The organism is Pantoea sp. XAF26B01_ASV70 (assembly GCF_054512635.1).
Genome location: NZ_CM137251.1, coordinates 1,657,591 through 1,772,933, shown reverse-complemented (window position 1 = coordinate 1,772,933; position 115,343 = coordinate 1,657,591). Strand labels below are relative to the sequence as shown.

Genomic DNA, 115,343 nt, shown 5'->3' with positions numbered 1-115,343 from the left:
TGCTGCCGACCCGTCCCGCCCATTATGATAATCCTGAATTTCGTTTTATCGATCTCTTTGCCGGTATTGGCGGCATTCGTAAGGGGTTCGAGGCAATCGGTGGCAAATGCGTATTCACCAGTGAATGGAATAAAGAGGCGGTCCGCACTTACAAAGCCAACCACTATAGCGATCCGCTTGAGCATCACTTCAATACCGATATCCGCCAGGTCACCCAGCCGGAAGGTCTGACCGACGATGAAGCGATATACCGCGCGATTGATGCGGCGATCCCCGATCATCAGGTGCTGCTGGCCGGTTTTCCCTGTCAGCCCTTTTCGCTGGCGGGCGTCAGCAAGAAAAATGCGATGGGTCGTGCACATGGCTTTGAGTGTCAGGTACAGGGCACGCTGTTTTTCGATGTGGCCCGTATCCTGGCAGCCAAGAAGCCGCCGTTCTTTGTGCTGGAGAATGTGAAAAACCTCAAGAGTCATGACAAGGGCCGCACCTTCGCCATTATCATGGAGACGCTGGATGAGCTGGGCTATGACGTTGCGGATGCGGGTGCCAGCAGCCCGGATGCCAAAGTGATCGATGCGCGTCACTTCCTGCCGCAGCATCGCGAACGCATTGTGCTGGTGGGTATTCGCCGTGACCTGAAAAAGCAGGATTTTACGCTGCGCGATATCCGCCGTTTCTACCCGGCGCAGGTACCCAGCCTGCAGAGCCTGCTGGAGAGTGCGCCGGACGACAAATATATCCTGTCACCGGTGCTCTGGCGCTACCTCTACCAGTATGCGAAAAAACATAAAGCCAAAGGTAATGGCTTTGGCTTTGGCCTCAACGATCCGCGTAATCCTGACTGCTGCGTGCGTACGCTGTCAGCACGTTACTACAAAGATGGCTCAGAGATTCTGATCGATCGCGGCTGGGACAGTGCGCTGGGCGAAGCGGAGTTTCAGGATGCCGATAACATGGCGCGTCGGCCACGCCGCCTTTCCCCGCGCGAGTGCGCCCGCCTAATGGGCTTTGATGTGCCAGGCCGCGAGCCGTTCCGCATTCCGGTTTCGGACACTCAGGCTTATAAGCAGTTTGGTAACTCGGTGGTGGTGCCTGTGTTTGCAGCGGTGGCTCAGCTGTTACTGCCACATATTCGTCAGCTGAAGTCGTAAGCACCGTGAAATGAAAAAACCCGTCTGGCGACGGGTTTCAGGTTCCTGTAAAACCTGGCCAGATTAGCGGTGAGATCGAGCCTGCTCAGGGAACAGGGTCAGATCGGAAAGACGCAAAAACTGTCATCCATGACCGCTCGGCCCGCGCCGTCCCTGGCGCGGGACGCTTTCCTTCTCTGACCCTGTTCCCTGCGCGCTGAGGTATTGAGTTGCGGCCAGATTTAGCCGGTTTCAGCAAACCCTGAAATGAAAAAACCCGTCTGGCGACGGGTTTCTGTTTTATTTCTTCTTCTTGCTCTGCTTCTTCAGCAGCAGCCGAATCTGCTTCAGCTCTGTTGCACTTAATGCGTCGGTCTTCACGTCAGCGGCACTGGATCCCTCAGTCCCCTCTTCTGTGATGTCCTGATTATCAATCGCCGGATGTGGATGCGTTTCCAGACTGGCCTGCAAACGTTGCACAATCTCCTGGCTCATCGAAATCTGATTTTCCAGCGCCAGCTGTTTAATCGTTTCTTTCAGCTCAGGATCAATTTTAATTGTTAAATTAACAGTTTCAGTCATCGGGCAGCTCCTTTTTGTTATTGCTACACGCTACCGGATGACCGTTTCGATTAACATACTGTCACAAAAATTTAATATTCGGTTTGTAAAGGTGTGAAGTCCCGCAGCACACCCTCATCCATTCCCACCAGATTGCCCTGCAGCTCGGCATAAAGCTTCGCCATATAGCGCACCAGGAAATCGGCGTTATGTTCAGCCAGCATGCGGCCGGTTTCGGTGTGCATGGTTTCCGGCAGACGCAACAACTTCTTCTGGAAATGATCCAGCGTCCACTTAACATCATTCAGTTCGCGATCTTTACCCAGCGGGTCCTGGCTGTCGAATAATGGCCGATTCAGCGCACCGGCGGTGTAGAAGACCCGCGCCAGCCCGATCGCGCCCAGCGACTCCAGCCGGTCAGCATCCTGTACAATTTTAGCTTCCAGCGTCTGAGGCGGTATGCCGGCGCTGAAACTGTGGGTTTTAACGGCATGCATCACGGCATCAATCTTTTCAGCCGGGAAATCGAGAAAATCCTGCTGCAGAATGCGCTGGGTTTCCGTCGCGGCATAGGTAGAGGCGAGATGGCGTTCCGGATGATTCTTCGGCAGGTTCACCACATCGTGAAAATAGCAGGCGGTCAGCACCACCAGCGGATCTGCGGGCGTGCCGTTCATGATTCGCTGTGCGCTTATCCAGACACGCCGCAGATGGGCGATATCGTGCGCGCCGTCGTCGTGGATCCAGTTCGCCTGAAACCAGCTTTCATAGCGAGATTGCCAGAGTGTGAGTGACATAATCTATCTCCCTGTAGTGATCGACAGCAGTTTTTCTGTCGCGATCAGTGCGCAAACGGCAAGCCATCATAGCGACTGGCTAATGACACTTTTTTTACAGTGCAGTTGAAAAGAGCGGCGCTGCCAGCGATTCCGGGCAGAAAAATGAGATCTGGATCATCTGTATAGCATCTCTGTTACACAATAACCGCAATTTCGGCTGTTTTCAGTCTTTCCTCAGTGAATTGCTGCTAAGAAAATTAGTTTAACAGGCGTAATGTTTGGTTCGATCTTAACCAACTTCCTGCCTCAAGCTCAGCGTTTTTTTGTCACGCGATTAAGTGTAAAACTGCACGTTATGACAGGTGAAAAAGTCTGAAAAGGTTCCTATTTTTACGGTTATAACGTACTGTATCCGGGCTATTCGTCGCTTTTTGCCAGTTGCGTGATAAGCTTTGGTGCGCTTTTTGCATTTTGCTGGTTTTTAACTACTAAAGTGACAATTATACAGTGACAGTCAGCCTACAAATTATTAAGCAAAATGATTTAAAGCTTTTATGATAACTCTCAGATGTGAAGCAAATGGACTTTTACAGCAGCAACCGGGTTCTACTAATAAAAAGAGGTAATCCATGAAAGAACGGCCGATTCTTTTTTCCGAACAGCGTGTTCGTGCCCTGTTGGTTGGCCAGCAAACGCAAACCCGGCGCATTATGAAAACTCAGGCTTTCGGTCCGGGACAGGATCATCACGAGGGCGTACACGCTTTCGATGTGAGTGCTAATCATCTGCATGGTTATAAAATGATGTCGATGACGGACATCAGCTATCAGTGTCCTTACGGTAAACCGGGTGACGTGCTCTGGGTGCGTGAAACCTGGCGTGGCCCGATGGTACCCGAGCAGTATCTGGCCGATTATGAACGCGACCCGACGCCCTTCCGCCAGCCAGAATATTGCCAGTATCGTGCAGACAGCAACGAGCTGGGCCAGCATGCACTGAGCACGCCGGAAGCAGAACAGTTTGGCTGGCAAACCGCCATTCATATGCCGCGCTGGGCCAGCCGCATCAATCTGGAGATTACCGGCGTGCGCGCCGAGAAAATTCAGGACATCAGTGAAGATGACATTATGGCGGAAGGTGTGCAGACCGATTCGCACTTCCTCAACAACTTTTTCACCATGAACGTCAATTCTGAATCGCCCAAAGAGGCGTACCGTAAAGCCTGGGAAAAACAGTATGGTGCGACCAGCTGGGAAGTGAATCCCTGGGTGTGGGTGATTGAATTTCATCGTATTGAGCGCAACTGAAGCCCCGGCCCCACGCTTTGCGGGCTGAATCACAGACAACGACCGTGCTAACGGGTTGAATAGACGGCCCTTAGCCCTGTCGCCAGATGAACAGTGCCAGCATGGTGTTTTCGATGCTGGCATTTTTATGTCTGGCGCGTCAGGATAGCGAAATAGTCCGGTTCTGTGCGGGAGTTGCGATGTTTAAATGGCCCTGGAAAACGCATAACGACGCCACACTGGCCGCGCTGCCATGGCAGCATGGGCTGGCGCAGCCGATATTCAGCCAACTGGATGAGGCTGAACAGCAGGCGCTGGTTGAGCTGGCGCAGCGCTTTCTGCAACAGAAAAAGCTGGTGCCGCTCGACGGTGTTCAGCTGGATGAACTGCGCAGTGTGCGGATCGCCCTGCTGTTCTGCCTGCCGGTGCTGAAACTGGGCCTGGAGTGGCTGGACGGTTTCCACGATGTGCTGATCTATCCCGAGCCGTTCGAGGTCGACGATCAGTGGCAGGATGACGATGGGCTGGTTCACAGCGCGCCTGCGGTTCACGCCGGGCAGAGCTGGACGCAGGGGCCGGTCGTACTCAACTGGCTCGATATTCAGGACTCGTTCGATCTCTCCGGCTTTAATCTGGTGATCCACGAAGTTGCGCACAAGCTGGATGCCCGCGGCAGCGGTTACACCAGCGGTATTCCGGTCATGTCGCTGCGTGACGTCGCACTCTGGGAGAAGGATTTGCGTGCCGCGATGGCGGAGATTGAGAGTGAAGTTGAACTGGTGGGTGAGCAGGCCGCCACGATCGATCCCTACGCCGCCAGCGATCCCGCTGAGTGCTTCGCCGTGCTCTCTGAATATTTCTTTACGGCTCCGGTTCTGCTGGCCGAACGCTTTCCCGCCATGTATCAGCATCTGCGCCAGTTTTACCAGCAGGATCCCCTGGCCAGAATCGCCGCTGACACTGCGCAAACTGCTTAAATCACGATCGCTTTGCGTTAAAGCTAGCCAGTTGAATGATAATGTATTTTTTGCTGTTGACACCTTAGAGCGACGCCGTTAATATTCGCCTCGTTCACACGATTCCTCTGTAGTTCAGTCGGTAGAACGGCGGACTGTTAATCCGTATGTCACTGGTTCGAGTCCAGTCAGAGGAGCCAGATTAGAAAAACCCGCTCAGGGAAACCTGAGCGGGTTTTTTGCTTTTCAGCGATCCCCGTTTTCTCTTCCTGTCTGACTGCTCATCTCAATTCGTCTGCGGCTGCTATTACCGAGACCACCGTTAAGTCTGAATCAACGCAGGCTGTCTGGCGCAACCCTGTCATGGTGTTATAAAGAGCTGGCTTTAAATAAAAAACCAGCCGGGCAATATTTGCGCCAGCTGGCTGATACTATAGACGAATTATTACGCAGGAATGGTCAGTACCTGACCCGGTGCAATTTTATCCGGGCTGCTGAGAATGTTTTTATTCGCCTCAAAGATTTTCATATACTGGGACGCATCATTGTAAAACTGCTTTGCGATGGCGCTGAGCGTGTCGCCTGATTTAACCGTATATGTACGATTACTCCCTGCGGCGGTTACAGACTTATCTTCAACATTTTTATCTACAGCATGTAACAACTCATCGCCTATATTTTTAATATTATCCAGAATGCTCATATTTACTCCCCTATCGTTTCTGATACGTTTAGTTTAATAAAGAAAACAGGATTGCCAGGCAAACACTACGCGGCGTACGATACACCTGCTTTTAATTCATGGGTTAAACCACTGCTAAACGTTGCTGTAATTAATATAAAAACAGAGGATATTAATGATGGGTATATTGTCATGGGTTGTATTCGGATTACTTGCCGGCATTATCGCCAGATGTATTATGCCAGGCAAAGAACATATGGGCATTTTCATGACCATTATTCTGGGTATTATCGGTGCGCTGATTGGCGGTGTAGTCAGTACCGCTCTGGGTTTTGGCAAGGTCGATGGCTTCAATATTTACAGCATTGGCATTGCCACCGTGGGTTCAATTATTGTGCTGTTTGTCATTCATAAAATCAGAGCGTGTAAACAGTCTTAACAGATTACGTTAAAGGGGATAACAGAATGAGTTTACTGGAAACAGTACTGGCCATGTGCGGCCTGAATAATCAGACCAGCCAGGAAGTGAAAGGTGTGCTGGAGTGGGTTGAGCAGCAAGGTGGTTTACATACTATTGTGGGTCACCTGCAGAGCGGCGAGTATAGTGAGGTCGTTAACTCCTGGCTGGGTGATGAGCAGAACGTTGCGCTGAGCAGCGACCTGGTGCAGAAGATGATTAACTCTGAGGCGATTGAGCAGTTGGCTGCGCGGATGGGCATCAACACCAGCGATGCACTGAATCTGCTGGCGAAATATCTGCCGCAGCTGGTGGATAAAGCGTCAACGGCGGGCGTCGTGGATAAAAAGGCTGATCTTACCGGACTGGTGAGTCAGTTAATGCACTAAGCATGATGCTAGTGAAAGATAAAAGCCTGCTACTTAAGTATTGGGCTTTTATCTTTTGTGTTTGGGAGAATTGAATAAAGTTGTTAAACACATAGACTAAAAAAATTCCTGCCGTAATATGAAGCAAAATCCTAAGAATTAATTTTGTTTATAAACCTACGCTGTAAATGAATATCGCACGCGGCAAGCATTTGCAGGAAATGGGGGTGAATTGTATACTGAATAAAGACGAACTCATTATCAAAAGCAACTGGGTGTAAGGAGCAGTTATCATCCGCGCAGCATAATTAAAAGTTATGACTGTCTAGAAAACTGTAATTATAATAACAAGAGGAGAGCATTAGTGACTACAATTAAAAAATCCCGACGCAAGGGCCGGGATCTCTTGTGATGCGAAAAATTACCATTTACAACCTGTTTTTTAATCAATTTCACTAATTAACCTATTGAAAAATCTTACCCAGAGCGAGAAAGCATTATTGTAACACCTTATATTTTAGGCCTATATTTATACTCTTAAGCATATCAGAAACCTGCTTCAGGAAATAAAAAGCCTGTTCTGGAAGATTATATTTAAAATACACCTCAATTATTTTTACCGACTTTCCTTTTGATTCAGGAAAAGCATCATATAATTCACCACTCTCGATAAAGGCCACATAGGAATTTATTTTTTCCTGTAGTGTGTATAAATGCTCTTCAATTGGCTCACCCCATACAAGATGGTCTGAAATTGCCAAGCTTACGGTATCCTGGCTATCGTTCGGTATACCAATAGAGTCAATCGTTTTTACATCTTGTATAGACATATTTAATCCTGATTTTTTTATCCGGTCTAATAATTTCAACTTTTGTAGGTGGTATTTGAGATCCACCTTCAAAACTGGACTTACCTGCTCATACCACGGTAATATTACTTAATGGCATAGCGACATTTTTTTTAGATTAGTCGTTGATGAGAAGTGGCGTTGATCAAGGTAAGTGCTTACAGGGAACATCCATTATGCTTTTAAATCTCCACCTGAGGTTTCTTTTTCCATACAGATACAATAACCACCATTTCATACCCTGACTTTTCTTAACCTCTGGAGCACATAGCGCATTACTCTCAATATCAATAGGAAGAAGGTGGCGAAAATTTCCAATCGCGAGGCACATCACCAGTATTGCACCGAACTTCAAGCGTGATAACGGGCATTTAGCGAGATGACTGATACAAATTTCAAGCCCTTCAGATCGGAGCTCATTCCACATTAAGATAAATTAATCTCCTCACCTCATCTCTTAATTTATCTTCGCTAAACTCATAATCTTCACGATCATCATGTGGATTATACAAATCAGCCAAGCAAAATATACTCGATAAATTTTCACTTGTTTTAAATTCATAGTTAAGCATGTTTTTATTATCACGCTCTAAGCGCCAAAGCTCAATATAAGCTTCTGAAAACACATCCGCCGACAATCTTCCATCGACAAACGCCTTAGAAAAATCCATTAGCAAACAACTCATCGTAACACTCCGTTTTTCATGAAATCATCGTATTACGGCGTTCCCGACTACACTTTAAATCCTGTGATAAACTCACCGGATTTATCAATAATAACAGCATTGTTCGTTGTCGGATTAAATTACAATTTCGAATATTTCACAAAGCCATAAGTACCTTTTTCAAAAGTAGCTATATCATCCATATGATTTTTAATGGCTATTTCGAAATATTTAATTGTTTCTGGATTTTTCTTCGCCGTAACAATGTCAAAATAAATGGCATGCTTGAAATTTTTATCTCACTGCTTTGCACTAAAAGTTACACTTTCAGAAATAATACCAGTGCTTACATGCGGTATTTTCTTACCCGGCAACATAGTTCCGGCAAGCATTCCACCAGTGGCTTCCAGCGCCAGCTGGTTCCCCAGTGACACCTGCCTAAAAGTAGCAGCAACCGCAGACCCGGTATCTGCAAGTGCATTGATAATGCCGTTGGCGATAGAAGAGGTTATCCCTTCCCCCAGCTTTTCCCAAACTTTTCTCTTCAGACATTCAGCTGCCTGTTTCACTGTTGCGCGCGCCTGGTCACCCCTTCGCGCACTATTCTCAACTTACCTTCTTTTTAGACTAGATAAAAACAAAATACCAATACCTAAAACCAAACCAATAACGGCACCTCTTTGTATGGAATCGAATAAATTTTCTCGCCATTCAAAGGAAAAGCTTCCATTCCTTATCATAAAAACAGATGCCACACCTAACCTAACTAAAAATAAAGTTAATGTGGTTATAAGAAAGAAATAAAATATTAACTTTATGGCTAATGCTATATTTTTCATTATTTATTCTCCAACTGTTTTTGAAGTTCAGAGCCAGCGACCTCTGAAGCTCCGGAACCAATCACAGCTCCAGCCAAACCAGCTGCTTTTTCTGAAATTAAAGGTAGGTATTTATTTCCAACCTCTACTGCTTTGCCTCCTGCAGCCCCAACCCCCGTACCAAAAGCAGCGCCAGCTACAATTGGAAGTGCCTCTTTTCCTTGCAACTTAGCCCCTGCATAAGCACCTGTAATACCTGCTACTTCAGTGAACCAGAACCCCTTACCCTGAGTGAGTCCGCTGATACCTGTAGCGATAAGTGCATCAGTGGCACTGAAGGGGTCGCCGCTCTGTAGCTGATTCAAAATATTTGCAGAACCACCTATAGCACCTGCACCGATAATACTTCCGGCCGTTGCACCAGATGGTAACAGAACAGGTGCAACAACAGCAGTAGCTCCAGCTCCCCACGCTGTTAATAAGCCTGTTGCCGGGTTCTGTCCGGCAGGTAAATCTCCCGAAACCAGTTTATCAGAGGCATACTTAATTTCTTCTGGTGTTGCCGGATTCAGGACCTTACCAGTCTCATCTGTAAGATTAGTGTTATTTTTCAGGGATCCTTGTGCTTGATTATTACTCCAGAAACCACTACCAAATCCACTTAAACCTGACAGCTCATTATTCTCAACCGCATTTTTCCCGGCAACCGCGCCGCTCGTCGCCGCAGCACTGCTGTTGCCCAACATGCCGCCCGCAAGTCCTGCCGCCAGCGTGCCGAGCAGGCTCAGTTGCTCGCGGTCTTCCTGTCCCAGCGCCGCTATCTTCTCCGGGGTATCTGCGCCCCAGTATTTCTCTGCGATGTAGCGTGTGGCCAGCTCGCCGCTAAAGGCACCTGCCGCACCCGCTGCCGCACTGCCGCCCGACATCTGCGATGATACTGCACCCCACACGGCATGGGCCATCGCATTGGTTGCCACATCAACGTTGCCGGAAGCGTCGGTCGTTTCCTTCTTAATCAGCTGAGCTGCCCACGGATTAAGTCCGCCTGCGACCGCCTGACCTGCATTGCCGGTCACCAGCCCCGTCAGAATACTGCCAACCGTCTGTGCGACCTTCTGCGACGTGCTGCCGATGCCCCACTGCTTCATCTCCGCCTGATACTCTGGCGAATCACGCATTTTCTCCAGCCACTCTCCCCGCTGTTTTTCCGTTGCTCCGGCGGGCAGCGTCTCGGCGTTCTTCGCACTCTGCGCCTTCTCAAGCCCTTTGATATCGCCCATGGTCGTGACGATATTTGTCATCTGGCCGCTGATTTCACCGGCTAACTGAGCCGTCTGAAGCCGCTTCTGCTCTTTCTCTTTGTCAAAGATCGCACTGATGCTGTCGTTGGCATGTTCTGTGTCACGGCTGAGGTCTGCCACATCCTGCTTCTGGTTGACCCGGTCGCGAATGATCACGGTGCCGTTTGCCACCGCCGACTGCGTGGTGCCTTCGGCATGGCCGTTGTTGTTCAGGCCCGACAGCAGCGTGCTGGCGGCATTGGACGCCACGCTGGACAGCATCTGCGCACCCATGCCGCCACCGCTGGACAGCGCGATGCTGCCGCCGCTGTGGCTGACCCTGTAGTCCGCCGCATTGCCGATATCGGTGAAGCCGAGCGTACCGGTATCCAGACGGTTGTCTGCCGCATCGCCCTGGCTGGCAATCACTGCACCGTTCAGCTGGGTATGATTGCCAACGGTGATGTCAAAGCCGCCGTTACCGGCATAGATACCGCTCTGCTCCTGCACGCTGTCAAAGTTGCTGTGCATTTTGTCCTGGTTGACGCTGGCATAGCCGGACACCGACATTGAGCCAAAGGTAAAGCTGCCGCCCGCGCCGTAGCTGGTCTGTTTTGAATCGTAACGGTCGCTGTCCTGCTGGCTGGTGATGGTCAGATCCCGGCCCACATCGGCCGTTACCTGATTACCGCTGACCTGCGCGCCGTTGAGCGTGGTATCTCTTCCACTGTTCAGGCTTACCCTGCCGCCGCTGTCCAGGGTGGTCTCAGACCAGCGCGTACCGTTGCCGCTCTCCTTACCTTTGGCGCCGTTAACGCTGGCAAAAATGCTGATACCCGCGCTGCCCTGTCCGGCACCAAAACTGATGCCCACGCCACCGCCGCCGCTGCTGTTTTTACCGCTGCTTTCCTGAGTGTTGGCCGCCCCGCTCAGCACAATGTCCCTGGCAGCATTGAGGCTGCTGTCACCTGCGGCTTTCAGCTGGCTGCCGGCGATAAGAATGTCGCCGCTGTGCTCGCCACTGCCCTTACCGGCAGAGGTAATGGAGAGGTTCTTACCGGCATTGAGCGTGGATCCGGCGACGCTGTCGGACGCCTGATGCTGCTGCGATTTTGATTTCTGTGTGGTCAGGGAAAGGCTGACGCCCAGGCCGTTGTTGGGATCGGCGCTCGCTTCCGCCAGTTGCCCGCCCAGCACGGCCTGAACGCCTGAAAGCGCGGCTTTTGTAGCCTGCAGGGCAGCAAGGCGACCGTCACTCTCTTTTTTCGATGTCTGCGCCGCCGCGACCGCGTTATTAATGGCTTCACCCACCACCCCGGAGAGCGCCAGTGTCAGCCCGCTCTTCTTCTGCTCAAACAGTTCATCATGAGTCCGTTTATCATGACCCGGATCGATGATCACGCTGTCGCCGGTAATGGCGAGGTCACGTCCCGCCACCAGATCTGAGCCGCTGACATGAGCCTGTCCGCCCGCAATAATGCTGACATTACCGCCCGTACTGCCCACCGTGCTGGCACTCTGGCTCTGGGTGGTGCCCTTGTCACGTAAGTCATGGACCGATTTACTGCTGCCTACCGTGATGCCGATGCCACCGGTTCCCATCAGGCCGCTTTTCTTAGTTTCCGAGAAACGCCAGGTTGAGTCCGTGTTGGTCGCAGCAACGATATCCACGTTGTTACCGGCCCTGAGCGCTACGGTACCATCGCCCACGACCTGTGAACCCTGGACAAGTAAATTGTTGCCCGCATTAAGCGTGACATTGTCGCCGCTCAGTAAGGTGCCATTTTCACGGGTGTCACTGTCTTCGCTGATGGTATGCGTGGTCTTTTTACTCAAAAATCCTTTTTTGGTTTTGGTCTCTTCTTTGTAGGCATAATCGCTTTCAGTGGCGGTGGTCAGGTTGATGTCGCGTCCGGCACCCACTGCGATATTACCGCTGGCCGTAACCTGAGCCGCTTCACTGTTAACATCCTGACCCGCTTTAACCGTCGTACTCCCACCACTGGCAATTTCAGTACCCTGCTGGCGTACCGACTCATTAATCTCAACCTTCTTACCGGATTTGTAGCTATTGCCAGAACCGGTTTCAGCCGCCAGCAGATTGACGTCGCGTCCCGCCTGTAAGGTCACGTCTTTGTCTGCGGCGATGCCTGCCGCCTGGCTATTGAGATCGCGTCCGGCCTGAAGTGCAAAATCGCCTCCGCTGGTCAGCGTCGTGCGATCCAGCCCGGTTGAATGGGTTTCACGTTTACCCTTCACATCATTCTGGCTGGTGGTCGCACTGTTGAGATTAAGATCATTACCGGCTGCCAGCGCCGCGTTTTTACCGGCGCTGATGTTGCTGGCGGTAACAGTCAGATCGTGGCCCGCCTGCATCGCCATATTGCCGCCTGCGGCGATCTGGCTGCCGACCGTGGTGACGGTGGTTGTGCTGGTTGGGTCAACTTTTTGCCAGCGGTTTCCGAAGCCGGATTGCGCGCTGCCAGTGACGTTCTGGTTCCCGGTGATAGCAATATCATTCCAGGCGTTCAGCAGCAGATCGCCACCCGCTTTGAGGTTAGCGCCGGTGACGGCAATATCGTTGCCCGCCTTAAGGCTCAGAGAATCCAGTGACGTGATGCTCGCCGTTGGCCCGCTCAGGGTTTCGGTATAGGATTTCTTCGCACCCTTACCGTTATCTGCATCCAGATGCCAGAGCTGTGAAGTAGTCAGGTTGTTGATGTCACCGTTAATACTCTCCAGTGCCACCTTTTTACCGCTGATAGTCGCGCTGACGTTGTTGATATCATTCAGTGCGCTAAGTTGCAGATCGCCACCTGCATGGAGCAGACCGGCGTTGAGGTTACTGAGCGTGTTCTGACTGTCGATAGTCAGATCGTTTTTGGCCATCACGCTACTACCGGTATTGGTGATGTTCCCGCCTTTCAGCGTCACGTTGTTACCGGCAATTACGCTGCCATCGCGCATCTCCACATCTTTTGTCGACAGATAAAGCTTCGGCACCATCACCGTTTCACCGTTGATGGTGGTGGCTTCCCACCAGACCATACTCTTGTCTAAAGAGGCGAGTTGCCCGGCAGAGAGTGAGACACCAAACTCCAGTCCCAGCGACTTTTGCGCCGCCGCAGCGTTGTCCATCAGATAGCGCATCTGGGCGAGATCGGATCCCAGGCCATTGATGTAGCGGTTGCCGGTCTGATTCAGTACCGCATTGCTGACGTAGCGGGTATCAAACGCCGCATCGCCGAGAAAACGATAATCATAATCTGGCTTCAGGTTAAGGCGATCAAGCATGTATGAGGAGCCGAGGAAGGCGTTCTCGTCTGTGTATTGGGGGCGCGTTTCCTGTAATGGCGTGGTCGCAGGCTGTTTGCCCAGTTTTGCATTCAGCTCACCAAACAGGCTCTGATCCAGCTGGCCCAGGCCATTAAGTTTGGGGTTAACGGTAATCAGATAGCGGCTATTGGTGTTCGACGCAACAAAGTAGCCGTTTTCGCCAGAAGGTAATGGATAGGCGCTGATATCAACCTCAGCGGCCTTATAGTTATGCAGCGACGCAGGACCCTGAGAAGCGTTCGTCAGGTTAACGGCTTTACCCAGCGCTGCGTTGTTTTTACCCGCAGTTGCATATTGCGTCAGCGATGCGCTGCCCTGTGATGCGGTCTCCAGCGCACCTGCGCCATTGACCTGCTGCAACGCATTCTGGAGCTGATCGCGCCATTGCGGGGTATTGATTGCGGCTTTGTCGGCAGTTGCCAGTTGCTGATGAGACTGCGCGCCTGCGGTGCCTGCCGCGGTTAAGACGCGTAAAGCGGGGGCCGAAAGGGTATTACCGCTCCAGCCGGCATTCGCTGTGGTGTTAGTGTTGCTGATATCGCCGCTGAAATTTGCAGAGACATTGCCTCCGGCCTGAATAACGGCGCGGTAGAGCTGGCCAGGCGTAAAGGTGGTTTCATTACCGGTAAGATTATAGAAAATAAAATTACTTTCGGTATCTATATGACCCGTACCTTTAAAGGGGCCAGTATTGGAACCGGGCTGACCACTTGTAGGTTTATTGCCTTTATATTCATATACCGCATAGTTATTCTGTACCCCGGCCTGCCACGACTGGTTATTTAAATTACCTCCGCCAAGGCTGATGTTTCGGTTCGCGAGCAGATTACTCGCCTGGTTGTCCAGATTATTGGCCCTTATCAGCAAGTCGCGCCCGGATGAAACCGTCCCTGCCGCGCCGTTACTGCTGACGTCTATCGTTGAACTGGAAAGCGCAAACTTTTGAATTACTGCTGACTGGAATGGCGCGTAGTAATTTTTTGTTGTGGTATGTACAGAGCACCCACCATCAGCCCCAGCACAACCTCCCCCGCTCTCTTTTGTTTGAGTTATGGTGTAGTAACCGTAAGAACCCGCTGGTAACTCATTAACATTAATTTTAATAGTGGCATCACCTACACCAGCCCGTGAAGGTGAGGTCACGTTCATCTGCGATGTCCTTAACCCATCCCTTGTATTCAGCAAATGTCCCGTATTAATCGTAATATCGCCGTTCTGCGTTTCGATGGTGCCGGAGTTATTAACTACCTCGCCGTTGGCGTTCCCTGCCGCGTCTCCCTGAAGCCACATACTGCCGCCTGCCAGCATATCGGCACGCTGGTTGCGGATGCTGTTGGCAAAAAGAGAGAGATTGCCGGCCGCATAGAGCAGCGCGTTATTGACGATGCTGCCCGGTGCGCTGAGGGTCAGATTGCCCAACGTACCCGTAAAACCATCAACAGTGATATCGCTGCGGCTGGCTAAGTTGATGTTACCGCCGCCCTGCAGACTGCCATTCCCGTTCATGGCGATGCGGTTGCCGCTAAACGTACTGTCACCCGAACCGGTAGTGAGCTGACCATTATTAGTGAGATCGCCGCCTGCGCTCAGCGTCAGCGCGCCGCCCTGCATCGTGCCCTGGTTGTCTATCGCGCCATTACTGCTGACGGAGAGTCGCCCGCCCGCAGCCAGCACATCGCGACCGGTAAAACCATTCGCGATCTCCAGCGTGGCATCACCCAGCGCCACAACCTGACCAGTCTGATCAAAGCCATTGCTGTGAACCAGTAAAGTGCCGCCACTGAACAGGCGACCACTGCTTTGCTGATTGACCTGAGCGGCCATCACGCTCAGCCGGTTGTTACCCAGCAGCGTGCCGCTGTTGTTTACCTGCTGATAATTAACCTCAAGGTTGCCGCCCTGGGCTGTGCCCTGGTTGCTGAAGCCATTGCCGGTCAGCGTGCCCTGACCGTCGGCCAGCAGCGTACCGTTATTGCTGGCATTAGTCGCATTGAGGATGAGTTGAGACGCCTGTAACCAGCCGTTGTTATTCAGCTGCGGCGTATTCAATGTCTGCGCGCCACCCGAGAGCCACCGGCCATCGTTTTGCGTTAAACCGGTTAATGTCGCGACACCGTTGCCATTGCCCTGAATCAGGCCATAGTTGAACAGTTCTGGCCCGGTCAGCGTCAGGGCGTTTTGCGTGATCATGGCGCCATTGCCACCGTTGGTGATGCGTCCACCAGCATTGACCAGCAGGCTGTTGTCACCCTGTAAGCGCCCGTTGTTATCAACCGCACCACTGGTGATCTGCAGATCGCCGCCCTGCACGCGTCCGGCATTATTAAGCGAGGAGGACTGAAGCGTCAGCCTGCCTGCGCTGAGCAGCGTTTTATCCTGCTGCTGAGTCAGTGCACCGTTAAGGCCAACAGTCAGCGCGTCGACACCGGTGACGGTGCCGTTATTGTTTAACGTGTCGCCCCGGAGCGTCAGGTTTCTGGCAATCCATTCACCCTGATTGGTCAGCGTCAGTGCCTGCAGTGCCGCGGTGCCATTCGCTGAAATCTTACTGCCCGCGCCCGCATCAAGGCGATCGGCCAGAATCAGTTGCAGCGCATCCGCACTCTGGATCGCGCCATTATTGGTCAGTTGCCGGGCATTCAGCAGGATCTGCTGTCCCTGCCAGCTGCCGTTGTTAACAACGTCTCCGCCGTTGATGTTCAGCGTACCCTGCGTCAGCAGCGATCCGCCCTGATTATTGATCAGCTGACGTGATGGCGCGGCCAGCGCTCTGAGCAGCATTCGCCCGGCCACCTGTGGCGCAGCGGCAAACGTCAATGCCTGCAGACCAATCAGGCTGCCCTGATTAATGACGCTGGCGGGTGAAATGGTCAGGGTTTTGCCCTGCACCGATCCGCTGTTATTCAGCGCGGCACCGTTCAGCACCATCGCCCCTTCGCTAAGCAGTGAGCCGCTGTTGTTCAGCGTGTTCGCCGTAACCTGTGCGGTGTTCTGACTCATCAACGAGCCGGTGTTATGCAGTTCATTGCTGATGCTGGCGTTCAGATCTTTGCTGCCCAGCAGCGATCCCTGATGCAGCCAGTTGTCAGCGTTAACCGTTGCCTGCTCGCCCTGCAGCGTTCCCTGGGTGTTGAGCTGACCCGCGGTCAGCGTCAGTGTTCCGCCGCTCAGCGTTTTGCCACCGGCAGATTGCGTGACGTTATCGGCCTGAGCAGTCAGCGCCGTGTTGCCCTGTAACAGACCGTTGTTGTTCAGGCTGGAGCCCTGCAACCCCAGGCGGTCCGCCATTATTTTGCCGCTGTTGCGCAGCGTGGTGGCATTCAGGTCGCTATTGCCCTGGCTGACCAGCATGCCGCTGTTGATCAGATCGGTGGCGATATTACCGCGCAAGGCGCTGATGCCATTGAGGCTGCCGCGATTGTCGAGAGAATCCAGCGTGACGTCGAGTTGCTGGCCCTGCCAGCTGCCATCATTGATCGCGCTACCGCCCTTGACGATCAGTCGATCGCCGCTCAGCAGTTGCCCATTGTTGTGGTTGAGGGTCTGAGCAAATCCGAGATCCAGTTGCGTGTCGCCCTGGAGCAGCCCGCTGTTTTCCAGCGTATTACCGCTGGCGCTGAGTTGCTGTGCCGCAATCTGGCCGCTGTTACTGAGCGTTTGGGCATGCAGGTCGGCCTGCTGGCCGGTCACGATCTGTCCCGTACTGCTGTTATTCAGCGTATCGGCAATCTGAAGATCGAGGTCATCGCTCAGCAGGCGTCCGCTGTTGTTGAGACGGTTTCCGTTGACTGAAAGCTTACCGTTAACCTGCAGCAGCCCGTCGTTATCCAGTTGATCTAACGTCAGCGTCAGCGGTCCTCCGGCGATTAACTGGCCGCCCTGGAGGTTGTGGAGTTGCTGATGATCCAGCGTTAAGGTGCTGTTGCCCTGCAGCAGACCGGCGTTACTGAGCACTGGCGCATGCAGGCTGAGGTTATCTGCCGCCAGTGTGCCTTTGTTATCGATCTCCCCAGCCTGTAAATTCATCTGCTGCTGGCTGATCAGGCTTCCGCTGTTATCCAGCACACCCCCGACATGGGCTGTCAGTGTTTTTCCGGCGCGAACAGTGCCACTGTTCTGCAACGCCTTCGCGTTTAACGCCATCTGATCGGCCTGCATTGCGCCGTGGTTATTCAGTGAAGTGATGTTGCCGTTCAGGGTGCCGTCACTCAGCAACTGTCCGCCCTGCTGATTATCCAGCTGGTCGCCTTCCAGGGTAATCTGCTGATTACCCTGAATCAGGCCACTGTTAATCATGTCACCACGCAGCATCAGCGCCTGGGCAATCAGCCAGCCGCTGTTGTCAGTGTGATTCGCTTTTAGCGCGATGCCCTGTTGTCCCAGAATCTTGCCGCTATTGACCAGCGTGTCGCTTTGCAGGTCGGCGTCGGCTTCACTGAGGGCATTGCCGCTGTTCTGCCAGCGGTCAGCATTCAGTGTCAGCTGTTTGCCCTGCATCAGTCCGCTGTTGTCCAGCATCTGCTGTTGCACATTCAGCTGGCCTGCGCTGAGCAGCGTGCCGCTGTTGATTAACCCGCTGCCCTGCAACGATACTGCCTTGTCGCCCTGGATTGTTCCGCTGTTATTGATCTGGCTGACATCGCTATTCAGCGCTGCGGCGGCGATGATGCCCTGATTAGTCAGTACATCGCCGTGCAGCTGGAGTGGGTCACTGGCCAGCAGTTTGCCACCCAGCTGATTATCCAGATGCCCGTACCGGGCGCTGAGGCTGGCAGCGTTGATTTCCCCGCTATTGTTCAGCTGGTCGCCGCTGACTACCAGTGTTTTGCCGCTGGTGATCAATCCGCTGTTATTAAGCTGTGGCAAATCGAGCGCAAAGTCGTTGTCGGAGCTGATCGTCCCCGCAGCAAGGTTATCCAGCTGTCCGGAATTTAAAGAGAGCTGATTAGAGCCCTGAAGCAGGCCGCCATTACTGATTTGCCCGGCGGTCAGCGTCAGATTGGGTGCGGTTAACGAGCCCATGTTACGCAGTTGTGCACTGTTCAGGATGAGTGCGTTCTGACTGCTGATGGCCCCCTGATTTTCCAGCCTGCCACGAGCGGTCAGTTGCGCGTCACCGCGTGCAGTGATGGAGCCGTTTTGTTGCAGCGTATCGCTGTTAATCACGGCATCACCATGGCTCACCATCTCGCCACTATTATTCAGGGTCGGGACATCGATTTGCAGACGCTGACTGACCAGATTGCCGCTGTTGCTGAAGGTGTCCGCAACACTGAACAGTGCGTTGCCCTGTGCGGAAAAGATCCCGTCCTGATTCAGACGATTAGCCGTGATCGTGGCATCACCCATACTGATCAGTTTGCCGCTGTTATCAAGAGTGCCGCTTTGAATGTTCAGGCTGCTGCCGCTGATTTCATCGCGGTTAGTCAGCTGTCCGCTAACAGCCAAAGTGTTTTTACCCTGAGCCAGCAGCTTACCGTTCTGTTGCAGAGTGTTAGTGCGAACCTGCACGTCACCATTACTGGCCAGGCTGCCACTGTTAGCGATCTGTGCAGCCTGAATATCGAGTGTTTTTGCGGCGGCGAGCTGACCGGCATTGTCCAGCTGAGAGGTGGCAGAGAGTTGCAGCGCGTCTACCGCACTACCGCTGCTGCTGTTATCAACACTCAGGTTAGCACCGCTGAGACGCACATTCTGGCCTGCCTTCACGCTGCTGCCTTTAAGCGTGATATTGCCCTGACTGTTGAGGTCCAGCGAGGCGTCGCTGCCCAGCGAGGCCCCATTTAAGGCGATATCCTGCTGCGCTGTCAGCGCAACGTTGCCCCCGGCTTTATGTTCACCCTGCAGGGCAATGCTGCTGCCTTTTGCAGTCAGGGTGCCGCTGGTCAGGCTATTGTTGATGCTTAACCGACCCTGCGCATCCAGCACCATATCGCCCTGACGGGCATTAAGATTGCCGAGATTGACGCCAACGCCGTTTTCGCTGGAGACCAGATGGATGCGGTTTGCGTACATGCCGCCCAGCGCGCCGGTATCTACAGCAACCGATGGCGCAGCACCTTCGCCCGCGATGGGTGTCACGCTGCCATCAGCACCGACCCGGTTTGCGCCCAGCGTCACATTAAGATCTTTGGCATGGATGCCCGCGTTGATTTCGGTTGCGCGCGCGATGATCGAGACAGCATCAGCCTGGCTGCCATCCAGTCCTTTACCCTCAATGCTGATTGCGCCTTTCGTCACCTCCAGCGATTGCAGATTGCCCTGCGCATCAAGCTGCGGTTTACCGGTAGTCAGCGTAACGTTGGGCGTATTGATAAAACCGCAGCCGTTGCAGGTAATGCCATAAGGGTTAGCGACCATCACATTGGCCGCTTTGCCCGCTACCTCGGTATAGCCCTGTAGCTGTGAACGGTTAGCACCCACCACCTCATTGATAATGGCCCGGGCTTCCTGCCCGGCTTTGAGATTCGGGTTGTTCTGGACAAGTCCACCCAGTTGGGTCTGCGTCAACCGGCCGGTTGCGTTGTTCAGGATCAGCCCTTCCTGACCCACGTTGTAATTCTGGTACTGGTTATGCGACAGGCCCGCCGCATTCGGCGTCGCGATATTAATGACCGGCACGCCATTCCCGGCAGCATCGACGTTGGTACCTGGTGTGACGGGCGCTATCGCCGCAGAAAAGGCGGGCAGCAGTGGCTGAAACGCGATCAGCGAGCAGATGAGATAGCTCAGCAGACGACGCGGCAGTGAAAGCTTTAATTGATCATCCATAATCGGGGCCTTTTTTTAAAAAACGAGTCCAACACGCGCGTAAACGCTGAGGCGATCGGGCGCAAGATAATTGGGGTAGCTGACAGGGATACCCAGCGACAGCTGAGTGGAAACATGCGCGTTACGGGTGCCAAGTCCCAGCGAACTGCCCCACAGCGTGCCTGCTGCGTAGCGATCCTGTTTGTCGCTCTGGAGCCACCCGCCGTCCAGCGCCAGGGTGGTGCTGACCTCGCCGATTGCAGGCAGGGTAAACAGCGAGTAATTCAGTTCGTTACGCAGATAGCCGCCAACATCGCCGGACAGGTATTGCTCCTTGTAGCCGCGAACCGAGTTCTCGCCACCAATTGTCAGGCGTTCGCTGCCATAAAGGCGATCCGGCGACCACTGAGCGTAAAAACTGCTGAGCCACCACATTTTCTGAGTGACAGGCCGCTGATAGCTGCTGCTGACGCTCCATTTGCGGAATTCAGCTTTCGGAAAATCGTCGCTTTTACCCTTGTCGCTTTCCGCATCAAACCACGGCATCCCGCGGCTCAGCATCGGGTTCAGAGTGGCCACCCCACCTGCAATTTTTTGCGTATGGTTAAAACCGATCTGCAGACTGGTCAGTTTGCGGCTACTGCTTTGAAGCAGCGTCTCATTCAGCCAGTTATGGCTGACGTAATGGTTCAGCCCAACCTGAAGGCCAGTTTTGATTTGCCCGTTGCGGAACAGCACCCACGAGCCGCTGAGGCGGTTAGAGATGTTGTCGCCGTTGCTATACCAGTCGAAACTATTGGCGTTAAAGCGGCTGTGATAGTTGCTCCAGCTATAGCTGTAATCCAGCAGCCCATAGCCATAAGGCACGCTGACGCCCGCCTGGAAATTTTGCGCATCGCGCCAGTCGCTGAAAGCGCTACTGCGACCACCGCTGACAAACCAGCGATCGGCAACACCCAGCAGGTCATTACCCACCAGCGAGCCGGAAAGCTGACCGATGCCGGTGCTTCGCTGGCCGCTATTGTCCATATTCAGCCCCAGCGTCAGAGGAAACTCAGGTGTGCTGGTCAGGTTAACAATGGAATAGCCCGGCTGAGACGACGGGATGATTTCAATCTGAACCGGCGTAGTACGAAGCCGGTTTATCTGCTCCATACCCTGTTCAATGTCACGTAAATTTAAAATACGGCCTGCACGGGTCGGGAACGCCATGTTCAGCTGACGTGCACTGGCACCCTGCAAATGAATCGCCTCAAGCTTTCCTTCCAGTACGGTGATATTTAACGTCCCGTGGGAAAGATTCTGTTCTGTCAGGAAGGCCCGGCTGGTGATATATCCACGCTGGACATACCACTCTGAAATAGCGCGTACCAGCTGATTAATACGGTCCAGACTCAGGCACTGATTGATATAGGGAGCGACAAGTCTCTTCTGTGTATCAGGCGTGATTAAGCTCGCCTGTTGCAGTGAAATCTGGTTGATTTCAAAACAGGGGCCGCTGGCTGGCGCCGATTCAGTTTTTTGCAGCTCAACCTGATGCGCCTGTGTTAATGCATCACGCTGCTGCTGATCCTGCTGCAACCGCTGCTGCTGCTGGTTTTGAATAACGTCAAGATCACCCGGCGTGACCGGTGCAGCCATGACATTGCTGATAAACAAACTGGCTCCGAAAACCAGCCACTTCCCTGTTTCAGGCATTTTCATCGAAGGATTAACAACGCTTATTGTAAGTTTTGTGTAAGCACAGGCGTGCAGATTACCACCTTAACAATCGGAAGTTCCTTATTGACTTAAAATAATGATGTGGTTTTACAAAAAGTAAAATTAGCGGTGATAAAACGTTTTCTAAGCCAAATTTGTAATGACTTAGCCACTTTCTTTGTGCAGAGCTCATTTATGAGTGTTAAGGGAATGGATGTAACGGCGTGCACTGATGAATATAGATCCGCGCCGGATTACTCATTCATATAACGGCGCTGGGGTATTAAGTGGGATAAAAAATAATGATATTACTGCTTTTCGTGGTGAAGCCTGCTGGCTGAAATGACTCGGGCACTACAGATGCAAAAAGGCCCGCAACGTAGCGGGCCTTAACCAGACAATATACAACAACCATTATTTTTCATGGTAGCGATGCACTGCCGGATAATATTCCAGTCCATACAGCTGGCTCAGCGGCAGCAGCAGTTCCACGTTAATATCATGCACACGTTCACTCGCCACAGGGCCGCTCAGCAGCTGTTCAAACCAGGCTATCAGTTTCTGTTTCATTTCAGGCTCTCCGCATCAGTTGATGCTCTGAGTTAACCCGCTTACACGCCCAATCTGAAGCAAAAATTTCTGCGCTGCTTATGCCGGAAATGGCATAAGCAGCCACCATCTGTTTAGCCAGTGCCAGACACCGGCTGCTCAAAACGGTTACTGCGTTATCAACGTCACCCAGTTCGCGCCTTTACCAGCCGGGGCTTCAGCAACCCGTTTGAGTTCGCCGCTGGCGGGATCGATGGCGTAACTGCCAATCACCGCGCTCTTCTCCCCGCTGACGATCAGCCATTTACCCTGCGCATCAATCGCAATACTGCGCGGCTGTTTTTCAACCGGCCAGCTGCCGATAAGTGTTAACTCACCCGACTGTTTATCAACCCGGTAGCCGCTGACGGTGCCGGAGGTGCGCTCGGTCACATAGATAAATTGTCCGTCCGGGATGATTTTAATGTCTGCTGCCCAGATGCGCGGCGTGGGATCGCTGTAGCCCGCCGGGCGCTGCTCGCCATGCTGCAGGTTATATTTCTTCGCCACCGCATTCGGCCAGGTTTTCAGCTCCGTCAGCGACCCATCCGTCGCGCGACGGAACTGCGTAATGGTGCCGCTCATCTCCGCGAGGTTATAGAGAAAACGATTGTCGGGCGATATTACCGAATGTCGTGCGCCGCTGTTCTTCTCGCCCTGAACAAATCCGGTTCCCAGCGGCGTTATCGCGCCGTTATCCGCAAAGGCATATTGCAGCACGCGATCCGCGCCAAGGTTGCCGACGTAGAGTGAATGATTGCTGACGTCGGTGATCACCGAGTGGGCATGCGGCCCGGTTTTCACCTCGCCCGTGACCTGGGGTGTCACAACTCCTTTGTCATCAATCCGGTTGCTGGTGACGATATCGCTGTCATAGGAGGCAGCCAGCAGATAGCGCCCACTTTTGTCGGTGGTGATCCACGGAAAGCTGGCTGCAACCGGCGTCACCGCCAGTTTCTGCAAGTCACCGTGCGGACCCGAGACGCGCCAGCTGATGATCGAATAAGGCGGACTCCGCAGCGCACCATAGAGCCGTTTACCATCCGGGCTGGCCGCCAGCGGCATAATCTTTTTACCGGCAGGCGTATCGCCACGCCATTGCAGGCTGCCATTCGCCTCGCTGAGCTGATAGCGGGAAACGGTGCCGGATTCAGCATTGGAGACATAGACAAAGGTTGTCGCCCATAACGGGGCGCTACACAGCAGCGGCAGGAGTGCCAGCGCCGTTTTCAGACGGATCATAGGGTCACCTTGATAAGTAGTGTCTGCATCATTGCGCAGCAGGCATTACGCTAACCCTGTCCGGGGAGGCTGGCTTTGTGCAACTGTCTGAAATTCGGTTCGAAAGTCTGGAGATGTGACGGAGATGTTATTTTTAATGGTGCTGAAAGAGGTAAGACGCCTTTCCCCACGGCGGGTGAAAGGCGTTAACAACGCGCTAACCGGTTTTCGCGATCATTTTTCGATAGCGGTTGAGCCACTTGCCGCTGTTAAGTCGCCACCAGAAGAAGATGCCACGCACCGTCCAGTCGAGGAACATCCCCAGCCAGACACCGGTCACGCCCATCCCCAGTTCAATACCGAGCAGGTAGCCGACCACCACGCGGGCGCCCCACATGCTGAACATCGACACATACATGGTGTAACGCGCATCGCGTGCGCCCTTGAGTCCGGCAGGTAGCACCCAGGAAGCGGCCCATAACGGCATAAACAGCGCGTTAAGCCAGATCAGCTGCTTCGTCACGTTAATTACTTCCGGGTCGCTGGTATAAAACCGTGCCAGCAACCCGGCCAGCGGCACCGTCAGCAGGGCCATCACGGTCAGGCAGACCGTCGCCAGCCAGAAGACGTGCCGCACCTGGCGTTCCGCCTGGAACACCTGATTCCTGCCCAGACGGGTACCGGTGATAATCGTTGAAGCCGAACCCAGCGCATTGCCTGGCAGGTTGATCAGTGAGGCGATAGAAAAAGCGATAAAATTCCCGGCAATCTCGCTGGTGCCCATTCCGGCAACAAACACCTGTGTCAGCAGTTTACCGCCGTTGAACAACACCGACTCGATACTGGCAGGCACGCCTATACCTAAAACTTCCATCAGAATGCTGCTGTTCCAGCGCCGGAAATAGCTCGACAGCGTGATTTTCAGTGAGGCGTTAAAGCCGATCATCAGCACGTAAATCACCGCGATCGCCCCGATATAGCGGGTGATGGTCAGTCCGAGCCCGGCACCGATAAACCCTAAACCGTCCCACGAGAAGCAGCCATAAATCAGCACGCTACTGATGATGATGTTGAGGATGTTCATGCCGCCGTTAATCAGCATCGGAATTTTGGTATTACCTGCACCGCGCAGCGCCCCGCTGCCAATCAGGGTGATAGCGGCGGCCGGATAGCTCCAGGCGGAAGTCTGCAGATAGCTCAGCGCCAGCGCTTTGACTTTCGGATCGGCGGCACCGGCAATCGCATCGACAATCAGATGGCCCCAGAACTCAATGGCGATCACCAGCACAAAGGCGAGTATCGTCATCATGGCCAGCGACTGACGCGTGGCGGCGCGGGCGCGCTTGCCGTTGCGTTTTGCCAGGCTGAACGCCACCACCACCGTGGTACCAAGATCGATGGCAGCAAAGAACGAGATGATCACCATGTTGAAGCTGTCGGCCAGGCCGACGCCCGCCATCGCCTCTTTACCCAGCCAGCTGACCAAGAAGGTGCTCAGTACGCCCATCAATAGCACACAGGCGTTCTCGAAAAAGATAGGCACTGCTAATGGCGATATCTCACGCCAGTAGAGCGTGCGATACGAACGGCGTTTCGGGTACCACGCCGTGCGCTTGATCGCCTGCATCACTGCTACGCCGGGATTTTGCAAAGGATTACCAAATCAGAAGAGACTGGACAGGAGTTCTAATGATGATAGTGGGCAGAGAAATATGCAAAGTCTTTCCGGTGCAAATTAATCATGGTTACAAACTTTTTAATGCCGCCACGGCACAATCTGCCTCACTGCCCCGCCCGCTGTAGCAAACCTGATTATTTCCCTGACGTTATGATCGGTTGGCCATGCTTTGCTGCTGGCGGTTTTTCCGCCATCTCCTCATCGGTAACGCATTCAAACGTGGCGAACCACCCCTTCTGATAGTAAAGATTTTCTTACTGTTTTTCAGTGCAGCAGATCTTCACTTAAAACAGCGCTGCTCAGAATTCCCGCTTCGCTGGCGCAAAAAAACGGCGATCACAGATTCTTCAACAATCTCCGCAACAAACCCGCTAAGCTTGGGGCAAATTGCGGAAAAAAATGGAAGGAGAAACCATGCCGACACTACGGAAAAACCTGACCAGCCAGCAGGCGCTGGATGAACTTGAACGCCTGTACGATGGCGCCGTCGATGCGCTGCGCGAGGCGATTAAAGCCTTTACCGAAAACGGCACGCTGCCCGATGCCGCCGCTCGGGCGCAGGGACTATTTGTTTACCCAGAGCTGCGCATCACCTGGCGCGGCGACGGTCCGCAGCAGAACCGCACGCGTGCCTGGGGACGCTTCACCCACACCGGCAGTTACAGCACCACCATCACCCGCCCGGCATTGCTGCGCCACTATATTTCGGAACAGCTTCAGATGCTGGAGAAGGAGTATCAGCTGGAGATCGACGTGGGGCCCTCCAGCCAGGAGATCCCCTACCCTTACGTGATCGACGGTTCCGACCTGTCACTGGATCGCACCATGAGCGCCGGTATTGCGCGCCACTTCCCGACCACCGAGCTGTCACAGATTGGTGATGAGACAGCCGATGGCCTGTTCCATGCCGATGCAAAATCCCCTCTGTCGCACTTCGACGCGCTGCGAACCGACTTCTCGCTGGCCCGCCTGCGCCACTACACTGGCACCAGCGTAGAGCACTTCCAGCCGTTTGTGCTGTTCACCAACTACACCCGTTATGTTGATGAGTTTGTGCGCTGGGCGATCGAGCAGGTGCGCGATCCCAGTACCCCTTACGACAGCCTGGCCTGCGCGGGCGATGTGGTGCTGACCGCCGACACCGCTGACAGTGAATCGATGCTCTCGGATCTGGCGTGGAAGAAGCACCAGATGCCCGCCTGGCATCTCACCTCGCCGAATCGTCGCGGTATTACGCTGATTAATATTGGTGTTGGCCCGTCGAATGCCAAAACCATCTGCGATCATCTGGCGGTGATGCGTCCACATGCGTGGCTGATGATTGGTCACTGTGGCGGTCTGCGCGAGAGCCAGCGGATTGGTGATTATGTGCTGGCCCATGCCTATCTGCGCGACGATCACGTGCTGGACAGCGTGCTGCCGCCTGATATCCCGGTACCCAGCATTGCCGAAGTGCAGCGCGCGCTGTATGACGCCACCAAATCAGTGAGCGGCATGCCAGGCGAAGAGGTGAAGCAGCGGTTGCGTACCGGCACCGTGGTGACCACGGACGACCGCAACTGGGAACTGCGCTACTCCGCTTCGGCACTGCGCTTTAACCTGAGCCGTGCGGTGGCGGTCGATATGGAAAGCGCCACTATTGCCGCACAGGGTTATCGTTTCCGGGTGCCATATGGCACGCTGCTGTGCGTTTCAGACAAGCCGCTGCACGGTGAGATTAAGCTGCCCGGTCAGGCGAACCGTTTCTATGAAGGGGCGATTTCGGAGCATCTGCAGATTGGTATTCACGCTGTTGAGCTGCTGCGCGCCGAGGGCGATAAGCTGCATTCGCGTAAGTTGCGTACCTTTAATGAGCCGCCTTTCAGGTAAGCGTTAGCCGGCTGAGGCGAGGAATAAGGCCGGTACTGCTGACAGGCAGTACCGGCCTCTTGCTTTGGAATTTACCCAATGCGCATGTCAGCGCCGGGATAATTTATACTTTAAAGGTCTCTACAATCAGCCTGAGAGACTGCGCTTGCTCAGAGAGAGACTGAGAAGCACTTGATGATTCTTCTACCAGAGCAGAGTTATTTTGCGTCACCCCATCCATCTGGCTGACTGCAATACTCACCTGAGAAATCCCCTGCATCTGTTCAGCCGACGACAGCGCAATAGCATCCATGGATTCAGCCAGTTCATCCACTAAATGCACGACTTTGAGAATACTCAAACCCGTATCACTGGCAACAGTGACGCCGCATTCAACCTGTCCGACAGCCTGCTCTATTAACGCTTTAATATCTTTTGCGGCAGTCGCACTACGTTGTGCAAGCGTTCTGACTTCAGACGCGACGACAGCGAAGCCCCTTCCCGTCTCTCCCGCTCGTGCCGCTTCAACGGCTGCGTTCAGGGCAAGAATATTAGTCTGGAATGCGATGCTTTCGATGACGGCGGTGATATCTCTGACTTTAGACGCGCTTTTTGAAATATCACTCATCGTATCTGACATTCGTTTGACGTCCGTTTCCCCTCGTTTTGCAATCGAGGCGGTATCTCTAGCTGAGTTGGCTGTGTCCCTGGCAGTTTTGCTGTTATTTTGTACCGTAGCGGTGAGCTGTTCCATACTCGCAGCCGTTTCCTGCAAGGCAGCGGCCTGCTGTTCAGTGCGGGATGCAAGCTCATTGTTTCCTTCAGAAATCTCATTCGCAGAAAGGGCGACTGAAGAAGAGCCTGATTTAATTTCTGAAACGATATCCCGTAACCGAACCTGCATGCTGTTTAAAGAGGCCATGAGACTGAGAGTGTCATTTTTCTTCAAGCTAACAGGAGTGGTCAGATCCCCATTAGTGATCGCATTAGCAAGTTTCCGCGCTGTACTCGGTTCATCGCCAAGCTCGCTCATGAGTTTACGAATAAGATAGATGCTGGTGCCCGTGCCGAACAAAATAGCCGCAACTAAAAGCGTCACCAGGATGATGTAGGCTCTTTCGGTATTTTTCGCGTTTTGATTAACTGAGTCATCCGACTGCTTCGCCAGGATTTCACTCATCAGGGTAAGACCTTCAAGCAGCGGAACCTGTGCGGGTCTGACTTTTTCCAACAGATACTTAACCGTGATGTCACTGTTTTTAGCCAGTGCCAGCGGAACGGTGTTACTGAAGGCGTCCAGAGCATTTTTCTCGCTGTCACTGATCTTCGCAAAGGCTTTATATTCTTCCGTATCGCCAGACTGGCTGATCATCGTATTCAGTTGATCCCTGCTGGCTGCAAATTTAGCCTTCAGTTTAACCAGACGATCAGACTGCTCCTGGATAAGAGCCTGATCTGAAAAGAGTGATAAATTCCTGACGGTTATCGCCATATCGCGCTGCGCCAGGGTAAGTTCATTGATTAATTTTGTTTTTTTCATATCACCCTGAACAACTGACTCAAGCGTGCTTTTAGCCTGATATAAAGAGTGAATAGCGACAACGATACATATGGAGAAAAAGATGATTAACGTGCCAAATCCGGAACCGAGGCGCGTAGAGATTTTCATTAAAATTCCTTGAAGGGGGGCGGCGATATAGATCTATCGGCATCTCTTTTTTTAACTTCAATGAATATTTATCACATAAATAATATTAACCAGAATTAATGGCACCGCTGCAAAGCATCACAAAAACTCATAAATTTGTCAGGCTTCGATGATTTCCAGTTCAACCAGAAATCGTTTTTTTGTGCGTTATAAACAATCAGAACCCTTATGCATACCGTTGTCTTAACTTATTACTGCGTTACGCTACACTGGTTTGCATGTCATAAAAATTTCATTTAACCCTTGCAGGCGCGGCTTTTAAGGCTGCTACAACCTGGATGCTTTTCGCATGCAAAAAACACAGAAATAAAAACCAGGAATACATAAATTATAATTATAAATAACGTCAGGAACTTCTGTACATCACTTTAAACGCGGGCCGGTTCTGTGACGTCTCGCAGGATATGAATGCTTTATTAGTTCGAAGAATATGGCAGAACAGATCGGCATAAGGATGCTTCAGCCCGGCCGCAGCAATCCAGCCTTCAGGCAGAAAACGCCCTGAGTGCGTTGATGAGCGTGCCCGTCTGCACGATAGCCTTGGTCTGATATGCATCACGAATAAACTCTCCATCATCAGCCCTTGATACGAACGGATAGCCCGGGCAATCGCAGAGAGAAATAGGTTTGCCTGACCCACGCATCAGCTGCAGTAACAGATGAAATTAAAAACCGTAACATAACTGAAGTATATTGCAGACGAAATATAAAAACATACACAGCAACAAAAATCATCATTATTGAGCTTGTCACTCCATAATTGCTGTGCAATATAAATAACAGCAGACTGTAGAAGCTATTTCTTAAAATTAGTGCCACATACTGGCAATGTATTCCCGCCTTTCACATAAAATCAAATAAAGGACGCATAAAGAAACCCCAAAATGGAGGAAGATTGACAAGAAGTATTTGAGGAAAATTAACATACCTTTGGCAGCGCAGATAATAAATTTAATTACTCACTTAAAGAGGATTTATTGTGAAAGTTAAAAATATGACTGTGTTAGCGAGTATGGTTTTATTCTACTCCGCTCAGGGTATGGCCAGGCAATTTGATATCAGTGCAGCAAACATTGACGTCAACACCTCTAAATCTTCCTTCATTCTTACTGGTGCGGGAGGTGCCGGCGGCGCAGGTGGCGCAGGGGGTGCAGGAGGAGCGTTAGGTGGACAAGGTGGTGCCGGAGGTGTTGGCGGCGCCGGAGGTGCTGGCGGAAGTGATGGTAATGGCGCCGCTAACGCCAGCCAGAATGGTAATAATTCCAATAATGATAACGGCAGTAAAAACGGCAACGGTTCTGATCAGGGTAATAACAGTAATAACGGCACCGGGAATGCTAACGGGAGTGGTGACGGTAACGGAAATGATGCAGGCAACGGCGGTGGTAATGGAGGAGGTGATGGTGGCGGTGATGGCGGTGGTGATGGCGGCGGTGATGGCGGCGGAGACTGATAGTCTGGCGTCCATTAACTAAAAAGCTCCTGTTTGTAACCGTTATAGCAGGAGCATTATCACTGTTAGCACAGGAACAGCACATGAAACTTACCAGAAGTTACCCATTATTTTTAGCCACCGTACTGACAGTGGCATGTCCGTTTTACTCCCTGGCTCAGACTGCCAGCGACATGAATACTTCATCCTCAAATACCTCCCTCCAGCCCTCAGCAGGTAAAGACGGACAACAAGGCAATGGTGAAAACGGAGGCGCGGGAGGCAAAGGAGGCGTTCCGGGAGAAGGTACTAACGGAGGAAAAGGAGGTAATGGCGGCAATGGCGGCAATGGCGGCAATGGCGGCAATAGTGGCAATAGTGGCAATAGTGGGAGTGCCGATAATCCCGATACATCAAGTAAAGGCGGTGCGGGCGGCGCAGGTGGTGCGGGCGGCGAAGGTGGTGCGGGCGGCGCAGGCGGTGCGGGTGGCGCAGGCGGTGCGGGTGGCGCAGGCGGTGCGGGTGGTGCGGGTGGCGCAGGCGGTGCGGGTGGTGCGGGTGGTGCAGGCGGTAACGGAGGGACCGGTGGAGAAAGTTTTCTGAAAAGGATTTTCAAATGAAAACAATCACTTTGTTAGCTTCGCTAATCATCATTCCGTATGCGCATGCTGAGTACAAAACGGATATGTTGAGTTCACACCATAATGTCATTCTCATTGATGCCGCTGCAGGTTCTGATGGCGGACCGGGTCAGAACGGCGGTGCCGGGGCCAATGGCGGTCCGGGTGAAAATGGAGGACGAGGGGGAAACGGAGGTATCGGCGGAAATGGAGGGCCAGGAGGAAATGGTGGTGCCGGAGCCAATGGCGGTGATGGCGGAAATGGCGGCCTGGGAGGAAGCGGTGGAAATGGCGGGAACGGAGGTGCTGGACAGAATGGCCAGGCCGGAGGCAATGGCGGGAATGGAGGAAACGGCAGTATGGGGGGAGATGGCGGAAATGGTGGAAATGGTGGGAATGGCAGCAATGGTAGTGATGGTGGCGCAGGGGGGAACGGAGGGAATGGTGGCAGCACGGGAGGTGACGGCGGTGCGGGAGGTAACGGTGGTGACGGAGGAGATGGCGGCGACTAAATTCAACCACACCTTAATATCTCTTCTCTCCTGGCAGCAGGCTTATAAAACAGGCAAGAACAGCAATTATCACGGGTTAATTCACAGCTAAAACAGGCATTTGAATAACACTGATTTAGCGTAATAAAACTTTCCGTCAGCTCCGTCAGCTCAACATTAAAATCAGCTTACCTGAATTAACTAAAACGCTCAGAGATCCTGTCAACGCTGAGTATGTGTGAAACTCCTCTTTTTTTACCATCAGGGAAATGCAACCTGGAGTTGGCGTACAGTGGAGCCCCGGATTTTTGATAGCCATGATGTGAGTAATAACGGAATTAAATGCACCGTTGAAATGGAGTAACGAGTAACAACAAACGCCACAAGTGAAATGCTTTTATAATTTAACCGCACAAACGAGAACAGCCGCGAATAACAACAGCTCCGCCATATTCGCTCTATTGCAATGTTTCGCAGTGTATCAGACACCGCCTGCCCCATAGCCTGGCCGACGAAACCCGCTCAGTGTTAACGCGCGGCTAAGTGATCTGAAACTCCCATACGTCTGGCGGGCGAAACCCGCTCAGTGCTAACGCGCGGCTAAATGACCTGAAACTCTCCTCGCCTTGCAGGCGAAACCGCTCAGTGCAAGCCCGCTGCAAAGCGAAACCTTATGTATCTTTCCCCGCTTTCAGCGGCCTGAGCCCAGCCAGTCCGGGTGACAAACCCACCGGCAGGGGTTTGCCAGAGGCGTCCGGAGCGCTGAGGAACAACCAGAGGCAAGGATGAGCCGACAGGACGTCGGCGAAAGGACGGTACGAGCCAGGGATGGCGAGTCCGGACGGTCCGTCGGCCGCAGGACGTGACGAGGGCACCCCGCGTAGCGGGGCGCGCAGGCAGCCGGACGCCGGGATTGTTAAGGGGCGGGCGTACGCCCCTTAACGCGTCCGCCTGCACGGGCAACCTGAAACTCCTCATCGCCTGGCGGGCGTAACCCTCTCAGCGCTAACGCGCGGCTAAGTGATCTAAAACGTTCCATCGCCTGGCAGGCGAAACCCGCTCAGTGTCAGCCTGCTACAAAGCGAAACCTTATGAATCTTTCCCCGCTTTCAGTAACTTGAGCCCCGCCCATCCGGGTGACAAACCCACCGGCAGGGGTTTGCCAGAGGCGTCCGCAGCGCTGAGGAACAACCAGAGGCAAGGATGAGCCGACAGGACGTCGGCGAAAGGACGGCACGAGCCAGGGATGGCGAGTCCGGACGGTCCGTCGGCCGCAGGGCGTGACGAAGGCACCCCGCACAGCGGGGCGCGCAGGCAGCCGGACGCCGGGATTGTTAAGGGGCGGGCGTCCGCCTCTTGACGCGTCCGCCTGCACGGGCAACCTGAAACTCCCCCTCGCCTGGCGGGCGTAACCCTCTCAGCGCTAACGCGCGGCTAAGTGATCTAAAACGCCCCATCGCTTTGCAGGCGAAACCGCTCAGTGCAAGCCCGCTGCAAAGCGAAACCTTATGTATCTTTCCCCGCTTTCAGCGGCCTGAGCCCAGCCAGTCCGGGTGACAAACCCATCGGCAGGGGTTTGCCAGAGGCGTCCGGAGCGCTGAGGAACAACCGGAAGCCGGGAGCCGACAGGACGTCGGCGAAAGGACGGCACGAGCCAGGGATGGCGAGTCCGGACGGTCCGTCGGCCGCAGGGCGTGACGAAGGCACCCCGCACAGCGGGGCGCGCAGGCAGCCGGACGCCGGGATTGTTAAGGGGCGGGCGTCCGCCCCTTGACGCGTCCGCCTGCACGGGCAACCTGAAACTCCCCATCGCCTGGCGGGCGAAACCCGCTCAGTGCTTACGCGCGGCTAAGTGATCTGAAACTCCCCTCGCATGGGCGGGCGAAACCTGCTCATAGCAAGCCCGCTGCCAGGCGAAACTTATTCAGTGTGCCAGCTCGCTGCTAAGCGAAACTAACTCATAGCCAGCCCGCTGCTAAGCGACCTTCCCTGCCGCCAGGCAACAACTAAGCACTCAACCATCCCAGCTTAATCACAAACAGAATCGACAGGATCACCAGCGCCGCATTCACCTCTTTCACGCGTCCGCTCAGCAGCTTCACCAGCGTCCAGGTAATAAAACCAAACGCGATGCCGTTGGCGATCGAATAGGTCAGCGGCATGGTCAGCGCGGTGACGGTGACCGGCGCGGCGGTGGTGATATCTTTCCAGTCAATCTCTGCCAGACCCGATGCCATCAGCACCGCCACAAAGAGCAACGCAGGCGCGGTGGCATAAACCGGAACACTGGAGGCCAGCGGCGAGAAAAACAGGGCCAGCAGGAACAGCACGGCGACCACAATCGCGGTCAGGCCGGTACGGCCACCGGCACTCACGCCCGCCGCCGATTCCACATAACTGGTAGTGGTCGAGGTGCCGAGCAGCGAACCAAACAGCGCAGCCGCACTGTCAGCAATCAGCGCACGGCCCATCTTCGGCACGTTACCCTGCTCATCCGCCAGACCGGCGCGTTTGGTCACACCCAGCAGCGTGCCCGTGTTATCAAACACGTCAACAAACAGGAAGGCAAAAATCACGCTGATCAGGCCGACGTTAAACGCGCCGGCAATATCCAGCTGCATAAAGGTCGGTGCAATCGACGGCGGTGCAGAGAAGACCCCGGCAAAGGGCGACAGACCAATGCCCATGGAGATAAAGGTCACCAGCAGAATACCGATCAGCACTGCGCCCGTCACCCGACGCGCTTCCAGTACCACGATAACCACAAAGCCGAGCATCGCCAGCAGCGGACCCGGTTTAGTCAGATCGCCAATGCCCACCAGCGTCGCCGGGTTATCGACCACGATGCCCGCCCCTTCCAGCGCAATCAGTGCCAGAAAAAGGCCGATACCGGCACCAATCCCGGCGCGCAGCGGCAGCGGAATACTGGCAATAATCCATTCACGAATCTTAAACAGCGACATCGCGAAGAAAATCACCGCCGAGAGAAACACCGCGCCCAGCGCAATCTGCCACGTATAGCCCATATGCAGCACAACGGTGTAGGTGAAAAAGGCGTTCAGTCCCATACCCGGAGCCAGCGCAATCGGATAGTTGGCGATCAGCCCCATCAGCACGCAGCCAATCGCCGCAGCCAGACAGGTGGCAACAAATACCGCGCCCTTGTCCATGCCGGTCGCGCCCAGAATGCTTGGGTTCACAAACAGAATATAAGCCATCGCCAGGAAGGTGGTGATCCCGGCGATAATCTCGGTACGAACCGTCGTGTTATGCGCTTTGAGTTTGAATAGTTTTTCTAACATCATCATCTCTCGATACAGGAGACATCAGTCTCACTTGCCAAAGGGGTTTGCATGCTGATTATTCTGTTTCCGGGACACTGATGCCGGACGCTGCATACTTGCGTGCCAGAATCGCCTGAAATCCCTGACTTACCCACTGCCCAAAGCAATTGCCATGCCAGCTACCGACGCAATCGATTACCTGGCAGAGCCGGGTACGCCTAAGAGAATTCCGAACCAAAACGAGGCGCGATTATGGTGCAATGCACCGATGCCGCGCAATCGTTTTCCTGCGGCAAACAGGCAACCCCGAAAAACTCTGCGCCAGCGCACGCTTCCGCACTCTCACAGGCGAAGCTGGTCACGTTTCAGCACGCTGCCTCAGCAAGCTTTTCTGGCCTGTGTAGACTCCTGAATTAACTCTTTCGTAACACTGAGGCCGCGCAATGAAGCCAGCAATTTTGGTGGTGGATGATGATCCTGCAGTCTGCGACGTCTTGCAGGATGCGTTAAGTGAACATCTGTTAACGGTCTACCGCTGTCATCAGGGACGCGAGGCGCTATCGATGCTCAGCGAACACCCGGAAATCTCGCTGGTGATGCTGGATATGATGCTGCCCGATACCAACGGGTTACTGGTGTTGCAGCAGCTTCAGCGTCAGCGACCCGAAGTGCTGGTGATTATGCTGACCGGTATGGGTTCTGAAGCGGAGATGGTGGTGGGCCTTGAGATGGGCGCTGATGATTACATAGCCAAACCCTTTAATCCACGCGTGGTAGTAGCGAGAACCCGGGCGGCCCTGCGTCGCAGCGGACGCATTGCCCAGGCCGACCCTGAACAGGAGGGCTGGCGTTTTGGCGGCTGGCAACTGGATGATGGCCGCTGCCAGCTGTTTAATCCGCAGCGCGAGCTGGTGCCGCTGACCCAGGGGGAATATAGCCTGTTACGCGCGCTGGTTCGCCACGCCCGAAAAGTGCTGACCCGCGATCAGTTGCTGGAGCTGACCCATAGCGAAAGTCTCGACGTGTTTGATCGCACCATCGACGTGCTGATCATGCGGTTGCGCCGTAAAATCGAAACCAACCCGCACCAGCCCGACCTGATCCGCACCATTCGCGGACTCGGTTATGTCTTTTCGGCCGATGTGGTGAAACCCGATTCGACAACGCGTGCCAGTCAGATTGCCTGATTACGCCTGCCGCGCGCAGGATAACCATTGCGCGTAATCATTACACAGCAGCCAGCGCGGCGCTTCATCCTCCTCCAGTGGGTTGAAACGAGCCAGCGGCGTCAGAAACACGTTGTCGTTTTCGTCATCGTTGGGCATCGACACCTCGCCCACCAGCACGTCGCCGAAGCCACTTTCACCCCAGAAACTGTGCCAGATGCCCGCCTCCAGCGTCACGCTTTCACCCGGTGAGAGCCGCAGCAGTGAACCGGCGGCATGGGTCTGGCGCAGGCCATCCAGCGACACCGCCACCAGCGAATCAGCCAGCCCGTCACCGTCGCGGTTATGCAGTTCGACAATCAGATTCCCGCCGCCGCGATTAATGATGTCTTCCATCTTGTGCGGATGGTAGTGCATGGGCGTCTGCTGCCCTTCCCGCACGTGCATTATTTTCTCGGCGTAGGGTTTATGCCACGGCTGCCCGCCTGGTGAACCGTTGCGCAGAGTAAACAGCGTCAGCCCGGTCTGCAGAAAATCAGCTGCGCCAAAACTGGTGAGATCCCAGCCCAGCCGCAACGCCAGAATCTCCTGCGCGACCTCTCGATCCTGAGCCCGCCACTGGCTCACATCGAAATCGGCCCACGGCGGCAGATGCACATCCTGCTGTCGAAAAAACTCGCGCGTATGTTGCAGGTAATAATTAACCTCTGAACGTTGCATGGTGGCCTCCTGAGAGCGGCACCTTAAAGGTGCCGCACTAAAGCTTATTTCACCGTCCAGCCCTGATAGCTGCCGATATTATTACGATCGATCAGTTTCACCGGGATCAGCACGGGCTTATCGGGTGCCGGTTTGCCCTGCAGAATGTCATAACCAATCTCGACCGCTTTGGCGGCCATGACCTGTGGATCCTGCGCAGGCGTCGCGACGAACAGTGAATTCTTGCGCTTGAGCGCCTCTTCACCGTCCGGCGAGCCATCAACGCCAACGATAAAGAACTCACTGCGCTGCGCCTGTTTCGCCGCTAAGTCTGCACCAATCGCTGTCGGGTCGTTGATGGCAAACACCGCATCAATTTTTGGATTGGCAGAAAGCAGACCGGTCATGACTTCCAGTCCGCCTTCACGACTGCCTTTGGCGTTCTGGTTGTATGAGAGCAGCTTGATGTCAGTATGGGTTTTCAGTTCGGTCATACAGCCTTCAACGCGGTTCTGCACCGCAGAGACCGGTGGTCCGTTGATGATCACCACGTTGCCTTTGTTCTTCAGGCGGTCAGCAATATATTTACAGGCCATCGCGCCCGCCTCGGTGTTATCGGAGGTGATGGTCGCATTCGCGCCATCGGCCGCCACGTCGACCGCCACCACGACAATACCGGCATCACGCGCCCGCTTCACCGCCGGGGCGATCCCTTTGGAGTCGGCGGCGTTGAGGATAATCATGTCGACTTTGGCCGCAATAAAGTTATCAATCTGGCCCACCTGCTGACCGAGATCGTAGCCGCTGGAGACCAGCGTCACATTCACCTTATCGCCCGCCAGCTGACGCGCCTTCATCTCTGCGCCTTTGGTGATCTGCACGAAGAAGGGGTTTGCCAGATCGCCGACCGTTACGCCGATAGATTTGAGTTCTTTTGCCTGAGCCAGGCCGGTACTGAACAGCGTCGCCGCCAGCAGCCCGGTTACAATCGGATTAAAACGCATAGACCTTCTCCTGCTGTTTTCAAGGTGCCAACCACTTAATGGCGTTTTTTAGATGGCGGAGGTGTAATGGCACATCCGCCCTTTTAAGACTCAACTCACATGATGACGGGTACGGTATTTGTCGATCAGCACCGCGATGATGATGACCGCGCCCTTGATCACCAGCTGCCAGAAATAGGAGACCCCCATCAGCGTCATGCCGTTATTCAGCGTGGCGATAATCAGTGCACCAATCAGGGTGCCGGTAATGGTACCGATGCCGCCGACAAAGCTGGTACCGCCGAGGATCACCGCCGCAATCGCATCCAGCTCATAGCCCACCCCAAGGTTGCCGTTGGCGCTGTAAAGCCGCGAGGCGCTCATCAGACCGCCCAGCCCCGACAGCAGGCCGCTCATGCCGTAGACAAACAGCAGCACCATTCCGACCTTGATACCGGTGAGACGCGCCGCCTGGATATTGCCGCCGACCGCGTAGATATGGACGCCCAGCGTGGTGCGGCGCAGGATGAACCAGCAGATGGCGATCACCGCAAAGGCAATCACAATCAGCCACGGCACTGGCCCGAGATAGCCGTTGCCGATCCACTCAAAGTTAATATCGGAGTTGATTACTGTGGTGCCATCCGCCAGCAGGTAAGCGGCTCCGCGCAGCGCGGTGTAGGTGCCAAGCGTGACGATAAAGGGCGGCAACCCGGCCCAGGCGACCAGGATGCCGTTGAACAGCCCCATCACCAGGCCTGCGCCCAGCGCCATCGGAATGGTCATGGAAGCCAGCATCGGATCCAGCGACGCTACCAGCGCCACCACCGCGGTGGTCCCCAGCATTGACCCTACCGACAGGTCGATGCCGCCGGTGAGGATCACAAAGGTCATGCCCGCCGCCAGCACGATGTTAATCGACGCCTGACGGGTGATGTTGAGCAGGTTTGCTTCGGTGAAGAAGTTCGGCGTGACGAAACCAAATATCGCCACGATCAGGATCAGAATCGGCAGGATACCCACCGTTTGCAGCAGATCGCCCATCAGGGCGCGTTTCAGCGTCGGTGCTTTGGTGCGGGCCAGTTGTGTCATGGTGGTCTCCTTAGATTTCGCCTGCTGCCGCGATGTGCGCACCGGTTGCCAGCGTCATAATATTTTCCTGACTGATGTGGCTGCCCTCCAGCTCACCGACGATGGTGCCTTCGTGCATCACGTATACGCGGTCGCTCATCCCGACCACTTCCGGCAGTTCGCTGGAGATCATCAGAATCGCCACGCCCTGCCGCGCCATCTCCTGCATCATGCGGTAGATCTCGCTTTTCGCCCCGACATCGACGCCGCGCGTCGGTTCATCGAGGATCAGAATGCGCGGACCAATCGCCACCCAGCGCGAAATCAGCAGCTTCTGCTGGTTACCGCCCGACAGACCGCCCGCCCGGACCTGAGCGTGAGGAACGCGAATATTGAGTGAAGCGATCGCCTCACTGGCGATGGTCTGCCCTTTGCGGCGGTTCAGCATCCCGTAACTGGCGTCACGTTCCAGCGTCGCCATCACGATGTTCTCCTGCGCCGCCATCTCCAGAAACAGTCCCTGCTCTTTGCGGTTTTCGGTGAGGAAACCGATGCCGCGTGCAATTGCATCGCGCGGTGAATGGATGGTGACCTTCTCGCCATCGATCCAGATCTCGCCCTCTTTCGGCTTGTGCACGCCAAAAATCAGCTGTGCCAGCTCGCTGCGGCCTGCGCCCACCAGCCCGGCCAGGCCGACAATCTCTCCGGCCCGCACTTCAAGACTGCTGGGATGCACTTTGCCACCATCGGTAAGGTGATTGACCGCCAGCCGGATATCGCCCAGCGGGATAGCACGGTCTTTGTTAAACAGGTCGCTGAGCGGCCGTCCGACCATCATCCGCACCAGTTCGCTGGCGTTAAGCTGATCACGGGTCAGGCTGCCTACATACTCCCCGTCGCGCAGCACGCTGACGCGATCGGACAGCTCATACACCTCCGCCATGCGGTGGCTGATATAGATGATCGCCATACCTTCGCTGCGCAGCCGTTTGATCAGCGCGAACAGCTGTTCGGTTTCGCGGTTGGAGAGCGCGGCGGTCGGCTCATCCATAACCAGAATGCGGCTGTTGCGCTGCAGCGCGCGGGCGATCTCTACCTGCTGCTGCTCGGCGATGCTGAGACGGCTGACCAGATCCCAGGCGCTGAACTGCGCGCCGAGCCGGTCAATGACCCGCTGCGCCTCTTCGGCCATCTGCCGCCGCTTCACCAGCCCGCCGGGCGCGATTTCGCTGCCGAGAAAAATGTTCTCCGCCACCGTCAGGTTGGGTGCCAGGTTGATCTCCTGATAAATCAGGGTGATCCCGGCGGCCAGTGCCTCTTTCGGCCCTTTCAGCGCCCAGGGCTTGCCTTCAATTAAAATTTCCCCGCTGCTGGCGGTATAGGCACCGGCCAGAATCTTCATCAGTGTGCTTTTACCCGCGCCGTTCTCCCCCATCAGCGCGTGGACCTCACCGGGATAAACCGTGAGATCGACGCCCTTCAGGGCATAAAAGCTGCCGAAGCGCCGGGTAATTCCCCGCATTTCCAGTATCGGTGTGGCTGTCATCGCCTCGCTCCTGCGGACTGTGGATAGCCGTCAGTAAAGCAACGCCAGATAAACGGAAAATGTCAGCGCCCATTCATATTTGTCATAAACGCCCGCCTGCACGCTCCTATACTCGGCCCATCGTTGCAGTGAATAAGAGGTCGTGGGATGCAGCGCACTTATCCGTGGCAGGCCGGCGCACGTGGACGCCTGTTGCTGTTCAATCTGCTGGTGGTGTCGGTCACGCTGATGGTCAGCGTGGTGGCGATCTTCGGCTTTCGTCATGCCGGGGCGATTCAGGAGCAGGCACAGGCGCAGACCCTGGCCGACATGAACGGCAGCCTGGCGCTGGCGCGGGATACCGCCAACGTGGCGACAGCGGCAGTGCGGCTGTCACAGGTGGTGGGCGCGCTGGAGTACCAGAGCGAATCACAGCGGCTGCAGCAGAATCAGCAGGCGTTGCAGCAGTCGCTGAGCCTGCTGGCCAGTGCGCCGCTGGCGGCACGTCAGCCGGAGCGCATCGCCCGGATCCGCGCCCGCAGCCTGATGCTGGAACAGACGATTAACAGCCTGCTGCTGACCGGTCACCAGCGTCATCTGCAGCGCAACAACATGCTGAGCGACCTGTGGCAGACACAGATTCTGCTCAGCCATATCGACCAGCTGGTACAGCGGGAACAGCGGACGCTGCCGGATGCCGCGCTGCGAGAGCAAACCGAACGGCTGATCACCATCGCGATCCGCACACCCTCGCCCATCGCCGTCATCGAACAGCTCCAGCAGGTGATGGCGCAGTGGCGCAACGTGCCGCTGACGGGCGTGACCGGCGAAAACGTGCAGCGACTGCTGGCTACCCAGCAGCGCCTGCTGCCGCTGGCAGAGGCGCTGGAACAGAGCGATCTGGCGATCGCCTATGCCACCTACCGGATTAAAGCGCTGGTGGCAATGCTGAATGAAGATATCAGCGCCTCGGTGCAGCAGGTGGCGTTACAGAGTGAGGCGCGCACCCTGGCGACCCACCGTGAGCTGGATTCCATCATCGGCTTTATTGCGCTGTTTGCGCTGTTGGCGCTGGCGATCACCGGCTATGCCGGGATCTACATCTACCGCAATCTCGGGTCGAGCCTGACGGCGATTGCCGGGGCCATGACGCGGCTGGCGCAGGGCGAGCAGAACGTCAGCGTGCCAGGGCTGCAACGTCGCGACGAGCTGGGCGAGCTGGCGCGGGCCTTTAACGTCTTTGCCCGTAATACCGCCTCGCTGGCTCACACCTCACGGCTGCTGAAAGAGAAGAGTAATCAGCTGGAATCCACCTTTCTGGCGATGCGCGACGGCTTTGCGCTGTTTGATAACAACGGGCAACTGGTGGTGTGGAATGCCCAGTATGCGGAGCTGCTCGGCATCGCGCCGCATGAACTGCATCGCGGCGTTCCCTGGCAGCAACTGCTGGCGCCGCTGGCGGTGGATCTGCACGATCCCGGTGAACCGCAGGAGATCCGGCTGGCCGATGGTCGTACGCTGGAGCTGCGCTTCAGTCCAATCCCGCGGCGCGGCATGGTCAATACCGTGCTGGACCGGACCTCGCGTAAAACGCTGGAGGAGGCGCTGCAGCACAGCCAGAAGATGAAGGCGGTCGGCCAGCTGACCGGCGGACTGGCGCATGACTTCAACAATCTGCTGGCGGTGATTATCGGCAGTCTGGCGCTGACCGAAGGCCAGCTGACGCCCGGCCCGCTGGCCAGCCGGATTGAGCGGGCGCGGCAGGCGGCCGACCGCGCTGCACAGCTGACCCAGCGGCTGCTGGCGTTCTCACGCAAGCAGGCTCTCTATCCCCGTGCGGTGTCGGTGGTGACGCTGGTGGATAACCTGCAGGGGCTGCTGCAGCACTCGCTGCTGCCCGGCCAGCAGCTGATTATTGATGCGCAGCGTCCCGGCTGGCCCGCCTGGATTGATGCCAGCCAGCTGGAGAATGCGCTGATGAATCTGGTGGTAAATGCCCGCGATGCGATGCATCAGCAAAGCGGCGAAATCCGGCTGCGCATCTGGAATCAGCGCCGTCTGGAGGGCGATGAAAAGCGTGACAGGGTCACAATCGAGGTGATAGACCACGGCTGCGGCATGTCGGCCGGGGTTCGTGAGCAGGTGTTTGAGCCTTTTTTCACTACCAAGGCTACCGGCAGCGGCAGCGGGCTGGGCCTGTCGATGGTTTATGGTTTTGTACGGCAGTCAGGCGGCCAGATCGAACTGGAAACCGCGCCAGGCCAGGGCACAACGGTGCGGCTGCTGTTGCCACGCGCGCCGGAAGCTGCCGTCGCGGCAGTGATCACCCCGCCATCGCCTGTGCACATTGAGACGGACATTGCGGCGGCCAGTAACCGGCTGGTGCTGGTGCTGGATGATGAACCGGCGGTGCGCCAGACGCTCTGTGAGCATCTGCATCAGCTGGGCTATCTGACGCTCGAGTGTGGTGACGGTGAAGAGGCGCTGGCGCTGCTGCGCCAGACACCTGATATCGACCTGCTGATCAGCGACCTGATGCTACCCGGCGAGATTAACGGCGCGGAGGTGATCCGCCAGGCGCAGCAGAACTGGCCGCAGCTGGCGACGCTGCTTATCAGCGGTCAGGACCTGCGCCACCAGCCGGTGACGCTGCCGCTGTGCGAACGGCTGGCGAAGCCCTGGCAGCAGGCACAGCTGGTGCAGGCGTTACAGCGCGCCTGGCAGCGCAGCAAAAGGCTTAATCGCGCGCAGCAGGCTGCCACAACGGCACCGGCTTCCCACTAATGTAGCGCTTGCGCAGGCGGCTGGAGATCACATCCATCACCATCACTACCACCACCAGAATCAGCGTCAGGAACATCACCACATCCCAGTTCCACAGGCGCATATTCTCAGCGTAAACCAGACCGACGCCCCCGGCGCCGACAAAGCCCAGCACCGCCGCTGAGCGGGTATTGGACTCTATCTGGTAAAGGCTCAGCGCCAGAAACTGCGGGAATGACTGGGTGAAGATGCCGAAGCGGTGTTTCTGCAGGCTGTTGGCGCCGACTGCGCCCAGTCCGCGACCCGGTGAACGCTCCACCGCTTCGTGCCCTTCGGCGTAGAGTTTGCCGAGCAGACCGACATCCTGCAGGATAATCGCCAGCACCCCGGCCAGCGGCCCCATGCCGACCGCCCGGACGAAGATCAGCCCCCAGATCGCCATGTCGATGCCGCGTAACACGTCAAACAGACGGCGCATCAGAAACGCCAGCGGTTTCGCGGTTCGGCTGTGCATCACGTTGCGCGCCGCCAGAAACGACAGCGGCAGCGCCAGCAGCGAGGCAGTCAGCGTGCCGGCAAAGACAATCCCTAAGGTGATGCCGACCTGCGACAGATAGTAGCCAAACGGCCAGTTCACGAAATCGTGCCAGACAAACATCCGCAGGAAATAACGCCCCAGCTGCTGACAGCCCATCAGCAAACGCGACCACTCCAGACCAAATACCGAAAAGAAAAAGAGGTAATAGAGCAGCACCGCAAGTGTGATCAGCGCCAGGCGACGCAGATAGCGCGGCTGTGCGGCGAAGAGTTCACGATGCTGCTGCTTCATTAGCGCGATATCGGGAACGGTGCTTATCATGTCCTGTCTCCTGTCACACGGCGACGAAGCTGGCCGGAGAGCGTATCCAGCAGTGACACCACAATCAGGATCAGCAGCAGCGTAATACTGACCTGATCGTAGCGGTCCAGTTTGATGTTGGTCATCAGCTCCTGGCCGATGCCGCCCGCCCCGACCAGCCCAAGGATGGTTGAGGAGCGGAAGTTAATCTCCAGCCGCATAAAGCTATAGGAGAGAAAGACCGGCTTGACCTGTGGCCAGAAGGCGAAGCGCATCCGCTGCAGTTTGCTGGCTCCGCAGGCCGCCAGGCCGCGTACCGGCTTATCTGACGCCGATTCAATCGCCTCGTAAAACAGCTTGGTCAGGCTGCCCACGGTGTGCAGCGCCAGCGCCAGAAAACCGGGGATCGCCCCGATGCCAAAGGCCATCACAAACATCACCGCCCACGCCAGCTCCGGCATGGTGCGCAGGAAGGCGACAAAGGCGCGAATCGTCATCCGCACGCTGACCGGCGTCTGAGTATTGTCGGCGGCGAAAAAGGCCAGCACCGCGGCCAGTGCCACCGCCACCAGCGTCGAAGCCAGCGCCAGTTGTAGTGTTTCCCAGATCAGCGGCAGCTGGATCGGCAGGCGATAGCCCCAGTAAGCCAGCGAGCCTTCGGTTTTGCCGTCGGCAAACAGCAGCGGCAGATGCAGCACCGGCAGGATTTCGTGCAGGTAGTCAAAGAAGTGCGGCAGCGACTGCCAGACGGTAAGCAGATTAAATTCTGCCACCCTGCCCGCCGCCAGGTAGAGTGCCACCAGCAGCAGTGACCAGAGCAGCGTGTCTCGTTTCTGCTGACGGCGGATGCGTTGGTAGTAGTGTTCGAATTCGGTCAAAGGGGATCTCCGGCGCTAAAGCAGCGGGACGCAGGCGAGTTTGCCGCGTCCCGCTTTCCCCGCCTGAGCGGAGAAGGTAAGGAGTGGCTGGATTTAGCCGCGGCTGCCTTTCATCAGGTCGCGCTTCATATCGATGATGTTCTGATAATCGGCGACCGTCGCCTGACCGATATGCTGCTCGCCGCCCACCGCTTTCACGAAGCAGGCGTGATCTTCCTTATCCAGCTTTTTAATTGCCGACACCACTTTCGCTTTAAAGTCAGCGGGCAGCTTGTTGCTGACCAGCACCGGACCGTTGGGGATCAGCGGTGACTGCCAGATAATGCGGATCTGCTTCATCAGATCAGGATGGTCCATGCGGATCAGACGGCCAAACGCGCCAGAGGTATAGCCGCTGTTGTAGTCACCGACCAGTGAGGTCCAGGTCACTGCACCATCAAACTGGTTGTTCAGCACGCCCAGAATGTCCTGCTCATGGCCGCCGGAGAAGGTGACGCTGGAGAAGGTGTTGTTATATTTGTCATCCACTGAGCCGCCGAACATCTTCTTAAACGCCTGGTTCGGCATCAGGAAGCCGGACGTCGAGTCGGGATCGGCCATACCGAATGATTTCCCTTTCAGGTCTTCCAGCTTTTTGTACGGGCTGTCCGCTTTGACGATCACCACCGAGTGGTAGCCGCGTGACTGATCTTTGTCATCCACCACAATGCCAACCACATCCACCGCTTTCGGGTCCTGAATGTAGACCGACGCAAACGAGGCTGGCGACATGCTCAGCACCATATCGATCTTGCCACCCAGCAGACCCTGAATCACGCCAGAGTAGTCGGAGGCGTTGCGCATCTGGGTATCCACACCCAGCTCTTTATCAAAGAAGGTCTTCACACACTGATTATCGCCAATCTGCTGGGTGGCGTTCTGACCGCCCAGAATCCCCAGATTAAGCTGTTTCGGCGCATCCGCTGCGCTGACACCAAACGCCATTACACTGGTCAGGAGTGCTAAAGAAGTCAGTTTCATTCGGGGTTGTTCTCTTGCTGTGGAAGTTAATGGATTTGGTTAAGTTCATCGCCGTACAGCTGGTGCAGCAGGCTGTCGGTCAGTCCTGAAGGATGGCCGTCAAACAGCACCACGCCGCGCTGAATGCCAATCACCCTGGTGCAGTAGCTTTTCACCAGCTCAATCGAGTGCAGGTTGACCATCACGCTGATGCCCTGCTCGCTGACCTGACGCAGCACATCCATGATACGCTTGGTATTTTTGGGATCGAGTGACGCCACCGGCTCATCGGCCAGCAGGATTTTGGGGTTCTGCATCAGGGCACGGCAGATCGCCACACGCTGCATCTGCCCGCCAGAGAGGTTTTCCGCCCGCTGCAGCGCCTGCGGCAGCATGTTCATCCACTGCAGCAGTTCGATGGCGTGCGCCCGGTCATTGTCGGAGAAGATTTTAAAGAAGGATTTCAGCGTGCCGGTCTGGCTCAGACGGCCCAGCAGCACGTTGGTCAGCACGTCGAGGCGTGGCACCAGACAGAAATCCTGAAAGATCATGCCGCACTGGCTGCGCCATTCGCGCAGCTGGCGGCTGTTGAGCGTAACCACGTTACGATCCGCTTCGCCATGATGCAGACTGATAATCGCGCCGGAAGTCGCTTCAATCGTGCCGTTGAGCATGTGCAGCAGGGTCGATTTACCTGCGCCAGAGCGGCCAATCACCGCCACCAGCTCACCGGCGTGCAGGTCGAAACTGACCTGATCCAGCACCTGAGTGTCGCCGTAGGCTTTGCTCAGTTTCTGCACCGACAACACTTTTTGTCCGCTGAGGCTGGCCGGTGGCAGGTCGTTGTCGACCACCGTTTTCAGAAGTGCCTGTGCCATGGTTTCTCCGTCATCGCTGATTGCGTTCTGCGGGTTATTAAGGCGTGACGCGATGAACACGAGATGACAGTCAGATGATCAAACCGTGACAGGCCAGTGCGCGCCGCACAGCAGCGTCTGGCCGTCACGGGCAGCCAGCACGCCGTCCGGTAACGGGTTCTCAGCTAACCAGTTATCCATCTCATGACTGAGATGGGTGAGCCAGGTCTGACGCGGCTGGAGCATCTCTGCTATCGCCAGCGCCTGGGTCACATCATTATGGTTACGCGGTTCTGCTTGCGGCGGATCGTTGCAGTCAATCACCAGCTGATCCAGCGGCTGGCCACGCAGGAAGTCGGCGGTGTCGGGTGGCAACCCGCAGGTATCACACAGCCAGGCGAGCCGGGTGCCGTGCCAGTCGAACAGATAGCCATGCGTCAGTTTCGAGTGTTGCAACGGCAGCGGCGTGACCTGCAGTTCACCAAAGGCGTGCGCTACAAACGGCGTTAAGGCGGGACGGAAATCGAGCAGGCCAGGATGTTTATAGAGATCGTCACAGCCTCGCGGATCGGGTGGACCCCAGACCGGAATCGGCGCGCCCACTCCCCAGCGCAGTGCAAAAAGCCCCTGCACATGATCCATGTGGTAGTGAGTCAGCAGAATGCGTGTCAGTGTGCCGGGCGGGAAGCGCGACGCCAGCAGCGGCAGACCGGCATCCAGCAGGATGCGCTCGCGACCAAACTCAATCAGCGCGCTGCAGGGTGCACGCGCGTAGCCGCTGTTGAGCTGCGCACGCTGACAGGCGCGACAGTCGCAGCCCGGCAGCGGTGCGGCAGTGACCCCGCCAGTACCCAGAAAAGTGAGTTTCATTGATGCGCCGTTGGTAGCGGATGTCGATGCCGGACTGTCACCGCCGGTGCCAGGATAAGAGAGTTTCATTGATGCGCCTCCAGTATCTGACGCAGCAGGCACACGGTATCCGCCAGCGCGCCGTCGTTGTTGAGGATAAGGCAGCCATCGGGCTGCGGCTGTGCGGCGCGCGCCAGCCGCCGGGCGATCTCCGCCTCATCTTCCCGTCCGCGCTGGCGCAGCCGCGCTGCCAGCACGGCGGGTGTGACCTGCAGACAGACCGGCAGCAGCTGCGTGCCGAAACGGGCCTGCGCCTGCGCCAGATGCAGCCGCGAACCGTTCACCACCACATTCTGCCCGCGCAGCAGCCACTGCTCCGTCTCACAGCCAATGCCATAGCTGAAACCGTGCGCCTGCCAGCTCACCGCGAACAGTCCCAGCGCAGCGCGACGCGCAAACTCCGCCTCGGTCAGTGCCACATGGTTTTCGCCGCCCGCATCGGCGGCGCGGGTAATGTAGCGATGGGCGATCAGCAGCCGTGGCGGAGGTGCCGCCCGCAGCGCATCCAGCAAGCTGTCTTTACCCGAACCCGAAGGACCGGTGAGCCAGATCAGCCGCGCCATCAGTACACCTGCCGGCCTTTGCTCCAGACATGCCGCACGTGCGGGTAGCCGTGTGCGGTATGCGCCAGCACCAGATCGGCGCGGCAGCCTTCGGCGATTACCCCGCGATCTTCGAGCCCTAAGGCGCGCGCCGGGTTACAGGTGACCAGCGCGATCGCCTGCGCCATGCCGAGGCTGTTGCGCTCATCATCTGCCAGCCGGAACGCTGCATCCAGCAGGCTCGCCGGATAGTAATCGGAGGAGAGAATATTCAGCAGGCCGTGTGACGCCAGCTCCCAGGCAGCGACGTTGCCGGAGTGCGAGCCGCCGCGCACGATGTTAGGCGCGCCCATCAGCACCTGCATATTGCGATAACGCGAGGCGCGTGCCGCCTCCAGCGTGGTAGGAAACTCCGCGATGCGGCTGCCCGCGGCATGAGACTCTTCAACGTGCGCCGCGGTGGCATCATCGTGGCTGGCAATGGCGATGCCATGTTCCCGGCAGAGTCCGGCAATCGCCTGACGATTGGGCTGTGACCATGCTGCTGCCAGGGTGAGCTGGTCATGCTCGAACTGATCCATCTCCGCGTCGCTGAGCTGATATTTGCCCTGATAATATTCGCGATACTTCGTCAGGGATGCGTACTGACGCTGACCCGGCGAATGGTCCATCAGCGACACCAGCGCCAGCTCCGGCGTGCCCATCAGCGCTTCAAACAGCGGCGCAGTGGTGGGATGCGGCAGTTCACAGCGCAGATGCAGCAGATGCTCGGCCCGGTTCAGTCCTTTGCGGTTGCTGTCGCGGATGGCGTCGATCATCTTGCTGAGGTTATCCAGCCGGTGCCCGCCGTCGCGCACATCCCCGACGCCAATCGCATCCAGCACCGTGGTAATGCCGCTGGAGACCATCAGCGCATCGTGGCTGCTCATCGCCGAGTGTGCCGGCCAGTCCACTTTCGGACGCGGCGTGAAAAACTTATCGAGGTTATCGGTGTGCAGCTCCACCAGACCCGGCATCAGCCAGGCGCCTTCGCCATCCAGCGCGCCCGGCTGCTGGCTGGTGGTTTCGCTGAAGCTGCTGATGCGCTCGTCGCGAAACTCCAGCGATCCGGTTACCACTTCGTTTTCCAGCACCAGTCTGACGTTATTGATGATCATGCCTGCGCTCCTGTCTCGATTGGGTGCATCAGGTGCAGCCGGTCCGCTACCCGCTCGCGCACCGCCCGATCGTGAAAAATACCGACGATGGCGGCACCACGGGCGCGCGCCTGTTCAATTAGGCTCACCACCGCCTCGCTGTTGACACTGTCGAGCGAGGCGGTGGGTTCATCCAGCAGCAGCACCGGATAGTCGGCGATAAAGCCGCGAGCGATATTGACGCGCTGCTGCTCTCCGCCAGAGAAAGTGGACGGGGCCAGCGACCAGAGACGCTGCGGCACGTTGAGCCGGGTCAGCAGTTCGGCGGCACGTGCTTCACATAAGGCGCGCTCGACGCCGCGCTCCAGCAGCGGCTGCATCACAATCTCCAGCGTCGGCACGCGCGGGATCACCCGCAGAAACTGGCTGACCCAGCCCAGCGTGTCGCGGCGCAGGGCGATAATCTGGCGCGCCGATGCCTGCGCCATGTCGATCCACTCGCCCTGATGCGCGACCCAAATGTGGCCGCTGTCGGGCTGATAGTTGCCGTAAAGCGCGCGCAGCAGTGTGGATTTACCGCTGCCGGAGTGACCGTGCAACACCACGCATTCGCCCTCGCCTGCCGTCAGGCTGGCGTTGTGCAGCACCGGCAGCGCCGCGCCGTTCTGGTTATGCAGCACAAAGGTTTTACACAAATTCTCGACCCGCAGGCGCGGAGTGATAGTTGTCATTTAATTGAGCACCGAAGAGACCAGCAGTTGAGTGTAAGGATGATGAGGATCGTCCAGCACGCGGTCAGTCAGACCGCTCTCCACCACCCGCCCCTGCTTCATCACCAGCAGGCGATGCGCCAGCAGTCGCGCCACGCCGAGATCGTGGGTGACAATCACCACCGCCAGATTCAGTTCGCGCACCAGCGTCCGCAGCAGATCCAGCAGTCGCGCCTGCACCGACACATCCAGCCCGCCGGTCGGCTCATCCATAAACATCAACTGCGGCTGCGTCACCAGGTTCCGGGCGATCTGCAGCCGCTGCTGCATACCGCCGGAAAAGGTGGTGGGCAGATCGTCGATGCGACCGGCGTCAATCTCCACCGCCTGCAGCCAGCGGCTCGCCTCGGCGCGGATATCGCCATAGTGGCGCTGTCCGGTCGCCATCAGCCGTTCGCCGATATTGCCGCCCGCGCTGACCTGCGAACGCAGCCCGTCCATCGGATGCTGATGCACCACGCCCCATTCGGTGCGCAGCAGGCGACGGCGATCGCTTTCACTCATCTGATAGAGGTCGCGGTTCTGATAAAGAATGCTGCCCTGCTGCGGCGTCAGACGCGCCGACAGGCTCTGCAGCAGCGTGGTTTTACCGGAGCCGGACTCGCCGACAATGCCCAGCACTTCACCGGGCCAGAGATCAAAACTGACCTGCTCAAACCCTTTGCCCGGCGCATAAAGGTGGGTGAGCTGGTTCACCGCAAGCAGCGGCTGTTCACTGTGCATGTTGCTGTTCCTGCTGCTGATGGCAAAAGTCGGTGTCGGAGCAGACAAACATCCGCGTTCCCTGATCGTCCATCACCACCTCATCGAGATAGCTGTGGCGCGAGCCGCACAGCGCGCAGGGTTCATCCCACTGCTGCACGGTGAACGGATGATCGTCGAAGTCCAGGCTTTCCACGCGGGTGTAAGGCGGTAAGGCGTAAATGCGTTTTTCACGCCCGGCACCAAACAGCTGCAGCGCGGGCATCATGTGCATCTTCGGGTTGTCGAATTTGGGAATGGGCGAAGGATCCATCACGTAGCGATCGTTGACCCGGACCGGATAGGCGTAAGTCGTCGCGATGTGGCCGTAGCGGGCAATATCTTCATACAGCTTCACCTGCATGATGCCGTACTCCTCCAGCGCATGCATGGTGCGGGTTTCGGTTTCGCGCGGCTCAATAAAGCGCAGTGGCTCCGGAATCGGCACCTGGAAAATCAGGATCTGATCCTCTTCCAGCGGCGTTTCCGGGATGCGGTGCCGGGTCTGGATCAGGGTGGCATCGGCGGTGCGCTCGGTGGTGGCAGCATTGCTGACCCGCTTAAAGAACTGGCGGATCGACACCGCATTGGTAGTGTCATCTGCGCCCTGATCGATCACCTTCAGCACATCCTGATCGCCAATCATGCTGGCGGTGATCTGGATGCCGCCGGTGCCCCAGCCGTAGGGCATCGGCATCTCACGTCCGGCGAACGGCACCTGATAGCCAGGGATCGCCACCGCTTTCAGGATGGCGCGGCGGATGGTGCGCTTGGTCTGCTCGTCGAGATAGCCGTTGTTATAGCCGGTGAGTTCAGCCATGGTTGCGCTCCTGATAATCGTGCTGCAGCTGTTTCAGCAGTTCCAGTTCCGCCTGGAAATCGACGTAGTGCGGCAGCTTGAGATGCGAGACAAAGCCTGCGGCTTCGACGTTGTCGGCGTGCGACAGCACAAACTCTTCGTCCTGCGCCGGACTGGTAACACGCTCATGCTGTTCGCGGCTTTGCAGCGCCCGGTCCACCAGCGCCATCGCCATCGCTTTGCGTTCGGCGCGGCCAAACACCAGCCCATAACCCCGGGTAAAGTGCGGCGCCGTGTCGTCGCTGTGGGCAACGCCGTTGACCATTTCACACTCCGTCAGTAGCAGCTCACCGATCTCCAGCTCAAAACCCAGCTCTTCGGGACAGATACTGACGCTGAGAGTGCCGGTGCGGATCTCGCCGGCAAACGGATGGGTGCGGCCATAGCCGCGCTGGGTCGAGTAGCCGAGCGCCAGCAGAAAGCCTTCGTCGCCACGCACCAGCTGTTGCAGCCGCGCAGCGCGTGAGGCGGGAAAGCTCATCGGCTCGCGAGTGATATCGACAGGCTCGCTGCCGTCATCCATCTCGGCGGCGGCCAGCCCTTCATCGCTCATCATGCTGAACATGTGTGGGCACTGGTCAGGCACCGAACGATCGTCACGCGGCGCGGCGGGCGTTTCGCCATTGGCCAGCAGGGTGAAGTCGAGCAGACGGTGGCTGTAGTCGTAAGTTGGTCCCAGCACCTGGCCGCCCGGCAGATCTTTATAGACCGCCGAGATGCGGCGTTCGATGCGCATCGCACCGGTCGCCAGTGGCGTGCTCTCCGCCAGGCGTGGCAGCGTGGTGCGATAGGCGCGCAACAGAAAGATCGCCTCGACCAGATCGCCGCTGGCCTGCTTAATCGCCAGCGCCGCCAGCTCAGGATCGTAAATTCCTCCCTCGGTCATCACCCGATCCACCGCCAGTCCCAGCTGCTGCGCCACCTGATCGCAGCCGAGTTCGGCTACCGCTCTATCGCCGCGCCGCAGATCGGCCTGCAACTGGTGGGCATTTGAAATGGCTTTTTCGCCCCCTTTCACCGCGACATACATCAGCACACCTCCACAACGGTGGTGCGCGGCACGGCCATGATCGCTTCACCACAGGTGAAGATCAGGTCCACGCCCTGTGGAAACGGATGCGGACGAGTGCGCAGATATTCCAGCACGCTTTCGGGCAGCTGTGGCGCGATGGCGCGGGTTTCCCGCAGGCCAGGGCCGGAGAGGCGCAGCGTCAGGCCGCCATTCAGCGACGGCACTTCGATAATCAGCGTGGTGCTTTTTTCTGGTGACATGTTGTCACCGGCCGCGAACTGCGTCGGGTCGGGCTGCGCCGCCGCATGGCTCAGGGCAAAAGGCGCATCCTGCTGCGTGGTGATCGGCGCACCGGTATGGAAGCGCAGATTGTTGCGCAGCTGTTCGTTGTCGATTTCCGCATCCAGCCAGACCGGGCTTTCCTGATCGACCAGCGTCAGCAGCAGCGCCGTGGCCGCCGGTGACAGTGCGCCCCAGCCCTGTTGCAGCGGCAGCGAGACCATCACGCCCGGTTCGCTCATCGCTTTCAGAATGCGGCGAAACGCGCGCTGCGCATCCGCCACCGGATGGTTAAAACTTGCCAGTAAAGTCATCAGTTATCTCCGCGAACCAGCGTAAAGAAATCCACTTTGCTGCTGGCGATCTCGCGGGCGCGCAGCTGTCGCTGCTCATCGCGCCACGCCGCCAGCGGGGTAATAATCTTCTCTTCCAGCAGTTGCCGGGTTTCCGGCTGCTGCAACAGCGCATCCAGCAGGGCGCAGCGCTCGGCATGGGCTTTGTCGCGCCCTAACAGGTAGCTGTAACCCAGAGTGCCGTCGCTGAGCTGCACCACCGCGCGCGTCACCGTGGCATCGCCCATCACAAAGCGTTTGCCGGTGGCCCCCATCCGCGCCTGCAACCGCGTCAGCCCGATCTCTGCCGGACGGATCAGGGTAAAGGCGGGCTGGAGGTTAAGCGCCTGCCAGTGCGTCTCAAGCAAGGCGGCGCTGCTGTGCGCCAGCACCGACAGCCAGCGCTGGCGATCCGTTTGCTGTTCCATTAGTGCTCCAGAGTCAGTTCAATCATGTCACCGCGCGTCAGGCTGACGGAGTATTCCGCCACCGCGCCATCACTGGTTTTGTTCAGGGTCCGCACACAGAGCAGTGGGGAATGCAGCGCGATGTCGAGCTGCCGACACTCTTTGGCCTGCGCCCGGCGGGTGCTGATGCGGGTCTGGGTGCGTACCAGCTGCTTGCCGGTGTGTTCAACCAAGAAGTCGTGCAGCGATCCGCTGTTAAATTGCTGAAGTTGTGGCCACCAGCTGAGGTCGGCGAGGAAATGGTTAATCAGGCAGAGCGGCACGCCGTTGGCGCGACGCAGGGTACGCAGATGAATGACGTTGTCGCCCTCTTTCACGCCCAGCGCATTGGCAACGTCGTTGCTGGCCGGACGCAGCACCGCCAGCAGTCGTTCGCTGGTGGGATGACTGCCCTGCTCCAGCAGGTTCTGACTGAAGCGCGCCTGGGCATGCAGCGGATAGTCATAAGGGCGCATCAAAACCAGGATGCCGACGCCGTGACGGCGCTGCAGCAGCCCTTTGTGCACCAGCTCATCCACCGCCCGACGCAGCGTGTGGCGATTCACCTCATAGTGATCGGCCAGCTGTTGCTCGGAAGGAAGATAGTCGCCGCAGCGGTAGCGCTCTTTGAGCGCCTGCTCCAGTTGTGCGGCAACAGCCTGATAGACAGTGGTCGGATGTCTGGATAACTCCATCACGATGAAATCCTCACGGGTTACAGAGTGGGAACGCAGTGAAAAGACGCTGCGGGATGGTGTTAGCTTGAGGGGATCAGATGACAGAACCGTGACGCGGGGGTGAAGGAGAGGTGAATGTGGTGGCTGGAAAATGAGGAGTGCTTGTCAGGGTGCGTGACTGGCAGGAAACCGCCGGGCATGGGGTAATAGCCCCCGCTTAAGCGATCATTTTCTCTGCCGGGCCGGGAGTCAATCAATCAGAAGAACGTCATTCCCTGATAAGGCTGAGCAAGGCAGGCTCTGATACGGCTCTCAAGATCGCCATCGTGGATTTCAAGCTTGTGGCCATCGGGGTCCAGAAAGTAGAAGGAGTTCCCCTCGCTTTCATTGCGCTTCCATTCTGTCACACCCGCCGCTCTCAATCGCTCAACGAACGCATCAAATTCGTCACCAGCAATAGTGAATGCATAGTGTGTGTAATCATTTCCAGCAGAGACAGTATCCACAGAGAGACAGAGCCAGAGTTCACCCAGCGAAAGATAAGCGCCGTGATCCCATGCCGCTTTGGGGATGAATCCCAGGGTCTCCGTATAAAAATTCAGGCTACTGGCCAGGTTGCTAACTGCGAGGGTGAGGTGATTGAGTCCGGTCAGCATGTAAAACTCTTTATCAGAATGCAGAAAAATTTAATTTACAGGAATCAGATTTCTTTGCACACAAAGAGAATTAACAGCCGTTTGTATATCAGCCGAATCTCTGCCGGACCCACCCCGGAAAGAGGAAACTGGAGCCGGCAATACAGCCGGGACCGGCGCGCGATGAGCAGATAATGAAGACCGGGCTTGCACGAAAGGAACGACGGGTTTCATGGTGTACACTGGAACGAACTAACGTTGCGCTTAAGGAGAGAATATGTACGGACCGGATCCCACCAATCCCCATCCAATGGAAGGTTTCCCACAGGTTTGTTTTATCAAAAATACGGTGAAAAACCCCAACATCATAATCGGGGATTTTACTTATTATGATGATCCTGAAGACTCAGAAAACTTCGAGCGAAATGTCCTTTATCACTTCCCCTTTATTGGTGACAAACTGATCATTGGTAAATTCTGCGCGATAGCCAGAGGCGTTCAGTTCATCATGAACGGGGCAAACCATAACATGGCGGGTTTCTCCACTTTTCCGTTTTACATTTTCGGAAACGGATGGGAAACAGCCCAGCCTCAGGCCGGCGATCTGCCCTATAAAGGCGATACGGTGATTGGTAATGATGTATGGATGGGTTATCAGGCGCTGATTATGCCAGGCGTTAAAATTGGCAACGGCGCGATCATTTCGTCACGTTCTGTTGTGACGTCGGATGTCCCGGCCTATTCGATTGTGGGTGGCAACCCGGCCAGAGTTATCAGGCAGCGTTTTACCGATGAAACCATATCCCGACTAGAGAAGCTGGCCTGGTGGGACTGGCCGGTAGAAAAGATTACCCAAAACTTACCGGCAATTATCTCCGCAGACCTTGAAGCACTGCCAGATGAATAGCCGGGCAGAAGTGGAATAAACTCTGTCCGCTGCTGACATAGGGCGGCGATCATCCGACACGGGTTCGCATAATTTCGCGCAGATTGATGTATCAATGTGTCTGCTTTACCACTGGAGCGCGGGTTAAAACAGGAGTCGTTATGCTCTACATCTTAAGTGGCCTTCCGGGTTGCGGCAAAAGCACTATCGCTAAAATGCTATCTGAAAAATTGAAAGCGGTGTATTTACGCGTAGATACGATCGAACAGGCTCTGCGTAATAGTTCAGCAACTTTCAGGGATATTGGCCCTGAAGGCTATTTCATCCTTTATGAGCTTGCGCGGGACAATCTCAGACTGGGATTACCTGTTATCACTGACTCGGTGAATGACCTTAACCTAGTACGTGATAGTTTTCGTGATATCGCACTATCATCAGGTGTTCCCTTTCTGGAAATTGAAATCCTCTGTTCAGATCCCGAACAGCATCGTGCTCGTGTAGAGAACAGAATCTCAGATATCCCTGGCTTAAAAGTGCCTGACTGGCAAGCCGTTGTGGATCGTGTTTATGAACCGTGGAGCAGAGAACATCTGCAATTAGATACCGCGGAATTATCGCCTGCTGAGTGCGTTGATATCATTATCCAGACAAGCATTTAGCCCTGACCGCGTTCAGCCCGCACCCTTAACGGCAATCAACGTTTTAACCTGAGGCTGCACCGATCAAAACAGTTGTGGGCACTCTAAGTACTTAGACCTGAGCGGCAATATCAGCAGGGTTATGAAGAAGATGGGTAAGGCAACCCGGGTTGCTCTAGGGTCAGGTCTGTTATGAGCAAGGACCGGACATTTCTAACATCGCGGTATATTAATCATCGGGGAGCAGGTCTCAGGAAGTGGCCAGGCGCGTAACAGAACCTTTACGGCCCTGCTAAGCAGCGCCAACCTTGATAGCTTAATGTCTATCGATATCTGTATTTATTGAATGATTGTTCTTATGTATTAAAGTTCTTGAGACCTTTTTTAACGAGTTCATTGCTCACACTGCGAATGGATGACAGAATGAAAATCGATAAGCGTTCCGAGCTAAACCTGTTGTAAAACCTACCGACACCCCCTTTTTGATGCATAATGTTTTCACTCTGTTACTGACTAAAGGTCATAGAAGTTAGCAACCCCTTGTTAGACAGATCATGGATTATCACTTAAGTGAATATGGAATAAATAAGGTTTACGAATGACGGCCCCAAACTCCGCAAGCTATCCCATTCCTGCTGATTGGCAAAATTTTGAGAGACTCTGCATCACTTTGATGAGCGAAATCTATGGTTGCAAGTTTCAGGCCTATGGCCGTAGCGGGCAGCGGCAGAACGGCGTAGATGCGCTTGGCATTCTTCCAAATGGAGATGTAATCGCAGTTCAGTGCAAAGGTAGGGATCAAGGTTATGGTAGTAGACTTAAACCAAAGGATATTCATACCGCAGTTAGAGAAACTAATAATTTCAAGAATAGAATCGCTCACTTCTACATTCTGTCGACCTGCCCAAATGATGTCGCTCTTGAAGATGAAGCCGTGCAGATTACCCAGTCGCATTTGCTTCAAGGACGCTTTCCGGTAACGTTTTGGGGGTGGCAGACACTTGAAAATCAAATTAGGAGGTATGAATCTGTACAGCGGGAACATTTTGGGTATTGGTTCAAGCGTCCATCCAATCTACAGTGGGCAATGCGAATTGCTATTGGATGTCTGTTGATCATTAGCAGTATTTATGTAGTTCATCAGTATCTGACTTATCACAATGCTCAGGTTGATCTCAGAGAGAACACGGATAATGACATCTCTCAGTTTTTAACTCTGACCAATAAACTGGATCATGCATACAGCACATGTCTGAAGACCCTTGATGAAAAACCATTTTTATCATCATGGGAACTGGATACATTCTGTGCAAAACCTGTGTCAACATCGCTGGGGGAAATTGAATCTCAAGTGAAAGAAACTGGTTTAAATATAGACGCGCGTGCTTTTGATAATCTGTCCGCTATTTTAAAGATATTTCGTGAAGATTATAGGCAAGTGCTAATTGCGTCTGACAGAACCCGTTCATTTGAAAAAAATGTATTACATAATATGAAAGCTCTTTGTCCGCCACTCAAGGATAAGGAGATAATGGCCCGTATGTTTATAGAGCTCAGAGAACCTGCAGAAGCTGCACAAATAAGCCAGCTTGAGTTTTACTTTGTTCTCAGAGATTTCATAATGCCAAGTTTAGATGCGATAAGGGCACAGGTTCTTGTCTCTACCAGACAGATAAATAACCAGCAGATACCACAAACCCTTATGGAAGAAGCAAAAGAACTGAACCAACTTATCAGTGAGCGAAATAATTATAATATCGAACCACCACAGGCCCCATTTAGTCTGGCAGTAGTTAAGTCAATGAGCTCGCGGGCAATAACAATGACTGGAGAGATGCCAGATCAAGTAGAGGAGGCTCGTTGGGCCGATTTGATGTTGGGAAGCATGACTTTTGCAATGGAGGGCAATCCAAAAGAGGTTGACGAATTGGTTCAATGCGGTTTATATAAACCAGAAACACCTAATATTATAAAAAGTAGGAATCAAGAGAAAATTCTAAAATCAAAAATTCAATAATTGCAACGAGAAGTGAAAATATATTTTATTTTGAGAGTTATGCATTGCAAATAAAAAACACCCCAAGGAGTTGACATGTCAGGAGCATATATAATCTTGAAGTAAGAGATTGATGAAGTTGCCGAAAAGGCGATTGAAGCATTTAAGTTATCTTATTACAAAACTGCTCATTCAAATCTTCATGACCCATTAATTAGATGGTGTTATTTTATTAATTCCGACCGTCGCTGTGCACTGGACCACACTCCCTCGCTCAGGCTGGCAAGGCTGTAACAAGCACCTTCGGCGGCCATGTCAGCGCTCCGGATTGGGTCGGAATATGCACTTTATGTTTGCGATTAGTGATCTGCTCACCAGTAATTACTACAAAATGCTGTAACAACTTCAGCTCTTGGCACCAGGCGGACAAACACACCATCGCCTGCCCTGAAAGAACAACGGAGCGACAGCCATCAGGATGCACACACCCACTCAGACTGCCGCTCCCAGCTTGCCCCTATTCTGCCGTCCCTATTCCCACCTTCTCACGCCCACTATCCGTCAGTGACGCTCTCACCTGCGGCAGGCTTTCCGGGTAATTCTGCTGAATAAACTCAATCATCTTCTCACGCACGTAACAGCGTAAATCAAAGGCGATTGGGGAGTTCTGCGCGGTCATCAGCATCCTGATGGTCATGGTTTTCTCGGTGGTGTCGGTCACCTGCAGCACAGAGGTTTCCTGATCCCAAAGCTTGGTTTCGCTCAGCACCTTTTCAAAATGCTTGCGCAGCGGCTCCAGCGGCATGGAGTAATCCACGTAAAGAAACACCGAGCCTAAGATCTGGGCGTTATTGCGCGTCCAGTTCTGAAACGGGTTTTCGGTAAAGTAGGTGATCGGCAACACCAGCCGACGCAAATCCCAGATGCGCACCACCACATAGGTCAGGTTGATCTCCTCAATCCAGCCCCACTCTTTTTCTACCACTACCGCATCATCAATTTTAATAGGCTGGGTAAAGGCGATCTGAATACCGGCGAACAGATTGACCAGCGACTTTTGCAGCGCAAAACCAATAATGATACCGGCAACACCCGCACCGGCCAGAATGGTGGTGCCGAATTTCCGGACGCCAGGGAAGCTGAGCAGAATCAGCGAAACACAGAACAGAACCAGGATGACAATAACCACTTTTTTGACATAGATAATCTGCGTGCGAATTTTACGCGCACGAAGGTTATTGGAAATATTAATGTCATAGCGGATATAAAGCATATCCTGCGCCACGTTGGTCAGCCGGATTAAGACCGAGCAAAATGACATAATAATAAAGACATTGATGATATTGGTGATTAAAGAGAGAGATTCCGGTTGAAAATCGATGTAGTTAACGCCGACATTAATCATTAATAACGGAATAAAAAAGAACATCGAGCCGCTAAGATGCTTCTCAAGGGATTTGAACAGTTTTCTGTCACGAATCTGCCAGTAGCGGATGAACCGGAGCAGGATAAGGCGGGCCAGAAATCCCAGCACAAAAGAGAGCGAGACGAGTAATACAACAGGCACCCATGACGGGAAACCAGATAACTCACCGAATAACAATGGCATTATTTTCCCTTATAGTAAGCTGACAACCTCAGGCTGTCAGATAAGTGACAAACTCAGTAACCGTTGTCTTCACGGCTATCCGTTCGTAACACAATCAGCGCACATGAGTATGAACCATAGCGGCGAAGTTAACAGTAAATGCGCGGTGATGTGTCCAGAGAGGCTGTCGCGCGCCAGCCTTATGCTACTGACAGGGATGCAGAATGCAGCCCTCATGTCACCGTCCGGCCAGTCCAACATCATTAAAATATCTGATACAACACAGCCACTTTTTCACTCCCCTTTTTTAGCCTGCCCTGGCCATCCGGCAACAAAAAATTGACAGAATCACTAAGCGTAAGGCTTTGCGTGGACGTTTTTGTGCAATCTGCTAATTTTTAAGCTGTTCCCCTGCTGCTGAGAAAAACAACAATATGATTAACACCCTTAAACTTTCCTCTGATTTTCGTCGCAGTTTCCTGCGTGAAGTCCTGGTGCCGCTCGTGGCTATCTTACTGCTGACGTTTGTAGGTGCAGGCGCTGCGCTCTTTGTTGGTACCTCACTCACCAATACAGAGGCCCGGCATCAGCAGCAACGGATGATTGAAGCCTCTTTTTCACAGAGTCTGAATGAGCATCTGCGCCAGCTGCGTAGCCTGTCGCGCTGGGGACCCTTTGAGCAGCATCTGGCAGAGGGCAACAGCAGCAGGTGGCTGGATGAGAACATTGGGCTGTGGCTGTATGAGATGTTCGGCCATCAGCTGATTCTGGTGCTGGACCAGCAAAATCAAATCGTCAGAGTCTGGCGCGAAGGCCAGCCGGTCTCTGCCCCTGAAGATGACCCGCTGATTGGTGAGGTGCTGCAAAGCTCGCTGGTCAACGATCCGGCCCGCCACGATAACGCCGATTATGCCCGTGTGACAAACCGGGCCGCCGCGCTGGCAGTAGGTAACATCCAGCGGGAGAGCAATGCCCTGCCGCGTTTCCGGCTGGTGAGCCTGAAATTTCTTGATGACGGCTATCTGGCGGGCCTGGCGGAACGCAATCAGCTGCAGGGGCTGCACTTCTCCGACGGCACGCCACAGCCGGGAACCGGTGCGCGCTATCTGCTGATCGCGCAGGCGGGCGAGGCGGTTGGCTATCTGAACTGGATCCCCTCCCGTCCCGGTGCGCAGATGCTGCGCACCATCGGGCCATCTACCGGGCTGGCGGTACTGGCGATATTCCTGCTCTGCCTTTATATGGTGCGGCGACTCTGGAACTCCTCGGTGAACCTCTCGCAATCCATGCTCAGGCTCGGCGCGTCGGAGGCTCAGGCACAGCACCTGGCGTTTCATGATGTGCTGACCGGCCTGCCGAACCGCGCACTGGTCGAAGACCGCTTAACCCAGGCGCTGGCTCTGGCGACGCGCCACGATCAGCGGGTGGCGCTGCTGCTCATCGACCTCGACCGCTTTAAAACCATCAACGACACTCACGGTCATCATGCCGGAGATGAACTGATCATCGCCGTCGCACAGCGCCTGAGCCGTATCGTGCGGGCCAGCGATACGGTAGGACGCATCGGCGGTGATGAATTTATCGTGGTGATGCCAGATGTCGATAATATCGGCCAGGTGCATAGCCTGGCGCAGCGCATTATCGATGAACTGAGTGAGCCTTTTACGCTGTTTGGCAGCGATGTCTGGAGTGGCGCCAGTATCGGACTGGCGCTGGCACCCAAAGATGGGGTTGATCGGCTGGAACTGATGCGCAAAGCGGATATTGCGCTGTATGAGGCCAAAAGCGGCGGGCGCGGCACGTATCGACAGTTTGAACGGGCGATGGATGAGTCGGTGCGGACCCGACAGACCATCGCTGCCGACCTGCGTACGGCGCTACATAACCGTCATGGGCTGGAGGTGTGGTATCAGCCGCTGATGGATATTGGTGGTCAGCAGATGGTGGGCATCGAAGCGCTGCTGCGCTGGCACCATCCAGCCCGCGGCCTGATTGCGCCCGGTGAATTTATCGCGATTGCCGAAGAGACCGGCCTGATTATTCCGCTGGGCGAATGGGTACTGGCTGAAGCCTGCGTCACTCAGCAGCGTTTTCCCGAACTGCTGGTGGCGGTCAACGTCTCGCCGGTGCAGTTCCGCTCTACCGGCTTTGTTGAGCGGGTGATGGCGATTGTCAGCCAGAACGGCGGCGATCCGAAGCGCCTGGAACTGGAGATCACCGAAGGGGTGTTAATCGAAGATGAACGTGAAGCACGCGCCATTATTGTGGAGCTGCGTGATGCGGGCTTCCGGGTTGCGCTGGATGACTTTGGCACCGGTTACTCCAGCCTGAACTATCTCAGCAACTTTCCGGTGGATAAAATCAAAATCGATCGCTCATTCACCCAGTCGCTGGGCGTGGCGGAAAATTCAGTGGCGATTGTTGAATCGGTGGTGAAACTGGGTCATGCCATGGGTCTGATGGTGACAGCAGAAGGCGTCGAGACGCCAGGGCAGATGTCTGCGCTGGCAGATGCGGGCTGTAATCAGCTGCAGGGCTATCTGTTCAGTCAGGCGGTGCCCGCCGATCAGCTCGCAGCACTGATGAAAACGATTGCGCCAGACAACGCGCAGCACGAGTGATCGCTGATGTGGAAAGCCTGAGCGCAGCTCTGTGCTCAGGCTTTCCGGCTGCGTGATGCATCTGAGATCAGAAGATCAACATCACCCTTCACCCGTTGTTGCGGGAAATTAAACCCCCAGGCTATCCAGCAGCGCGGCAGAATGGGCGACCGCGCCAAAGATGCCGCCCTGCATATGGATCATGCTCAGCGCCGCCTCATGATGACGCTGCTCGGTCGCAGCACAACAATCAGACAGCACCAGGCACTCAAAGCCGCGATCGTTAGCTTCGCGCAGCGTGGTGTGGACGCAGACGTCGGTGGTAATACCGGTGAGGATCAGATTTCGGATGCCGCGACTGCGCAATATCAGCTCCAGATCGGTGGCATAAAACGATCCCTTACCCGGCTTATCAATCACCACTTCACCCGGCAGCGGTGCCAGCTCCGGGATAATCTCCCAGCCCGGTTCACCGCGCACCAGAATACGGCCGCACGGTCCCTCATCCCCGATCCCGGCGTTCATTCGCCGCGAGCGCCAGCGTTTGTTGGCGGGCAAATCACTGAGATCGGGCCGGTGCCCTTCGCGGGTATGAATAACCGGAAACTGCCGGGCGCGCATCGCCGCCAGCACCTGCTGCAACGGTGCGATGGGCGCGCGGGTCAGACTCACGTCATAGCCCATGCTGTCGACATAACCGCCCACGCCACAGAAGTCGGTCTGCATATCAATCACGATCAGCGCGGTGTCAGCCGGCGTAAAAGTGCCGTCAAACGGCCAGCCGTAGGGGGTTGAATTAACGCTGTAGTCGGGCATTGCTGTTCTCCATTACCGGGCGCGGCATGCGCATTCTGCTGATCACGCTGTAGCTGATGGCGGCGGTTACCAGACCAATAACCGCTTCACCAAATTGAGGGAAAGCGACGTGGGCAATCACCGCACACAGGCTGCCAATCGCCCAGGCGGCAAACGCAGTACCCCGAAAACGCTGCGCCGGACGCTGCTCGCTGATGCGCGCCATAAAAATTAAATCCACGATCATCACCGCACCAAACGGCGGCACCACAATGCCGAGCAGGCTGAGCCACTCCAGGAAGTAAGACCAGACGCCCGCCAGCGCCAGCACGCCGCCAATGGCACCCAGGATCAGCGTCCAGAGCCGCATTTTGCTGCTGAACAGATGACTGAAGCCCACCGCCCCGTTATAGAGGCAGTGTGTGCAAACCGATCCGAGATTGATAAAGACAAACAGGCAGGCCACTACCGACAAAAAGGCGCTGTGCCCCATCAGCATCGGCAGGAAGTTGCCGCCATTGGTCAGCGGATCAACCGCGGCGCCCACGGCCACAATCACTACACCAAACAGATAGGAGATGACGTTAGCCACCGGAAAGGCAGAGAACGCGGCGATCACCGCCGAACGGCCATTCTTTGACCAGCGGGTAAAGTCAGCGGTCATGGTGCCGGAGTCAGCAAAACCGGCTACCACCATGGTGACGGCGGTGCCCATACTCATTGCACCGGCTGCGCTGGCGCTGCCCTTCCACTGCGTCACCACGGAGAAGTCGTGCTGCTTGCTAATCAGCCACAGCGCCACCATTCCCAGCACCACAAACAGCGGCGCGGCGATCATCCCCAGCACCGACAGCGCCCGCACGCCCAGGAACGTGATGCCGGTATAGAGGATCATGGCAAAGGCCGTCACCGCCAGCGCATTCCAGCCAAAGGTCTGATTAATGACCGTGCCGGTAAGGCCGGTCTGGAAGGCATACCAGCCGATCACCACCGTCGAGAGAAAACCCGAGACCAGGATGTAGCCTTTGCTGCCAAAGGTGCGTCTGGCCTGCAGGGCGAAATTCATTCCGCTGTTACCGGCGTACCAGCTCAGCGCGCCGACATAGGCGAACAGCACCAGGTTTCCCAGCAGAATGGCGATCAGCGCAGGCCAGAACCCCAGATGCCAGGTGATGATGCCGCCAAACAGCGCATTGGTGAGGATCATCGGAAATCCAAACCAGACGGCCGAGACGGAGCGGGTAGAATGACGGTGCGACAGCGGTACCGGCTGATGTTCAAACTCCTGCTCCAGCGCAGGCGTAGTAGACGTTTTCATTGGGCGATTCCGGGTTGAAGGTGATTCCACGGCTGAATGTGCTCGAAAGCGGCACTGGCAGCCAGCACTAAGGCATCATCAAGATGACGTCCGACAATCTGCAGACCGACGGGCAAGCCGCTGGCGGTAAAACCGGCGGGCACGGACGCGGCGGGCTGACCGGTGAAGTTGAACGGGTAGCAGAACGAGAGCCAGTGATCGCTGCGGACCATACGGCCATCAATGATCTCCGGTCCCTGCATCCCCAGCGGAAACGGCGGCACCGCCAGCGTTGGGGTAATCAGCAGGTCAAAGCGCTGCATAAAGCGCCACAGGCAGTTGCTGACCGCTTTTCGGGTGGTGATGGCATCGGTGAAGTTTTCCGCCCGCCAGTCGCGCTGCAGCATGGCGACCAGATGCGGCGACATCTCGCTGCCCTGCTCCGCCAGCATCCGGCGCATACCGGTGAGATCGCTCTCCATCGCCACCAGCGCGCCAAAGGCCGCCGACGGATCAGGGAAGCCCGGATCGGCCAGTTCCAGTTCAGCACCGATTTCAGCGGCAAAACGCTGCACCGCCGCGCTGACCACTGCCCGCACTTCCGGGTCAACGGCCACATAGCCAAAATCCGCGCTGAAGGCGATGCGCAGTTTGCCTGGCAGATGGTGTGGCGCACCCAGCCAGTCGACATCGCTGCAGGGAATCGAGTGGCGATCGCGCATATCCGGTCCTGCCATCAGCGACATCATCAGCGCGGCATCGCGCACGCTGCGCGTCATCGGACCGATGTGCTCCAGCGACTCCCAGCTCGACACGCCGGGGTAGCGTTCATCACGGCAGCCGGGCCAGAGCGGCACCCGGCCCATCGACGCCTTGAAGCCGAAAATACCGCAGTGCGCCGCCGGAATGCGTACCGACCCGCCGCCGTCGCTGCCCAGTGCAATCGGGCAGAGCCGCGCCGCCACCGCCGCACCCGAACCGGCGCTGGAACCCCCTGGCGTCATGCTCAAATTCCAGGGATTCCGTGGCGACGGAAACAGCGGATTGTGCCCGACCCCGCTGTAGCCAAACTCCGGTGCGGTGGTTTTGCCAAGCAGAATGGCGTCGGCGGCCAGCAACCGTTCCACCGTGATGTCATCATCTTGCGGCACGAAATCTTTGTACGCCGCCGAACCGGAGGTGGTTCTGACGTTTGCGGTGCAGATTAAATCTTTCACCGCCAGCGGTACGCCTGCCAGCGCGCCCAGTGTTTCACCGCGTGCCCGTCGGGCATCCACGGCTCTGGCCTGTGCCATTGCCAGTTCAGGCGTCGGGGTACAAAAAGCCTGTATCGCCGGTTCCCGCTGTTCCATCCGTGCCAGCGCCGCCACGGTCAGCTCGCACGCCGACACGTCCCCGCTGCGAATCAGAGCGGCCATCGTGGTGGCATCTTCGTCTAATAAGGAGTCAAACATGGGTTACCTCGCCAAAAGTGTACCTGTCAGCTAGTGCATGAAGCGTGCCAGTTAGCGGTGAATCAACCGGTCTGAGGTGGGGATGCCAGATGGAATACGGGCTGGGATACAAGATCGAATTCTTATGATGCCATGTGCAGGCGGCTGTTTATTTTTCCAGCACGATGATGGCGCAGGGCTGCGCGATAAGGGGGCGTAATAGCTGAATGGTTTGCGGGCTGCTTTACAAAATGATGTCGGTAATCAGCAACAGTGGCCGATATGCTGGAATGAATAACCACATTTTTACCAGGGCCGTTTGACCGGTCTGAGCAGGCACTAAAAAATCACGGCTTAAAGATTCACATGCAGCCTGCAGGGATGATAAGTGCGCATTGAAGAAGATATTTATCTCGAAAACTACGAAATCAGACGAAAAAGATTCATTTATGATCGTCAGGTTTATCACAGCTACGTGTTTGTTGTCGGTAATGAGACTTACACCGTCATCGTTGGCGACCGGATAGATGAACAGACCTTTAACCGTATCGGATACCGGATGCCACCCGGTATCGCCTTTCCGGTTAACGGGCTGGCTGAAGTCTGTTTTGACGTGTTCGATGGTCTGGAGTGCCTGGGCGATTTCCGCCATATCAGCTTTGCAGGATTAGGCAGTGCTGTCGTTTTCAAAAGCGTACTCCTGGCGTTAATGGCACACCATGAAAGCTTCTTTATAGGCGGTTTTGTTTTCCAGGCTGCATCAGGAGAGATCGTTGACCGCAATCGCCCGACACCCCTTGAGGAGATCTACGATGCTTTGCTTGGGTTAAAAAATGAACTACGCTACAATCGCCGGACAGGGTTGCCAAAGAAAGCGCCGCAACCTTTAATCCCGGACTGTTTCCGGGCTTATAAAGTAGTGACTACAGGGAGAGCTTGCTATGTCGTTTTACAATAAACACGATGAAACAACCCCTTTGGCTCCGGTCGAAACCAGGTATAAGGAGTTAAGGGCACTATTGATTGCTGAATGGCTGGCCAGACCCGATCTGCCCGCCATTAAAGCCCAGTTAGCTCAGAGGAAAAAACGCTCGTCGTCTGCCCTGTTACGCCGCAAGTTGAAAGAGCTGAATGCGCGCGAAATGCAGAAAGCTAAGATCAGCGCTTAACGCTTAAAGGCCCGATAACGGGCCTTTCGTATTTTTATCAACTTCTGGCTCACTCGCGGACGGCTTTCCGCCACCCGCAACTCACCTCTACTCCGGAAAATCTGTCTCCACTGACGTCTGTTTCCACGCTTCGATCTCAGCCAGCCGCTCTTTGAGCTTGCTGGTTACGGCATCATGGCCCCAGGCGCCCATTACCAGATGGCGTGGCGGGTTATCATGCTCAGTGATGGCAATCATCGCAGTGGCGGCCCGCGCCGGATCGCCCTTCTGAGTACCGCTGTATTCGGCGGTGGCTTTCATCCGTGCGGCTGCAGTCTCTGCATAGTCTGGCAGCGTGCTCGGCGTCTGATGCAGGGAGCGTCCGGCCCAATCGGTGCGGAACGGACCTGGCTCAACACAGGTGACGCGAATGCCCAGCGGTCCCGCTTCCAGCGCCAGCGAATCTGACCAGCCTTCCACCGCATGTTTACTGGCAGAGTAGTAGCCTGAGCTGGCAAAACCAATTAAGCCTGCCACCGAGGTAATGTTGATGACGTGGCCGCTGCGCGCCTTTCTCATCGCGGGCAGCACGGCGCGGGTCAGGGCAAACAGGCCAAAGACGTTGGCGTCAAACTGCGCGCGGATTTCGCTTTCCACTCCCTCTTCCACCGAGCTCTGATAGCCGTAACCGGCGTTGTTTACCAGCACATCAATGGTGCCGAACGTGTCCAGTGCCGTTTTGACGGCCTGGTCGATGCTCGCCTGGTGGGTCACATCCAGCGCTACTGCCAGCGCGTTGTCGTGTCCCTCAACCAGATCGGCAATGGAAGAGGTATCACGTGCCGTCACGACGACCTTAAAACCACGCGCGATGGTCTGCTGCGCCAGTTCACGACCAAATCCGGTCGAACATCCCGATATTAACCAGACAGGGCTGGAGTGAGCAGTCATGGTAAGACTCCCGTTGATGATGATGAAGTGACTGGAGACCCGGACGCGAGTGCATCCGGGATTTAAGGTTAGCGAGGCGCGACCGCCTCACTTAGCCCTTAATGCTTTTTATTGAACAGCTGGCTGGCGGTGTCGCTGATGATCTGTGCCGCACCGCGATCGCCTTTCACCATTGACGCCATAAAGGCTTTCGCCTGTTTAAAGGTGATGTGCGGCGGTAACGGGGCAACTTCCGGATCGGTTTTCACCTCCAGCAATACCGGGCGATCGGCGCTGAGCGCACGCTGCCAGGCCGCCGCCAGATCGTCAGGATTATCGACAAAAATACCGACCATCCCAAGCGACTGCGCAAACTCGGCATACTTCACGTCCGGCAGTTGCTGCGAGGCGTCAAAGCGGGGATTGCCCTCCATGACCCGCTGCTCCCAGGTGACCTGATTGAGATCCTGGTTGTTGAACACGCAGACGATCAGGCGCGGATCGGCCCACTGCTGCCAGTATTTCTGGATGGTGATCAGCTCCGCCATATTGTTCATCTGCATGGCGCCGTCACCCACCAGCGCCACCACAGGTTTGTCGGGATGGGCAAATTTTGCGGCAATCGCATAAGGCACCGCCGCGCCCATACAGGCCAGGCCACCGGAGAGCGAGGCGCGCTGACCCTGCTTAACCCGATAGTCGCGGGCGAACCAGTTGGCACAGGAACCAGAGTCCGAGGTGACAATGGCGTTATCCGGCAGTTGTGGCGACATCTCCCACACCACCCGCTGCGGGTTGACCGGATTAGCGGGTGCCATGGCGCGCTCTTCCATCAGCGTCCACCAGTCGCGCACCTGAAGCGCGATATCTTCCTGCCAGCTGCGATCCTCTTTGTGCTCCAGCAGCGGCAGCAGGGCGCGCAGGGTTTCAGCCGCATCGCCATGCAGGTTCACTTCGCTGGGATAGCGCAGGCCGAGCATGGCGGGATCGATGTCGATCTGCACCGCACGCGCCTTGCCCTCTTCCGGCAGGAACTCCGTCCACGGGAAGCCGCTGCCGATCATCAGCAGGGTGTCGCAGTTCTGCATTAAATCGGATGAGGGCTTCGTGCCCAGCAGGCCAATCGAACCGGTCACAAACGGCGCATCGTCCGGCAGCACATCTTTGCCCAGCAGCGCTTTTGCCACGCCCGCACCCAGCACATTGGCGACCTGTACCACCTCGACGGCGGCGTTACGAGCGCCTGCGCCAATCAGAATCGCCACTTTTTTACCGGCGTTAAGCACTTCAGCGGCGCGTTGCAGATCCGCTTCATAAGGGATCACTTTAGGACGCTGATAGCCGCTGCCGGAATGGGTAAAACCGTGCAGATGCTGCGGCGGCTGCCACTCTTCATCCTGAATATCTTTAGGGATGATGATCACCGCCACGCCGTTTTGCGCTTTGGCGATGCGCACGCCCCGGTCGAGCAGATGGCGCACCTGGGTCGAAGTCGAGGCTTCCTGAACGAAGTTGGCAACATCCGAGAAGATGCGATCCAGGTTCATCTCCTGCTGATAACTGGAGCCGCGCGCGGTCGCTTCCGCCTGGCCGGCAATCGCCAGCACCGGAGCATGATCCATTTTGGCGTCATAGAGTCCGGTCAGCAGATGGGTCGCGCCCGGCCCGCCGGTAGAGAGGCAGACGCCAAGCTCACCGGTGAATTTGGCGTGTCCGGCCGCCATAAAGGCCGCCATCTCTTCGTGGCGTACCTGAATAAATTCGATGCCGTCGCCTTTGGCGTTAGCACGCTGAATGGCGCCCAGCACCCCGTTTATGCCATCGCCCGGATAGCCGTAGATGCGTGTGACGCCCCACTCTTTCAGGCGCTGGACAAAAAAATCACTGGTTTTCATGCTCATCGTCGCGTTTCCCCTTGTAGTCCATGCAGACTTAAAGCGTAGTAGACGATGAGCAATCGCCGTTAATTGTTCGCCATTGCCGGGTATCGCTGACGCAAATCACTGAATATTTGTGCCATATCCGCCGTTTCGCCTATCTCTGCCACCGCCCGGAATACCTGTGTTTTCAGGAAGTGACGCCAGCTCACCGGCGCGCTTGCAAGAAAGGCGGTAAGTAACTGATAACGCTGTGGCGTCCAGAGCATTTCGAAGCGACTCCGTGCTTCGCCGTGCTCAAAATGGTGCGCAGCCTGCTGCGGCATCGTGGCGCGCAGGTGCTCCGTTGCTGCCCGATCCACGTGGTGATCAACCACTACCACGCCATACTGCGTCCTGGCTGCCGCGACGCTGAGATAACCGCAGCGCACATCCTGCATCACCGCATCGGCATCGCGCTGTGTCGGCAGGCCATAACCGCCCGCGCCGGGTCCGCGCACTTCGACCACGTCACCCGGCAGGCAGTGGATCACATCAGTGTTACCGTGATTGATGACCTCACCGTCGCGCCGGGTACGGAAGTAAGAGAGCGCCCCACTCTGGCCGCCGACGACACCCGCCGAGGCAAACACCGATCGGTTACGGTTGCGCGCGGTAATGGTGGTATTGGGCGAGAAAACCTCAAATGCCATTTCGGTGGCTAAACCGCCGCGATAGCGACCGGCTCCGGCGCTGTCCTGGGCCAGTCCGTAGCGATGAAAGCGGATTGGCACTTCCGCTTCGTTGATCTCAATCGGGGTGTTTTTCAGAAAGGCTGAAAGACCGCCGGAGCCGTCAGGCCCATCGTGACGCGGCGTGCCGCCCGCGCCGCCGCCCACCGGACCCAGCGAGGCGACCACACTGCGATTCTGCGTCTGGGTACGAATGTTCATGATTGAGTTGCCGCCCGGTGAATTCGCGGGCAAACGCTCCGGCATCGCCAGCGAGAAGACGCCGATAGTGGCAATCTGCGACAGTGCACAGGTCAGGGAGCGCATCCCTACCGCTGCGGGCGCTTCACAGTTCATGACCGTGCCAGGCGGCAGGATTGCCCTAGTGGGTCGCAGCGTACCGGCGTTAAGCAGCAGTGAACGGTCCAGCGTAGAGAGCGCATAGGTAACACCCACCAGCGCCAGCGGATGCCGCTCACGTCCGCCAGTCGGCATATTCAGCGACGAGGCCAGCTGCGGATCGCTGCCGGTGTAGTCCAGCTCCAGTTGATCGCCCTGCACCCGCAGAGTAATGGCGATACGGCAGGGATAACCGCCCTCGCCATCTTCATCGGCGTAGTCGGCATAGAAGTATTCCCCGTCGGGAATGGTTTTGATAATGCTGCGCGCCTGCGCTTCGGCGTAATCGAGAATGCCCTCAATGCCCTGCAAAAAGTCGGCGATGCCAAAGCGGGCAATAATGTCGTGGATTTTACGCTCGCCGACGTTCACCGACGCCAGCTGGGCTTTGAAATCGCCCCAGTTCTGATCCGGCACCCGCACATTGAGCCGCATGATGCTGGCGACCTCTTCGTTGAGCTGACCCTGCCGCATGATCTTCAGCGGCGGGATGCGAATCCCCTCCTGCACGATATCGGTCAGCGAGCGCGACAGCGAGGCAGGCACCGCGCCGCCGACGTCGGTGTTATGAATGTGGCCCACCACGAAGCAGACAATTTCACCCTGGTGGAACACCGGTTTCCAGATATGGATATCGGGCGAGTGGGTCGCCACGTTGCCGGCGTAAGCGTCGTTGGTAATGCAGATGTCGCCGTCAGCGTACTCTTCAATCAGTGCCAGCACCGGCGCATAGTCGATGCCGCTGTACCAGGGGGCGCCGAAGCTGCGCGGCGAGGCAAACGCCAGGCCGCTGCGGCTGACAATCTGGCAGGAGAAATCTTCCGTCTCTTTAACAAAGGTGGAGTGCGCCGTGCGCATCAGCGTAAAGGCCATCGCATCGGCAGCGGCGGCGCAGTAGTTCGCCAGGATCTGTAAGTTACGTCCATCAATCGCCATGTTATGCCTCGTTCGCCGTGATCAGCAGATTACCGAATGAATCGACCGTGACGCCCATGCCGGGCGGCACGCAGGTGGTGCAGTCATCCTGGGCGATGATGACCGGGCCACTGAGCTGATGTCCGGCACGCAGCACTGAACGCAGCACTAAATCAACCTGATGCCAGCCGCCGTCGATCCACGCCCAGGTCTGTTTCAGTACCGGCACCGGTTCCGTGGCCGGAGCCAGTGGGTTAATCACCGGTTTCGGCGTCGGTGAGGCAATCACCAGCCGCAGGTTGATCAACTGCACCGGCGCCTGCGGGTCACAGTGACCAAACAGCTGCTGGTGCTGGCGATCAAAGGCGTCATGCAGCGCAGTGAAATCCGCCTGCGCCAGCCAGTTCGTCTCCAGCGGTACATCGATCTCAAACGACTGACCGCGATAGCGCATATCCGCGCTGAACTGCAGGCTGTAAGGCATATCGCTGCCGTGCTCCTGGGCCAGCCAGCCACAGGCGCGCTGCTGTAATGCTTCGGCTTCACTGGCCAGGGTGTCGGCCAGGGCGGGTGTCAGATCGCCGTAGAGCGTGCGGATAAAATCGTTGCGGATATCTGCTACCAGCCCGCCCAGCGCGGACAGCACGCCCGGCGTCGGCGGCACAATCATCCCTTTCATATTCAGTTCGCGGGCCAGAAAGCAGCCCATCATCGGACCCGCTCCGCCAAAGGCGAGGAACCAGAATTCACGCGGATCGAGACCAAAGCGCGACAGCAGCCCGCTGGTGTCGCTGTACATGCTGGAGATCGCCAGCTGGATGGCGGTTTCTGCCGTTTCCTGCACCGTGACGCCAAGCGCATCCGCCAGCGGCTGCCAGGCCGCACAGGCGGCGTCCACATCAACAGTGACGGCGTTATAACCCAGCGCGCCATGGCCCATCATGCCGCAGGCGGCGAACGCATCGGTGGCAGTGGGTTGCGTGCCGCCGCGCTGGAAGCAGACCGGGCCAGGCAGCGATCCGGCACTGTCCGGGCCCATCTGCAGCACGCCCTGACCATCGATCCACGCCAGCGAGCCGCCGCCCTGACCCACCGAAGTGACGGCGACAGAAGGAATAAAGATCGGGAAATCCCCGATGATTTCGCCGTTGCCCTGTGCCACTTTGCCGTCGATGATCACCGCCACGTCGGCGCTGGTGCCACCGATATCCAGGCTGAGGATTTTGTCAAAACCACAGGCGCTGGCGAGATAGCTGGCACCAATCACCCCGGATGCGGTGCCGGAGAGCACCATCTGCACGCATTCGCGTTTCGCCTGATCGACGCCCATCACCCCGCCGTTGGATTTGGTGATGCGCGGCGGCGGCCTGACGCCGAGCCGTTGCAGCGCCTGCTCAAAGGATTCCAGGTAGTGGATCACCATCGGCTGCACGTAGGCATTAATGGTGGCGGTAATGGTGCGTTCATATTCACGGATGATCGGCCAGATGTCAGCGGAACAGGAGGTCAGCAGCTCGGGTGCCACCTCGTCGATAATCGCCTTCACCGCCGCTTCATTGTGCCGGTTGCGATAGCTGTGCAGCAGCGACACCACAATGCCCTGACAGCCTGCCGCGCGTGCCTGAGCGATTGCGTCGAGCACGCTCTGGCGATCAGGCGCGTGCAGCACGTTGCCGTGCGCGTCACTGCGTTCACGGATGGCAAACACCCGATCGCGGGTGATCAGCGGAGCAGGACGCCGGGAGAAAAGATCGTGAATATGCGGGATTTTAAGCCGGGCCAGCTCCAGGACATCGCAGAAGCCCTCCGTGGCGAACAGCGCCAGCCGCACGCCGCGCCGCTGGATCACCGCGTTAATGCCTACCGTGGTGCCGTGGGTGAAGTAACCAATCTCAGCGGGATCAATGCCCTGATGCTGCTGAAACTGCGCCAGTCCGGTAACGATTTCGCTGCCTGGCTGATCCGGTCGCGACAGGACTTTCAGGGTGTGAATCTGGTTCGTTTGCTGATCGAGCACGGCGAAATCGGTAAAGGATCCACCAATATCCACGCCAACGCGGTATCGCATATCAGGGTAACTCCAGTGTCAGGAAGGGGGAAATTCCATCAGTGCCTCGGGATGTTGCACCACACGCCAGCCGAGCCGCTGATAGACCTGATGGGCATCCTGGGTTGAGAGCATCCAGCGATGCACCGTTTGCAGCTCCGGGTGTTCACGGACGCAGGTTGCCAGCCAGCTGCCCAGCCCGTGACCGCGCCAGTTTTCATCAATCATTACGTCGCACAGCCAGCCAAACCGGGTGTAGTCAGTAATCAGTCGGGCAAAGCCAATCTGTCTCTGCTGGTGATAGAGGCCAAACGGCAGCGAACCGGCAATCGCCCGCACGGTTTTGGCCAGCGGCTGGCCTTTGGCCCAGTAGGACTTCTCCGCCAGCTGGATGTGGATCCACGCCAGGTCGAGCCGCTGGCGGCTGGTGGAGACAGTGAACGCCTCGCGCTGCCACTGCTGGTCAGCAATCTGCAATGAGTCCATGACAACTCCTTGTATCGGTTGAAAACAGTGTAAAAGGGTTCGCCCAACGGTTGAGGCTGTAGCGCGCCACAGAACCGGCTGTTGCGACTGAATTTTGCGTCATGAAGAAATTTTATGCTGAGGGGGCGTCTGGCACATTAACGGGAGAAGTGAAGCGGATGGGCGAACAAAAGTGCGGCTGGGGTGAATCGCGAAAGAGTAAGCAGAAACAAGGCAGGTGACGGCCCTCTCTCCACCGGTAAACATGGCGAGGGCGACGCCTGGCCGCCCGCTACACGCCGAACTCCACCGAATTGTGCTTGCCGATCAGCGATCGCAACGGCACGCTGCTTTTCATGATCGGGGATTTGATCACGATATAGCTGAAGTACTTATCGATGCCGATCTGAGCGTCGAGCATCTTCTCAATCACTTCCTGGTAATGTTCAATGCTGCGGGTAATAAAGCGCAGCAAATAGTCATAGCCGCCGGTAATCAGATGGCACTCCATCAGCTCATCGACGTCGCGCATCGCACTTTCAAATTTCATAAAGTCTTCGCGGCGATGGCCTGACAGAGTGACTTCGGTAAAGACCGTCACCGAATCGGTAATGCGGGTGAGATTAATGTGCGCTTCATAACCGGTGATAAAACCGGCCTGTTCCAGACGTTTGACCCGTTGCAGACAGGGACTGGGCGAAAGGCCTACGGCGTCGGCGAGGTTAACGTTGCTGATACGGCCATCTTTCTGGAGTTGCACCAGGATGTTGATGTCGATGCGGTCGAGTTTCATTAAGCCGTTCATAGCACCCCCCTCATTGTCAGAGCCTGTCCCGCCAGGCGTCATTGTTGCAGGCAGTCTGGAGACGGACAGCGCGGAACAACCGGTGCGTACATGGCGTACGTGAGGATTGTAAGCACTGACCAGGTTCAGACTGACAAATGAAATAGCCTGATGGGATAGACGCTTAATTAAATGTGCAGAACCTCCCGAAGGTATATCACGCTTTACCGTAAACGCGCCAGCGCTTCGCAGTGGTTATACCAGCGGGAGATTTTCAAATTACTTTAACAATATCAATGAGGAATCGCACTTTATCCCAACCGGCCTGTGGCGCGGGCCAGCGCAATATCGAAGATATGCAGCGCCTCTTCCAGCTGTGAGTCGGTGGTGACCAGCGGCGCCAGGAAACGGATGGTGTTGCGATGCAGGCCGCATTTGATCAGCAGCAATCCCTCCTGACAGGCGCTGTCGAGGATCTTCTGGGTTAAGGCCGCATCCGGGCGACCGGTTTCGAAATCGAGGATCTCCACCGCCTGCATAAAGCCCACGCCGCGGACGTCACCGATGCAGGCATATTTATCCGCCAGCTGCCGCAGTCGTGCATTGAGTTGCTCACCAAGCTGGCAGGAGCGCTGCAACAGGTTTTCCTGCTCAAACAGATCCAGTACCGCCAGCGCCGCCGCACAGGCCAGTGCGTTGCCGCCATAAGTACCGCCTAACCCGCCAGGCGTCGGTGCATCCATGATCTCCGCACGCCCCACCACACCGGAAATCGGCAGACCGCCGCCCAGGCTTTTCGCCAGCGTGACTAAATCGGGTTTGATACCCAGTTGCTGGAAGGCGAACATCGTGCCGGTACGCCCGAAGCCGGACTGGATTTCATCACAAATCAGCAGAATACCGTGCTGGCTGGTGATGCGACGCAGCGCCTGCATAAATGCCGGGCCAGCGGGCAGGAAGCCGCCGTCACCCTGAACCGGCTCAATGATAATCGCCGCGACCCGCTCCGGCAGGATCTGCACCGCAAACAGCTGATCCAGCGCTTTCAGGCAGTCCGCTTCAGTAATACCGTGCAGCGGGTTCGGGAAGGGCAGACGGTAAATATCGCCGGGGAACGGGCCAAAATTCTGTTTGTAAGGCGCGGACATGCCGGTCAGGGTGATACCCAGCAGGGTGCGGCCATGAAACGCACCATCAAAAGCGATAATGCCAGAGCGCTGGGTGTGTGAGCGGGCAATCTTCACCGCATTTTCCACCGCTTCCGCGCCGCTGGTAAAGAAGACGCTTTTGTACGCCTCATCGCCGCCCACCAGTTTGTTCAGCCGCTGCGCCAGCTCGATGTAGCCCGGATAGGCCACCACCTGAAAGCAGGCATGAGACACCAGACCGAGCTGGCGGGTCACCGCATTGACCACCGCCGGGTGATTGTGGCCGACATTCAGCACCCCGATGCCGCCGACAAAGTCGAGATAGCGATTGCCCTCCACGTCCCACACTTCACTGCCTCTGGCGCGTTCGATCACCAGCGGATGGGCGGTAACTACGCCGCGCGGCACGTTCTGCTCGCGTGCATCCAGTAACAGGCTGTTATCGGAGTATGCTTGCTGCTCTGCCATGACATTCTGCATTTTAAACCCTCATCCACGTAACGTTCGGTTGGCTCAAGTATCGCAACCCGCTGGTTTGTCACGCTGCCGTAATTCCTCAGACAGCGGCATTTCCTGTCAAAATCCTGCGGCATTCAGCAGGGAAATTTCTCTGCCAGCGCCTGACGAATCAGCGTGACAAAAACGTTAACGCCATGCGGGATCAGCGCATCGTTGAAGTCGTAAGCGGCATGATGCAGCGGCTTGCAGGGTGCCGACCCCAGCCACAGATAGGCACCGGGCCGCGCCTGCAACATAAAAGCAAAATCTTCTGAGGTAAGTGCGGGCTGGGGCGCGGCCTCAGCCGTGATGCCCGCCTGAGTCAGCGCCTGCAGGCAAAACTGCGCTTCAGCATTACTGTTCAGGGTCGCCGGGTAGTAGCGCAGATAGCTGACCTCTGCGTGCAAACCGTGGGCGGCGGTGATGTGCTCCGCCATCTGACGCAGTCGTGCTTCAATCGTCGCCTGCGCTGCCGGGCTGAAAGTGCGCACCGTGCCGGTGATGTTCGCCTCCGCCGGGATCATGTTGTGCGAAAAGCCGCCCTGCATCCGGGTGACGGTGAGCAGCGCCGTTTCGCACGGATCCAGGGCGCGTGAGACCAGAGTATTCAGCTGCACCACCAGCTCGCTGGTCGCCAGCAGAGTATCGCGCGTCAGATGCGGCTGCGCGGCATGACCGCCTCCGCCCAGTACCCGGATATCAAAACGATCAGCCGCCGCCATGATCGCGCCAGGGCGGGTCTGTACCTGGCCGAGCGGCAGTTCCGGCCAGTTGTGGATGGCGTAGACCGCCTCACAGGGAAAACGGCTGAAGAGGCCATCGTCAATCATCGCCTTTGCGCCCGCCAGCCCCTCTTCGGCGGGCTGGAAGATAAAGCAGACGCTGCCATCAAAGCTGACGTCGCGCGCCAGTTTTTCTGCCGCTCCCAGCAGCATCACGGTGTGACCGTCGTGGCCGCAGGCGTGGCTCACCTGCTCCGCGCGGCTTTGCCAGTCGGTGCCGCTCTGATCCTGCATCGGCAGCGCATCCATATCAGCCCGCAGGCCAATCATGCGTTCACTGCTGCCCTTTTTCAGTATCCCGACCACGCCGGTTTTACCGATGCCGCGATGCACCTCAATGCCCAGCTGTTGCAGAAAGTTCGCCACGATGTCGCTGGTGCGCTGCTCCTGAAAGCCCAGTTCCGGGTGCGCATGCAGGTCGCGGCGCAATGCCACCAGATGTTCCATCTTAATATCCTCGCGAACGGTCAATCTCACCGTGCAGCGGCTCGCCACGCTGATAGCGCCGCAGATTTTCCAGCAGTGCCGCAATGGCGCTCTCATTCTGCGTCTGGCTGGCGATGTGGGGTGTGAGCCAGATGGCGGGATGGTGCCAGAAGGGATGATCCGGCGGTAACGGCTCCGGGTCGGTCACATCGATCACGGCGGCACGGAGCTGACCGCTCTCCAGCGCCTGCAGCAGATCGTCCTGATTCAGCTGGGGGCCGCGCCCGGCCTGCACCAGCGCCGCGCCCTGTGGTAGCTGATTAAACAGGGTGCGGTTAAGCAAACCCTGTGTGGTGTCAGTCAGCGGCAGCAGGCAGACCAGAATCTCGCTGTGCGCCAGAAACGCATCGAGCTGATCGTCACCGTGCCAGCAGCGGACGCCGGGAATCTGGCGCGGTGTGCGGCTCCAGCCAGCGCAGTCAAAGCCCAGCGCCACCAGCTGTTGCAATGCGGCCTGGCCCAGTTCGCCCAGCCCCATGACGCCTACCCGACGCTGCGCGGCAGGTAATATCGCGTGTGTCAGCCACTGCTGCTGGCGTTGCTGATGAAAATAGCGCGGCATGTCGCGATGCAGGCCGAGCACCGCGAAGGTGACATACTCCACCATGCCCTGGGTCAGGCCTGGCTCGATCATCCTGATCACCGGCAGGTCGGGCGGCAGCGCGCCAAGGTCAAACTGATCGGCCCCGGCACCCACGGAGAACAGTAGTTTCAGCCGGGGGAAAAGCACGGTGATGTCAGCCGGTGGCTGCCAGGCGACCAGCGCCTCAACCTGCTCTGGATCGCCGGTCTCAGGCCAGATATGCAGCTGAATGTCAGGCGCATGCGCTGCCAGCCAGCGCTGCCAGATGCGGCCACGTTCCGGCTCCGATTTATAGACGATATGCATCAGGCCATCGCCTGCGTCATCAGTCCAAACGCCTGCATACCCTGCGGTGTCCAGGGCGTGCCGCGCACCATAGTCGCAGGCGCATCGACCTGAGGGATGCCCAGGCTCTGTAGCCAGGCGGCCATCGGCAGCGCGGCATCGGTGTCGATGCGCAGGAATTCCCCCTGCAGCGGCTGCATCAGCGAGGCGACCAGCGCCTGCGCTACCGCGAAGTCTCCCGCGATGATCGGGCCTATCGCCCAGCCGTGACCAAAGCGGCGCAGGCTGGCGAAGCCCTGAATTTGCTGTTGGTCATCCTGCAACAGCACCGTCTGGCAGTCGCGCAGCAGGTGGTCGAACAGTGCCGGACGATGCATGCCGTGCGCCTGCTGATCCAGCGTCACCAGTGTGGCGTGATCGGCCAGTGTTGCCGGACGCAGCTGCAGTCCCGCCGGGATCACGACGTCTGGAAGGGTGGTCACAGCGCGGGTCTGGTGCTGGCGAATTTCACCGCAACTGACAAACCCGAGTTTTTCATACAAACCTTTGCCCATTTCGGTGGCGTGCAGACGCACGTTACAGTCAGGCAATTTTTCCAGCTGCGCCAGCATCAGCTGTTTGCCAAGGCCACGCCCCTGCTGCTGGTTATCGACGATTACCAGTCCCAGCGTGGCAGCGCGCTCGCCCCAGCGCCAGAGCACTGCGCTCGCAATCAGCTTGCCCTGCTCTTCAATCACCGTGCCCTCGCCCAGCTGCAGCGCCAGCGCCCAGTCTTCACGTCGGTGGGGCCATTTCAGTGCCTGCGTTAAGGTGAAACAGGGGTCGATATCGTCCGGCGTCATTGCGCGTATTTTCAGGCTCATTGCAGGTCTCCTTACATCATGCCTGGCGTTTCAAGTCCGCTGCCGTCAACCAGACGGCTGTAGCGATAAGGGGTGGGATCAACGACTGGCGTGGCTTCGGTCGCCAGATCGGCTGCCAGTCGTCCGGCACCTGGTCCGATACCGAAGCCGTGGGCGCTGTAGCCCGCCGATAGCACCAGCCCCGGCAATTTCGCCACGGTGGAGATCACCGGAATCGCGTCCGGGGTGCTGTCAATCATGCCGCCCCACGACTGCGCCAGCCGCAGGTTCGCCAGCGCCGGATATTCACGCCGCATCGCCGCCAGTCCCTCTTCCACGATCGTTGCATCGGCTGCCGGATCGAGAATGCGCATGCGCTCAAACGGCGACTCGCGGTCAAATGCCCAGCCACCCATCGCTTCCGGGCCATTGAAGAACGGCGACAGGCCAAGATTCAGGGTGAGATTCTTGCGGCGGCTTTTAAAGGTCGGATAGAACTGGCGGGCATAGCGCAGCCCCTGCGCGCCAGGTTCCAGACGCCCGCGACCCGAGACGGAGACGGTGTAACTGCCGTCCATCTGTGGCCGACAGGCAAAGCCAGGTGTGTAGAGTGGCATGGCAATCGCCTGCTCAATGGGCTGCGTGCGGAAGGCGGTGCCAATCACGTTGCCCAGCGGCAGATCGATACCGTGACGACGGCAAAACATGGAGGTCCAGGCCCCGGCGGCACAGATCACCCGGCTGGTTTTGATCAGGCCGCGCTCGGTCCAGACGCCGCTGACCCGTCCGGCGGCGATATCCAGCCCGCGCACCGCGCACTGCTGAAACAGCAGCGCCCCTTTTTTCAGCGCGCCTGCCACCAGCCCGGGCGCAGCCAGTCTTGGTTCGGCGTGACCGTCGGTTGGCGCTGAGAGACCGCCCCGCCAGTTTGTGGTGCTGCCGGGCGTCATCGCTTTGGCCTGCTCCGCCGTGAGGATCGAACTGCGCACGCCATAGTCTTTTGCCATCTGGATCCACTTATCCCAGGCCGCGATGTCCGACTCTTCCTGCGTGGCGTAAACCAGCCCGCTGCGGCGGAAACCCAGCTCCTCGCCGGTTTCATCGTTAAGCTCACCCCAGCGTTGCAGCGCATAAATAATCAGCGGCAATTCGCGCTCATCGCGGTTCTGCTGGCGACACCAGCCCCAGTTACGGCTCGACTGCTCCGCTCCTACCAGGCCTTTTTCGATTAGCACGACCTTCAGTCCCTGCTTCGCCAGCTCCCAGGTGGCGGCGGCTCCGGCGATACCGGCGCCAATCACCACTACATCGGCGGAATCGGGAAAATTCGCACTGTCCTGTACATAACGAATCGGTGCAGGCATAACAAGACTACCTCTGTTGTCAGTATCTGGTCTGGCACAGGGCGATATCACCGCTGTGCCTTGACCCGTGCCGCCCGCGCATTACATCAGTGCTGTGCAGGCGGATTAATCAGGGTGCCCGTTGCTTCAGGCAACTCACTCTGCTTTTAAAATCTCTTCATGCTCATCCAGCCAGCCCTGACGCAGCTCCGGCACCGCGCGTTTCAGCCGCTCGAAATACAATTCGCTGGTCGGCTTGTCGTAGTCGCCGCGCGCCAGCTGGGTGACGATGCGACCGCTCTTCATCACCACGATTTCATCACACACCGCGCGTACCGCATGCATGTCGTGGCTGATGAAGATCACCGAGAGTCCCAGTTCGCGCCGCAGTTCGCTGATTAAGTCGAGGACGGCGGCGGCAACCACCGTATCCAGCGCCGAGGTCACTTCATCACACAGAATCAGATCCGGCTCAGCCGCCAGTGCGCGCGCCAGATTGACGCGCTGCTTCTGCCCGCCGGAGAGCGCCCAGGGACGCCGCCACAGCACGCTGCGCGGGAGCTGCACCAGATCCAGCAGCTGATAAAGCCGCTGCTGTCGGGCCGCACCGCTCAGACCGTGAAACAGCGTCAACGGACGCGACAGGATGCGTTCAACGCTGTGGGCCGGGTTCAGCGCGGTGTCTGCCATCTGGAATACATATTGAATGCGGCGCAGCTCGTTGTCAGGCCGTTTTTGCATATCGCCCGAGATGTAGTGACCGTTGAACAGAATATGGCCGTGGCTTGGAGCGTTGAGTCCGGCAATAGCGTGCGCCAGGGTGGTTTTGCCTGAGCCTGACTCACCAATGATGCCAATCGCCTGCCCTTTCCACAGCCTGAGATTGATATCTTCCAGAATGCGTATTTTCGGGTAGCCATCGCTGCCACGCGGACCATAACCTGCGCTGAGGTCGCGCACCTCAAGCAGCGGCTGAATATCAGCGGCAACCGGGCACCAGTTGCTGGGCCGCTCTTTCTGCCGCGCCGCCTCCATCAGTAAGCGGGTGTACTCCGCCTGCGGTGCGCCGATCAGATGCGCGGTGCTGCCATACTCCGCCATTTTGCCGCGCAGCAGCACCAGTATCCGGTCTGCCATCTGCGCCACCACGGCTAAATCGTGACTGACGTAAATCGCCGTGACGCCGCGCTGCACCACCACGCGGCGAAACGCCTTCAGCACTTCCACCTGCGTGGTCACATCCAGCGCGGTAGTAGGTTCATCAAGGATTACCACGTCAGGATCGCCAATCAGCGCCATCGCCGTCATCAGACGCTGTAACTGACCGCCCGACACCTGGTGCGGGAAGCGGTCGCCAATGGTCTCGGGGTTGGGCAGCGCCAGCTCGCGGAACAGCTCAATCGCTTTGGCTTTTGCCGCTTTGCGGGTCAGGGTGCCGTGGATAACCACCGGCTCAATCACCTGGTCGAGGATCTTCATGCCCGGATTAAACGACGCTGCCGCGCTCTGGGCGATATAGGCGACTTTGTTGCCACGGAAAGCGCGCAACTGCCCCGGCGTCAGGCTGTTAACGTCGGTGCCGGCAACGTGAATGTTGCCGTCGGCGATGCGGCAGCCGCTGCGGGCGTAACCCATCAGCGCCATGGCGATAGTGGTTTTACCTGAGCCGGATTCACCAATCAGCGCCAGCACTTCGCCCTTCTGCACGGTAAAGTGAATGTCGGAAACCAGGTCGATCTCTTCGCCGCGATCGGTCTGCGCAGTGACGCGCAGTTTGTCCACCGAAATCACCGGCATGGCGGTATGTGGTGTCACGTTCATGCTCCCTCCTTCGCCAGCGTCATCGGACGCATCGCCTGCAGGCTGTCAATAAACAGGTTGGCACCAATGGTCAGGCTGGCAATCGCCAGCGCGGGCATCAGCACCGCAGGCGAGCCGTCAAACAGCCCCTGCATATTTTCACGCACCAGCGTGCCCCAGTCGGCGTAGGGCGGCTGAACACCCAGACCGAGGAAGCTCAGGCCGCTCAGCAGCAGCACGATGTAGACAAAGCGCAGACCAAAGTCAGTCAGCATCGGGTGCACCATGTTGGGCAGGATATCGTGAATGGCGATATACCAGCGGCTTTCGCCCCGCAGCCGTGACGCCCGGACGTAATCCATGCTGCGCAGCGAGCTGGCCATGGCAAACGCGATACGGAATGCGCCCGGCCAGTAGGTGAAGACCGCCGTGAGGATCAGCATCGGCAGTGAGGAGCCAAATACCGCGACTATCATCAGCGACAGCACTTTGCCCGGCAGTACCAGCAGCGCGTCGTTGACGCGGCCCAGTACCTCCTCCAGCCAGCGCCCCGCCACCGCTGCCAGCAGCGCCAGCAGCGTGCCGATCAGGCTGGCCAGCAGCGCCGCACTCAGCGCCAGACCGATAGAGAACTTCGCGCCGTAGAGAATGCGGCTCAGCATGTCGCGCCCAAGGTAGTCGGTGCCCAGCAGGTTATCGGACGTCAGGCCGCCCATCAGCGGGCCGCCGCCGATGTCATCAATGCTGTGCGGGGCCAGCGGGGTGCCAAACACCGCCATCAGCAGCCAGAACAGCGACATGATCAGACCCAGCCGTCCCGACCAGGAGAGCGACTGTAAGAAACGCCAGGGCAACGAGAGAATATTCATGCGCTTCTCCATTTCGGGTTAAAGGCGATAGTCAGAATGTCTGCCGCCAGCAGCAGGACCAGGTAGCAGGCGGCGAACAGCATCACGCAGAGCTGCACCACCGGCAGGTCGCGGTTACTGACCGCATCCACCAACTGGCTGGCGAGACCGGGATAGCTGAAGATGGTTTCGATGATGATTACCCCGCCAAACAGATAGGAGAGGCTGAGTGAAATGGCATTGGCGATGGGGCCGACCGCGTTAGGCAGTGCGTGACGCAGCACCGCTCTCAGCGGTGAAACCCCTTTCAGCAGCGCCATCTCCAGATAAGGACTGTCGAGCTGGTTGATAATGGCTGCCCGCGTCATACGTGCCATCTGCGCCACCAGCACGCAGCAGAGGGTCAGCACCGGCAGCGCATAGGCTTTGAGGTAACTCAGCAGGTCGCTATCCGGGCTGCCGAACGACATCGCCGAGACCCAGTGCAGCTTGACGGCGAAAATCAGTACCGCCACCGTCGCCACCAGAAACTCCGGCACGGCAACCGTCGCCATGGTGCCGATGACCAGCGCCCGATCGAGTCGGGAACCGCGATTCATCGCCGCAATAATGCCGATAATCAGCGCCAGCGGCACGCAGATCAGCGTGGTGATACCCGCCAGTTCAAAGGTAGCGGGAATACGCTGCGCCACCAGTTGCGAGACCGGCAAATGGCTGGCAAACGAGGTGCCAAAGTCGCCCTGCACCATGCCTGTCAGCCAGTGGAAGTAGCGCATCAGCAAAGGCTGATCGAGACCCAGCTGCTGCCGTAACGCCGCCACCGTTTCCGGCGTGGCGTTCTGGCCGAGGATCATCTGCGCTGCGTCGCCCGGCAGCAGGCTGGTGATGAAAAACACCACCGCCGAGACGATAAGCAAAGTCAGGATGCCGGCACCAATTCGCCGGGCAATCAGGAACAGCATGTATCGGTTCATCGGCGTACTCCTTCCTCAAATAACGTATCAGGCGCTCAGCCACGCAAACTCATGGAAGCGATAGCCCATCATCATGCCCGACGGCCAGGCCTCCACCCCTTTGACCTTTTTGTTGTAGCCATCCGTGGAGCTGATAAAGGTCGGGATAAGGGTGCCGCAGTGGTCATAAATCAGCGTCTGCATGTCACCATACATCTGCTTGCGTTTCGCCTGATCGCGCTCACCGCGTGCCGCGACCACCAGTTGATCAAACTGAGGATTTTTCCAGCCCGATTCGTTATTCGGTGCGGTAGAGAGATAGAACTGTGAGAAGAGCATGTCGAGCGTCGGACGCGGATTTATCGAGCCATATCCCACCGGATCTTTCATCCAGTGCGAAGACCAGTAACCGTCATACGGCACACGTCGCACTTTGATGTTCAGCCCTGCCCCGCGCGCCATCTGCTGGATCATCTGACCGCCTTCATTTGCCCCTTCGATATTCGGCGTGGTGATAATCTCCACCGTGGAGCCGGCCATGCCCGCTTTTTTGATGTGGAACTTCGCTTTTTCAATGTCCAGCGCACGCGGTTTGAGATCGGCGTTATAGAGCGGATGCCACGGCGGCACCGGGGTGTCATTACTGACGTCGCCGTAACCCTGCAGCACCGTTTTCACCAGCATTTCACGTGGCTGCAGATATTTCATCGCCAGCACGAAATCTTCGTTGTTACCCGGCTTCACATCGGTGCGGATAATCAGGTTGGTGTACATGCCCGATTTACTCTCCAGCACGCCAAATTCGCTGCTGGCTTTGATGCGCTTGCAGTCGGCAGCGGTCAGCGTGGAGACCATCTGCAGATCGCCCGACATCAGGGCATTAACGCGCGCGGCGCCGTCGGTGACGCCGATGAGTTCTACCTCATCCAGATGCGGCAGACCAGGCTTGTAGTAGTTGGGGTTTTTGGTGCCGATGGTGCGCGTACCCGGCATAAATGTTTTGCAGACAAACGGACCGGTGCCGATGCCTTTGCTGAAATCTTTGGTGCCGTCCGGCACGATCAGAAATGGCGGCGTCGCCAGCATATAAGGGACGTCGAAGTTAGCGCTGCTCAGCTCCAGCTGCACCTCGTTATCATTGACCGCGCTGAAGGTTTTGAACTGATCGGCGAGCTTAAAGGCGATAGAGGCGATGGTCGGATCTTTGTGACGGCTGAGCGAGTAGATGACATCTTTGGCGGTCAGCGGTTTGCCATCATGGAAAGTGACCCCCTTACGCAGTTTGATATGCCAGGTAATGCCGTCGCTGGATTCCAGCGATTCGGCCAGCGCCGGTTGCGCCATCAGGTTTTTATCCAGCTCGGTCAGGCCGCTGTAGAACATGAACTGGCGGGTGTAATCCGCACTGTTGTTACTTTTGGCCGGATCCAGTGTATCGGTGGCCGAGGCATTCGACATCGCCGCCCGCAGTTTACCGCCCCTGACCGGCTTGTCGTCCGCCAGTGCCGCCCCTGAAAAAGTGATCAGGCCGCTGCTCATCACCGCACCGGCTGAGAGCATTTTCATCAGGCTGCGGCGTGAAAGTGAGCCTTCGGTGATCATGCGCGTCAGTGCCGGATTTACCGCATCAGCGTCGTTATTATCAAATTTACTCATCTCTGTACCCTCAATAGTCAGGCGAACCGGGGATCATGTTCTGGCGGTGCTGATAACCTGGCGGTCAGCACCCGACGGGACGTTATGAAAGGCGATCCTTTGCTTTGTAATAGAGTCCTGCGAGCGGTAAAAACCATGGCTTGCCGTGATAGCCGGGCAACGCGGGCCATGTGTCGCGCTGCCAGGGATTTTCAGTGCGCTTTTCAGCCAGCAGACTGGCCATGACGCGTCCCATCCACACCGACATCTGGGTGCCGTGACCGCTGTAGCCCAGCGAATAGAAGAGGCCATCCTGTTCACCCGCGTGCGGCAGACGGTCGGCGGTCATGTCGACCATACCGCCCCAGCAGTAATCCACCTGCGACTGGCCAAGCTGTGGCAGCATCTGCGTCATCGCCCGGCGCAGGATCTCGCCGCTACGCGAGTCCGACGTCGGGTTGCTGACGGCAAACCGCGCCCGCCCGCCAAACACCAAACGGCGATCGGCCGTGGTACGGAAGTAGTTGCCGATATTCAGTGAGGTGACGTAGGTGCGATCGTTTGGCAGTACCTGGCGCAGCAGCGCCGGGTCGAGCGCCTCCGTCACCACGATAAAGCTGCCGACCGGCACAATACGGCGCTGAAACCAGGGAAAAGGGCCGACGTTGGAGCAGCCGGTCGCCATCAGCACTTTGTCCGCCAGAATGGTGCCCTGCGCGGTCTCTACCCGATGCTGATAACCCTTCAGGCGTTCTAGCTTCGTCACGGCGTGGTGCGGAAAAATCTTCGCGCCGCTGCGGGCGGCGGCCTCAGCCAGCCCGACGCCGAACTTGCCCATGTGCATCTGACCGCCACGTTTCTGCAGCAGGCCGCCGTGGAAGTCATCGCTGGCGATCTCGTCACGCACTGCGGTTTTGTCGAGCAGTTCGATCTCCGGGTCAACGGTGCGCCGCATCAGCTCATACGCTTCCTGCAGCCCGGCCACATGCGACGCTTTGCTGGCGAGCTTGAGTTTGCCGCACAGCCGGAAGTCGCAGTCGATCGCTTCATCCTGGATCAGTTGCTGGACATAGCTCACCGCCTCATCAAACGCCCGGTAGAAGCGGCTGGCCTGCTCCAGACCCTGGCTCGCCACCAGCGAGGCGAAGTTCTGCGCCACACCGGTGTTGCAGTGGCCGCCGTTGCGCGCCGAGGCCTGACTCATCACGTCGCCACTCTCCAGCAGCACCACGCTGATGCCGCTGCGCGCCAGGTTCAGGGCCGCCGAGATGCCGGTGAAGCCACCGCCAATCACCACCACGTCCGCCTGTGCGGGCAGCGGTTCGCGTGCGGCACCGGTAAAGGCCGGAGCGGTGGCCTGCCAGAACGATTCCAGTTTCATGGGGTGTTCCTCAGAGTCCGACGACGCCAGGCAGGCCGCCGATATCGTTGATTTCGGTGTACTGGTAATACGGATTCGCCGGTTCATGACCGCGATTGACCCAGACTTTGTTTTTGATGCCGAGATCGTGGGCAGTCATCAGGTCATAGCGGAAGCTGGAGGAGACGTGCAGGATCTCCTCAGGGCCGCAGCCGAGCTTGTCCAGCATGTACTCGAAGCCCTTCATCTGTGGTTTGTAGGCTCCCGTCTCTTCTGCCGTGATAGCCATATAGATTGGTGCGCCCAGACGCGGTTCGTGATGCGGGATCAGGTCTTTCATCGAGTTGGTCAGCAGCACCAGCGGAAACTCCTTAGCCACCTTTGCCAGCCCGGCGGGCACGTCGGGATGCGGACCCCAGCTAGCGCAGTCGGTGTAGATAAAGTCGCTGTCGGCTTTGTCCCAGCGGACGCCCCACTTTTTGCAGGTGCGCTGCAGGGCATTACTCACCACGTCGTAATAGGGTTTCCACGCGCCGAGCACCTCATCCAGCCGGTAGCTGGAAAAGTCGGTGGTAAAAGCGTGCATTGCGTCCGGGTCGACGCGGTCGCTGAAACAGCGCTGCGCGGCACCCGCCATATCGAAGCGAATCAGCGTGCCGTAACAGTCAAACGTGATGAATTTCGGTTTAAACAGTGCCATGTAACACCCTCGTCATTGTCAGTTGCGCTTAGAAATCGATGAGTACACTCTTCTGGCGCTGGCAGGCCTGAAACGCCTGGCGGCCTAAATCTTTACCAATGCCGGAGCCGAGAAAGCCGCCGGTCGGAATGATGAAGTCGCCGGAGCGGCCATAGCGGTTGATCCAGACGGTGCCCGCGTCGATGGCGCGCATTGCCCGCAGCGCGCGCGGCAGACTCAGGGTGTGAACACCGGCGCAGAGGCCATAGGTGTCATGGGCGGCCATCGCCAGTCCCTGCTCTTCATCATCAAACGTCTGCACCGTCAGCACCGGACCAAAAATCTCCTGCTGGACCGCCGGGTTATCCTGCGTCACGTGACTCAGCAGCGTGGGCTGCCAGAACCAGCCGTCGTCGGTGTCGGCAAAACGCTCACCGCCCACCAGCACTTCTGCGCCCTGCGCTTTTGCCGCCTCAATAACCGAGCAGACTTTGTTGCCCTGTCGTTCGTCGATCAGCGGCGCGTAGCGGCTGCCCTCCTGCCAGGTGACACCCGGTTTAACCTCCCGGCAGAGCTGAGCCAGCCGCTCCACCAGCGGATCGGCAATGTTGCGCTGCACAATAAGACGGGTGCCCGCCACGCAGGCCTGACCGCCGTTGGCGGTGAAGCCGCGCAGAATACGCTGGGCCAGCACCTCAAGGTCACCCGCGTCATCAAACACCAGTTGCGGACTTTTGCCGCCCAGTTCCAGCGTCACCGGCTTCATGCCGTGCTGCGCGGCATCGCTCATAATGCGTTGACCGGTCAGCGTCGAGCCGGTAAACGAGACTTTGCGCACCAGCGGATGTTTTACCAGCGCGCTGCCGGTCACCGCGCCACTGCCCTGTACAATGTTCAGCACGCCGGCCGGCAAGCCAGCCTGAATGGCCAGTTCGGCCATGCGCACGGTAGAAAACGGGGTCAGTTCAGAGGGTTTAAGCACCACCGCATTGCCCGCCGCCAGCGCCGGTCCGCATTTCCACGACGCCATCGACAGCGGGAAATTCCACGGGGTAATCGCGGCGATAACGCCATAAGGTTCGGCAATTAGCATGCCCAGGCTGCTGTCGCGAGTGGGGAAGAGATCCCCGCTGTATTTGTCAGCGCATTCGGCATAGAAGCGAATCGCTTCGGCGGTAAAAGGAATTTCGTGCAGCACCACGTCATTGATCGGCCGGGTGGAGCCCAGCGCCTCCAGCTGTGCCAGCAGCGCGTCCTGCTCAATCAGATCGGCCCAGCGGCGCAGTACCCGTCCGCGTTCGCGCGGCGGACAACCGGACCAGCCGCTGCTTTTCAGCGCCTGATGCGCCACAGTCACGGCACGATCGACATCCTGCGGCGTGGCGTCCTGCAGCGTGGCATAAACCCTGCCATCCGAGGGACGTTTAACCTCAAAGGATGCGCCCTGGCTCTGGCAGTGCTGGCCGCCAATATAATGGCCAGTCGGGAGAGAAACTTTTTCCGGGTCGAAACTTAACATGGAAGAATTCCTTATTTGTTACACCCATCAGTTGCTGGTTTATTCGCGTTTAAAACTGCCGGTTTCTGCGCTGTTAATAAGCTAATGCAGAAAGTATGCCAGCCGGGCAAAAAATAAAAATGCGTTTAAAACAGTGCAAAAAAATTTTCTGCCGTATTGGCGGGGGATTTTTTGCGGAATTGCCGAACAATTAAACAGATGATTTACTTCACAAAATTTATGCGCCCTGCTGGTGCAACCTGCACGGAAATTGCACCAAAGCGGATATTTCGGGTCAGGCGGCTCAATCCGGTTCACATGATCCGCCGATTTAACGACCCGCTTCACATCCCTGATAAATTCTTTAATTTTTCAGAACAATTATTTGACGCCGGTAAGTTTTTACGGAGCCTCAGGCAAAAAAAAGCCAGCCGGATTATCCGGCTGGCTCTTTTCATTTTTAGTTACAGACTGCCAATGTGAAATGTTTTCTGTTCCAGATATTCATCAATTCCGTAGCGGGAACCCTCCCGGCCAATACCGGAGAGTTTCACGCCGCCAAACGGCGCGACCTCCAGGGAAATTGCGCCGGTATTAAAGCCGACCATGCCAAACTCCAGCGCCTCCGCTACCCGCCATGCGCGCCGGATGTTCTCGGTAAAGAAATAGGCACCCAGGCCGTAGGGCGTGTCATTTGCCATCGCGATCGCCTCCTCTTCATCATCGAAGATAAACAGCGGCGCGACCGGACCAAACGTCTCTTCATGGGCGATGCGCATGGCGGCGGTGACCTCACCGAGCACCGTGGGCTGCACAAAGGTCCCGTTGCCCTGGCTGATGCCGCCGGTCAGCAGCGTTGCACCCTGACTGAGGGCATCGTCGATATGACCGTTCACTTTCTCTACCGCGCGGCTATTGATCAAAGGGCCAATAGTGCTGTCGGGCGCAAAACCATCGCCCACTTTCAGAGTGGCGACCGCCTCCAGCAATCGGGCGGTGAAACGCGGATAGATACTTCGCTGCACCAGGATGCGGTTAGCGCAGACGCAGGTCTGCCCGGCGTTGCGGAACTTGCTGAGCATGACCCCCGCGACGGCAATCTCAATATCGGCATCATCAAACACGATCAGGGGCGCGTTGCCACCCAGCTCCAGACTCAGGCGCTTGATGCTGTCGGCGCTCTGTTGCATCAGCAACTGTCCGATGCGGGTTGAACCGGTAAAGGAGATTTTACGTACCGTGCGGCTTTCAGTCAGCGTCGCGCCAATCTCCGTGGGCAGGCCGGTCAGCACCTGCAGCACGCCGGACGGGAAGCCCGCGCGCTCTGCCAGTACCGCCAGTGCCAGCGCCGACAGCGGCGTCAACTCAGAAGGTTTAACAATAATCGGGCATCCGGCGGCCAGCGCGGGCGCCACCTTGCGGGTGATCATCGCAATCGGGAAGTTCCACGGCGTGATTGCGGCGGCAACGCCTACCGGCTGTTTCAGCACCAGGATGCGCCGGTCCTCGCTGGGCGCGGGAATGGTGTCGCCATAGATTCGGCGTGCCTCTTCCGCGAACCATTTCACGAAGCTGGCTCCATAGAGCACTTCGCCTCTGGCTTCCGCCAGCGGTTTGCCCTGCTCGGCGGTCATGATAATCGCCAGGTCGTCAGCGTGTTCAATAATCAGTTGATGCCACTTTTCCAGCAGCGCGGCACGGCTGGCATTGGTGGTTTTGCCCCAGCTGATGCGCACCGTTTCCGCATAAGCTATCGCCTGCCCGGTTTCTGCCCGACCCAATGCCGGAATTGTCGCCAGTGTTTCGCCCGTGGCGGGATCGGTAACCGGCAGCGTGGCGCCCTGATGCGCATCCTGCCAGCGTCCATTAAACAGCGCCTGCTGGCGCAGCAGATCGCTATCGTTAAGTTGTAGTCGCGACATATCATCCCCTTGTGGTCAGCTGATTCCACTTTATCGCGCCGGGTCAGCGCAGGATGTTGTTGTGCGGGGTGAGAAAGGTCGATAGAGGAGATTTTCGCGGTGATTTGAAATTTTATGCCGCGCGGAAACAGGCGCGCATCCGGGTGGATGCGCCGTGTGCTTAAATCTGGAAGTCGATAACCGGTTCGTCGTCATTGCTGTAGGAGAGCGCCTGACGCTTGATCTCTTCCAGCGACAGGTTGGCGTTGCAGAGTTCCAGGAACTGCCAGACGTAGTTGCGTTGCAGCTGGCCGCGCTTGAGGCCGAGCCATACGGTGCTGGCATCGAACAGATGGGTGGCATCGAGGCGTACCAGCTCTTCACTCTCTTCAGTTTCACACGCCTGATCGGCCAGTATCCCCACGCCTAAACCGAGTTTGACGTAGGTTTTCACCACATCGGAGTCCTGAGCACTGAGCACGATATCTGGTTTTAAACCGGCCGTCTGAAACGCACGGTCAACCCGCGAACGTCCGGTTATACCCTGCCGGTAGGTGATCAGCGGATAGCGGCTGAGCGTGCTCAGTGAAACCGGCTGGTTCTGCACCAGTTCATGCCCTTTCGGCACCAGTAAGGCGTGATGCCAGCTGAACCAGGGGAACGCCGCCAGGCTGCTGTTGTTGACCAGTAATTCACTGGCGATGCCAATGTCCGCCTCACCCGCCAGCAGCATGGTGACAATTTCCTGCGGCGAACCCTGATTGAGTTCAAGCCGGACGTTAGGATAGAGCTGACGAAACGCTTTGATGACTTTCGGCAGGCTGTAACGCGCCTGAGTATGGGTAGTGGCTATGGTCAGGATGCCGCTGGTTTCATTGGTAAAGACATCGGCCAGACGTCGTACTTTGCCCGCTTCATCCAGGATACGCTCAGCGATGGTCAGCAGCGCTTTGCCCGGCTCGGTCATCCCCAGCAGGCGCTTGCCGCGACGGATAAAGATCTCAACCCCGAGTTCATCTTCCAGGTCACGAATATGCCGACTTACTCCCGACTGGGAGGTAAACAACGTATTAGCGACTTCCGTTAAGTTAAACTCACAGCGGGCCGCCTCGCGGATGATTTTAAGCTGCTGGAAATTCACGGTATTTACCTCCCTTTACATAATCTGATTATCTGATGGTAAGAACTATTATTGATAACCGGAAATACTAAAAAATTCGCATTTATGACATTAGGGAATAACGGGGTGGGTTTTGGGGGGGCGGGCTGGCGCTGAGGAGGTTTTGTTCGGTGCGCGAACCGGCTATGAGAGGTTTTGTTCGCTGCGCGAACCGGCTATGAGAGGTTTTGTTCGCTGCGCGAACCGGCTATGAGAGGTTTTGTTCGCTGCGCGAACCGGCTATGAGAGGTTTTCGTTCGCCTGGTAAGCCGGGCAGTTTCAGATTCGCCTCTGCAGGCGACCGACAAGGGGCGCCAGTCGCCGCGCCCCTTGACCCCGGGCTCCGGCCTGCTTCACCGCCGCTTCGCGGTCCCTTCGCCTCTTCAGGATTTCTCACGGAACGGCGGGACGCGCCATCCCTGGCGCGAACCCGCCTCTTCGCGACATCCCTGTCGCTCGTCCTGAAATCCCTCATCCGCTCAGCGGTTCTGACGGCTTCCCCACCCCTCGCTGTTATCTTTTCTTTTTATGTTGGGTTGGCTGTCGCTGTGAGTCTCCAGGATTGTCTTTGCTATCAGGTCGGCAGACAGAGTGGCATTCGTACCCCTCCCTCTGTTAGCTCTGCTTTTTATGTTGAGTGCTTTATCGCTATGGTTTTTGGGATTGCCTCTGACTTTCGGCTCAGCAGATAGAATAGCCTTCGACCCCACCCACTGTTATCTCATTTTTAGGTCACTGAGATTGTTGCGGTGAACTTCAGGAATTGAGACTGGCTTTCAGGCCACCAGACAACTCAGCACCACAGAAAACATAAAGAAATAAAAGGCGGGGGTTTACCAGAGGCGTCCGGAGCGCTGAGGAACAACCGCAGGCAAGGATGAGCCGACAGGACGTCGGCGAAAGGACGGTACGAGCCAGGGATGGCGAGTCCGGACGGTCCGTCGGCCGCAGGGCGTGACGAAGGCACCCCGCACAGCGGGGCGCGCAGGCAGCCGGACGCCGGGATTGTTAAGGGGCGGGCGTCCGCCCCTTGACGCGTCCGCCTGCTCGGGCAACCTGAAACTCCTCATCGCCTGGCGGGCGAAACCCTCTCAGCGCTAACGCGCGGCTAAGTGACCTGAAACTCCCATACGCCTGGCGGGCGTAACCCGCTCAGTGCTAACGCGCGGCTAAGTGACCTGAAACTCCCATACGCCTGGCGGGCGTAACCCGCTCAGTGTAGCCCGCTGCAAAGCGAAACCCGCTGCAAAGCGAAACCGGCTGGTTGCCAGCCCGCTACAAGCGCCCTCTTAACTCACTAACATCAACTCCCGCTCCTCACTCAGCGGCTTATTCAGCAGCGACAGCAGAATGTTCTTCACTGCCTGCGCTGAAGGTGACAGCGGCAACCGGGCGGAGACGTTCAGTGACAGCGGCAGACTCAATGACGGGCTGTTGATGCGTGACATCCAGGCATCGGTGGATCCCACCAGCGAACGGGCGGCGGACTCAGGTAATACGGTCACGCCCATGCCGCTGGAAATGGCTGCGGTCAGGGTTGAAATCGATTCGATCTCACCGATGATCCGAGCACTCAGACGACGCAGCGAAAAGGCCTCATCGACCCGCTTGCGTACTGCGCTGTAATCACGCGGTAAGAACAGACTCATCTGCGCCACATCGGCCAGATCGACGCTGGCTCCCGGGTAATCGGTGGCGCCTACCAGAAACAGATCCTCTTTCATCAGCGGCATGCTGGTGATCCCGGCAGTGGGCGCGCGATCGTACAGCACCGCCATATCCAGCTGACCGTTCATCACTTTCTCATTCAGCACGCTGCCGCTATTTTCGTGCAGGTAAACCAGCACTTCCGGAAATTGATCGCGAACGGTCTGTAACAGCGGCATGGTCAGCGATGAAGCCGCCGTGCCTGGGGCCAGCCCAATCGATACCTGTCCACTCAGCACCTGACCGGCGTTAATTACCGCAGTCTGGGCCTGCTCACACTGGCGCAGAATGGTGCGCGCATGACCATAGAGAATCTTACCCGCCTCAGTTGGCGTAACGCCGCGCTTGGTACGAATCAGCAACTGCTGATCCAGTTCATTCTCCAGCGTCGCGACCTGCTGACTGAGTGCAGGCTGGGCGATGTGCAACACTTCTGCTGCCTGCGTCAGACTGCCGATATCGACGATTTTCACAAAGTACTTCAGTCGTCTTAAATTCATCTTGCCTCCGTCACTCACCCCGAATAGCGAAATGGGTCTGATCCCATCGCCCTGATAAAAGAGATTTTGCAAGATGCAGGCCAGGTTTAAAAAATTCAGGCCATCAAGCAGCCAGATTTTTCCTAACGGCCCGGAAAATAAGCGTTTCTGATTACCTCTTATGGGTTAATAAGGATCAGGAATGGCTGAGAAGAGAGAGTAAAGCCGTCAGGCGCACTGTGACAGTGCAGACGCTGCGAGTCAGACGTGCAGAAAAGTGATGACAGGCTGTACAGTTTGAGTGCAGTGGAAACGCATTGCACCTGATGAAGGCTTGCAGCGCCTGAACAGAGGCGTGAAAAACAGGGAGTAAATGTAACCGCTATCAGCAGGATTTCTTATCGCTGGTGATTGCCGGATGATAAAAAGCAGCCGTTGCCCTCTCCCGCATCCGGAAGAAGGCAACGCCTGCTGATTAACGTTTTTTGCGGTTACGGTGCATGTCGATAGAGACCGCAGCCACAATAATCATCCCTTTGATGATGTCCTGAATGTACGCATCGACACCAACGAAGGTGAATCCGCTTTTAATCAGGCCAAGGATCACTGCGCCAATCAATGTACCGGTGATACGGCCCACGCCACCCATCAGGCTGCTGCCACCGATAACGGCTGCGGCAATGGCATCCAGCTCGTACGACATCCCCATGCTCGACTGACCGCTGCTGACGCGCGCCGCCAGTACTACACCCGCCAGGCCAGAGAGCGCGCCTGCAATGGTGTAGACGATAATCAGATACTTATTAACGTTGATACCGGAGACTTTCGCCGAGGTCATGTTGCCGCCGATGGCGTAAACATATTTACCATAGCGGGTATGCTTCAGGGCGATATGGAACAGCAGCGCCACCACCAGGAAAATCACTACCGGCATGGCACCCTGTCCGATTGAGGTAAAGCCATCGGAAAGGAAGCTGATCGGATTGCCCTGGGTGTAATACTGCGCCAGACCACGTGCCGACACCATCATGCCCAGCGTGGCAATAAAGGGCGGAATACCGGTGCGGGTAATCAGCACACCATTGACCACGCCCGCCAGCAAACCGACGCCGATACCGGCCGCGATAGGGATCACCGCAGGCATATTCACCAGCGACGGATACATTGGCGACAGGCTGTCAGAGGTCTGCGCCAGGCTCGCGGCCACCACCGCCGCCAGGGCAATAATGGATCCGGAGGAGAGATCGATACCGGTGGTGATGATGACCTGGGTCACGCCGACGGCGATAATCCCGATAATCGCCACCTGCAATACAATCAGGATCAGACGGTTGGTGTTGAGCAAGAAAGACTGGTCACGCACGTACCAGCCGAACATTTCAAAAATTAACGCAATCCCTACCATCACCACGAAAATGCCGGTATCTTTCGGCAATTTATGACGCAGGCTGGCAAAAAAAGAGGGTTGCTGCGGGGCTGCCGGGGTGGCAGTAGCTTTCATATTGCTCATAGTGGTCTCGCGCCTCACTCGGATGCCAACGACAGAATGGTTTCCTGATCGGCTTCTTCTTTATCGAGGATGCCGGTTATACGCCCGCCGTGCATGACCATTACCCGGTCGCTCATGCCAAGAATTTCCGGCAGTTCAGAGGAGACCATGATGATAGCCACGCCACGGTTGGCAAGTTCACTGATTAAGCGGTAAATCTCCGCTTTCGCGCCGACGTCAATGCCGCGCGTCGGTTCGTCCAGAATCAGAATCTTCGGTTGCGCCAGCAGCCAGCGGGCAATCAGGACTTTCTGCTGATTACCGCCGCTGAGGTTATTGATGATTTGATCCATGGTTGGCGTTTTAATGTTGAGACGACGGATTTGATCCATGCAGTCCTGCGCCATCTTCACATGGCTGACAAACCCGCTTTTGCCGCTGTACTCCGGCATGTTAACGATGCTCATGTTCTCCATCACCGATAGCACCAGAAACAGGCCGGACTTTTTACGGTCTTCGGTGAGGAACGCCATGCCCTTTTCAATCGCGGTTGAGGGTGAGTCGATCGTCACCGGCACGCCATCAATTAAGATCTCGCCGCTGTCGAAGCTCTCCATGCCGAACAGGCTCTCCATCACCTCGCTGCGACCCGCACCCACCAGTCCGGCGACGCCGAGGATCTCCCCCCGGCGCACACTGAAACTGACGTCGGTGAAACGATCTTTGCAGGTGAGATTGCGCACCGTCAGCACCTCTTCACCAATTGCGCTGTTGAATTTCGGGAACAGCTGGGTCAGTTCGCGTCCCACCATCTGGGTAATCAGCGACTGGCGGGTATATTTCGACGTCTGATCGCTGGCGATCCAACTGCCGTCACGGAAGATACTGACTTCGTCGGTGATGGTGAAAATTTCATCCATCTTATGGCTGATGTAGATGATCGCTTTGCCCTGCTCCCGCAGGTCACGAATGATGGTAAACAGATGCGCCACTTCGGTTTCTGTCAGCGCGGAGGTGGGCTCATCCATGATCACGATGTCTGAATCCCACGAAACTGCTTTGGCAATCTCAACCATCTGCTGTGACGCGATGCTCAGCTCACCCACCATCCGATCGGCTTTCAGGCGGATATTGAGGCGGTTGAGCAGTTCCTGCGTCATCTGATTAAGTCGGGCGTGATCGACAAAGCCAAATCTCATCGGCTCGCGACCCAGCCAGATATTCTCGGCGACGGTCATGTAAGGCACCAGGTTGAGTTCCTGGTGGATCATTGAAATGCCGGAACGCAACGCGTCCATGGTGTCCTGAAACTGCACCGGCTCCCCTTTAATTTTGATGGTGCCCTGATCGGGACGATACATCCCGATCAGACACTTCATTAAAGTGGATTTGCCCGCGCCATTTTCGCCCATCAAGGCATGTACCGTTCCCGGACGCACCCGCAACGAGACGTTGTCGAGAGCTTTAACGCCGGGGAAGAACTTGCTGATGCCTTCGGCTTCAAGCGCAAACGCGTTCATACATCACCTCCGTACAGCTGGGTCGGGAACGACTATTTCAGGTTACGCTTGGTAAACTGTTCCATGTTTTCTTTGGTAATCAGCTGGTAGGGGATATTGATGACTTTCTGAACTTTCTCGCCATTCACCAGTTTGATTGCCGTCTGCACAGCACCTTCACCCTGGCCCTGCGCATCCTGGAATACGGTCGCAACCATCTTGCCCTGCTTCAGCATTTGCAGCGCATCGGGTGTGCCATCGACGCCAGCGATCAGGATTTTGTCCGGGTTTTTACCCAGTGCCTGCAGCGCACCGATCGCCATTTCATCGTTGTTAGAAGCGATGGCATTGATCTCATCACCGGCGGTCATCCAGTTACTGACTACGTCTACCGCATCGTTACGGGTAAATTTGGCGGTCTGTTTCTGAACAATTTTGATGCCAGGGAATTTAGCCGCAACCTCTTCCACACCTTTGGTACGGTCACGGGTCGCTTCATTCGCCAGGTCACCCATCAGGATGGCAACGTTGCCTTTGCCGTTCATCGCTTTAGCCAGCGCTTCCATCTGTAAGCGTCCGGCCAGTTCCGAATCTGACCCGACATAGGCCATTTTGCCGGTCAGCTCAGCCTGTGGACGGCGGTTGACAAAGATCAGCGGGATACCCGCTTTGCTCGCCTGGTCCATAATCGGTTTCACCGCATTGGTATCGACCGGGTTGACGATCAGCGCATCAACACCCTGACCGATAAAGTTCTGAACCTGCTGCAGCTGCTGTGAAACGTCGCCTTTTGCATCCTCAACCTGCCCTTTAACGCCATCTTTCTGCATCTCTTTCTGCATAGAGGTACGCAGAATGGTGAGGAAGTTGTCATCAAACAGCGCCATGGAGACGCCAACTGAGATATCTTTTGCCATAACCGCGGCAGGTAACATGCAGGCTAACAGTGAGGCGACAATCGTTTTTTTAATGTTCATAGGGACCCTTCTTATTTGTTAACTTGCTCAGCGGCTGTGACCGCGAATGAAAAATATCTTTTACATTCACCCAGCCTGTCTGGCGTCTGTTTCGGGAAATTTGAGGTAAGACTTCAGGTTCTGACTATTTTTGTGATCGACCACTCCTTTTCACAATCACTTGATCTGCAAACAGTTAACTTCAAAATAGCGTTTCACTTTCAGACGATAATGACGACCGTGATGATAAGCAGTTTATTTATTCCATATAATCACGTTTTGAAATTTTTATCATAAAAGCACTGAAACGGTTGTTTTAACATCGGCAAACAACAAAACTTTGACATGCCTCTAACATCTGCGGAGAAATGCCCGCAAAGTGAGATCCTGTTGGCAGTTTGAAAATCCAGCAGAATCGGGTAAAAATCGCCAATCCGCTGCTTTTACGAGCATCTGAACGCAATTCAGTAAACAGGGCTTTGACAAGCGGGATCTGCGCCGCTAATATTCGCCCCGTTCAAGCGATTCCTCTGTAGTTCAGTCGGTAGAACGGCGGACTGTTAATCCGTATGTCACTGGTTCGAGTCCAGTCAGAGGAGCCAGAATTAGAAAAGCCCGCTCAGGGAAACCTGAGCGGGCTTTTTGCTTTTATGTTTTCGGTCACTACGGCATGATATCCCCGTCTGAATGGCTTACACCTCAAACCCGTAGTGCGAGCCGTCCGGCAGTTCCACCACCAGCCGCAGCTTACCCCCTGCCGCATCGATATAGCGCTTGAGCGTGGAGAGCTTCAGGTCGCGGCCCGGCTTCTCCATGCCCGCCACGGTAGGCTGTGTAATACCCAGCGCCTTTGCCATTTCGACCTGTGTTTTCTGCACTTTCTCGCGCAGCTCGGCAAGGTGAATGTTGAGCAGGATATCCGTCGCCATCGCCTGTGCGTCGGCAACGACTTCCGGTTTTTCATCCGCAATAAGCTGTTCAAGCGTTCTGCCCATCTGGTTACTCCTCATCTTTAAAACTATTCAGCCATTGTGTGAATTCCCGATCGGCAACCGGAAGCATCTCCTGATAAAAACGCTTTTCATTGCCCACCTTATTTCCGGCACAAAGCACAATCGCCGTTCGGTTTGGGTCAAAAGCAAAGAAAGCCCTTATCGGATCGCCGCGACTCTGAATACGCAGCTCTTTCATGTTGATATAAACAGAGCCTTTTAGCGTATCCGCGTATGGCCTGGACAACCCCGGCCCCTTTTCGCGCAACACCATTAATGCTGCCAGTACGCAGGCGCGATCGCTCTCATTAAGCAAGGTAAACCAGCGATCAAACCTCTCCGTCGTTTTAATCATCCACACGGGATCTCCTTATTAATATAGGTCAAATACTATATAGGTGTAAAGCGATAATCGAGTGTGATGCAGGGGGATTTCAGATGCCTGTGCTTTTAGTGCAAAGTGAGAGAAGCGTTCAGCCGGGTCAGTGATGAATCCACACAACCTTCATCGTTTTGCGAGCTGTACCGGATTGGTTATGGGGTGAGATGATGTGAGGCGTTGTTATCAATAAGAAAGCCCGCTCAGGCTTCCCTGAGCGGGCTTTCACTTTGTTCGCATCGCTTCCCTGCCAATGCAGAGTGACGCTTTTAGCGCGTGATTACGGCAGCGCGATACGGGCAATCTCGTCAGTGCCTTTGGTGGAGGAATCTTTGTTGAATTCCGCCTTAAGCGTGACATAGAGCGTGTTGTTGTCCGGGCCAATCAGCAGGCTGTTTGGGTTCTTGTCAAACGACCAGCTGTTTTTCACCGCGTAGGTGGTGGCATCCAGTTGCAGCACTTTCTTCGATTCGCGCTGGCTGATGTAAAGCTCATTGCGTTTAGCGTTGAACTTGATGCCCATCGCATCACCTTCGATACGCTTAATCACTTTGCCGGTGCGCTCATCAAAGATCAGCGTGGCTTTGCCTTTGGAGTCGTCAGTAACAAACAGGCGACCGGTAGCAGGATCTTCCGCCATGTTCAGGAACAGATACTCTTTGCCATCGCCTGCGGTCCAGCGCTTCTCGATTTTATGGCTGCGTGGATTGATCACCAGAATTTCACCCGAGCCGTTAGCCGCATAAATGCGCTCAGTCAGCGGGGAATAGATGATACCGGTGACCCATTTCCCGGCGTTTTTAATCTCGGTTTTCAGCTTAAAGGTTCGGGTATCTACGACGGAGATATAGCCCGGTTCGGCTACGCGACCGACATAAAGCTCGTTGCCGTGCCACAGGACTTCACGCGCACCCGCCGGATAGCCCTCTTTACTGATCTTGCCCGGGAACACCAGACGCTGCAGCACTTTGCCACTCTGGGCATCCACTTTGGAGATCGCGCCATCCAGTGAGTTGGTGGTGTAGAACACCTGACCGTTTTCATCGATAGCGGTACCGAAGTTTTTCATGTCGGTATGCGTTTCGCCTTTGGTCGTCAGCGTGGCCGGATCGAGACGATAGATCATGCCGCCGTTCACATCCTTAAACGCCTGCGCGCCGGCGACAAACAACGCTTTTGACGCAGGGGAGTAAGCCATTTCGTACAGACCATCACCCAGAGCGCGTTGTGTCACTGCGGTATTAACCGGTTTTGGGGCTTCAGCGGCAGGCGCATCGGCTTTTTTAGCTGGTGCCTGACACGCTGTCAGGCTAAAGGCAGCGGCAACTGCCATGGCAACAGCGGCTTTGCGCGGGCTTAACGATTTCATGCTGAACTCCGTCAGGAAATAAAGAATGAGAATCATACGCATTAACAGCCAGTAATCAAATGACGACGCTACTATCCAGACCTGTCCGGTCATTTTACCCGCGTTAAACCGCTTAACTGCCCCGTGAAATTCCACCTGAATGCCCTTTTTCTGCTTTCAAATCTGATAAACACCAGCAACTAAAAGGCTTTAAATTTTCCTATCACATTGAATTATAAACAATTAACATAAAGTTACACTTTCGATTGAATCCTTTGAAGAATATATAAAGCAAATGATTATCATTGGCGTTCTCATAACTGGCTGAGCGTCTTTCTCCAGAAGATGAGTGGATAAAAAATAACAACCAAAGACACAACGGTTTAACTCAATACCAATTTTTAATGGAAAATTTTATGGCTCGTAGTGGCAGGGAATCAGGTTTCAGAAACAGCTTTAGCGTCTCATTACTGACACTGGCGATACACGCCCTCTTCCACCCCGCCCTGGCGGCGGAGGAGACATCGCAGGATATGGTGGTCAGCGCCACGCCTGACGAAACCAGTGACAGCGGTAAGCAGAATTACGCGGTGCAGACCACCCGCGCGGGCACCAAATTAATGCTGACACCGCGAGATGTGCCTCAGTCACTCAGCGTGGTGACGCAGCAGCGAATGCAGGATCAGGATCTGCAATCGGTTAATGATGTGCTGACCAACGCCACCGGTATCTCCACCAATCTTATCGACAGTGAACGCTCCGAGTACTATTCACGCGGCTTCAAAGTCAGCAACTTCACTTTCGATGGCATTCCGACCTCGGTTAACGATACATGGAATTACGGCGACGCGGCGTCCGACACGGCAATCTATGACCGTATTGAAATCGTGCGCGGTGCGACCGGCCTGATGACCGGAGCGGGCAGCCCTTCGGCCTCGATCAATATGGTGCGTAAACATGCTGACAGCAAAACCGCGACCGGCACGCTGAGTGCCAGCTATGGCAGCTGGAACAAGCAGCGCTACGTGGCGGATCTCTCTGCCCCGCTTAACAGCGATGGCAGCCTGCGCGGCCGCGTGGTGACCGGTTATACCGATCAGGAGAGCTGGCTGGATCGCTATCAAAAAACCAAAAAATTCATCTACGGCGTGATTGATGCGGACCTTACCGACAAGACGACGCTGTCACTGGGCTACGACTATGAAGATGACAACACCGGCAATCCAACCTGGGGTGGCCTGCCGATGTTTTACAGTAACAACGCCACGACACATTACGACCGCAGCCTGAATTCATCAGCTAACTGGGCGCGTTACAACACTAATTCGCGCAAAGTCTTTGCGGATATCGACCATAACTTCGATAACGGCTGGAATATTCATATCAACGGCACGCATGCTGAGAATACCTTCAGCGATAAGCTGCTCTATGTGATGGGCAATCCCGATCAGGAGAGCGGTGAAGGCACTACCGGTTATGGCAGTATGGATCGCGGCAAGCGTAAAATGGATTCAATCGATGGCTTTGCCAGCGGCCCGTTTGAACTACTGGGTCGTCAGCACCTGTTGATGGCCGGGGCAAGCTACAGCCGCCAGCATAATGCCGCTTACAGTCAGGATGGATTCAGCGATGCGGAGGCGGGTGAAATCACTGCCGCCGATATGGGAATTTTCAATAATAGCTGGACCGGTAACGTAGCGGAGCCGGAGTGGCAGGGCTGGTATCTCAACGATGATGACACTGTTCGTCAGAAATCGGTCTATAGCGCTGCACGGCTGTCGCTGGCCGATCCGCTGTCGCTGATTATTGGCGCTCGCTATACCCAGTGGAGCACCCATGGCAGTAGCGGAGAGATGACTAAAAATAACACCACGCCTTATGCAGGGCTGGTGTATGACATTAATGACACCTGGTCCGCCTATGGCAGCTACACCGCCATTTTCCTGCCGCAGACTTATCGCGATACTCACGGCAGTTACCTCTCACCGGTGACAGGTAAAAGTTACGAGACCGGTCTGAAATCCGCCTGGAACGATGGCCTGCTGACCGCCAGCGTAGCGATTTTCCGCATCGAGCAGGATAACGTCGGACAGGCGATTGATGGCGTTTATCTGAGCGGCAATGAGCAGGCCTATGACGCCGCCAAAGGTGCAGTGAGTAAGGGTGCAGAGTTCGAGCTGAATGGCGCGCTGACCGATAATCTGCAGCTGACCTTTGGCGCAACCCGCTATGTGGCACGCGATAAAAGTGGCCGGTTCAACAGCTATCAGCCGCAAACCTCATTCAAGCTTTTCACCCGTTATCAGCTGGACGCAATCCCCGAGCTCACCGTTGGTGGCGGAATTAACTGGCAGAACCGGGTGTTTAAAGATGTGACCAATGCCAGCGGCGATAGCGTTCGGGTTTATCAGGGCAGCTACCCGCTGGCCTCGTTGTTTGCCCGCTATCAGGTGAATAAGCAGGTTGCCGTACAGGCCAACGTCGATAATCTCTTTGACCGTGAATATTACAGCTATATGAACAGCTACGTTTACGGTGAGCCACGTAACGTGAATGTCAGCGTGTCTTATCAGTTCTGATAATGGTGAGCTGAGAGGCCAGACAGCCCGCGATTGCGGGCTGTCTGGTGGGCTGATTTAACGGGCATGATGCGTGTCAGGGCTGTCCTTCCATATTCCAGCGCGCTGATCCCATCACATCGAAAACATGCTGGTCGGTGAAAGCCGGAAATCTGGCGCGTTTTGCCGCCACTTTGAGCGCGTTGCAATAATCTTTATCGCCCCCTTTGATAATAAAATTATCCAGGGTGCCATCAATTTTGAAATCCAGATGGGCATTACAGCGTTTCCCCTTCCAGGCGTGCGGCTCTGATAGTGCAGCATCCAGCGCTTTTTTTATGCCAGATGCCTGCTGACCATAGATATCGTTGTCCCCGACTTTTCCTGAACGGTTATAGCTGCAGGTTTCGAGTGCGCTTTTTTTAATGCATTCGTGTGGAGTGAGAGGCGCACAACCGGCTAACAGGGCACAGCAGAAAATGGGAATGATCTTTTTCATGGATAAGTCCTTTTAGGTGAAAAGGGAACGGCGTCCTGCTCCCTGGTTATTCTGATATCAGGCTAAGCTAAACCCCTGCAAAGTGAATCAACACAGGGTTATTTTCCCGTTTTTTTTCGCCAGAAGAGAGAGAAAGCAATCGCTGTTAATACGCCAATCAGGGGCATCGTGGCCGCGCCCGCCAGAAAGTTGTGCTGGTCGATGCGTTTGTCCCTGCGGATATCCGCGAAGCGTGCGAGTGCCTGTTTTTCATCTGAGGCACGAACTTCCTCGAACTGTTTTTTATAACCCTGCTCTGTCAGATCGAAAGCTCGTGTTACGTCCGATCTTTCAAGTGCAACAGTGTATTTGCCTTTGGTATAGAACCTGTATTCTGACATTCAGCGATCTCACATCCCGGAGGATAGATTTGCACTATATCGGTTATGAATGGGTTTGCAGAACGCTTTTGGAAAATAGTGCGGCACAATACAGGCTCCAGCCTCCCTGCTGAGTTAACCGCATCTCCTTTTCCAGCAAACTGCATGCAGTATTGCGGTAATATTTCCCGTGATGACCGTGGCTGTTAACTCTCTTCGGTTATCACTTCAAGCCCCAGATTCTCCCGCAGCGTAGCAAACTCATACTCATCGCGAAACAGTCCGCGACGACGCAGTTCCGGGATCACCAGCTCCACAAACAGATCCAGTTGTTCAGGCATAATGGCTGGCATAATGTTAAAGCCGTCCGCCCCGCCCTGCTCCAGCCACTGCTGGAAGTCGTCGGCGATATCTTCAGTGGTACCGACAATCACGCGGTGTCCGCGTGAACCGGCGGCGACGGCGGCCAGCTCACGCAGCGTCAGATTCTCGCGCTTTGCCATATCGGTCATCAGCTTAACGCGGCTCTGATTACCTTCGCCCAGCGGAACCTCCGGTACCGGGCCATCCAGTGGATATTGGCTGAGATCCATACTGAACCGCAGTGAGAGCTGACGAAGCCCGTTCTCAATATCCACCAGCGTATTCAGCTTTTTCCACAGCGCCTTCGCCTCCTCACGCGTGCGGCCAATAATCGGCATGACACCGGGCATGATCACGACATGATCCGGGTTACGCCCGGCGGCAATGACCTGCTCCTTTTGAGTGCGATAGAACGCTTGCGCTTCCTCCAGACTGGCGGAGGCGGTAAAGATCACTTCCGCTGTCTCAGCCGCCAGCTTCTGGCCATCAGCAGAAGAACCTGCTTCGATAATCACCGGACGTCCCTGTGGCGAACGCGTGATGTTCAGGGGGCCTTGTACCTGAAAATGCTCGCCCTGATGGTTGATCGGTTTGATCTTCTCATCAACAAAATAGTCCCCGGTCGCTTTGTCGGGCTGTACTGCCCCCGCTTCCCAGCCCCGCCACAATTTGTCTGCCACCTCAAGGAACTCCCGCGCACGGGCATAGCGGGAAGCGTGGTCGGGCATATCGCTGCGGCTGAAGTTACGTGCAACGTCAGTGGAAAACGAGGTCACGACGTTCCACGCGGCCCGGCCACGGCTGATGTGATCCAGTGACGAGAAACTGCGCGCCAGCGTAAAGGGATCGCTGAAGGTGGTAGAGGCGGTTGCGGCCAGGCCAATACGTCTGGTGTGGACCGCCAGCGCCGCCAGCATCGTCAGCGGTTCAAGGCGTGCCATGGTCGACGGCAGACGATACATGCTGGTTGCCAGTGCATCACCCACAAAGAACAGGTCGAACTTACCCGCTTCGGCTTTTTTAGCCAGCGTGATCAGCCAGTCGATGTCAGTGGGATCGCCCAGCTGTTCCGTCAGACGCCAGCCGCTCACGTGCTGACCCACCGGTTGAACAAACAGGCCGAGCCGCAGGCGACGTGATGGAGTGAAATGATTCATGAACGATTCCTGGTCTGTAAGGTGAAAAGGCGCGCCACAGCGCGCGCTTAAAAAAGGGTGTCCGTCGCCAGCAGCGCCTGTTCCAGCGCGCGGGCGGAAACGCTAAACGGCAGCCGTTCTGCGCAGGCCTGGGGGAATTTAATCTGCTGCGCGATGTTGCGCAGCGCGCTATGGCGATCGCCGCGTAACACCGGCAGCTTCAGCGGCATATCGTAGTGTCGCAGCAGCGCAAGGAGTTCCGCATCCGCGACGCCGTCATGTTCCATCAGCGACTGCACCAGCAGGCTGAAGCCGACTTTCTCACCGTGCAGCCAGTGATGCAGCTCCGGCAGGTGCGTCAGTCGATTGTGAATGGCGTGCGCAAAGCCCGGCGTCGGCAGCAGGTCGCGCACACTGTTCGCCAGTCCGGCGAGCACGATAGTGGCATCAATGACTCTGACCAGTTCAGGCGTGACCCGCTGCTGCTGGCAGGCCAGGATCGCGGCGTCTCCCTGCTGCCGGAAAGTGTCCAGCGCCTGCCGCGCGGTCATCACCTTAAGATCCAAAGCCAGATCATCAGGGTTGTGCTGCTGGTAAGGCCGGAATTCATAATATTTGGCCAGCGCATCCACAATACCCGCTTTCAGGTAGCGCACGTCGCTCCGGGCGATTACTTCACTGTCCACCAGCACCAGCTCCGGCATTTTCCCCAGCGGCTGGCTGCGCAGATGGCCGCCTTGCTCGTTATAGATGATGGCAATCGGTGACCAGGCCGCGCAGGTTGCCGCCTGGGTCGCAAAGTTAACCAGCGTGACCGTCGGCAACTGGCTGGCAGCGGCTTTAGCCGCATCCAGCACGCGTCCGCCCCCAATCGCCAGCAGCAGTTCTGCGCCCTGCTGTGCGATATGATGTTTTAAGCTGGCGATGGCCTGTTCGGTACATTCGCCCTCTAAATAGTCGAGCTGCCAGCGGATGCCATTTTCTTCAAGACTCTGGCTTAATTCCGGATTAACCGCCTGCCACGCCTGAGGAGAGGTAAAAATACGAATATGGGTGGCATAGGGTTTAATAAACTGACCGGCGCGGATGCGCAGGCCCGCCTCATGCGCATAGGCTCGCGGAGATGTAATGGCTAACACAGCAGCATCCTGATTATATAAAATAGAAAAAGACTTTTATTACAATGAGTTAATAGTGTCTCATGGAATTTAATTTCTTTTCTGAATACTACGACAAATAACAATTTAAGCAATCAAAAACCGGCCATTTCATATTCACAAATCCGCATTAGGTTAGTTATTTTTCACACATAGCGACCCGGCTTTTACTGTTAATCTCTCATTCTGGCTGAATGAATTAACTGCCTGCCTGGCAGTTTTCCGGGAAATATTATGCAACTCGATTTTCGTCAGGTCAGAGAAGATGAGGTAGATGTTTATCTGGCACTGATGCATGCCGCCTATGCACCCGTTAAAGCACTGGGCATTAAATTTGATGCCGCCACGGCTGACCGCGCTACAGCATTACGCCATCTGCAGAATCATGGTGTGTATGCGCTCTACATGCGTAACCAGATGGTTTCATCAGTGACCGTTCGCTATCCCTGGGGGCTGCTGCCCGGCCCGTTTGGGCTGCCGCATATCGGCTGGTTTGGCGCGCATCCCGACTATCCCGGCCACCATTTTGGTCGCCAGGTTCAGGATCGGTTAGAGCAGGAAATCCTGATCGATCAGTTGCATGCCCCTGCGGTCTCGCTGGGCACCGCCACCCATCACCCCTGGCTGAAAGAGATGTATCTGAAACGTGGCTTCCAGCCGATGCATACCCGCGATCTCGGTAAAGGTCACATCACCCTCTATATGAAAAAAGTACTGGACCCGGCGGCACATGATGCCTGGCTGAGCCGCCAGACAGCAGCAGAAGGAAACCCGCTATGAGCAGCGATAATCCCGCATCACTGGGCGAACAGCCGATCGCGTTTCGCCACGAACTACACCGTTTTCCGGAGCGACCGCAATGAACCTGAGCGTAATGCTGGCTGAACATATCCTTTATGGTCAGCCGGATGAGTCAGCGCACCAGCACGCGCGTGAAGGTGTGCGGGACTTCCTGGCGGTGAGCTGGCCGGTGTTACAGGGCGAGGTGCCGGATAGCGGCTTACCGGCACTGCGCACAATCTACCGCGACGGCAGCGTGCGCTCGCAGGCGCTGCTGCTGGGCTATGCCGGACATGCGCTGGACTACGATGATTTTCATGCCGATTTTCGCGGTCACCCCAGCGTAGTGATCCTGCCCGCCCTGCTCGCCTGGCAGCAATATCAGCCAAAGCGCCTGAACCGTTTTCTGGATGCTTACGTCACGGGTGTGGAAATGGCAGGTCGCCTGGGACTGGCTGTCAGCCAGCAACATTACGCGCTGGGCTATCACAACACGGCAACGCTGGGCACCCTGGCAGCGGCGGCGGCACTGGCGCGTTTGCTGGCGCTGGAAAGTGATGCAACCGCGACCCTGCTGGGGATCGCTGCCACCCAGGCCAGCGGGCTACGCGCGCAGTTTGGTTCGGCGGTGAAACCACTGCACGCTGGTTTTGCCGCCGAACGTGCGGTGTCAGCGGCTCTGCTGACACTGGCCGGAATAGATGGCCGTCAGGCGGGTGTGATTGAGGCTTTTCTGGCAGCCAGCAGTTCGGGTCAGGCGCAGCCGGAGAAATTGCTGGAAAACTGGGGCCGCCCCTGGCGGATTAGCGCGCCCGGACTGGAGTTCAAACCTTTCCCAACCTGCGCAGGCACCCACAGCGCAGCGGAAGCGGCACAAATGCTGCGCCAGCAGTGGCTGGCAGCCGGCAAACCTCTTGATGCGCTGCTGAGCCAGATTGTCGATATCACCGTCGCCTTCCCGCCAGGCGGTGACATCGCCGCTTCCATATCCGTTCCGACGCACGGCATTGAAGCGCGTTTCAGCCTGGAATATGTGATTGCTGCGATGCTGATCTACGGCGATCTGCGTTTGCAGGATTTCGCCGAAGGCGATCTTAATCATCAGATTATGCCGCTGGCCGCCCGCGTCCGTCGTACTCCCGATAACAGCGCGCCGCCCGATGCGATCAATCCCGCCCTGCGCTTCCATGACGTCACGCTGACACTGAGTGATAGCACAAAGCTGCATCAGCGCCGCACGCGCCAGCAGTCACTGGCAGAGAGTGTGGGTGTAAACAGGAAACTGCAGCTGGTGCTGCAGGCGTCGTCGCCCGATCTGCTGGCAGCCAGTGAGCTGCGTTCAACGGCAGATTTGCAGGCGCTGGGCCGCGCAGTGCTGAGCGCCCTGTAACCGACTCATAACGGGGGAATAAAGGCCTGCACCGGCGTGACTTCCCCGGCAAATTTACGCACCTGCACCACCGTAATCTGCCCGCTACATCCCTGTGCCAGAGATGACGTCCCGATATCCAGCGTCAGCACATTGGGATTACCGTGACGACAAAGCGGACGGGCGGCAGTGGCGTCGACCGGATCGTACCAGGCACCGGTTGGCAGCTGTACCACGCCAGGCATAACCGTGTCGGTGAGACGTGCGCTGGCGAGCACATGGCCCCGATCGTTATAAAGCTCAATGATGTCGCCATCCGCGATAGCCCGGGCTGCCGCATCCTCGCTGTTGAGGCTACAGACTTCACGCCCTCCACGTTTGCCACTCTGACTGAAATCACCAAAATCGAGCTGACTGTGCAGGCGCGTCGCGGGCTGATTAGCAATCAGCCAGAATGGGTAGTCGGCGCTGGGTTTTTGCTGCGGTTCACGCCATACCGGATGGCCGGGACAGTTGTCATAACCAAAGCTGGCGATAGTGGCGGAGAAGATCTCAATTTTGCCGCCTGCTGTGGGCAGCGGTGCAGCATCAGGGTCTGCGCGAAACGCATTGATCATCCGTCCATCATCCTTCACCTGCGGCAACGCCAGGATGCCCTGCTGCCAGAACTGATTGAAATCCGGTGTCTGCACCTGATGCGCCGCCAGTTTTTCCTGTAGCTGATGGTAAAGATGCTGCAACCAGCCTCGCGCATCGCGCCCTTCGCTAAACGCTTCTTCCCGGCCAAGTTGCCGGGCCAGCTCACGGAAAATCGTGTAATCGTCCCTGGCTTCGGCGTAAGGCTGTGCCACTGGCTGCATGGCGATTAAATGGCGATCGGTCGGCGCACCGCCGATATCCTCACGCTCCAGGGTCATGGTGGCGGGCAGAACGATATCAGCATGACGCGCACTGGCGGTCCAGACGCTCTCATGCACGATGAACGTATCCAGCTGGCAAAATGCCTGACGCAGTCGGGCCAGATCCTGATGGTGGTGAAACGGATTGCCACCCGCCCAGTAAGCCAGCCGGATATGAGGATAAGTAAGCTGACGGCCATTGTAGTCAAACCTGGTGCCAGGATTGAGCAGCATATCGGCAATACGGGCCACCGGAATAAAGCGGTCGATACCATTTTTACCCTGCGGCAGGGACGGAAAACTGACCAGATTGTGATGTTTGCCATAATGGCCCAGCGCACCCAGTGCATAGGTATAGCCGCCGCCGGGCAGCCCGGGCTGTCCGAGTGCCGCCGCCAGCACCAGGCCAAGCCAGACCGGTTGTTCGCCATGCTCGGCGCGTTGTAAGGCATGGGCGACCGTAACCAGTACGCGCTTGCCGTGCAGCTGTCGGGCGAACTGCCTGATCAGGTCGCTGCTGACGCCACAGATCGCGGCCGCCCAGGGCGCGTCACGCACCACGCCATCCTCTTCACCCCGGATGTAGGCCACCATCTGAGGCCAGCCGACACAGTAGCGCGCCAGAAATGCCTCATCGGTTAACCCGTCGGTGATTAATACCGCCAGCAGGCCGAGTATAAACGCCGCATCCGTTCCGGGTCGCAGCGCCAGCCACTCACCCTGTGCTTCCTCTGGCAAATCGCTTTTCAGTGGGCTTACCGAGATAAAACGGGTGCCGCGCTGTGCCGCACGCTGCATAAAACCGCGCTCGGTATGCTCACTCAGGCCGCCGCTGGCCACCTGGGCATTTTTCAGCGCCAGCCCGCCAAACGCCAGCACCACCTCGCTGTGACCGGCAATCTCTTCCCAGCTCACGCCACGCCGGGCGACTTCATTCATGTCGCCCACAATATGCGGCAGCAAAACCGATGCCGCGCCGGAGCTGTAGCTGTTAACTGAGCGAACATAGCCGCCCAGCGTGGTGTTCAGGAAACGGTGCACCTGACTTTGGGCGTGATGGAAACGGCCTGCGCTTGACCATCCGTAAGATCCGCCAAAAATCCCCGCCGGGCCGTAAGCCTCACCGACCCGCTTAAGCTCCAGTGCAACCCGATGACTGGCTTCCTCCCAGCTAACCGCGACATATTCATCTGCCCCACGACGCCGATCCGGGCCAGGCCCGTTTTCCAGCCAGCCACGCCGTATCATCGGCCGTGCGACGCGTGCCGGGTGATTAAGTGAATGACGGAAGTTTTGCAACAGCGGACTGGGGTCGGGATCGCCCCCGAACGGCTCAATAAGCAGTTGATCGCCGCTGCGCTCAGCGTGAAAAGCGCCCCAGTGGGCGCTGTGCATTACCGGTTTTTGCGTCATCCTGCTTCCTGGTTATCACAAAAGAAACGGTGCTCAGAGCACCGTTGCGATAAAGTTTCTGACGCGTCCGTTGTCCGGATCGTCGAGTACCTGCTGCGTCGGGCCAGCCGCCACAATTTTGCCGCTCTCCATAAAGACGATGTTATCGGCGACCTCGCGGGCAAATCCGATTTCATGGGTGACAACCACCATGGTGATACCGGAATGCGCCAGCTGTTTAATGACCTGCAGCACTTCACCCACCAGTTCCGGGTCAAGCGCCGAGGTCGGTTCATCAAACAACATAACGCCAGGATCCATCGCCAGTGCGCGGGCAATCGCAACGCGCTGCTGCTGACCACCGGAAAGGTTTTGCGGCCACTCATCTTCGCGACCAGACAGCCCCACCTGTTTCAGCAGCGCCAGTGCTTTGCTGGTCGCCTGATGGCGGCTCTGCTTTTTCACCCGCATCGGCGCATCCGTGATGTTCTGCAACACGGTACGGTGCGGGAACAGGTTGAATTGCTGAAACACCATGCCGATTTCCGCCCGCTGGCGTGCAATGGCACTGCTGTTGAGTTCGTGCAGCGCCTGGCCTTTTTGTCGGTATCCCACCATCTGGCCGCCGATACGGATGGTGCCACCATCCAGCTTCTCAAGGTGATTAATGCAGCGCAGCAGCGTGGATTTACCGGAGCCGGATGGCCCCAGAATCACCGTGACCGACCCGGCAGGTATATCCAGGTTAACGTCGTCGAGGATGGTTACGCCAGAGAAGCGCTTAGTGACCTTGCGCAGTGCAATTGCTTCAGCCATTGCTCACACTCCTTTGGGTTTTCGGCAGCGAAAAGCGCGGCAACGACGGCCAGAGGCTGCGCTTTTCACGTCGCGTGACACCGCGGCCAAAATAACGCTCCACGTAATACTGGCCCACCGACAGCACTGAGGTCATCAGCAGATACCACAGAGTGGCGACCAGCAGCAGCGGGATCACTTCATAGGTGCGCTGATAGATAATCTGCGCCGAAAACAGCACATCCTGCAGAGAAATCACTGACACCACTGCCGTGGTTTTCAACTGGCCAATGATCTCGTTACCCGCTGGCGGCATAATGGCGCGCATCGCCTGCGGTAAAACGGTATGACGGAAAATCTGAGCCGGGCGATATCCAAGCGCGCGTGCCGCTTCAATCTGCCCATTACCCACGCTCTGGATACCCGCGCGCACAATTTCTGCGGCATAGGCGGACTGATGCATGACCAGCGCGATCACTGCCGCACTAAACGGGCTGACCAGCGCGTTGGACTGTGCACTCCAGATCTCACCTAAACCGGGAATCGACAGCGCTATTCTGGGATAGAGCGCCGCGATGTTGTACCAGAGAAACAGCTGCACCAGCATCGGCACGCCACGGAAAAACCAGGTGTAGGCCCAGCTCACCGCAACCAGAACCGGATTTGATGAGAGACGCATCAGCGCCAGCACCGTGCCGAAGGCAAAGCCCAGCACCACTGAAATGGCGGTGAGCTGCAGCGTCATTAACACCCCCTGCAGAATGGAGGGCGCAGTGAAGTTTTCTGCGATGATCCCCCACTCAAAGCGCGGATTGTTAATCATCGAATGTGCCATCGCCACCACGCACAACAGCACCACCAGCGCACTCAGCCAGCGTCCGTAGTAGCGTTTACTGACGATTTTCAGATCGTCAGTGTGGTTCTGAATCTCACTCATTTAAAAATCTCTTCGTTGCGTCGGGCTTCGGTCACAGCACCAAATCCGATTCCCCAGTTATCGAGGATTTTCCGGTAGCTGCCATCTTTGATTAATGAGTTCAGCGCGGCCTGCACGGCAGGTTCAAGTGGAGAGGCTTTTGGGAAAGCGACAGAGACCGGTGCATCGTTAACGGTGATTTCGCCGCTCATGGTCAGCGGTTTGATTACCTTAACCTGCCACAGCAGCCCCTCATAGGGACCCAGGAACAGCGGTACGCGACCGCTGACCACCGCCTGCACGCCAGCCGGACGATCCGGGAATATCGCTACCTTGATGGGCTGTTTACCTGCGGCCTCACAGTCTTTACTGGCTTCTTCCAGCCGCGTAACCTGGGTGGTACCGGAACCGGCGCCGACCTCTTTGCCGCAAACGTCACTGAGTGATTTAAACGGGGCGATACTGGCGTCTTTTCGGGAAATAATTCCCAGCAGGCTGGCGTTGTAGTAGCCGACAAAGTCGATCTGTTTCAGGCGGGTCGGTGTGGCGTTGATGTTCGACAGCGCCACATCGTAACGTCCGGTTTTCAGACCGGGAATGATGTTGTCGAAGCCGCCCGTGTCGCGCCACTCTACCGCGATACCCAGACGTTCACCCACCGCATTCATGATGTCGATTTCGCGACCGGCCAGGGTCTTATTATCTTCTTTATAAAAGGTAGTTGGCGGCGTATTCGGGTTTGTTCCTGCTACAATGTAGCCACGCTTGAAGATATCCGCAGGAATCAGCGTTTTCAGCGCCGGATCGGCTTTAACATGTATGCTGCTGTCAGCAGGCACTGAGGGTTCTGCCGCAAAGCTGACAGATGCGTTGAGCACGAGTGTGAAAAGGGTCATTCTTTTTATCAATTTCACCGGAACCTTTCTCCTGATATTTAAAATGTTCCCCCAGAGGGAAAAGCGATCGTGACCTGTTGTCAGCGCTGAAAGAAAGCCAGATAAGCGGCGGGCTCCAGAGCTTTTATCATCCTCGTAACGTTCTGTTGTCATTCTCAGTGAAGACCGGCGACGATCACAAATGCTAAAACCGGGAATATTTTGCTGGAATATGGCAATGGCGCGCCTTGCCAGCCTGTTGAACAGGCGCTGGCATCCTGTGACCGAAGAGATGAGCAGTTTGGTAAGGATTGGCGAGGCGAGAAAACGTCATACTGCGGTTAATTAATTGGCACAGCCAGGCTCTGATGATTAATAAAAATATAATTTCATTGATAAGTATTTATTGAAAAATCATCCCTCTGCGCCTGACCGATTCTTTTATCCGGGACTTATTTGATCAAAATCAATAACTATTTATTCA

General features: G+C 56.5%; 92 protein-coding genes and 2 tRNA genes (1 of these 94 running past the window's edge). 21 read left to right on the top strand and 73 right to left on the bottom strand.

Going from position 1 to position 115,343, the window contains the following annotated elements:
* Positions 1–1,151 carry the 3' portion of a DNA (cytosine-5-)-methyltransferase gene (gene dcm, locus ACX8ZY_RS08205; protein WP_158131608.1) on the top strand. It extends 226 nt beyond the left edge of the window, so only the last 1,151 of its 1,377 coding nucleotides appear in the window; the start codon falls outside the window, past its left edge; the stop codon is at positions 1,149–1,151.
* A 279-nt stretch (positions 1,152–1,430) separates the two neighbouring features.
* On the opposite strand, the gene ACX8ZY_RS08200 is transcribed toward dcm, so the two are convergent.
* Complete coding sequence (locus tag ACX8ZY_RS08200; protein WP_010247717.1) at positions 1,431–1,712, bottom strand: Arc family DNA-binding protein; 282 nt, start codon at positions 1,710–1,712, stop codon at positions 1,431–1,433.
* 71 nt (positions 1,713–1,783) lie between these two features.
* Positions 1,784–2,488 carry a phosphohydrolase gene (locus tag ACX8ZY_RS08195; protein WP_158131607.1) on the bottom strand — a complete coding sequence of 235 codons (705 nt, stop codon included), beginning with the start codon at positions 2,486–2,488 and terminating at the stop codon, positions 1,784–1,786.
* Positions 2,489–3,099: 611 nt separating this feature from the next.
* Between ACX8ZY_RS08195 and ACX8ZY_RS08190 the strand changes: the two genes are divergently transcribed.
* From ACX8ZY_RS08190 to ACX8ZY_RS08180, 3 genes are all read left to right on the top strand, one after another.
* Positions 3,100–3,777: an ASCH domain-containing protein gene (locus ACX8ZY_RS08190; protein ID WP_010247721.1), complete on the top strand. Its 678-nt coding sequence runs from the start codon at positions 3,100–3,102 to the stop codon at positions 3,775–3,777.
* Positions 3,778–3,956: 179 nt separating this feature from the next.
* Complete coding sequence (mtfA, locus tag ACX8ZY_RS08185; protein ID WP_171820333.1) at positions 3,957–4,733, top strand: DgsA anti-repressor MtfA; 777 nt, start codon at positions 3,957–3,959, stop codon at positions 4,731–4,733.
* A gap of 103 nt (positions 4,734–4,836) precedes the next feature.
* Positions 4,837–4,912: transfer RNA gene (locus ACX8ZY_RS08180), tRNA-Asn, on the top strand.
* Positions 4,913–5,157: 245 nt separating this feature from the next.
* Here ACX8ZY_RS08180 and ACX8ZY_RS08175 read toward each other — a convergent pair.
* On the bottom strand, positions 5,158–5,415 hold the full coding sequence (locus ACX8ZY_RS08175) for a LysM peptidoglycan-binding domain-containing protein (RefSeq protein ID WP_158131606.1): 258 nt from the start codon (positions 5,413–5,415) through the stop codon (positions 5,158–5,160).
* 157 nt (positions 5,416–5,572) lie between these two features.
* Between ACX8ZY_RS08175 and ACX8ZY_RS08170 the strand changes: the two genes are divergently transcribed.
* Both ACX8ZY_RS08170 and ACX8ZY_RS08165 read left to right on the top strand, forming a co-directional pair.
* The gene (locus tag ACX8ZY_RS08170; protein ID WP_010670865.1) at positions 5,573–5,833 is read left to right on the top strand and encodes a GlsB/YeaQ/YmgE family stress response membrane protein; all 261 of its coding nucleotides are present in this window, start codon (positions 5,573–5,575) and stop codon (positions 5,831–5,833) included.
* A gap of 26 nt (positions 5,834–5,859) precedes the next feature.
* Positions 5,860–6,240 (top strand): YidB family protein, encoded by a 381-nt coding sequence (locus tag ACX8ZY_RS08165; protein WP_061703831.1) that lies wholly within the window; start codon positions 5,860–5,862, stop codon positions 6,238–6,240.
* Positions 6,241–6,716: 476 nt separating this feature from the next.
* Here the strand turns inward: ACX8ZY_RS08165 and ACX8ZY_RS08160 are convergent, their stop codons facing one another.
* The 9 genes from ACX8ZY_RS08160 to ACX8ZY_RS08120 all read right to left on the bottom strand — a co-directional run bounded on the left by ACX8ZY_RS08160 (position 6,717) and on the right by ACX8ZY_RS08120 (position 25,053).
* Positions 6,717–7,049, bottom strand: coding sequence for a DUF6572 domain-containing protein (locus ACX8ZY_RS08160; RefSeq protein WP_158131605.1), 333 nt, complete (start codon positions 7,047–7,049; stop codon positions 6,717–6,719).
* Between the two features lie 434 nt (positions 7,050–7,483).
* Positions 7,484–7,738: a colicin immunity domain-containing protein gene (locus ACX8ZY_RS08155; protein WP_223565367.1), complete on the bottom strand. Its 255-nt coding sequence runs from the start codon at positions 7,736–7,738 to the stop codon at positions 7,484–7,486.
* A 293-nt stretch (positions 7,739–8,031) separates the two neighbouring features.
* Positions 8,032–8,301: a hypothetical protein gene (locus ACX8ZY_RS08150; RefSeq protein WP_050680079.1), complete on the bottom strand. Its 270-nt coding sequence runs from the start codon at positions 8,299–8,301 to the stop codon at positions 8,032–8,034.
* Between the two features lie 42 nt (positions 8,302–8,343).
* On the bottom strand, positions 8,344–8,571 hold the full coding sequence (locus ACX8ZY_RS08145; RefSeq protein ID WP_156323622.1) for a hypothetical protein: 228 nt from the start codon (positions 8,569–8,571) through the stop codon (positions 8,344–8,346).
* Positions 8,571–19,937 (bottom strand): hemagglutinin repeat-containing protein, encoded by an 11,367-nt coding sequence (locus ACX8ZY_RS08140; RefSeq protein WP_421665350.1) that lies wholly within the window; start codon positions 19,935–19,937, stop codon positions 8,571–8,573. Before ACX8ZY_RS08140 ends, ACX8ZY_RS08145 begins: the two co-directional genes overlap by 1 nt.
* A 15-nt stretch (positions 19,938–19,952) precedes the next feature.
* Positions 19,953–21,620 (bottom strand): ShlB/FhaC/HecB family hemolysin secretion/activation protein, encoded by a 1,668-nt coding sequence (locus ACX8ZY_RS08135; protein WP_158131603.1) that lies wholly within the window; start codon positions 21,618–21,620, stop codon positions 19,953–19,955.
* Between the two features lie 411 nt (positions 21,621–22,031).
* The gene (locus tag ACX8ZY_RS08130; RefSeq protein WP_010670871.1) at positions 22,032–22,187 is read right to left on the bottom strand and encodes a hypothetical protein; all 156 of its coding nucleotides are present in this window, start codon (positions 22,185–22,187) and stop codon (positions 22,032–22,034) included.
* A gap of 147 nt (positions 22,188–22,334) precedes the next feature.
* The gene (locus ACX8ZY_RS08125) at positions 22,335–23,447 is read right to left on the bottom strand and encodes a lactonase family protein (RefSeq protein WP_033778932.1); all 1,113 of its coding nucleotides are present in this window, start codon (positions 23,445–23,447) and stop codon (positions 22,335–22,337) included.
* A 196-nt stretch (positions 23,448–23,643) separates the two neighbouring features.
* Positions 23,644–25,053 carry an EmmdR/YeeO family multidrug/toxin efflux MATE transporter gene (locus tag ACX8ZY_RS08120; RefSeq protein ID WP_022625464.1) on the bottom strand — a complete coding sequence of 470 codons (1,410 nt, stop codon included), beginning with the start codon at positions 25,051–25,053 and terminating at the stop codon, positions 23,644–23,646.
* Positions 25,054–25,518: 465 nt separating this feature from the next.
* On the opposite strand from ACX8ZY_RS08120, the gene ACX8ZY_RS08115 reads away from it, so the two are divergent.
* Entirely contained in the window at positions 25,519–26,973 is a 1,455-nt protein-coding gene (locus tag ACX8ZY_RS08115; RefSeq protein WP_031591057.1) for an AMP nucleosidase, read from the top strand.
* A 103-nt stretch (positions 26,974–27,076) separates the two neighbouring features.
* On the opposite strand, the gene ACX8ZY_RS08110 is transcribed toward ACX8ZY_RS08115, so the two are convergent.
* Both ACX8ZY_RS08110 and ACX8ZY_RS08105 read right to left on the bottom strand, forming a co-directional pair.
* Entirely contained in the window at positions 27,077–28,621 is a 1,545-nt protein-coding gene (locus ACX8ZY_RS08110) for a methyl-accepting chemotaxis protein (RefSeq protein ID WP_158131602.1), read from the bottom strand.
* Between the two features lie 1,201 nt (positions 28,622–29,822).
* On the bottom strand, positions 29,823–30,128 hold the full coding sequence (locus ACX8ZY_RS08105; protein WP_421665349.1) for a hypothetical protein: 306 nt from the start codon (positions 30,126–30,128) through the stop codon (positions 29,823–29,825).
* 294 nt (positions 30,129–30,422) lie between these two features.
* Between ACX8ZY_RS08105 and ACX8ZY_RS08100 the strand changes: the two genes are divergently transcribed.
* Positions 30,423–30,695, top strand: coding sequence for a hypothetical protein (locus ACX8ZY_RS08100; protein WP_421665348.1), 273 nt, complete (start codon positions 30,423–30,425; stop codon positions 30,693–30,695).
* Between the two features lie 101 nt (positions 30,696–30,796).
* Positions 30,797–31,315 carry a hypothetical protein gene (locus tag ACX8ZY_RS08095; RefSeq protein WP_421665347.1) on the top strand — a complete coding sequence of 173 codons (519 nt, stop codon included), beginning with the start codon at positions 30,797–30,799 and terminating at the stop codon, positions 31,313–31,315.
* A gap of 1,894 nt (positions 31,316–33,209) precedes the next feature.
* On the opposite strand, the gene ACX8ZY_RS08090 is transcribed toward ACX8ZY_RS08095, so the two are convergent.
* Positions 33,210–34,508, bottom strand: coding sequence for an NCS2 family permease (locus ACX8ZY_RS08090; RefSeq protein ID WP_213006254.1), 1,299 nt, complete (start codon positions 34,506–34,508; stop codon positions 33,210–33,212).
* 422 nt (positions 34,509–34,930) lie between these two features.
* Between ACX8ZY_RS08090 and ACX8ZY_RS08085 the strand changes: the two genes are divergently transcribed.
* Complete coding sequence (locus ACX8ZY_RS08085; protein ID WP_010247750.1) at positions 34,931–35,674, top strand: response regulator; 744 nt, start codon at positions 34,931–34,933, stop codon at positions 35,672–35,674.
* On the opposite strand, the gene ACX8ZY_RS08080 is transcribed toward ACX8ZY_RS08085, so the two are convergent.
* The 4 genes from ACX8ZY_RS08080 to ACX8ZY_RS08065 all read right to left on the bottom strand — a co-directional run bounded on the left by ACX8ZY_RS08080 (position 35,675) and on the right by ACX8ZY_RS08065 (position 39,952).
* Positions 35,675–36,373, bottom strand: coding sequence for a D-lyxose/D-mannose isomerase (locus ACX8ZY_RS08080; RefSeq protein ID WP_158149223.1), 699 nt, complete (start codon positions 36,371–36,373; stop codon positions 35,675–35,677). It abuts the gene before it with no gap.
* 44 nt (positions 36,374–36,417) lie between these two features.
* Positions 36,418–37,356, bottom strand: a complete 939-nt coding sequence (locus tag ACX8ZY_RS08075) for an ABC transporter substrate-binding protein (protein WP_158149222.1) — start codon at positions 37,354–37,356, stop codon at positions 36,418–36,420.
* Positions 37,357–37,446: 90 nt separating this feature from the next.
* Positions 37,447–38,427 carry an ABC transporter permease subunit gene (locus ACX8ZY_RS08070; RefSeq protein ID WP_010247757.1) on the bottom strand — a complete coding sequence of 327 codons (981 nt, stop codon included), beginning with the start codon at positions 38,425–38,427 and terminating at the stop codon, positions 37,447–37,449.
* A gap of 10 nt (positions 38,428–38,437) precedes the next feature.
* Positions 38,438–39,952, bottom strand: coding sequence for a sugar ABC transporter ATP-binding protein (locus tag ACX8ZY_RS08065; protein WP_459260958.1), 1,515 nt, complete (start codon positions 39,950–39,952; stop codon positions 38,438–38,440).
* Positions 39,953–40,099: 147 nt separating this feature from the next.
* Here ACX8ZY_RS08065 and ACX8ZY_RS08060 point away from each other — a divergent pair, with 147 nt between their 5' ends.
* Positions 40,100–42,715, top strand: coding sequence for an ATP-binding protein (locus tag ACX8ZY_RS08060; protein ID WP_158131597.1), 2,616 nt, complete (start codon positions 40,100–40,102; stop codon positions 42,713–42,715).
* Here the strand turns inward: ACX8ZY_RS08060 and phnE (ACX8ZY_RS08055) are convergent.
* The 15 genes from phnE (ACX8ZY_RS08055) to fos all read right to left on the bottom strand — a co-directional run bounded on the left by phnE (ACX8ZY_RS08055) (position 42,669) and on the right by fos (position 54,625).
* Entirely contained in the window at positions 42,669–43,553 is an 885-nt protein-coding gene (phnE, locus tag ACX8ZY_RS08055) for a phosphonate ABC transporter, permease protein PhnE (protein ID WP_061901337.1), read from the bottom strand. The two genes, ACX8ZY_RS08060 and phnE (ACX8ZY_RS08055), sit on opposite strands and share 47 nt — an antisense overlap.
* A complete protein-coding gene (gene phnE / locus ACX8ZY_RS08050) occupies positions 43,550–44,410 on the bottom strand; it encodes a phosphonate ABC transporter, permease protein PhnE (RefSeq protein ID WP_010670882.1) in 861 nt (286 codons plus the stop codon). Before phnE (ACX8ZY_RS08050) ends, phnE (ACX8ZY_RS08055) begins: the two co-directional genes overlap by 4 nt.
* Before the next feature lie 93 nt (positions 44,411–44,503).
* On the bottom strand, positions 44,504–45,430 hold the full coding sequence (gene phnD / locus ACX8ZY_RS08045; protein ID WP_010247773.1) for a phosphonate ABC transporter substrate-binding protein: 927 nt from the start codon (positions 45,428–45,430) through the stop codon (positions 44,504–44,506).
* Positions 45,431–45,456: 26 nt separating this feature from the next.
* Positions 45,457–46,287, bottom strand: coding sequence for a phosphonate ABC transporter ATP-binding protein (gene phnC, locus ACX8ZY_RS08040; RefSeq protein ID WP_010247776.1), 831 nt, complete (start codon positions 46,285–46,287; stop codon positions 45,457–45,459).
* A 78-nt stretch (positions 46,288–46,365) separates the two neighbouring features.
* The gene (gene phnP, locus ACX8ZY_RS08035; RefSeq protein ID WP_033767649.1) at positions 46,366–47,136 is read right to left on the bottom strand and encodes a phosphonate metabolism protein PhnP; all 771 of its coding nucleotides are present in this window, start codon (positions 47,134–47,136) and stop codon (positions 46,366–46,368) included.
* Between the two features lie 65 nt (positions 47,137–47,201).
* Positions 47,202–47,738, bottom strand: a complete 537-nt coding sequence (gene phnN / locus ACX8ZY_RS08030) for a ribose 1,5-bisphosphokinase (protein WP_010247782.1) — start codon at positions 47,736–47,738, stop codon at positions 47,202–47,204.
* Positions 47,738–48,874 carry an alpha-D-ribose 1-methylphosphonate 5-triphosphate diphosphatase gene (phnM, locus tag ACX8ZY_RS08025; RefSeq protein WP_158149220.1) on the bottom strand — a complete coding sequence of 379 codons (1,137 nt, stop codon included), beginning with the start codon at positions 48,872–48,874 and terminating at the stop codon, positions 47,738–47,740. The genes phnN and phnM overlap by 1 nt, the downstream gene beginning before the upstream one ends.
* A complete protein-coding gene (gene phnL, locus ACX8ZY_RS08020) occupies positions 48,871–49,584 on the bottom strand; it encodes a phosphonate C-P lyase system protein PhnL (RefSeq protein ID WP_158149219.1) in 714 nt (237 codons plus the stop codon). Before phnL ends, phnM begins: the two co-directional genes overlap by 4 nt.
* Positions 49,585–50,346: a phosphonate C-P lyase system protein PhnK gene (gene phnK / locus ACX8ZY_RS08015; protein ID WP_013358336.1), complete on the bottom strand. Its 762-nt coding sequence runs from the start codon at positions 50,344–50,346 to the stop codon at positions 49,585–49,587.
* The gene (locus ACX8ZY_RS08010; protein ID WP_033788395.1) at positions 50,336–51,184 is read right to left on the bottom strand and encodes an alpha-D-ribose 1-methylphosphonate 5-phosphate C-P-lyase PhnJ; all 849 of its coding nucleotides are present in this window, start codon (positions 51,182–51,184) and stop codon (positions 50,336–50,338) included. Before ACX8ZY_RS08010 ends, phnK begins: the two co-directional genes overlap by 11 nt.
* On the bottom strand, positions 51,177–52,253 hold the full coding sequence (locus ACX8ZY_RS08005; protein ID WP_033758254.1) for a carbon-phosphorus lyase complex subunit: 1,077 nt from the start codon (positions 52,251–52,253) through the stop codon (positions 51,177–51,179). Before ACX8ZY_RS08005 ends, ACX8ZY_RS08010 begins: the two co-directional genes overlap by 8 nt.
* A complete protein-coding gene (gene phnH, locus ACX8ZY_RS08000) occupies positions 52,253–52,828 on the bottom strand; it encodes a phosphonate C-P lyase system protein PhnH (protein ID WP_010247799.1) in 576 nt (191 codons plus the stop codon). The genes ACX8ZY_RS08005 and phnH overlap by 1 nt, the downstream gene beginning before the upstream one ends.
* Positions 52,828–53,274 (bottom strand): phosphonate C-P lyase system protein PhnG, encoded by a 447-nt coding sequence (gene phnG, locus ACX8ZY_RS07995; RefSeq protein ID WP_010247802.1) that lies wholly within the window; start codon positions 53,272–53,274, stop codon positions 52,828–52,830. The genes phnH and phnG overlap by 1 nt, the downstream gene beginning before the upstream one ends.
* Positions 53,274–53,987 (bottom strand): phosphonate metabolism transcriptional regulator PhnF, encoded by a 714-nt coding sequence (gene phnF / locus ACX8ZY_RS07990; RefSeq protein WP_010247805.1) that lies wholly within the window; start codon positions 53,985–53,987, stop codon positions 53,274–53,276. The genes phnG and phnF overlap by 1 nt, the downstream gene beginning before the upstream one ends.
* Before the next feature lie 239 nt (positions 53,988–54,226).
* Entirely contained in the window at positions 54,227–54,625 is a 399-nt protein-coding gene (gene fos, locus ACX8ZY_RS07985) for a fosfomycin resistance glutathione transferase (RefSeq protein ID WP_425020964.1), read from the bottom strand.
* 256 nt (positions 54,626–54,881) lie between these two features.
* Between fos and ACX8ZY_RS07980 the strand changes: the two genes are divergently transcribed.
* From ACX8ZY_RS07980 to ACX8ZY_RS07970, 3 genes are all read left to right on the top strand, one after another.
* Positions 54,882–55,511 (top strand): Vat family streptogramin A O-acetyltransferase, encoded by a 630-nt coding sequence (locus ACX8ZY_RS07980; RefSeq protein ID WP_074399301.1) that lies wholly within the window; start codon positions 54,882–54,884, stop codon positions 55,509–55,511.
* Positions 55,512–55,651: 140 nt separating this feature from the next.
* The gene (locus ACX8ZY_RS07975; protein WP_425020965.1) at positions 55,652–56,149 is read left to right on the top strand and encodes an AAA family ATPase; all 498 of its coding nucleotides are present in this window, start codon (positions 55,652–55,654) and stop codon (positions 56,147–56,149) included.
* Positions 56,150–56,726: 577 nt separating this feature from the next.
* Complete coding sequence (locus tag ACX8ZY_RS07970) at positions 56,727–58,145, top strand: hypothetical protein (RefSeq protein WP_305820420.1); 1,419 nt, start codon at positions 56,727–56,729, stop codon at positions 58,143–58,145.
* 496 nt (positions 58,146–58,641) lie between these two features.
* Here the strand turns inward: ACX8ZY_RS07970 and ACX8ZY_RS07965 are convergent, their stop codons facing one another.
* Positions 58,642–59,733: a mechanosensitive ion channel family protein gene (locus tag ACX8ZY_RS07965; RefSeq protein ID WP_010247815.1), complete on the bottom strand. Its 1,092-nt coding sequence runs from the start codon at positions 59,731–59,733 to the stop codon at positions 58,642–58,644.
* Positions 59,734–60,146: 413 nt separating this feature from the next.
* Here ACX8ZY_RS07965 and ACX8ZY_RS07960 point away from each other — a divergent pair, with 413 nt between their 5' ends.
* Entirely contained in the window at positions 60,147–62,333 is a 2,187-nt protein-coding gene (locus ACX8ZY_RS07960; RefSeq protein ID WP_425020966.1) for a putative bifunctional diguanylate cyclase/phosphodiesterase, read from the top strand.
* A gap of 108 nt (positions 62,334–62,441) precedes the next feature.
* Here ACX8ZY_RS07960 and biuH read toward each other — a convergent pair whose 3' ends face one another.
* Genes biuH through ACX8ZY_RS07945 form a run of 3 tightly spaced genes read right to left on the bottom strand, consistent with a single transcriptional unit; the run spans position 62,442 to position 65,858 of the window.
* Positions 62,442–63,128, bottom strand: a complete 687-nt coding sequence (biuH, locus tag ACX8ZY_RS07955) for a biuret amidohydrolase (RefSeq protein WP_129062980.1) — start codon at positions 63,126–63,128, stop codon at positions 62,442–62,444.
* Complete coding sequence (locus ACX8ZY_RS07950; RefSeq protein ID WP_010670896.1) at positions 63,109–64,425, bottom strand: purine-cytosine permease family protein; 1,317 nt, start codon at positions 64,423–64,425, stop codon at positions 63,109–63,111. Before ACX8ZY_RS07950 ends, biuH begins: the two co-directional genes overlap by 20 nt.
* Positions 64,422–65,858, bottom strand: a complete 1,437-nt coding sequence (locus tag ACX8ZY_RS07945) for an amidase (protein WP_158131590.1) — start codon at positions 65,856–65,858, stop codon at positions 64,422–64,424. Before ACX8ZY_RS07945 ends, ACX8ZY_RS07950 begins: the two co-directional genes overlap by 4 nt.
* Positions 65,859–66,225: 367 nt before the next feature.
* Here ACX8ZY_RS07945 and ACX8ZY_RS07940 point away from each other — a divergent pair, with 367 nt between their 5' ends.
* Entirely contained in the window at positions 66,226–66,795 is a 570-nt protein-coding gene (locus ACX8ZY_RS07940) for a hypothetical protein (RefSeq protein ID WP_033772110.1), read from the top strand.
* Positions 66,779–67,006 (top strand): hypothetical protein, encoded by a 228-nt coding sequence (locus ACX8ZY_RS07935; protein WP_029519618.1) that lies wholly within the window; start codon positions 66,779–66,781, stop codon positions 67,004–67,006. The genes ACX8ZY_RS07940 and ACX8ZY_RS07935 overlap by 17 nt, the downstream gene beginning before the upstream one ends.
* Before the next feature lie 87 nt (positions 67,007–67,093).
* Here the strand turns inward: ACX8ZY_RS07935 and ACX8ZY_RS07930 are convergent, their stop codons facing one another.
* From ACX8ZY_RS07930 to ACX8ZY_RS07815, 24 genes are all read right to left on the bottom strand, one after another.
* On the bottom strand, positions 67,094–67,936 hold the full coding sequence (locus ACX8ZY_RS07930; protein WP_010247836.1) for an oxidoreductase: 843 nt from the start codon (positions 67,934–67,936) through the stop codon (positions 67,094–67,096).
* 98 nt (positions 67,937–68,034) lie between these two features.
* Positions 68,035–69,816 carry a thiamine pyrophosphate-requiring protein gene (locus ACX8ZY_RS07925; protein ID WP_033767679.1) on the bottom strand — a complete coding sequence of 594 codons (1,782 nt, stop codon included), beginning with the start codon at positions 69,814–69,816 and terminating at the stop codon, positions 68,035–68,037.
* 62 nt (positions 69,817–69,878) lie between these two features.
* A complete protein-coding gene (locus ACX8ZY_RS07920; RefSeq protein ID WP_158131589.1) occupies positions 69,879–71,837 on the bottom strand; it encodes a hydantoinase B/oxoprolinase family protein in 1,959 nt (652 codons plus the stop codon).
* A 1-nt stretch (position 71,838) separates the two neighbouring features.
* Positions 71,839–73,884: a hydantoinase/oxoprolinase family protein gene (locus tag ACX8ZY_RS07915; protein ID WP_459260946.1), complete on the bottom strand. Its 2,046-nt coding sequence runs from the start codon at positions 73,882–73,884 to the stop codon at positions 71,839–71,841.
* Positions 73,885–73,902: 18 nt separating this feature from the next.
* Positions 73,903–74,349: a GNAT family N-acetyltransferase gene (locus ACX8ZY_RS07910; protein WP_033772121.1), complete on the bottom strand. Its 447-nt coding sequence runs from the start codon at positions 74,347–74,349 to the stop codon at positions 73,903–73,905.
* Between the two features lie 271 nt (positions 74,350–74,620).
* Complete coding sequence (locus tag ACX8ZY_RS07905) at positions 74,621–75,133, bottom strand: Lrp/AsnC family transcriptional regulator (protein ID WP_010247853.1); 513 nt, start codon at positions 75,131–75,133, stop codon at positions 74,621–74,623.
* Between the two features lie 290 nt (positions 75,134–75,423).
* Positions 75,424–76,740, bottom strand: coding sequence for a 4-aminobutyrate--2-oxoglutarate transaminase (gabT, locus tag ACX8ZY_RS07900; RefSeq protein ID WP_010670905.1), 1,317 nt, complete (start codon positions 76,738–76,740; stop codon positions 75,424–75,426).
* 113 nt (positions 76,741–76,853) lie between these two features.
* Entirely contained in the window at positions 76,854–77,987 is a 1,134-nt protein-coding gene (locus tag ACX8ZY_RS07895; RefSeq protein ID WP_060680519.1) for a M20 aminoacylase family protein, read from the bottom strand.
* A gap of 1 nt (position 77,988) precedes the next feature.
* Positions 77,989–78,915: a 2-hydroxyacid dehydrogenase gene (locus ACX8ZY_RS07890; RefSeq protein ID WP_022624960.1), complete on the bottom strand. Its 927-nt coding sequence runs from the start codon at positions 78,913–78,915 to the stop codon at positions 77,989–77,991.
* Positions 78,915–79,757, bottom strand: a complete 843-nt coding sequence (locus tag ACX8ZY_RS07885) for a GNAT family N-acetyltransferase (protein ID WP_022624961.1) — start codon at positions 79,755–79,757, stop codon at positions 78,915–78,917. Before ACX8ZY_RS07885 ends, ACX8ZY_RS07890 begins: the two co-directional genes overlap by 1 nt.
* Before the next feature lie 11 nt (positions 79,758–79,768).
* Positions 79,769–81,100, bottom strand: a complete 1,332-nt coding sequence (locus ACX8ZY_RS07880; RefSeq protein WP_022624962.1) for an NAD(P)/FAD-dependent oxidoreductase — start codon at positions 81,098–81,100, stop codon at positions 79,769–79,771.
* A gap of 135 nt (positions 81,101–81,235) precedes the next feature.
* Complete coding sequence (locus tag ACX8ZY_RS07875; RefSeq protein ID WP_022624963.1) at positions 81,236–82,900, bottom strand: ABC transporter ATP-binding protein; 1,665 nt, start codon at positions 82,898–82,900, stop codon at positions 81,236–81,238.
* On the bottom strand, positions 82,897–83,748 hold the full coding sequence (locus ACX8ZY_RS07870; protein ID WP_010247873.1) for an ABC transporter permease: 852 nt from the start codon (positions 83,746–83,748) through the stop codon (positions 82,897–82,899). Before ACX8ZY_RS07870 ends, ACX8ZY_RS07875 begins: the two co-directional genes overlap by 4 nt.
* Entirely contained in the window at positions 83,745–84,701 is a 957-nt protein-coding gene (locus tag ACX8ZY_RS07865; RefSeq protein WP_010247875.1) for an ABC transporter permease, read from the bottom strand. The genes ACX8ZY_RS07870 and ACX8ZY_RS07865 overlap by 4 nt, the downstream gene beginning before the upstream one ends.
* Before the next feature lie 27 nt (positions 84,702–84,728).
* The gene (locus ACX8ZY_RS07860; protein WP_022624964.1) at positions 84,729–86,336 is read right to left on the bottom strand and encodes an ABC transporter substrate-binding protein; all 1,608 of its coding nucleotides are present in this window, start codon (positions 86,334–86,336) and stop codon (positions 84,729–84,731) included.
* Positions 86,337–86,418: 82 nt separating this feature from the next.
* Complete coding sequence (locus ACX8ZY_RS07855; protein ID WP_022624965.1) at positions 86,419–87,696, bottom strand: NAD(P)/FAD-dependent oxidoreductase; 1,278 nt, start codon at positions 87,694–87,696, stop codon at positions 86,419–86,421.
* Positions 87,697–87,706: 10 nt separating this feature from the next.
* Positions 87,707–88,375, bottom strand: coding sequence for a haloacid dehalogenase type II (locus tag ACX8ZY_RS07850; protein WP_010247881.1), 669 nt, complete (start codon positions 88,373–88,375; stop codon positions 87,707–87,709).
* 28 nt (positions 88,376–88,403) lie between these two features.
* On the bottom strand, positions 88,404–89,873 hold the full coding sequence (locus ACX8ZY_RS07845) for an aldehyde dehydrogenase family protein (RefSeq protein WP_022624966.1): 1,470 nt from the start codon (positions 89,871–89,873) through the stop codon (positions 88,404–88,406).
* Between the two features lie 443 nt (positions 89,874–90,316).
* Positions 90,317–91,774 (bottom strand): NAD-dependent succinate-semialdehyde dehydrogenase, encoded by a 1,458-nt coding sequence (locus tag ACX8ZY_RS07840; RefSeq protein WP_022624968.1) that lies wholly within the window; start codon positions 91,772–91,774, stop codon positions 90,317–90,319.
* Between the two features lie 160 nt (positions 91,775–91,934).
* Positions 91,935–92,894, bottom strand: a complete 960-nt coding sequence (gene cbl, locus ACX8ZY_RS07835; protein ID WP_010247887.1) for an HTH-type transcriptional regulator Cbl — start codon at positions 92,892–92,894, stop codon at positions 91,935–91,937.
* 1,307 nt (positions 92,895–94,201) lie between these two features.
* Complete coding sequence (gene nac / locus ACX8ZY_RS07830) at positions 94,202–95,119, bottom strand: nitrogen assimilation transcriptional regulator NAC (protein WP_010247899.1); 918 nt, start codon at positions 95,117–95,119, stop codon at positions 94,202–94,204.
* A gap of 454 nt (positions 95,120–95,573) precedes the next feature.
* On the bottom strand, positions 95,574–96,599 hold the full coding sequence (locus ACX8ZY_RS07825; RefSeq protein ID WP_174819610.1) for an ABC transporter permease: 1,026 nt from the start codon (positions 96,597–96,599) through the stop codon (positions 95,574–95,576).
* A gap of 23 nt (positions 96,600–96,622) precedes the next feature.
* On the bottom strand, positions 96,623–98,107 hold the full coding sequence (locus tag ACX8ZY_RS07820) for a sugar ABC transporter ATP-binding protein (protein WP_010247905.1): 1,485 nt from the start codon (positions 98,105–98,107) through the stop codon (positions 96,623–96,625).
* Between the two features lie 32 nt (positions 98,108–98,139).
* Positions 98,140–99,063 carry a sugar ABC transporter substrate-binding protein gene (locus ACX8ZY_RS07815; RefSeq protein ID WP_010247907.1) on the bottom strand — a complete coding sequence of 308 codons (924 nt, stop codon included), beginning with the start codon at positions 99,061–99,063 and terminating at the stop codon, positions 98,140–98,142.
* A 505-nt stretch (positions 99,064–99,568) separates the two neighbouring features.
* Here ACX8ZY_RS07815 and ACX8ZY_RS07810 point away from each other — a divergent pair.
* Positions 99,569–99,644 (top strand) — tRNA-Asn (locus ACX8ZY_RS07810).
* A gap of 90 nt (positions 99,645–99,734) precedes the next feature.
* Here the strand turns inward: ACX8ZY_RS07810 and ACX8ZY_RS07805 are convergent.
* The 3 genes from ACX8ZY_RS07805 to ACX8ZY_RS07795 form a co-directional block, all read right to left on the bottom strand.
* Positions 99,735–100,037, bottom strand: coding sequence for a helix-turn-helix domain-containing protein (locus ACX8ZY_RS07805; protein WP_010247918.1), 303 nt, complete (start codon positions 100,035–100,037; stop codon positions 99,735–99,737).
* A gap of 4 nt (positions 100,038–100,041) precedes the next feature.
* Entirely contained in the window at positions 100,042–100,395 is a 354-nt protein-coding gene (locus ACX8ZY_RS07800) for a type II toxin-antitoxin system RelE/ParE family toxin (RefSeq protein WP_158131587.1), read from the bottom strand.
* Between the two features lie 298 nt (positions 100,396–100,693).
* Positions 100,694–101,782 carry a YncE family protein gene (locus ACX8ZY_RS07795; protein ID WP_459260936.1) on the bottom strand — a complete coding sequence of 363 codons (1,089 nt, stop codon included), beginning with the start codon at positions 101,780–101,782 and terminating at the stop codon, positions 100,694–100,696.
* Positions 101,783–102,177: 395 nt separating this feature from the next.
* On the opposite strand from ACX8ZY_RS07795, the gene fhuE reads away from it, so the two are divergent.
* Positions 102,178–104,340 (top strand): ferric-rhodotorulic acid/ferric-coprogen receptor FhuE, encoded by a 2,163-nt coding sequence (gene fhuE, locus ACX8ZY_RS07790; protein ID WP_158131586.1) that lies wholly within the window; start codon positions 102,178–102,180, stop codon positions 104,338–104,340.
* Positions 104,341–104,416: 76 nt separating this feature from the next.
* Here the strand turns inward: fhuE and ACX8ZY_RS07785 are convergent, their stop codons facing one another.
* From ACX8ZY_RS07785 to ACX8ZY_RS07770, 4 genes are all read right to left on the bottom strand, one after another.
* A complete protein-coding gene (locus ACX8ZY_RS07785) occupies positions 104,417–104,818 on the bottom strand; it encodes a cell envelope integrity TolA C-terminal domain-containing protein (protein ID WP_010247930.1) in 402 nt (133 codons plus the stop codon).
* A gap of 98 nt (positions 104,819–104,916) precedes the next feature.
* Positions 104,917–105,198, bottom strand: a complete 282-nt coding sequence (locus tag ACX8ZY_RS07780) for a hypothetical protein (RefSeq protein ID WP_010247933.1) — start codon at positions 105,196–105,198, stop codon at positions 104,917–104,919.
* A 185-nt stretch (positions 105,199–105,383) separates the two neighbouring features.
* The gene (locus tag ACX8ZY_RS07775; RefSeq protein WP_158131585.1) at positions 105,384–106,697 is read right to left on the bottom strand and encodes an LLM class flavin-dependent oxidoreductase; all 1,314 of its coding nucleotides are present in this window, start codon (positions 106,695–106,697) and stop codon (positions 105,384–105,386) included.
* A 47-nt stretch (positions 106,698–106,744) separates the two neighbouring features.
* Entirely contained in the window at positions 106,745–107,815 is a 1,071-nt protein-coding gene (locus ACX8ZY_RS07770) for an iron-containing alcohol dehydrogenase family protein (protein WP_089414028.1), read from the bottom strand.
* Positions 107,816–108,067: 252 nt separating this feature from the next.
* On the opposite strand from ACX8ZY_RS07770, the gene ACX8ZY_RS07765 reads away from it, so the two are divergent.
* Together ACX8ZY_RS07765 and ACX8ZY_RS07760 are read left to right on the top strand one after the other, a co-directional pair.
* On the top strand, positions 108,068–108,613 hold the full coding sequence (locus ACX8ZY_RS07765; protein ID WP_158131584.1) for a GNAT family N-acetyltransferase: 546 nt from the start codon (positions 108,068–108,070) through the stop codon (positions 108,611–108,613).
* A 79-nt stretch (positions 108,614–108,692) separates the two neighbouring features.
* Positions 108,693–110,003, top strand: a complete 1,311-nt coding sequence (locus ACX8ZY_RS07760; protein WP_050680116.1) for an MmgE/PrpD family protein — start codon at positions 108,693–108,695, stop codon at positions 110,001–110,003.
* 5 nt (positions 110,004–110,008) lie between these two features.
* On the opposite strand, the gene ACX8ZY_RS07755 is transcribed toward ACX8ZY_RS07760, so the two are convergent.
* From ACX8ZY_RS07755 to ACX8ZY_RS07740, 4 genes are read right to left on the bottom strand one after another with little or no spacing between them, the layout of a single operon-like run.
* Positions 110,009–112,294 (bottom strand): molybdopterin-dependent oxidoreductase, encoded by a 2,286-nt coding sequence (locus ACX8ZY_RS07755; RefSeq protein WP_158131583.1) that lies wholly within the window; start codon positions 112,292–112,294, stop codon positions 110,009–110,011.
* Between the two features lie 33 nt (positions 112,295–112,327).
* The gene (locus ACX8ZY_RS07750) at positions 112,328–113,089 is read right to left on the bottom strand and encodes an amino acid ABC transporter ATP-binding protein (protein WP_022624977.1); all 762 of its coding nucleotides are present in this window, start codon (positions 113,087–113,089) and stop codon (positions 112,328–112,330) included.
* Positions 113,082–114,005, bottom strand: a complete 924-nt coding sequence (locus ACX8ZY_RS07745; RefSeq protein ID WP_010247951.1) for an amino acid ABC transporter permease — start codon at positions 114,003–114,005, stop codon at positions 113,082–113,084. The genes ACX8ZY_RS07750 and ACX8ZY_RS07745 overlap by 8 nt, the downstream gene beginning before the upstream one ends.
* Positions 114,002–114,880: an ABC transporter substrate-binding protein gene (locus ACX8ZY_RS07740; RefSeq protein ID WP_425020968.1), complete on the bottom strand. Its 879-nt coding sequence runs from the start codon at positions 114,878–114,880 to the stop codon at positions 114,002–114,004. Before ACX8ZY_RS07740 ends, ACX8ZY_RS07745 begins: the two co-directional genes overlap by 4 nt.
* Between the last annotated feature and the right edge of the window lie 463 nt (positions 114,881–115,343).

Coding starts and splice junctions, on each gene's coding strand:
- ACX8ZY_RS08200 (WP_010247717.1), bottom strand. CDS start 1,712: ATGACTGAAACTGTTAATTTAACAATTAAAATTGATCCTGAGCTGAAA.
- ACX8ZY_RS08195 (WP_158131607.1), bottom strand. CDS start 2,488: ATGTCACTCACACTCTGGCAATCTCGCTATGAAAGCTGGTTTCAGGCG.
- ACX8ZY_RS08190 (WP_010247721.1), top strand. CDS start 3,100: ATGAAAGAACGGCCGATTCTTTTTTCCGAACAGCGTGTTCGTGCCCTG.
- mtfA (WP_171820333.1), top strand. CDS start 3,957: ATGTTTAAATGGCCCTGGAAAACGCATAACGACGCCACACTGGCCGCG.
- ACX8ZY_RS08175 (WP_158131606.1), bottom strand. CDS start 5,415: ATGAGCATTCTGGATAATATTAAAAATATAGGCGATGAGTTGTTACAT.
- ACX8ZY_RS08170 (WP_010670865.1), top strand. CDS start 5,573: ATGGGTATATTGTCATGGGTTGTATTCGGATTACTTGCCGGCATTATC.
- ACX8ZY_RS08165 (WP_061703831.1), top strand. CDS start 5,860: ATGAGTTTACTGGAAACAGTACTGGCCATGTGCGGCCTGAATAATCAG.
- ACX8ZY_RS08160 (WP_158131605.1), bottom strand. CDS start 7,049: ATGTCTATACAAGATGTAAAAACGATTGACTCTATTGGTATACCGAAC.
- ACX8ZY_RS08155 (WP_223565367.1), bottom strand. CDS start 7,738: ATGGATTTTTCTAAGGCGTTTGTCGATGGAAGATTGTCGGCGGATGTG.
- ACX8ZY_RS08145 (WP_156323622.1), bottom strand. CDS start 8,571: ATGAAAAATATAGCATTAGCCATAAAGTTAATATTTTATTTCTTTCTT.
- ACX8ZY_RS08140 (WP_421665350.1), bottom strand. CDS start 19,937: ATGGATGATCAATTAAAGCTTTCACTGCCGCGTCGTCTGCTGAGCTAT.
- ACX8ZY_RS08135 (WP_158131603.1), bottom strand. CDS start 21,620: ATGAAAATGCCTGAAACAGGGAAGTGGCTGGTTTTCGGAGCCAGTTTG.
- ACX8ZY_RS08130 (WP_010670871.1), bottom strand. CDS start 22,187: ATGAAACAGAAACTGATAGCCTGGTTTGAACAGCTGCTGAGCGGCCCT.
- ACX8ZY_RS08125 (WP_033778932.1), bottom strand. CDS start 23,447: ATGATCCGTCTGAAAACGGCGCTGGCACTCCTGCCGCTGCTGTGTAGC.
- ACX8ZY_RS08120 (WP_022625464.1), bottom strand. CDS start 25,053: ATGCAGGCGATCAAGCGCACGGCGTGGTACCCGAAACGCCGTTCGTAT.
- ACX8ZY_RS08115 (WP_031591057.1), top strand. CDS start 25,519: ATGCCGACACTACGGAAAAACCTGACCAGCCAGCAGGCGCTGGATGAA.
- ACX8ZY_RS08110 (WP_158131602.1), bottom strand. CDS start 28,621: ATGAAAATCTCTACGCGCCTCGGTTCCGGATTTGGCACGTTAATCATC.
- ACX8ZY_RS08105 (WP_421665349.1), bottom strand. CDS start 30,128: ATGGACGCCAGACTATCAGTCTCCGCCGCCATCACCGCCGCCATCACC.
- ACX8ZY_RS08100 (WP_421665348.1), top strand. CDS start 30,423: ATGGCGGCAATGGCGGCAATGGCGGCAATGGCGGCAATAGTGGCAATA.
- ACX8ZY_RS08095 (WP_421665347.1), top strand. CDS start 30,797: ATGTCATTCTCATTGATGCCGCTGCAGGTTCTGATGGCGGACCGGGTC.
- ACX8ZY_RS08090 (WP_213006254.1), bottom strand. CDS start 34,508: ATGATGTTAGAAAAACTATTCAAACTCAAAGCGCATAACACGACGGTT.
- ACX8ZY_RS08085 (WP_010247750.1), top strand. CDS start 34,931: ATGAAGCCAGCAATTTTGGTGGTGGATGATGATCCTGCAGTCTGCGAC.
- ACX8ZY_RS08080 (WP_158149223.1), bottom strand. CDS start 36,373: ATGCAACGTTCAGAGGTTAATTATTACCTGCAACATACGCGCGAGTTT.
- ACX8ZY_RS08075 (WP_158149222.1), bottom strand. CDS start 37,356: ATGCGTTTTAATCCGATTGTAACCGGGCTGCTGGCGGCGACGCTGTTC.
- ACX8ZY_RS08070 (WP_010247757.1), bottom strand. CDS start 38,427: ATGACACAACTGGCCCGCACCAAAGCACCGACGCTGAAACGCGCCCTG.
- ACX8ZY_RS08065 (WP_459260958.1), bottom strand. CDS start 39,952: ATGACAGCCACACCGATACTGGAAATGCGGGGAATTACCCGGCGCTTC.
- ACX8ZY_RS08060 (WP_158131597.1), top strand. CDS start 40,100: ATGCAGCGCACTTATCCGTGGCAGGCCGGCGCACGTGGACGCCTGTTG.
- phnE (WP_061901337.1), bottom strand. CDS start 43,553: ATGATAAGCACCGTTCCCGATATCGCGCTAATGAAGCAGCAGCATCGT.
- phnD (WP_010247773.1), bottom strand. CDS start 45,430: ATGAAACTGACTTCTTTAGCACTCCTGACCAGTGTAATGGCGTTTGGT.
- phnC (WP_010247776.1), bottom strand. CDS start 46,287: ATGGCACAGGCACTTCTGAAAACGGTGGTCGACAACGACCTGCCACCG.
- phnP (WP_033767649.1), bottom strand. CDS start 47,136: ATGAAACTCACTTTTCTGGGTACTGGCGGGGTCACTGCCGCACCGCTG.
- phnN (WP_010247782.1), bottom strand. CDS start 47,738: ATGGCGCGGCTGATCTGGCTCACCGGTCCTTCGGGTTCGGGTAAAGAC.
- phnM (WP_158149220.1), bottom strand. CDS start 48,874: ATGATCATCAATAACGTCAGACTGGTGCTGGAAAACGAAGTGGTAACC.
- phnL (WP_158149219.1), bottom strand. CDS start 49,584: ATGACAACTATCACTCCGCGCCTGCGGGTCGAGAATTTGTGTAAAACC.
- phnK (WP_013358336.1), bottom strand. CDS start 50,346: ATGCACAGTGAACAGCCGCTGCTTGCGGTGAACCAGCTCACCCACCTT.
- ACX8ZY_RS08010 (WP_033788395.1), bottom strand. CDS start 51,184: ATGGCTGAACTCACCGGCTATAACAACGGCTATCTCGACGAGCAGACC.
- ACX8ZY_RS08005 (WP_033758254.1), bottom strand. CDS start 52,253: ATGTATGTCGCGGTGAAAGGGGGCGAAAAAGCCATTTCAAATGCCCAC.
- phnH (WP_010247799.1), bottom strand. CDS start 52,828: ATGACTTTACTGGCAAGTTTTAACCATCCGGTGGCGGATGCGCAGCGC.
- phnG (WP_010247802.1), bottom strand. CDS start 53,274: ATGGAACAGCAAACGGATCGCCAGCGCTGGCTGTCGGTGCTGGCGCAC.
- phnF (WP_010247805.1), bottom strand. CDS start 53,987: ATGGAGTTATCCAGACATCCGACCACTGTCTATCAGGCTGTTGCCGCA.
- fos (WP_425020964.1), bottom strand. CDS start 54,625: ATGCTGACCGGACTCAATCACCTCACCCTCGCAGTTAGCAACCTGGCC.
- ACX8ZY_RS07980 (WP_074399301.1), top strand. CDS start 54,882: ATGTACGGACCGGATCCCACCAATCCCCATCCAATGGAAGGTTTCCCA.
- ACX8ZY_RS07975 (WP_425020965.1), top strand. CDS start 55,652: ATGCTCTACATCTTAAGTGGCCTTCCGGGTTGCGGCAAAAGCACTATC.
- ACX8ZY_RS07970 (WP_305820420.1), top strand. CDS start 56,727: ATGACGGCCCCAAACTCCGCAAGCTATCCCATTCCTGCTGATTGGCAA.
- ACX8ZY_RS07965 (WP_010247815.1), bottom strand. CDS start 59,733: ATGCCATTGTTATTCGGTGAGTTATCTGGTTTCCCGTCATGGGTGCCT.
- ACX8ZY_RS07960 (WP_425020966.1), top strand. CDS start 60,147: ATGATTAACACCCTTAAACTTTCCTCTGATTTTCGTCGCAGTTTCCTG.
- biuH (WP_129062980.1), bottom strand. CDS start 63,128: ATGCCCGACTACAGCGTTAATTCAACCCCCTACGGCTGGCCGTTTGAC.
- ACX8ZY_RS07950 (WP_010670896.1), bottom strand. CDS start 64,425: ATGAAAACGTCTACTACGCCTGCGCTGGAGCAGGAGTTTGAACATCAG.
- ACX8ZY_RS07945 (WP_158131590.1), bottom strand. CDS start 65,858: ATGTTTGACTCCTTATTAGACGAAGATGCCACCACGATGGCCGCTCTG.
- ACX8ZY_RS07935 (WP_029519618.1), top strand. CDS start 66,779: ATGTCGTTTTACAATAAACACGATGAAACAACCCCTTTGGCTCCGGTC.
- ACX8ZY_RS07930 (WP_010247836.1), bottom strand. CDS start 67,936: ATGACTGCTCACTCCAGCCCTGTCTGGTTAATATCGGGATGTTCGACC.
- ACX8ZY_RS07925 (WP_033767679.1), bottom strand. CDS start 69,816: ATGAGCATGAAAACCAGTGATTTTTTTGTCCAGCGCCTGAAAGAGTGG.
- ACX8ZY_RS07920 (WP_158131589.1), bottom strand. CDS start 71,837: ATGGCGATTGATGGACGTAACTTACAGATCCTGGCGAACTACTGCGCC.
- ACX8ZY_RS07915 (WP_459260946.1), bottom strand. CDS start 73,884: ATGCGATACCGCGTTGGCGTGGATATTGGTGGATCCTTTACCGATTTC.
- ACX8ZY_RS07910 (WP_033772121.1), bottom strand. CDS start 74,349: ATGGACTCATTGCAGATTGCTGACCAGCAGTGGCAGCGCGAGGCGTTC.
- ACX8ZY_RS07905 (WP_010247853.1), bottom strand. CDS start 75,133: ATGAACGGCTTAATGAAACTCGACCGCATCGACATCAACATCCTGGTG.
- gabT (WP_010670905.1), bottom strand. CDS start 76,740: ATGCAGAATGTCATGGCAGAGCAGCAAGCATACTCCGATAACAGCCTG.
- ACX8ZY_RS07895 (WP_060680519.1), bottom strand. CDS start 77,987: ATGGAACATCTGGTGGCATTGCGCCGCGACCTGCATGCGCACCCGGAA.
- ACX8ZY_RS07890 (WP_022624960.1), bottom strand. CDS start 78,915: ATGCATATCGTCTATAAATCGGAGCCGGAACGTGGCCGCATCTGGCAG.
- ACX8ZY_RS07885 (WP_022624961.1), bottom strand. CDS start 79,757: ATGAGCCTGAAAATACGCGCAATGACGCCGGACGATATCGACCCCTGT.
- ACX8ZY_RS07880 (WP_022624962.1), bottom strand. CDS start 81,100: ATGCCTGCACCGATTCGTTATGTACAGGACAGTGCGAATTTTCCCGAT.
- ACX8ZY_RS07875 (WP_022624963.1), bottom strand. CDS start 82,900: ATGAACGTGACACCACATACCGCCATGCCGGTGATTTCGGTGGACAAA.
- ACX8ZY_RS07870 (WP_010247873.1), bottom strand. CDS start 83,748: ATGAATATTCTCTCGTTGCCCTGGCGTTTCTTACAGTCGCTCTCCTGG.
- ACX8ZY_RS07865 (WP_010247875.1), bottom strand. CDS start 84,701: ATGAACCGATACATGCTGTTCCTGATTGCCCGGCGAATTGGTGCCGGC.
- ACX8ZY_RS07860 (WP_022624964.1), bottom strand. CDS start 86,336: ATGAGTAAATTTGATAATAACGACGCTGATGCGGTAAATCCGGCACTG.
- ACX8ZY_RS07855 (WP_022624965.1), bottom strand. CDS start 87,696: ATGAAACTGGAATCGTTCTGGCAGGCCACCGCTCCGGCCTTTACCGGT.
- ACX8ZY_RS07850 (WP_010247881.1), bottom strand. CDS start 88,375: ATGGCACTGTTTAAACCGAAATTCATCACGTTTGACTGTTACGGCACG.
- ACX8ZY_RS07845 (WP_022624966.1), bottom strand. CDS start 89,873: ATGTTAAGTTTCGACCCGGAAAAAGTTTCTCTCCCGACTGGCCATTAT.
- ACX8ZY_RS07840 (WP_022624968.1), bottom strand. CDS start 91,774: ATGTCGCGACTACAACTTAACGATAGCGATCTGCTGCGCCAGCAGGCG.
- nac (WP_010247899.1), bottom strand. CDS start 95,119: ATGAATTTAAGACGACTGAAGTACTTTGTGAAAATCGTCGATATCGGC.
- ACX8ZY_RS07825 (WP_174819610.1), bottom strand. CDS start 96,599: ATGAAAGCTACTGCCACCCCGGCAGCCCCGCAGCAACCCTCTTTTTTT.
- ACX8ZY_RS07820 (WP_010247905.1), bottom strand. CDS start 98,107: ATGAACGCGTTTGCGCTTGAAGCCGAAGGCATCAGCAAGTTCTTCCCC.
- ACX8ZY_RS07815 (WP_010247907.1), bottom strand. CDS start 99,063: ATGAACATTAAAAAAACGATTGTCGCCTCACTGTTAGCCTGCATGTTA.
- ACX8ZY_RS07805 (WP_010247918.1), bottom strand. CDS start 100,037: ATGGGCAGAACGCTTGAACAGCTTATTGCGGATGAAAAACCGGAAGTC.
- ACX8ZY_RS07795 (WP_459260936.1), bottom strand. CDS start 101,782: ATGAAATCGTTAAGCCCGCGCAAAGCCGCTGTTGCCATGGCAGTTGCC.
- fhuE (WP_158131586.1), top strand. CDS start 102,178: ATGGCTCGTAGTGGCAGGGAATCAGGTTTCAGAAACAGCTTTAGCGTC.
- ACX8ZY_RS07785 (WP_010247930.1), bottom strand. CDS start 104,818: ATGAAAAAGATCATTCCCATTTTCTGCTGTGCCCTGTTAGCCGGTTGT.
- ACX8ZY_RS07780 (WP_010247933.1), bottom strand. CDS start 105,198: ATGTCAGAATACAGGTTCTATACCAAAGGCAAATACACTGTTGCACTT.
- ACX8ZY_RS07775 (WP_158131585.1), bottom strand. CDS start 106,697: ATGAATCATTTCACTCCATCACGTCGCCTGCGGCTCGGCCTGTTTGTT.
- ACX8ZY_RS07765 (WP_158131584.1), top strand. CDS start 108,068: ATGCAACTCGATTTTCGTCAGGTCAGAGAAGATGAGGTAGATGTTTAT.
- ACX8ZY_RS07760 (WP_050680116.1), top strand. CDS start 108,693: ATGAACCTGAGCGTAATGCTGGCTGAACATATCCTTTATGGTCAGCCG.
- ACX8ZY_RS07755 (WP_158131583.1), bottom strand. CDS start 112,294: ATGACGCAAAAACCGGTAATGCACAGCGCCCACTGGGGCGCTTTTCAC.
- ACX8ZY_RS07750 (WP_022624977.1), bottom strand. CDS start 113,089: ATGGCTGAAGCAATTGCACTGCGCAAGGTCACTAAGCGCTTCTCTGGC.
- ACX8ZY_RS07745 (WP_010247951.1), bottom strand. CDS start 114,005: ATGAGTGAGATTCAGAACCACACTGACGATCTGAAAATCGTCAGTAAA.
- ACX8ZY_RS07740 (WP_425020968.1), bottom strand. CDS start 114,880: ATGACCCTTTTCACACTCGTGCTCAACGCATCTGTCAGCTTTGCGGCA.